Source organism: Paenibacillus sp. PvP094, from assembly GCF_040546835.1.
GTDB classification, from domain to species: domain Bacteria; phylum Bacillota; class Bacilli; order Paenibacillales; family Paenibacillaceae; genus Paenibacillus; species Paenibacillus illinoisensis.
Genome location: NZ_JBEPOM010000001.1, coordinates 1,268,774 through 1,384,116 on the forward strand (window position 1 = coordinate 1,268,774; position 115,343 = coordinate 1,384,116).

A 115,343-nucleotide genomic window follows, 5' to 3' on the forward strand; every position below is an offset into this window, starting at 1 on the left:
CGCCTCGCCTGGTGCCATTTTCACCCATGCAGACAGCTCATATTCGTGATTCTTCGCCATTTTGCCTGTAGCATCAACCAAGGCTGCATCATATTGCGTCGTAGTCGTTACACGCAAGCTTTGCTTGCCATCAGGTGTATGATTCGCTTCTTGAGAGAGGACTACCGTTTCACGGCCGTTGCGTGCTTTGAATCCATCCAGACCACTCTCAAAGTCTGCAGTGATTCCTGTTTTATCCACAATCTCTGGTGCGGTTTCACCAGGGGTTTCTTCCTGGGTAATCGTGATATCTCCAATATAGAAAGAGACACCCTTACCTGCTTCATCAGACTTAATTCGCAGAGCTGTCTTGTCCACACTGTTAACGGAGAGATCAGCGGTTAGCGTAATGCCTTGCCCTGCTTTAAAATCGGAAGAGCTAATTGTCGAGTATCCTTCTGAGCCAGATACGCCCTTATTGGTTACAACCTCCAGGACAGCCTTCCCGGCTACAGGTGGATTAACATCCGTATCGACATAAACGGAAGCGGTTACAGAATACTCTTGGCCATTGGTCAAATCAAGATCGGTGAATGCAAGATCCACGCCATCCCAGTTATTGGATCGCTTACTGACTTTTAGCGCTGCTCCATCATCATTGCCCTCAAACGGCTTGCCTGTGACAGCTTCCAGCTGTGCACCGCCGGATTGAGTTGCCTTGCCTTGACCATTCTGGAATGTTTCCTGATAGACAATCTGTGAATTAGATGCTGCTGGATCTGCTGCACTTACTGCCTGAGCCGTCAAGCCGCCCGGAAGAAGCAGAGCCACTGCGAGTAACCCGGAAACGACCTGCTTAAATGATTTCCTCATTCGAAGGCTTCCCCCCATACCAAATTTTTTATAAACCATGTAAAGCGCTTACATAATTTACTGTAACCAGCCTCCTTTCTCACCAGATAATACCACTTCATGGAAGAGAATTCTTACTCCAAATTAAAGGTGAATCCTAGATTATTTCAGGACTATATCAAGTCTGATAAGGGTATGGACATACTTTTCGTCCTAAGAACAGGCAGTGGTAGATAGACTCGATATGCTTTATAAGCTGAAACGGTGATTCATTACTCGTCACGAAATTGTTATGTTCAATATCATGATCAATCTCTATCAAATACATAAAATCCACAGTCAAGTGTTTCCGTGAATTCGATGCTTGATATATCAGTTTAAGTACTAGATAATACCATTAATATACAGACAGTCACTTTTGAGAATTAAGGGGGGATCATAAAATGCAGGAATATATATTTAAGAAGGATTATAAAAACAATGAAGTCCTTCGAAAGAGTTTCTTCGAACTTGCTACTAACACTTTTGATTTAAAATTTGAAAATTGGTACCAACAAGGGTTCTGGGGAGAAGGATACATACCTTTTTCATTTGTAGATGGAGACCAGGTTATTGCCAACGCTTCTGTTAACATCCTTGAACTCATCATTCACGGGGAGAAGAAAAAAGCAATTCAAATCGGCACGGTGATGACACATCCCGATTATCGAGGGAAAGGACTATCCACTCGTTTAATGAACAAGATTTTAGAGGAATACGACAACAAGTACGATTTCATGTACCTTTTCGCCAATGAATCAGTGCTTGATTTTTACCCCAGGTTTGGGTTTAAACCGGTGGAAGAACATCTTTTTTCAATGGATTATAGGGCGGAAAAATTACCCGAGCCTGCGAACCTGCGAAAACTCGATGTTATTAACGCGGAGGATTTACGCCTTATTCTTAAATTTGCATCCGAAAGGCTACCTGTTTCGCAACATTTCGGAACCGCCCAGACTCAAGGCATACTCATGTATTACTGCCTGAATGTGTTCAGTAACAATATATATTACTTGGAAAATAAAAATGTCATCGTGATTTATCAGAAGGAAGACAATAATATTGACCTCTTCGATGTTATTGGTTTAAACGAAGTCCATATGATCGATATTTTACATCAGATAGCAGATGAGGATACGGAGACAATAACCTTCCATTTCACACCAGATGCAACAGATCATCTCGTTTTAAAAAGTACCCTCACCAATGATGGCTTATTTGTAAGAACCCCTGGTGATCTTCTCTACCCTGTGCAAGTTAAACATCCGATTACTTCGATCGCTTGATGACTTATGTAATCATGCTCACAACCAGCCGCACTTTAAAAAGATCTAAGAGGAGCAGGGTTTCCCTGCTCCTTCGCTATGCGAAACTTCTTTCTCTCATCAAACGTAAATTCACAAGGTATAATGCGATTAGCTGCCCGTTCAGCATGATCTTATGACCATCATAATGAAGGAGGGGACATTCGTGGCTTTCATCCCGTTAAACTGTCCCAATTGCAACGGACGAATTGAATACAAAGAGGGTGAGATATTAAAGTGTCCCTATTGTGAAACAGAGCTTTTATTGAAGCAAAATCATGTCTATTACGTGGACCAGACCATTAATCATTACCACGGAACGCCCCCAAAAACAGCACCGAAGCTGAACGTCTCTGTAAGGCTGCTGCTGATATTGATGCTGCTCCTGACCGGGGCCATCGGCACTTATTTTTATTACAGCGTCAGCTCCACTCATCCCCAAGCAGAAGCCAATCTGCCTGTGCGAAAGATGCCTGAAAGCGAGGTTTTGCTCTCCTTTTTGCGGGATATCTTCGATAAAGGGGCTGCCCTGCCGACAGAGGAGGAATTGGCTCGCCTTCGCTATTTAACCGTAGAGCATTCGGAGAATGATCAGTGGAAGTTTACATATAGCCTCTCCGATCCCTTCAGCGATGAAAAGGCCGAGAAGATTACTTATGTTACTCAGGACAAGAAACTGAATAGCCAGCAGATTGATCAGCGAGATTTTGAAGCTTTTAAGGGACTGACGGCGTTGGACCTGACGAATACCTATGAAATCTCCCAGTCGAACCAAACCACGTTTGCTCATATGTCCGGATTAAAAAGCTACGGAGGCGCTTTTAACGAATCCTTCAGCACGTTTTCTGACTTCTTTGGTGACAAGTCCAAAGTTACGCACCTCTCTACCCAGTTACGAAGCAATCAGGAATTGGCCCTGCTGTTGGAATTCCCTAATCTGAACTCGTTATCCATTACCTATGTGGATGAATCGGTAACGGATTTTTCTTTATTGAACAAACTGCCGCTCAAGTCCCTGTCGCTCACCTATACCAATGATCTGGGATGGTTGTCGTCTATGACCGGGCTGACTTCCCTGTCCATCAATTACAGTGAAGCCACAGACCTGCAGCCGCTGTACGCCTTAACTCAGCTTCAGGAGCTTCAGTTGTCCTTTTTAACGAATGTAAAGTCCATCGACTTTGTGCAAAATATGCCTGCTTTACAATCACTGGATATTGAAAATGTAAATTTCTCCAGTCTGGAGCCCCTGGCTGGCAAGGCCTCCATCACGAAACTACGCCTGGCTTCTCTAAGTCAACTTAGTTCAGTAAAGGCCATCAACAGCCTATCCTCTTTGCGGGAATTAACGTTGTCCGGCTACTACGAGAATGCAGAAGCGCTGACACTGCCTAAAGTAGAGCGAGTAGAAATTCCGAGCTCCATTCTCCCCGGGCTGAAAGCGCCCGCCGCAACCAGCCTGACGCTCCGTGGCGGAAGCGGAGAGTTGAATTTGGCGGCGCTGGGGAAATTTCCGAAACTTAAGCAACTCTCCCTCTCGGAGGTCAGTGAAGTAACCGGTATTGGCGCCCTGGACGGCTTGTCCAGCCTTGAGGCCCTAAGCATTTATGACTCATCACTATATAAGGAGAGCGATGCTTTATTTCGTTTGAAGCAGGTCAAATCTCTGATGTGCTCCGAGTGCAGGCTGAACTTTGAACAAACGGCCGCCGCGGAGAACAACGTGCTTGAACATTTAACCTTAGAGCAGCCGTATTTCAGCATAAATAACACCTCTGTTAATGAAGTTGACCGCATGATGCCTTACTTTGCCAAACTGTACGCTCTGCGTTCCTTCTCTCTGCAAGACAGCAATTTGGCTTCTCTCGAATTTATGAGTAACTGGCAGGCCATAGAAGAGCTTCATCTCGAGAACAATGCCATTTCCAATATCGAGACCCTAAGCCAGCTGCCTAATCTGCAAAAGGTATATCTATCCGGTAATTCCGTACAAAACAAATCCGTGCTTGGTACGGGTGTGCACGTATATTAATTACCGCCTCACTCCAGAATTACTCACACATTAATGGATGGTATTAAAACAAAGACAAGAAGGGGTTCGAGAATCATATATGAATTCTCGAACCCCTTCTGTTTATGTTTAGCCTCTAACCAACATCGCCACCGACTCCACATGCACGGTATGCGGGAACATGTCCACTGGCGTTACCTCAACCGTCCGATAACCGCCATCCTCCAGCACACGCAGATCACGTGCCAGCGTACTCGGATTACAGCTCACGTACACCACACGCTCCGGCTTCATTTCCAGAATTGTATCCAGCAAACGTGGATCGCAGCCTTTACGCGGTGGATCGACGACGATGACATCAGCTTCGATGCCTTGCTCTTTCCAACGCGGGATGACATCTTCCGATGCCCCGACTTCGAACTTCACGTTCTTCATCTCGTTCAGCATCGCATTGCTGCGAGCGTCTTCGATGGCTTCGGGCACGATCTCTACTCCATACACCTGATCCGCATGCTGCGCGAGGAAGAGAGAGATCGTACCGATGCCGCAGTAGGCATCAATGACCGTCTCTTTGCCGCTCAGCCCAGCGTACTCCACCGTCTTCCCGTACAGCACTTCCGTCTGCACCGGATTCACCTGATAGAATGAACGCGGAGATATGGCAAACTGCACATCCCCGATATAATCGTAGATCACATCACGGCCCCACAGGACGCGGGTTTCGTCGCCGAAGATGACGTTGGTCTGTTTCTTGTTCACGTTCTGACAGATGCTCGCCACATGCGGAATCGCTTCACGAATACTGCCGATCCATTCATCCTTATGCGGGATATCCCGGCCATTGGTGACCAGAACAAGCATCATTTCACCTGTGCGGAATGCCTTCTTAACGACCACATGACGCAGCAGGCCGCGGCCTGTCTCTTCGTTATACGCACTAATCCCGAGATGACTCCCGATCTCCTTCACCTTGGCTACCACTTCGTCGTTATGCTCATGTTGGATAAGGCAAGTCTCCATATCAATGATCCGGTGGCTTCCTTTGGCATAAAATCCACCCACCAAGCCACCTTCGTTCACTCCAATAGGCACCTGTGCCTTGTTGCGGTAACGCCACGGCTCGTCCATACCCATGGTAGGCAGCACACGAATACCATGCGCAGCAGCTTCTTCGTTCATGACACCTTCCAGCCGAAGACGAATACGATTGCTGCCGTTCTCTTGTTCTTCAGAAATAGCCGGTTCAGCTACCTGATCCACGCTATTATCAGAATGTTTCTTCTGGTTCGCTTCATCACCCTGAGCGCCTGCATCCTCCACCATCACGTTCAGCTTCCCGATCCGCTGCAAATTATCCACCACCAGCTGGCGCTTCCACGCAAGCTGTCCGGCATAGCTCATATGCTGGATCTGGCAGCCACCGCACTGATCGTAGATCGGGCAGGGCGCGGATACACGATCCGGACTCGCCTTCACGATCTCCAGCAGCTTGGCGTAGCCGTACTGCTTCTTGGTCTTCATCACGCGTACGCGGACGGTTTCACCCGGGAGCGCACCTTGTACGAAGAGCGTGTATCCATTCGCACGGCCTACACCCTCGCCGTCATGATTCATGCCAATGATGTCGATGACGGTCTCTTCGTTTTTGCTGACTGGAAGTCCTCCGATTGGCGCGGATTCACGTCCACGTCCCTTCGGACGAACGGCAGAAAGAGATGCGCCTTGTGGCCGCACCTCTTTCCCTTGCTGACGTGATGATGGACGAGATGATTTACCTGGCTGACGGGATGCCATCGCATTCCCTTGCCCCTGAGAGGCAGCCGAATTCCGGCGGTTTTTTCCACGACCGCTGCGGTTCGTATTAGACAACGTACATTCACTTCTTTCTTCTTATATATCACCCCAGGTATGGGGAGTTCATTCCACTTCATCTTTTCAATTTCACCCTGAGATTATACGTGATCCCCACGCAGACGGCAACTGGAAAAACGCACTCCCACCGCGCCACCACCTATTCTCTTAACGATACAGCAGTAGGTGATGCTGCAGGTTCTGGAACGTCGCAGGCAATGTGCCGCCAAGCTCCCCATCCAGGTTCAGCTGTACGTATCCTGGCGATGTCACTTCCATATAATCCGTCTGGAAATGAAGTACCTTCTTATCGTTCAGATGTTCCCCGCGCAGCGCGAGTGTAACGAGGCGGATCATGTCGGCCAGATTACATTTTCGCACACCGATGACATCGAACATTCCGTCGTCTATCGTCGCGCCTGGTGCAAGCTTCTCGAAGCCCCCGACGGAATTTGTATTGGCGATCAGGAACAGCATGAATTCGTCATGAATCTCCTCCTGGCCTGCCGCGCGGATAATCAGCTCCTGCGGAGACAGGCTGGCCATCTTCTCGATGCCCTTCATATAATAGGCGAGCTGTCCAATCATCGTTTTCAGACGGCTTGGCACCTCATATGTCAATTCGGTCAACGAGCCGCCGCCTGCGATATTAATGAAGTATTTATCATTCGCCTTACCCAGATCGAGCGGACGGGTCTGCTGATTAATGACCAGATCCACATAATCTTCCCACTGTCTCGGGATCCCGAGCGCACGCGCAAAATCATTCGTTGTTCCCAAAGGGAATACACCCAGCGGCGGACGATTCTCCCGCTCGGCCATGCCGTTGATGACTTCGTACAGCGTACCGTCGCCACCTGCGGCAATAATCATGTCATAACCACGCTCGATTGCGAGCTCCGCTTCACGGGTTGCATCTCCCTCGCCCGTTGTTGCGTGTACTGAAGCTTCGATGCCACCTTGATCCAAACGCTGCAGCACATCAGCCAGACGTTTCTTCATTTCTTCCCGGCCTGAGGTCGGATTATATATTAAGCGAGCCTTTTTCATCTCATACGCCACCTATTCCACATTATCCATGAGTCTGAACGACCTCATTCTCTTTCACTTGCGAGCGTCCACAACCGGGGAACCTTTTACATGATCACCCACGTCCGTTAATCCTGCCCGAATCTTCATCCATACCTATATCTATGCATAAGGAATTCCATCTCATTCCAGAGCCTTTATATTCTATCATATCATCAAATGTGAAGATGTCCTAGCCTGTAACGTATTTACGCCATCCGGCAAGCAGGCTCCCTCTCATTTTACACATTCAGCGATTTTCTCTTCAACTGTAATTAACCCATTTCATAGACACCCATTCTGCCCGTCTGACAAGAATTTAACCTTTACTCCTTCAAAAAGCACAAAGAAACGGCTCCGAATTAAGAAGCCGCATTCACGTTACCTTATATTTTACTTTTATCAACGGTTTAGAAGCCGATCCGTCTGCCTGCACGAAGCTGTTTGTACCAGAAATATACGGTGCAGCCCACACAATAACCGAGCAGAGCTGCACTTGCTGCAAGCAGGAGCATTCCGGAGAACGCATAACCGGCAACCTTCCAGCTCAGGGAGAATGAGATGAGAGCCAGTGACAGGAACATGACTGCCAGAATATTATTGAAGCGCTGCAGCTCTACCGCCTGGGTTTCCTTACCTTTTCCCTGAAGTACAGCCTTCCCGATCTGGACAAATAGATTCAGCTTCCCGCCAGAGACGAGCCCGACCACCTGAATGATCCATAACGCACCCAAGATCAGCGGCTGATTGAACCCAAACGATAAGAGTACAAACAGCACGATCCCGACCTGATTCGCTTTGACATAACGCATAGGCACTTCCCGCATCCTCATATCTCCTTATCCCCATTTTATTAGTTGGTTTTATTGTAATCGGGATCGAAGTTTTGAGCAACAGAAAGATGATTTGAACATATGCATATCTTATTATAGGATGGTAAAACCCCTTCGGAGTGCATCCCAATGGGGTGTAGGAACTTTCGTGACGCTTTTCCAATCGGTAAATGCTCGGTCCATTGCCTCTATTTCGCCATAAGAACCTGCAACCAGCTTATGCACCGGAAGCATGCTGTAGATCTTCAGCAAAAGATACAGCAGCCGCTTATGCTTGCGGATCAGTTCCGCCTGTGCTCGGGGAATCATGTCGATGCCCATCGCCTCCAGTACAGCAATCCCCTCATCCAAGGCGCCGATCATGTGCAGGAGCTGCTCCCGGTTTCCCTCCAGCTTCTGCAACTCTCGCTCTTCATTGAAGCTTACTGCATTCAGCATTAGAATCGGGATGAGGTGACTCTTCAGCCAAGCGTCGATATCCTCAATCACATCCAGCTTATACTTTGCTTTTGCAAAGGCCTGATCCAGCAGAGGTTGAAAAGGAATCTTTCCGTCCAGTGCGCCAATCACCATCAGTCCCTTTCCCCCTCCTATGGACATCATCCGATCTTTGTGACGCTTCCCGCCGCTAACGTGAAAACCCAACGCGACTTGTTTATCCACTGGGCTGTTGTCTTCGAGATAGGTCTGCATACTTCGCGCATCTGCATTGTTGCCTACAATCACGATGTTGGTGCTCTGGTTATTCGCTAGAATAGGTAACACCGAAGGAAAATCATTATATTTCATGACCACGAAAATGAGATCGTAAACATCTTCCGCTTTTAATTCTCTTGTTACCCGAACCGGATCAACCGTCGTTCTAAACTGAAATACATGCCGAATGACCACGCCATCCCTCTCCAATTCCTCCGCCCGTTTCCCTCTCGCCATAACCGTAACGTCATTTCCTCCACGTACCAGAACGTGGGCCAGCTGACTGCCTAGCACACCCGCACCATAGACCAATATTTTCATTCGATTCCCCTCAGTTTCGTTATGATGAATAATCGTTGCTTTATGAACAGTTGTTGATAAAATAAGAGTAACAAAGCAGCTTTCGGGCTTCAATCGCTAAAAAAACCGCTTTCGTTGAATAATCAACGAAATACTCCTTTTTGTTGAAAAGAGTAAGCCACTCATAGAAATATACAGAAAACGAAGAAACATATAGAGGAGGCGCCATGGACAGACGCGTACTTAAAACCAGAAAGGCCATCATGGAGGCTTTTGTCGGATTGCTGAATGAGAAGGATTTCGAGCAAATGACGATCAATGACATCGCAGATCGCGCCAATGTTAACCGGGGAACGATCTATCTGCACTATACAGACAAGTTCGATCTGCTGGACCGCTGTATCGAGACGTACCTGCAGCAATTGGTGGACAGCTGTATGATCGATCATTATCCAACGCCAATGACGGCAAAGGACGCGCTGCTGCGAACCTTCCGTTATCTCGAGGAACATGCATCCATCTATACCACCCTATTAACGAAAAAGGGGATTCCCGCCTTTCGGAGCAAGCTCATGACGATCATGGTTCAGGGCGTTGAGGAACAGATGGATGCATGCGGCGTTCAGGAAGGCATGAGCAAAGAGATCACTGTACAGTTTCTGGCTTCTGCTGCCGTAGGTCTGCTGGAATGGTGGATTATGAATGCCATGCCTTATTCTGCAGAGGATATGGTTGATCAGTTAATTGCGTTATTGGAACTCCATCTGAGCCTGCCTGGACTCGTGGTCCAAGGATAAGCTCCCCCTCAAGCAACACCAGCAATAAGAAAACCACGTCCGGCGGACGTGGTTTCATTGTCTATAATTTTAAAGTGCTCGTCCCCTTCTTAAGAAAGGGCCTTACCCTCATTACATTTGTCCAGTAAAAGTTGAATTTGACGCTCCAGCCAGTTCCCAAGGAGCGGATGCGGCAGCAGCGTCTCACCGCTGTAAGCATAGTCCAGTTCCTTCAGCCTGCCTGGAATGACGTTCATGGTAAAATAACCGGCACTCAAAAACAGCGGTGCCACAATAACGCGGGTTCCCTGCTCCTGGCTCCAGTATTTTGCCTTGTCATATACACTCTCCGGATTGAGGAGTGCATAATCCGTATGGGCAACGCCACTGACATCCTGTACCCGCTGCGCGAGTGAGGAGATGCCGTTCTCCCAGCGCTGACGGAATCCATCGTGAATGCTCCCGTGCCCAACCAGTAGAATCGTCTCCTGCTTCGGCTCCCGGGACAGCGATTTCACCTTATCCCACACCATCACGGCAATATCCGGGTCGTTATCCACAGGATAACCGAAATGTACCCTTGCGGTTACCTGAAAGGGTTCCAGATCCGTTTCCCGTTCCGGTGCTTCCTTCGCGCCGATCGCATATTCAATTTCATCCACATGAGTGCTGCCAGATGAAACGAATAGCGGGACGACCAATATATCGGTTACGCTCTGTGCTTCCAGTCGGTTGATACCGTCCTGGATCAGGCGTCCTTCCACAAGTTCAAGAAATGAAGCTTCAACAGGCAGATCGTCAGGCAGATTAAGCCGGGAGACCGCGTCATCGACGGATTCTACCCAGGTCTGCTCCTGAGAACCGTGACTAATGATCAGTACACCCGGTTTCTTCATCTTAGCGACCCAGACGTTCCAATGTCATTTTATAACCATCATTGCCGTAGTTCAGGCAGCGCTTCACGCGGGAGATGGTAGCTGTACTAGCTCCTGTCTCTGCTTCAATCTGATTATACGTGTTGCCTTTGCCAAGCATGCGGGCAACTTCCAGCCGCTGGGACATGGATTGAATCTCGTTTACCGTGCAGAGGTCATCAAAAAACACGTAGCACTCCTCAATATCTTTCAGAGTGAGAATGGCCTCGAATAGTTGTTCAATACTTTTATCATTTAGCTTTTTCAGCTGCATTTCATCATCATCCCCTAGCGGTTACTGTGTACCTTCATTGTACTCACACTGAGTTGGTATTTCAAGCGTTAACGATTTCACGCACTGCAGAATAAAAATACATGTTACCGTTTCCATTAGGTACTATTGTCCTCCACTGGTGGACACCACCCGATATAACCGCAATAAATCCCATTTTTCACCTGTATATTCCCGATTACTTAGTAGGGATTTAACCCTACTAATTGTTACAATTTTGTGTACAAGCTTCCCTTTTCGATGATTATAAATCTCTCCTTGTCCCCTGCGCCCAATTCCGCAAATATCCCGTTTTCCGTGACACCCGCCTACGCCGTCTCTCCGCGAATGACATACAGTATAGCAAAAGGGAGTTCCATCAAGGTCTGTTCACGCCCATGGACCTGACAGTTGAAGGAACGCATTTCCGAAATCCAATATAGAAGGAACGTGATCGTTCATGCCACAGCATTATTATCATCGCCAGCCCACACCACGGCAGCGTCCGTCTTCCTATTCACAGCGACAGGCGCACACTTCTGGCTATGCTCCGCCCGGTGCGGTACAGCGTTCATTGAATGAAACCCAAGTTCAGCCGATGTACCCAGGGGTAGAGCCCTATTATCCTGCGTACGGTGAAGTAGAAGCATCTGCACTTGTACCTTATGGTCAAGGTGCACCTGGCGGCAACCTGTATGGCGGCGGTGTACCCGTTGCTCCTCCAGTACCTGTTGAGACACCTGCGGCTTCCAGCAGTTCCGGGTTCTCACTGGCCAATCTAGGTGAATTAAAAGGAATGATCGACCGCTTCGGCGGAATCGACGGTATCATGAACGGCATTGGAAAAATGCAGAAGGTCGTCGGCGGCATTCAGCAAATGGCTCCTATGATGAAGCTTGTTATGGGCATTCTGCCTTTTGGAAAAGGGAAAAACAAGAGCAGCAGCCCTGCAGAGGTCGACTATGAGGAATATACACCGCCTCGCCGTCCGCGCAAACGCCGCAAGAAGTCTACTACGACTACACCACGTCGCCGCAGCAGCAGCACCACTCGTCGCAAAACAACTTCCACCAAGCGCCGTCCCTCAGGCAGCAAACGTTAACCTTTTCCTCAGGCACCTCTCCCTTGAATAAGGAAGGTGCCTTCACCTTTTTTACGAGCATGCCCACTTATTGCCTTAGCTGTACACTCCTATCCGATTTAAAGTATTTCAAATAAAATTCACAAGAACCTATGTTCTTATTTCTATAAATTAAGGTATACTGGGTAGTAGATAAAGGAGGCGGACCATGGAACTGTTTAAGGATAAATATACGCCCGGATTAATTGATCGGACCGGCGAACTGCTGTATCAATATTACCCTGCCTTGGACAAGGCACACTTTCGTGATCTCGTGTTTGCCGAAGGCTGGGAACAGGCAGAATTCAAGGCACGTATTCGCCGCATTACACTGGCACTGACCGAAGTACTACCCCCTTCCTATGAGGAGGCGCTGCATGTCCTCGAACAGGCGGCACCGCAGTTGCGAGGGGTCGAGTATTTATTTGTCCCTGATTTTATCGAGGTGAACGGACTCGCGCCTGAACATTATGAATTGTCCATGAAGTACCTGGCGGTCTTCACACCTTATTCCAGCTCGGAGTTCGCGGTGCGCCCGTTTATTGAACGGTATCCGATCGAGACGTTGAAACGGATGATGGAATGGACAAGCAGTGAGAACGAGCATATTCGCAGGCTTGCCAGCGAAGGCAGTCGCCCTCGCCTGCCGTGGGGTTCCAAGCTGCGCAGTTTGATTGCGGATCCAACGCCAGCACTTCCCATTCTCCATGCCTTGAAGCAGGACGAGTCCCTCTATGTACGGAAAAGTGTAGCCAATCATCTCAACGATATCTCGAAAGACCATCCTGATCTGGTTCTGGATCTGGCCTCCACCTGGTACGGTCAGCATCCACATACCGACTGGATTGTCCGCCATGCAAGCCGCTCACTGCTCAAAAAGGGACATCCCAAAGCCCTCGCCCTCTTTGGCTATGTTGAGCAGGATGCGGTGCTCGTTGAGCAACTTCAGCTTGCACGGGATACGATTGCCGTTGGTGAAGAGCTGGAATTCACGTTCGATGTGGTCAATGAGAGTGGGCAGCCTCAAATGCTGCGGATTGAATATGAGATTGGATATATGAAGGCGAGTGGCAAGCAGGCCCCCAAACGTTTCAAATGCTCGGATAAAACATATCCTGCCGGGAGAAGCAAGGTCGCTACAAAGCAATCGTTCAAAGTAATTACCACCAGACGTTACTATGCCGGGCTTCATACTTTGACGATCGTGGTCAATGGACAACCTGCTGCTTCGGCAGCTTTCGTTCTTGAAGAATAACAACCGGATTGTGTCCATGAGTTATTCACAGCTCACAACTACGGATAAAAAGATATTCACATGTGGATAGGATTGATATTTCCCTTTAACTGAATGCCCTGTCTGTCACAGACGCTCTTCGTTTGATGATCGTTTTCGGTACACCCAACTATAGAAGATACGTACTGCGACAACAGGACTTGAAGCTCCAACAATCACTTTCTTGAACAGACAACAAGCGATGCTCTCTTTGGCCCGGCTACAACAAGGCACAAGAAGATCATCGCTTCGTTACATCCTATTTCCGTATCCTTATTACAACTTCTATTATAGAACCTTTATTTAAACCATCCGCGCTTCACAAACCAGGCCACCATGCTTCCACCGAGCACAAACATCAGCAGCAGCACGGCACCATACCCAAACTTCCACTGAAGCTCCGGCATATAGGCGAAGTTCATGCCATAAATTCCGGCAATCAGCGTCAGCGGCATGAATACCGTTGTAATAACGGTGAGTGTCTTCATGATCTGATTCATCCGGTTGGAGTTCAGGGAAATATAACTGTCCCGCAGGTCCGAGGTCATCTCCCGGTCCGCCTCGATCATGTCCGTCAGCTTCAGCAGATGGTCATAGATATCTGTAAAATACGCAGTATGCTCCCCCGTCCGCTGCACATGCTGCGAGTTGATGACCCGGTAGAGCAGATCCCGCATGGGTACCACGGTTCGTCTAAGCTTGAGCAGCCGGCTGCGGAGGTCAAACACCTGATTCATCAAGTCTTCCACCGATTCCTGGCTCCCCCGGTTCTCCAGTTCAGCCAGCTCATCCTCAATCGCAAACAGCGACGGGAAGTAATGATCGACAAGCTTGTCCATCACGGTATAGGCAGCGGCCACCGGTCCACGTGCCCAGATGGTGCGTTCGTGTGCATGATGCAATATCCGCTCCCATGCTTCATCCACTTCTTCCAATACACCATGGTGAAAGGAAACGAGGAAGTTCGACCCCAGGAACAAATCCACTTCTTCGGCCTCCAGTGTAGTTGGATTAAGCGCGTGCAGCACAAGGAACTGTAAATTGTCGTAATAGTCCAGCTTCGGGCGCTGCAGCACATGCAGACAATCCTCGATCGCCAAGGGGTGAAAATGAAAATATGTATCCAGCAATCGGCTTTCTTCCTCCGAAGGCTGGTTGAAATCTGCCCAGACCCAGGCATAATCCTGCAGGTCCAGCTGTGTCAGGGGAGTATTGATGGAGACCTGATGATCTCGTGTGATGGCGAGTGTACGAATCATAAATTAGACCACGTCCTTGTCCTATATCCTTTACGCTATTGTATAACTTAATCCTCGAACCGTCTCCTGCCACCGCATAACATCCATATTATCCACAAAACCAATGGCTTAAGGGACAACAAAAAAAGCCAACCCTGTTGGCTTCTCTCATTCCCTATCCACAGTTCCCTGTATCCACAGGATAATCTAACGTTTGGTTTATCATTCCACGGATGGCTATCCACATATCCAGCCTGTCCACACGTTCGTGCACAGGCTTCTCTATCTTATGATTAAAAAATTGTCCACATATCCCGATATTCACACAGTTATGAACAGCTGTGCCTGTCGAACCGAGTTTGCCTCCGGATCACTTTCTTAGAAAATAATCCAGTACAGCAAGCCTGCGAGTACAGCCGTAATCGGAATGGTAATGAACCACGTAATAATGATACGTCCGGCCAAGCCCCATTTAACAGCGGAGAAACGCTTAGCAGAACCTACACCCAGAATGGCGGATGTAATCGCGTGCGTTGTACTTACTGGAAGATGCAGCAATGTTGCCGTGAATATAACGGAAGCCGCGGACAAATCGGCAGCAAAACCGTTGATCGGTTCAATTTTGAAGATTTTGGTTCCCATCGTTTTAATGATTTTCCAACCACCGATGGAAGTACCCAGTGCCATCGCCGTTGCCGCGGAGATTTTAACCCACAGCGGAACTTCAAGATGATCCTGCACACCTGCTGCTACGAGCGCAAATGTGATAATACCCATGGCCTTCTGAGCATCATTCGTACCATGTGTGAACGCCTGCAGTGCAGCCGTGAAAATCTGTACTGTACGGAAACCCTTGTTCACGGTGTGCGGACTGCGTTTGGCGAAAATATATTTGAGAATGGTCATGACCACATAACCTATGGCAAAAGCAATCAGCGGGGATAACAAAAGCCCCTCGACAATCTCGATGAATCCGCCCCATTTTACTTTATCGGAACCTGCACCAACGAATACTGCCCCGGCAAGTGCCCCGATTAATGCGTGTGAGGAAGAAGAAGGAATCCCAAACCACCAGGTCACGAGGTTCCAGATAATCGCGGCAATCAAGGTGACTATGACGACCTCTATCCCGTTATCCAGCTTCGTGGGGTCTGTAACGCTTCCTCCGATCGTCTTCGCTACTCCCGTAAACATCATCGCACCGACAAAGTTCATGACCGCTGCGAGAATGATCGCCCGGCGCGGGGTTAGCGCCCGAGTGGATACCGAAGTTGCAATGGCATTCGCAGTGTCGTGGAAACCGTTGATGAAGTCAAACGCCAGTGCAAGGAAGACGACTATACCTAATACCCAAATCGTTGTTTCCATTATTCTCTGGCTCCTTAAGAATTACGCATAATGATGGATTCCAGCATGTTGGCTACGTCTTCACAAGCATCCGTTGTCGTCTCAAGACGCTCGTAAATTTCCTTGCGCTTGATCAGTTCAATCGGATCAGACACGGTAGCGAAGAGATGCTTGATGCACATGCGCAATACTTCGTCGCCCTGGTTCTCCAGATCGTTCAGACGAATGGTATATTCGCGGATCGCCAGCAATTTTTTCTGGGACAGCAAATGGATCGCTTTTTGAATTTCGTAGGCCGATTGGCGCAAAATCTCAGCGAACTGCACGATGAATTCATCCGGATCAGTCAGTTGGTACATATAGAAACGGGAAGCTGTTGCTTCGAGCCCGTCCAATACGTCATCAAGTGTTGTTGTCAATTCCATGATGTCATCACGCTCGATTGGCGTAATAAATGTTTTGTTGAGCTCCATAATGATCGTATGCACATAGTCATCGCACTTGGACTCATATTTTTTCATTTCATTGGTAAACAGAGTTACATCCTGAAGGTTGGAAACATGCTCAGAGAAATAGTCAGCTGCCTGTACGACAGTATCCGCCATATTCTCTAATGTTTCGAAAAATATATCCTTCTTCTTTATCTTCATCGTCCTATCCCCTTTACGAGAAATTGCTGATAACCGTGAAACATGAAATGACAACCTTTGATATCTTATCATATTTGTTTCATGGTTTGTACAAAAGCTGCGATCCTTTTTTATATTCTTATCACATTAATCTGAAATGAATCTTAATTATTTGGAATGGATGGAAAAATGATGCTCAGATTTTACACTGCGTTTACAAAACACGAACCGACAGGATCCGACTTTCGATTTTGGTCTGCATATTAATGAAGCAAGCGAAGGAATTTGATCTTAGATTCAACCTTAATTTTGAACTTGATTTTGGACTTCAATATGACTTGCAAAGTCAGGTTGATTCGGAACGATACTGATAAAGGTCTGACCTGGAATCAGGGCCGCCTCTGTCCCATTTTGTACAAAACGAATAATATCACCCGATTTCTTCACCCACTGACCACGAACCATCTTGCCTTTTTGAAAAAGCATCGCTTCTCCGCCCTGTTCCACATTGACAGACAATCGGCCAACGCTGTCGAGTACCTTGTGATCCGCACCTGCCACAATAATATTCGCTGCTCCAATCTGCTCTCCATTATCCTGATCCTGATCGGGCTTCCCATTCACCAGTCTCATATATCGTCCGCTAACTTCATCATAATCATACGTCACCCGGTAACTATCCAATAAATAATGAATATCGAATTGAGCTGCAGGTTCTCCTGCTGTAGTGGAGCCTTCCTCATTATAGATGTAGACGGGAGATTCGGTATCGTGGCTGTACCCCTTGATGTCCGCTCCCTCTCGAAGCTTGTCCGCTGAAGTATACAGATTGTGCGGTGCCTTCCGATCCGAAGAACGCCAGAAGTAAGGTCCGCTGTTCGAAATTTCATCCATGTGCTGCTTCTGCTGCTTCTGCAAAATGGAATAAGCGTCTGGGCTGCCGCCCGCATGTACAAGCACACCATCATAACTCTCACCCAGTTCAATCAGATACGGACGAATGCTTCGTACGGGTCCCACAGTCTCGGCACCGCCCTGACTCTGGAAGATGGCGATGAACCGGGTGATCCCTCCCTCTGCGAGAACTTCAATAATAATATCTGCCGAGCTCAGACCGGACTGTGGCCGGGCTGCAGGGGCGTTGTTAATCATGACCGCGAGTGGTCTCTGCGTAACGGCCTTCTCCACCGGCAGTCCAGTCAGCGGTGCGGTGAACAGAGGCGCTGCTGATTCTTCTGGCACTTGCTCCTCCTCTACAGGCGCAGGAACAGACTCCGGCTTCGGCGGCTGAGCTGCCTCCTTATTTTGACAAGCTACCAGGCTTATGGCGAGAATTAGCAAGGATGCAGCAGATGCTGCCTTACTCCATTTGAATGAATTCAATCGTTGTACCTCCTGTACAATGGCCTAGGTCTAAGGTGTGACTATTTCTGGATGCAGTTAACCATTTCACGTTTTTCTTTCCATTTAATCACACGTACCACCATTTGTCTTCGATATAAAGGCAATTTTCTACCCCCAAAGCAAGGAATTGAAACGATGAATTGGTCATCATATATGTCTTAAATGTGAACTCATCAAAGCTTACTTAAAATTTGAACTAGATTGTGATTTTTATCACAAACAAAAAGACTTTTGAACTATACAATAAAGACATCAAAGGTGATCACTTAGAAAAACCAAAACAAACAACACACACTAGATTCCATGAAGGAGTGGTTTATATGTTCAGCTTCAACCAATGGCTTAGAGAAAACAAAGTGGCAATGTGGATTTTGACAGTACTTCGGGTATACATCGGTTATGATTGGATGACTCATGGATGGGGCAAATTGACAGGCGGCTTCCAGGCTGGCGGTTTCCTCGCTGGGGCAGTTGAGAAAGCAACAGGCGAAAGCCCAACCGTTCAGGCTTGGTGGGGAACGTTCCTTGAGAAATTCGCAGTACCAAATGCCGGATTGTTCGACTTCATCATCCCGCTTGGTGAATTCCTGGTAGGTGTCGGTCTCATCCTTGGCTGCTTCACCACACTGGCTGCACTGATGGCCCTCGTGATGAACTTCGCGTTTCTCTTCTCGGGTACTGTGAGCACGAATGCACAACTGGTTCTGATGCAAATCTTCCTCGTCGTTGCTGGTGCCAATGCTGGTAAAATTGGTTTGGATCGTTGGGTACTGCCTTACCTTCGCGGATTGTTCAGCCGGAATAAAGGGAATCATCCCAAAGATACACCAACCTTGAATCCAACCCAAAAAACAGCCTAAAGCACGAAAAGATATACTAGCCCTGCTCCCCATCCCCCGGGGAACGGGGCTTTTTCATGCCTGACTTGCCCCTGTACGGAATCACGTATTATGATGAACATATAGATTATGACCAAAGGAGTACTGCTAATGCCCACTCAACGTCGTCTTGAGACGGAAGCCGACTTCCAGGAAGCCATGGATATGAAGCACAAAATCCGGGTATTTCAGGATAACCACCAGATTGATTCCGGTGGTGTCATTATCCGTTTTGACAGCAAAACGATTGTTGTCCAGTCCAGTGTCAGTGAACTTGCCTATCATTCCCGCACCGCTTGTGAGTTCTTCGAAATTCGAAAATAGATATGGTGCAAAAGACAAAATTTCTTCTCTTATTCTTTATTACACCTTTTACTGAGTAGAGCCTGCTTGATAATGATAACTTGGTTCATATAAGAACCCCTCAAAGGTCTCTTCTTATAGAGCATTTAGGTATATTAAAATAATCAAAGGTCTCCAGAGGAGGAAAAGTATGGGGTTTGTAATTGTTATTGCTATACTTTACGCACCAATACTATATAGGATTCACCGTAGACTGGATCGACTTGAGAAGGAAATTGAAAGATTAAAAAATAACTAAACTAACTTTGAAAGTACTCATTTTTATGTGCAACTAATTTATGACTTTTATTTCTTGATTTACGTAAAAAACCGTAGGATAAACATTTACAAATGTTCATCCTACGGTTCATTTTTAACATTCATCATAAAACCAATTTTCGTCAGTATGATATGCAAGTTTCTTGTCTGCTCCAAGTTACACGCCGTCACCGAATTGCCAGCAGTTTAAACTAAGTGTTCCATACGGATAAGACTGAAACAAGCGCTTCGCTTTTCGGGACATGTCTGCTGTGCCCATGGCATAGAACAGGGGTGCCAGATGCTCTGTTCCATAAGAAGGAACCGCAGTCCGGGCATTCGGAGCTTTTTTGTCATATTGAAACAGTTCTCTCGTGTTCCATTTCTCCAGCCGCTCTTCCATCCAATCATCGAACTCTACCGCCCAATCCTGCGGTTCATCTTCGTTACTACCGAGTAATCGCAGATTATGAACGGTACCACCACTGCCTATGATCAGCACATCGTCATGTCGCAGCTGTTCAAGCATCCGGCCAATATCGTACTGTTCCTGCGGTGAACGCAGCGAATCTACAGACACTACAACGACAGGGATATTTGCCTGAGGATACATATGCAGCAGCGGGACCCAGACTCCATGGTCCAAACCTCTGCCTCGAACAGGCTGGTGCGGGAGATTGCTGCGGGTAAAGAGAGCGCAGATCTCATTCGCAAGTTCGGATTGTCCTGGTGCCGGATAATCGATTGTATACATATTAGAGGGGAATCCGTAGAAATCATGCAAGGTCTGATGTGTATCATCCATCGTCACGGACGGCTCGGGACAATCCCAATGCGCCGTAAATACAACAATGGCTTTTGGAGCCGGCAGCCTGTTTCCAAGCTGGTTCAGAAATTGAGTGTAGTCATTGCTCTCCACCGCCATAGCGGGAGAACCATGCGCAATGAAAAATGCGGGTAATGTCATTGCTGCCAACCTCCAGACACGGATAGAATGGTCACGCTTCTATACTACTCCTCTATTCTACCGCGTAGAAGGCGCTTTTCCAAGCTGACATCCCGAAACTGCTCAAACCCGCCCTTTCTGGTTCTCCACTCCGTTGTATATTTAATTGCTTCAGACGTCCTCCAAGCCATTAGATCATCCAGTGCTGCCAATCCTGTTCAATCTTCTGACGTTCACCGAGCCATTCCCGGGTACGCGTGATCAGCTGTTCCCGCTCTTTGCCGGAAGAGAAGGTATGATCCCCCTGAAAAATAATCTCCTTGTCGCAGCGCCCTTCCTGACGCATCCAGAATACCTTCTGATATAGGAAAGCATAGTCTACAGGAATGATGTCATCCGATGTACCGTGCACGACCAGAACATCGCCGTTAAACTTAACAGCTTCCTGGAACGGTTGATGCTCAGCCAGAGACTCGAAGAAAGCCGGAGTGAACTTATAAGCGAGATAATCAGCCGAGCCCTGCTTCACGCCCAGATCGTACACCTCACGTCCGGTAATCTTCACGATATCGTTGAACGGATATCCCACGGCAGACCACATGACCAGATTCTTGACCCGTTTGTCACGGATGGCCGTGAGCAGAGCGACTGCTCCGCCCAGACTGTGACCGATCAAGGTCACGCGGGTTGGATCCACATCGCTGCAGTTCACCGCATAATCCAGCACAGAACGAGTCTGCGCGATCATGGAATCCAGCCCTTCTGCTCCATACTCGCCGCTGCTCTCCCCGCAGCCGATGTAATCGAAGCGCAGCACCAGGTATCCATCCTCAGCCAGTTCACGTGCAGTCTTCACGAACAGGCGATCCACGCCAATGCGGCTGCCAACAAAGCCATGGCAAATGACGGCCAAAGGCACACGCTGCTGGTGGTTTCCCTCCTTGATATCCCTAACTACGGGATAATGAATCGTAGCTGTTAGTTCTTCCTGTCCATGACGGATACTGATCTGACGCTCCATGCTAATTTCCCCTTTCCATTCTTGCCGTTGCTCGTTCATTTTTGATTGTATATAAATCCGATAAGTTTAATGTGTATTAAGATGTTATTAGTATAATATCATCCCGGGAACCTCAAGTCAACGTGAGGAAAACGGCTGTTCAATAGGCGATTTATTATTTTAAAATGCTACGTTATAAAATCTTTAGAATTCATGTGTATCTTCAATGTATCGGCAAGATTATGGCTGGAGTGAATGAAAAAAACGAATTTCCCTAGGCATTCTTGTTTTTACGAACATGTTAATTTTAGGTACAATATATACTCAACTATTTGAAGGAAACGGAGACGGCAGTAAGCAGCAACAGCCCTGAACACAACTGCCAGGAAATCATCATGAACGAAAACATTTTAATTGTAGATGACGAAAAGGATATTGTAGCTCTGATTCATCAGACACTCACACAGGAAGGATATAACGTGTCCACGGCATCAAGCGGCACCGAGGCATTGCAGCTTCTGGGGGATCCGCCGGATCTGATTCTGCTGGACATTATGATGCCTGGCATGAGCGGGTTCGAGCTCTGCCGGCTGATTCGGGATGAGGTGAGCTGCCCCATCCTCTTTCTCAGTGCGAGGCAGGCCGAAATGGACCGGATTCAAGGGTTATCCATCGGCGGGGATGATTATATGACGAAGCCGTTCAGTCTTGGGGAATTAAAGGCAAGAGTGGCTGCCCACTTGCGCCGTTCCCGTCGCGATGGCGTTCAGCCGCGCGGGAATGAGCCTGCGTTTTACAGATACGGATCTTTGCAAATGGACCTGAAGGGGCGCACAGTCATGATCATGCAGCATGCCATCCCGCTCACGCTCAAGGAATATGATCTGGTAGAACTACTGGCCACGCATCCCGGGCAGGTTTTCTCCAAGGAACAGTTGTATGACCGCATCTGGGGTCTCGAAGCAACGGGGGATACTACCACGATCACGGAACATGTCAAAAAAATAAGGGCCAAGCTGGCAGCAGCTGACCCGGATCATGCATATATCTCGACAGTATGGGGCGTCGGGTACAAGTGGGAGCCCGTCCGATGATCAAGGAACGCTGGCCGATCAAAAAACAATTAGTCTGGGCTTTTGCACTTGTGATGGGGATTAGCATCGTTTTGACACTCCTGACCTGGGCCGTAGGGATATCATTTCTCTTCTCCAACCAGTGGCTGCAGCCTGCCAACTATTATGAGTCTCGAATCCCTGACATTCAGCACACTGTGCAGGAGCAGGCGAAGCAGCAGATCAAATGGACCGACACCGCCAATCAGGCCAAGCTGGAACAGCTGCTGCCTCCGGAAGGTATCACCTATCAGATTGTGGATACCCGTGGAAGCAGAAGATACGGAACGATTCAGGAGCAGATCGTGGAGAATGAAGTGGATCTGCTGAATAAGCTGAACAGCAAAACAATCACAGATAGTACACTTGGGTTAGGCGGACTGGTTACGCTCATCTCGCCTCTAAGCGGAGATCAGGGAATGTATACAGGGGCTCTTGTGCTCCAGTACCGATTGGAAACCAGCCCTTCTCCATCCATATCGCCCGTCTGGACGAATACGTTTCTCGTGCTAATGCTGGCTTCTCCCTTCGTATACATCGCTGCAGCGACCTGGTTTGTAGCTGCAAGAGTGGGTCGCAATGTGAACCGGCCGATCCAGGACCTCATTCTGGCTTCCAAACGCATCAAGGAGCAGGATCTGGACTTCATTTTGGATAACCACGCGCCAAATGAGCTCGGTCTTCTCTCCGCCTCCTTCGAGGACATGCGCAAGGAACTGAAGAGCGCCCTAACCCGGGAATGGAAGCTTCAGCAGGAACGGAGTGAACTGATGGGTGCGATTAGCCATGATTTCCGCACGCCGATGACGGTGATTCAGGGTCATGTGGAACTGCTCAAGGACTCACCCGCACATGTGGTACATACTGCCGAAAGCCTGAGCAATCATCTGGACGTCATTGACCATAATGTGAAGCGAATTAATCGGCTCATTCAGGATATGACGGTAGCTGCAGGAACTGATTTTGACTATTTCCCGCTTCGCCGAGAAGCGGTTGATCCTTCTTCCTTCTGGGAGATGAAGCAGCGGGAGATTGGTTTCCTGTGTTCCAGTCAACGTGTGCACTTGCAATTCAAACTCGTGGATCGACGATCGGATAGCTATACACCCCTTCAGCTGGATGTACAGCGGGTTGGTCAGGTGCTGGATAACTTGGTGGCTAACAGCTTGCGTTATGTACCCCCGCAAGGGGGAATCAGACTACATGTAGATATACAGGATGTTCATATCATGCAGGTTACCGTCTGCGATACGGGTCCAGGCTTTAGCGATGCGGATCTGCCGCATTTATTTGACCAGTTCTATCATGGTCACCAAGGGCAGACCGGACTGGGCCTGTTTACCGCCAAACGCATCGTGGAGAAGCACGGTGGAACCATATGCGCCAGCAACCTGCCTGAAGGTGGTGCTTGCATCTCTTTTACACTCAATACTGCAGGGTGATCACGGATTCAACGGGTTATTCATAACTCCGGCGGAACATCTCATGGGTCTCTACTTGACCTTCCCAGCGATGCTCACGGGCAAACTCGGAACTTTCCCAGAAGCTGCCCGTCTTATCGGGCCCCTCGCCAAGCTCAACTGCAAATTCGGTATCCTCTGCTGCTCCCTGTCCCATGGGAACCACTTCATCCTTCACACCACGGGAGTTGCTGTTTAGCAGCAGCTTCCGTGTTAATTCGTTGTTATTATGATTGGCTTGATTCATGTCTGCACACTCCCATTACTGTTTTTTTCGTTTGAAATGCTACTATTGTGTTGGAATCGGCCAGCCTTTATTCATCCTTCACACAATCGTTGGATATGGGTTCAGCCTATGCATATTTCACAGGAAAAATGGGGAAATTAATCGATAATATGTACATGCAAATTGACCTCGGATTCCTTCCGGCGAAAGGGATTGAATTCATGGAACATCTCATCGAATGGATACGTGATCATGGCAAGCTGGTGTTGTTATGCACCTGTGTCATTCTGGCCTGCGTAGGGCTATGGATGAATCACAAGCAGCTTTTTTATAAGGAATGACTTTGCGAAACGAGAGCCCTTCCCGTATACTAAAATACCGTCAGGGTCTTCAGGAAGCTGGGGATCTGTAACGTGTTCAGACAGGGGGAGCAATCATTGGGGATTTCCTATAAGAAGCTTAAAGAAATACAAAACCGGCAGATGACCGAGATGAGCCGGATGACGCCTGAAAATGTAAAATTGTTCGATCAGATTAGCGGCATTGCCCGCCGTACCGACGCAGATGAAAGAACACAGGAAGAGTGGATTTTGTCTGAGGGAAAGGCCATTGTACAAGCACAGCGGGATGGTCAATCAGCCCGGGAATTATACGGAGCGGACCTGGAACAGGATATCCACGCACGCCTGGATGCAGGTGCAGGAGCATCAAGTTCTTCGTCCGTATCTGTGGGTAGGAACTTATCCAAAAAATCGAACGCCGATAAACCAGCTAAGCCAGCTGTAGCATCCAAGGACGATGAAGATGTGAACGGAGAGGCTTCCGGTCCAGTCAAACGTACACCCAAGTGGTATGTGATGATTGCCTGGGCAGCCATTTCCTTTGTCATGCTCATTCAGGGCGCTGCCGGGCTATTTATCGGCTGGAGCGGTGGAGATACGGAACCATTCAGCCATATCAGTCTGTTTTCGATTATCATTTCAGCCGTTGGCGGGATTGCTCTAGTTGAGATGCTTCGCCGCCTGGCGGAACGGCCGGATGATCAAGGCAAGGATATGACGACCAAGCCCCAGGTTAACCTGAAAGGCATTGCGATCTATATCGTCATTGTTGTGCTTGTCCTGTTCGTTGGTTATCCGCTGCGGGACAGTCTTCCGGTATTTTACTTAGCCCCGTGGGTTAGTCTTGTGATTGGTATTGTGGGGCTTGCTCTACTGAGACCGCTCTTCGGGCAGAAAAAGAAATAAAACCAAAAAGGGGCCATGATGGCCCCTTTCTTCATTACTCATCTTTTTTTCACACCTATCCTCGAAAGTTACCTTTCAAAGCGTTGGCGTTACATCGGGTTCGCCTTTTTCGCTACTAGACTGGTTCCGCTGTTTGATCCCCTTGCCAGGCGTCTCACCGAATTCCCGTTTGAACATGCGGATAAAATAGTTGACCTCCATGCCTACCTTCTCCGCTGCCTCTCTCACGCTTGCGCGTGGATGCTGATCCAACCAGTCGGATGCCTTCTGCAGTCTCAATCGCTGCATATATTGATGCCCTGTCACGCCCTCACGCTGGTGAAACAAACGATTGAGATGCTGCACGGAGTATCCCACGGCTTCGGCCACGTGCTTTAATAATAAATCATCCTGGTAGTGGGCATGCATCAACGCAACCGCACGGGTAAATGCCTCACTCCCCGGATCCGCCTCACGTTGACCAGGTGACATGGGAACACCAACCATTCCGGCCAGGTCTGCCTTCTCCCGAGTCGTGGATACGGACCTCGCGATGTCCAGAATGAGCTGGTAGACGATGAGTGAGGTGCTCCAGATATCTGACTTATCATCGTCCAGCCCATGCCAGAGATCCGTCATTCTGGACCAGAACTGTTCAAAGTCGAATAGATCCCTTGGACCCTCACCTAGTAACCCGGCCGACTGAAGCACCGATCCGGCTGAACTGCCGCCAATGCCGATATATCCAAGTTCCCCGTTTGTCCTGGAATGCGGGTAAAATTCATGGGCAACTCCCGGTTCGCCTACCCACAATTGGCCTGCTCCTACAGGCCATGAACCCTTACCCGGAATTTTGAGTTCGCCTGCGGCGCTGCGCGACAGGAAGAGCTGATGCACCGGAAACCCTTCCGGCCTAAGCTGCACTTTCTGCTCGTGTGTTCCAATACAATACAGATACAGAGGCAGCCGGGAATCCGGCAGCCCGGTCAAGCGAAATGCAAGCATCCCATCATTCCTTTCGGATCATGCCCTTCTTCCTTCTATTATCCCCCTGCTGGGGTGGGGCAAGCAACGGCCTAGAGAACCTTTTTGACGACAAGTTTTGAGCTAACTAACAAGAGAGCTCCCTTCCAATTAACTTTGGTAAGGGAGCTCTCTCATTACAATGATTCAGTTCATAAACGAAGTTAGTTTGTCGCTGAAGTGCTGGTACCCTGAGCTGAATCAGCCGAACCAGCATTGGGGTCAGTCGTTGGAACTGCCGGATCTGGAGTGGGTACCACTGGAGTAGCCTGAGCTGCATCAAGTCTAGCTGCACCGGACGGAGCAGAGAGAACACTTGTGTATAACGTCAGATCACTGGATACAGAAAGGATATAAACTTGGTAATCAGCTCCTAGTTCGATCGCCTTTCCACTTGAATCGAGCGTATCTTTGGTTAAGGAAATTTCTCCTGGAGTAACTACTTTAAAATTATTATTTGAATTTGCAGAAGGCAAATCCAGATTTTCTTGAGCTTTTACTACAAATAAACGGTATTGGCCAATCCCTTTATCGTCGGATGGTTTAGTGAAAGTAACCTTCAGGCCTGCATCCGTAGCTGTACTGGCATTCTCCACTTTCGTTATGTTTGCTGTCTGAACAGCAACAGGCTCTGCCGGTTTGGCCAGGATACTGAATTCGTTGGACGCACTGGATAGATTGGAAGCACGCGTACCACTATCGGACACCGACAAAACAAAGGCTCTGTACTTTTGGCCCACGGCAAGAGTATTACCATTAATATCAACGTGACCATTATTCAACTGAATTGGATTACCAGCATCATTTTTGGAAATTTGGACATAGGATCTAATGGCGAGAGCGGAGTTCAGGTCGAATCCAGTCACTTGACCAGATGGAACAATTAATACTCTGTAATTGGCAATGCCACTGTCTGTTGTTGGTTTGTTGAAGTTCACGGTCACATCCGACGCGTTTCCTGCTTGCCCTTGATTTTTCACCGTTACATTCACATTGCTTGCTGCCCCAACAGCCGTATTGGATGCGAGTGTAACTACATTGGAGGCCGAGGACAATGCATTAGCAAGAGAAGCATTACCATTCACCGCCATGACATACACGCGATAACCCACACCATTTACAATTGGACTACCATCCACTGTCTTCGAATTACTGTTGAAGTTCACCGTCTGATTACTTCCATTCTTGCTTACATACGTATAATAGGCACTGCCCACAGCATTTGCAGCCGACAGATTGAAGCTGGTATTCGTAGATTTCACGACAAATACCCGGTAGTGATTCACATTGGTCTCATCCGCCGATTTGGTGAACGTTACGCGCAGGTCGCGTCCGTCCTGATTATCGCCGATATCGCTTGCCGCTACGTTGCTTGGAGCAGTTATCGCTGCATTTGGACTCAATGTAATCTGTGACGAGTACGAAGACAACGCGTTCTGACTGGAGTTGCCGCTTGTGCTTACCGACAGGACGAACACACGATAAGTCACGTTATTGGAAACTCGGTACCCATTCGTATCCACCATGTTACTTGGCAGTGTAACCGACAGGTTGCCACCCGTTTTGTTCACTTGGTAGTAGTTGTTCGAAGCGTTAGCCGCGCTCAGGGTGAAGCTTCCGGCGTTACCGGAACGAACCACGTACACCCGATAGGCTGAAACTCTAGACTCATCCGATGCTCTGTTGAAAGATACCCGCAGATCCCGTCCGTCACCATAGTCACTCACATCCGAGACTGCCAGGTTATTAACAGCTCCTGCATTTCCATTCGTCGTCAATCTCAATAACGTGGATGAAGAGGATAAGGCATTGGTGTAGTTGTTTTGCTGATTGCCCACAGCCATGACGTAAATCCGGTAATCCTGTAGATTCGTTACGTTATACCCGCTTGTATCTTTCATTGATGAAGGTAACGTTGTGGTGATATTGCTGCCTGTTTTGTTCACGGTATAGTACAGGCTCGAAGACAGATTGCTTGCCGTCGTCAGATTGAAGCTGCTGGCCACCGAGTTGCGTACAACGAAGATGCGGTAGCTCGCTACCTTGGATTCGTCGGAAGACCGGTTGAAGCTCACCAGAATGTCACGGCCATCTCCATAATCCGAATTGTCTTTGACTTGAGTAATGACTGGCGCCGTTGCCGTATTGACGCCAAGTGTCAGTGAAGAGGATACGGAAGACAGCTTGTGGTCTGCAGCTGCCGCATTGGAGCTGACCGACATGATGTATACGACATAGGCGGTGCCGCTGCGAATCAATTCCCCGGACGTATCACGCGTGGAAGAGGTCAGCTGACTTTTGACCGCTGTGTTGTTCCCTTTATAGATGATTGTTGAGTTTGAGCTGGACACTTTATTCGCCGCACTCAGATTGAATGAGGAAGCATCCTTCGCTTTGACGACAAATGCACGATAATACGTAATATTCGACGTGCTGCTTGGCTGATTGAAGTTAATCTCCAGATCACGACCATCTCCGTAGTCACTGATATCAGCAATACGAAGACTGGTGACAGGCTGAACTGTGGATTTCACATTGTTTAATTTCAAAGACTGGGCAGACCATGCAAGTACATTTTTGTAACTATTGCTGCTGTTGCCCATGGTCAGGACATACAAACGATAGGTTTCACTCGTATTCAGCAGGTCTCCGTTAACGTCACGTGTCTGCGCATTCAGCGTCAATCTCGGGTTGCTGCCATTTGGGGACACCGAAGTATAATTGCCGGATGGCACAACCGAAGCCGCTGACTCGTTGAAGCTGTTCACATCACGGGTTTTCACCAGCATAATGCGATATTCGGATACAGCCTTCTCGGATGTAGGGCGCGTGAAGCTGACCGTCAGATCCCGACCATCTCCGTTACTTCCCGAAACGGATCCGTAGATGTTCCATGCCGCAGCTTTCGTGTCATCGACAGGAGGCGTGGACGTTGTTTTGATATCCACCCGCTGATTGCGGGAGTTCCAGAATACCTTCTCTCCAAATGCTTCACTCACAAAGCGAATAGGAACCATCGTGTTGCCCTTAATCGTGCTCGCAGGAACGTCCAGCAAGACTGCTTCCCCGTTAATGTAAGCTGTCTTGGAACCCAGTTTTAGTGAGACCTCTTGATCTCCGCGAGTGGCTGTAATGGTTTTGGTTTTGTTGGTATACCCCACGGTGGCATCCAGTCCTTCAAAAATGGACCGCAGCGGAACCAACACCCGTCCGGCTTTCATGACAGGCGCTTGTGCAGAAGACAGCTCGGCATCATTGATGTAGATACTGATTCTCGCTGCTGCATCGATTACTGTTGCTGGCAAGGCTGACATCAGCATGGCTGATACGGCCAGTGCGGACATGACCTTTGTAACTTGACGTCCTCCGGCTTTTTTCATATTGAATATCCCCATTCTCTTTTTAGATGATGAATTGAATTGTATTAGAGCGGATTTCACTTAATTTTATTCCTATAATTTCCTGTGCACATCTAAGACGTCTGAACCTGATCAAAAGTTTCCAATCGCTCAAAAAATATTTTCGCAGAAAAGTTCTTCCACCATCTACCTGCTAAAGGTTAAAAATAACAGAACATTTTGTCATTATTCCGAAACAACATCCGCAGAAAATTGGGTTAATGTATAAAGAATCAATCCGTTTAATTTTCAAAATTCACGGGAGGTTTACAACAATGACATCATTGTACTCATCTGCCAGACGCCAAGGGCTCCGTATGTTCATGACTGTCACAGCTGTTGCTGTATTGATGCAGACCGATGCCGCTGGGATCACGGGAATGGCTGCTGCCGCCCCCTCCGATTCCGATGCCAAAGTAACCAGCAGTAGTTCGACCGCCATTTACAACACATTTCAATCCACACTCCAAAAAAAGAACGGCTTATCCGCCGCTGACACCTATCTGGAAGCCAATATCGATAAAGTAACCACCCATCACGCGACCCTAATGGTGCTGCAGTTGGAGAATGCCCGCATCAAGGGATTAACTGCCATGACGGACCGCATGTTGGTTCCCAATGTTCAGGATAAGATGATCAAAGCATACAAGTGGAACGACAGTTTCACCCAGCTGATGGAGCGTACCAAAGACTCGGAACTCCGCGCATTGCTGAAGGAAGCCCGGGACAGCGGCTACCGCCTTGTGATGCTGGAAGGCTCCCTCTATCCGATCATGAATTATATGGCTTTTCAAAAATATAATTCGCATGTCAAACCGGATATCAAACAGTACATCAACATCATGGCGGTCGAGACAGGCAACCTGGCTGCTGAGGATGGCGCACTCATTATTGGTTATCAGGAAATTCTGAATCGGGCATTGAATCAGGAACGTTTCTTGCAGGATTATCCGAACTCTAATCGGGTCAAGCAGGTACGAACTTTGCTGAACAATTATACGCTGTATACCTTTTATGGCCTGAACAATACACCGTTGTTTGATTACGAAACCAACACCATGGTGGCGAATGCCCAAAAAGGGTACCAGGCTGTGCTGCAGCGGAATTCATCCGAGGATAGTGACTTGATGACTAAACTGGGTGCCTTCATGGACGTGGTAACCGATGCCAAATACCAGAAGACTTCCGCTGTAGAAAAGTGGCTGGATCAGAAAGTTCCAACCGGAAGCTACACCGGATTCTAAAACCATTCATCCCATTAAAAATGCATCCGCTGCAAAATAAAAAACCGCCACAGGATACGCTCCCATGGCGGTTTTTCAGTGTGATCAACCCTGCTGAATCGGCTTGATCATATGGTTATATTCATGTCCTGCAATGACAATGACATCATCCTTCGTATAGCCCTGCCGTTCATACAGCATCAAGGCACGTCCATTATCCCGTTCGACAATAAGAGCCACCCGTTCATGCCCGAGTTCCCTTCCCTGCTGCTCAAAAGCAGCCATCAGAGCCCGGCCGATCCCCTGTCCCTGATAGGATTCACTTACCGACAGCGTATCCAGATAATATTCTCCGGGACGAGTTTCTTTGATTATTGCATACTTCTTATCCTGACTGCGTCCAGGCCGATCCAGAATCGGCTGGTCCAGACGATCCGCTTCACTACCGTCGTAGGCTACGAGAATACCGGCAATGTCCTGACCATGTTCCATCACCGTTACATGGCGATAGCTGATCCGGTTGTCCTCCTGCATATAAAACTGCTTCAGAATCTGCATTGCCTGCTCGTGATTGGACTCGCCCGCCAGCGCATAAGCAATGTCTCCTATCGCCTGATAGAGCAGTGGAATGACTTGATCTGCATCCTCCCTGCGTGCTGGCCGCAGCTGGAGATGGGGTTCATTGCTGCCCGCTTGCTTCATCCGATTACTCATCAGATTAACATGTTGAAGAGATTCAGATTTTTGTTCAGCTCAGTATAGGCAATGCCTTTGCGATTCATGCGTTCAATCAGAGGCTGATAGTCTTCCTTGTACATTAACTCAATGCCTACCAAGGCAGGGCCGTTCTCTTTATCATGCTTCTTCGTATATTCAAACCGGGTTATATCGTCATTCGGTCCGAGCACTTCCTCCAGGAATTCACGCAATGCACCTGCGCGCTGCGGGAAATTCACCATGAAGTAATATTTCAGACCTTCATAGATCAGGGAACGTTCCTTAATCTCCTGCATCCGGTCGATGTCGTTGTTACCGCCGCTTATTACGCAGACTACAGTCTTGCCCACAATTTGCTCACGGTATTGCTCCAATGCAGCAACAGCCAATGAACCGGCGGGTTCAACCACGATTGCATTTTCATTGTACAGCTCCAGGATGGTCGTACAAGCCTTGCCCTCTGGCACCTTCACGATGTCATCCAGCGTGCTGCTGCAAATGTTGTAGGTCAAGTCTCCTACCCGCTTCACTGCAGCTCCATCCACGAATTTATCGATATCATCAAGCGTCACAACCTGTTTGCGGAACATGGCCTCACTCATGGAAGCAGCGCCGAGAGGCTCCACACCAATGATGCGCGTTTCCGGGCTGACCGTCTTCATGTAGGTTCCGACGCCAGCAGCGAGACCACCGCCGCCAATGGTAACAAATACATAATCTGCATCCTCATCAAGGCTTTCCATGATCTCCATCGCAACCGTACCATTACCCGCAATAATTTTGGGTTGGTCAAACGGATGAATGAACGTCATACCCTGTTCGTCACATGCACGCATGGCTTCTGCATACGCATCATCATACGTATCCCCGATCAGTACCACTTCTACATTGCTGCCGCCGAAGCGTCGTACCTGTTTGACCTTTTGATTCGGTGTCGTGCTCGGCATGAAGATTTTGCCGTGTATTCCGAGGGCGTTACAGGAAAAGGCAACACCCTGTGCATGGTTCCCTGCGCTTGCGCAGACAATGCCCTTCTCCATTTCAGCCGGAGTCAGACTGCGGATCATATTGTAGGCACCCCGAATTTTGAAAGAGCGCACCACTTGCAGATCTTCCCGCTTGAGATACACATTGCAATTATATTTGGTCGACAATACAGCATCCCGCTGCAGAGGCGTTCTGACAATAACTTCACGCAGCACGTGATGTGCACGTACGATATCTTCCATGCCAACACCGGCATGGCCGGAATTTTTATTTTCCGTTGATTCTTGTTCCACTGGTTTCATCTCTTCTCCACACTCCGCTTTGTCTTGGTTGGCAATGCAAGCATTGCTTTTTCTGTTATTGTATCACTTTTGACCTAAGCTTGCGCCAAGGCCTCAACGATTTGCCATTCGCAAAATTTCATCAATAATAATCTGCGGGTCAGTAAAAGTAACCATATGGCCCGATTGACCTGCTTCGATCCAATGTCCGTTCGCGAGCCCTTGGGCTGACTTGCGGTGAGCCGATACAATAGCAGGTCTAATTTTATGCTCTCCCTGTCCTGCCTTAGTGCCAGAAATAATCCGGACTTCGAGATTTCCCAGCTCAGGAGGAGTATTCCGCAATGAGGCCAAATCATCCAAAAACGCCACCGATTCAGCAGCCATGGTACGTGCTGCCTGTACAGTGAAGTCTTCCTCTCGGTGATCTCGTGCAACATCGTCCGGTTGAACCTGGCCCGGCTTGCTGCCCATTTTTCGATACAGCCCTGTACGTGCCATCCAAGGAAGTAGGAAACGGTTCAAGCCAAAACTGATTCTGGCCATAGAGGAAAAATACAATTCACAGTTCTCGTCGGATGGATCGACCAGTATCAGTCCTCTAATGCGAGACAGATCCGCAGCTGCCGCAGCTCTGACGACTGGCCCTCCCCAGCTGTGTCCCACCAGAATGAAAGGGCCTGGCCCAAGTTCAGTCAGCAGATCGCCCAGATCCTCTGCAAGCCTGCGGAGAGTCCGCTGCTCCGTGTCGGCCTCACTCCTTCCCAACCCGGAACGATCATAGACCACAGACTGTGTATGTTCGGCCACTTGAGGCGCCACGAGTCCCCACGCCGATCTGGAAAAGCCCATGCCTGATTCAAAAACAACGATGGGGTGACCGGTTCCCTTCGACATATAATGAAGCTTGCGGCCATCTCGTGTGTGGATAAATGCACTTGAACCATACGAATGATTGGAATGAATAGCTGGTCCCCTCCTGCCCTGTTTACGAACGTTGTCATTTCTAGTCCTATCGCTCTAAATGAAAATGATTATCAATTACTTAAGTATAGGATAATTTCTCCTGTAAAAGCAAACCAAAAACCCGATCCATTCAAGGATCGGGCTCATTATAAACTGGAGAATAAGTCGATTGTATCAACTACCTATTACATTTCACTTACTTACGATATCATTCGTGTGCTACGCCCTGATTCCATGATCTTTGCTGTTCAACTGATCCAGCAATTGATTCATGGCTTCTTCACTCATCGCTCCCCCACTGAAAGCGACCAGGGCACGCAGCGGCATATATTTCATCATGGCAGCCATCATATCCGCATGCTCACCCGCATCATCTCCACCCATGCCGCTGGCTTCCTGGAATTGCTGCATGGCTTGTTCCAACAGCTTTTTGTTAGCCGGGTCGCGCTGAATGTCGCCGAGCGTGCTATTACGCGTGTATGTGGGAATGAACGTTGCCGTGGACTCCACTTTAACACGTTTAACCAGATGAATGTCCTTGGAAGAACTGCCCACTTGAATATCAAACTCTCCAGTCTCTACGTGCCAGTCTTTCATATCCACATTGTAATAAGCAAACGACCGTTTGTTTAACGTAAAGCAAACCACCTCGGAAGCTCCCGGCTCCAGCTCCACTTTGGCAAATGCCTTCAGTTCCTTCACCGGACGAATCACCGTGCTTTCCACATCACGGATGTACAGCTGCACGACTTCTTTGCCCGCTCTGTCTCCGGTATTGGTAACTTTCACGCGCACTTCAATTTCATCCTGGTCTGTCAGTTCATTCCGGTCCACCGCTAGATCGGTATATTCGAATGTCGTATAGCTCAGTCCATAGCCAAATGGAAATAACGGCTCGATCTGTTTCTTGTCATAGTATCGGTAACCTACAAAAATACCTTCCTTGTAGTCTACCCGATCTCCTTCACCTGGGAAGTTGAGGAAAGATGGATTATGGCTCAGTTGTTCCGGGAACGTCTCAGCCAGTTTGCCAGAAGGATTCACCTCGCCGTACAACAGGTCAGCAATTGCTCCCCCAACAGCCTGCCCGCCCAGATAAGCTTCGAGTACAGCCTTTACTTGTGGCAGCCAAGGCATTTCCACTGGTGAACCATTGCTGAGCACGACAACGATACGTGACTGAACCTTGGCCACCTCTTCAATCAGGCGGATATGATTATCCGGCAAACGCAGATGGGAGCGGTCATACCCTTCGGATTCGTAGCGGTCAGGCAAACCGACAAAAACGACTGCTGTATCCGCAGCCTGTGCAGCCTGAACCGCTTCTGCCATAAGCTGATCATCGATATCATCCGCTTCAATGCGGTAACCAGGGGCATAAGAGATCTTGCTCTCCGTTCCTGCAACCCGGGTCACCTCTTCCACAATATCATCGACTTGGGTCGGATTGATGTGGGAGCTTCCTCCACCCTGAAAGCGCGGTTTGCGGGCAAAGGCTCCAATCAGCGCAAGCTTGCCTTCACGTTTCAACGGGAGCAGCTGATCTTCATTTTTTAGCAATACCATACTCTCTGATGCTACTTTACGGGCAAGCTGATGGTGCTCGTCCTTATTGTAGGTAGCGCCCTTACGCTGCTGATCCGCTGCCTTGAAGATGAGGGTAAGCAGACGTTCTACCGCCCGGTCCAGCTTCTCCAAGGATAGCTTGCCGTTCTCAACTGCTTGGATTATCTTGCCCTCTCCGATCCCACCACTTGCAGGCATTTCAAGCTCCAACCCTGCTGAAAGTGCATCTGCACGCTCATTCACAGCACCCCAGTCAGACACAACGAGTCCCTCATGTCCCCATTCTTCCTTCAGAATATCGGTGAGCAGCCACTCATGTTCACCTGCATATGTACCATTCACCTTGTTGTAGGAGCACATCACCGTCCAGGGCTGACCATCCTTCACCGCACCTTCGAAACTGGCAAGGTAGATCTCTCGGAGCGTGCGCTCATCCACCACCGCATCAATGGACATACGCCGCTCCTCCTGGTTGTTTACTGCAAAGTGTTTCAGCGATGTGCCCACACCCTGACTCTGCACACCCTGGATATGGCCGGTTGCCATGCGCGTAGACAAAAGCGGATCCTCGGAAAAGTATTCAAAATTCCGGCCGCCCAGTGGCGAACGCTTAATATTAACACCGGGTCCCAGCAATACGCCTACTTCTTCGGCCTGACACTCTTCACCCAGCGCCACTCCGACCTGGCGCGCCAGTTCAATATCCCAAGAGCTCGCCAAGCCTGCTGCGGATGGGAAGCAGGTCGCTGGCACACTTGACGTCAAGCCCAGATGATCCGCGCTTCCATCCTGTTTCCGCAGGCCATGCGGCCCGTCTGTCACCATGATGGATGGGATACCGAGACGCTCCACCCCTTTCAAATGCCAAAAGTCCAGTCCTGAGCACATGCCTGCTTTTTCTTCCAGTGTCATCTGCTGTACCAGTTCCTTGATGTTTCGTTCCATAATAACCCCTCCAGTTCATGATGGTGCTTAAGTGCTATAGTAACTAAGCATACAAGCTTATGTAGTAAGCATTCAAATGATTACCCGGTTAGTAACGTTTACATAACACTTGTAATTCATTCGGGTAGATCAACAAAAAAGGGACAGCCCGATCCTTTCAGATCAAGCAGTCCCTTGTCTTGCCGATATAGTCTGACTCCGGATTCATTACCCAGATCCAATATCAGGTTTACGCCTGAGCTTTAAACCAGGCTGCCGCAGCCAATGCCTCGGTACGGGTCAGTTGATGTCCCTGACGCTCCCAGTGGGTTTTCACATCTGCGCCTGCACCACTAAGAAGTGAAGCCAGTTCTTCCGTTTCCCGTTTCGGCACAATCGGATCGTTCTCTCCTGCACCGATGAAGACAGGCAGTCCTTTCAGATCAGGCAGTTCCAGTCCGCGCAGCGGTACCATAGGATGATGCAAAATTGCGCCTTTGAACACATCTGCCTGGTGGAACATCAAACTAGCCGCAATATTGGCACCATTGGAGTAACCGAGTGCGTAAACATTACCACGATCGAATCCGTACTCCGCAGCCGCTGCATCCACAAATGCACCCAGCTCCGCTGTCCGTGCAATCAGATCCTCTTCGTCAAACACCCCTTCGGCCAAGCGGCGGAAGAAACGGGGCATCCCGTTCTCCGACACGTTACCGCGTACACCCAGCATGCCTGCTCCTGGCGCAATCAATTCGCCAAGACCAACCAGATCATTCTCGGTTCCACCTGTCCCGTGAAGCAGCAGCAGCGTTGGGGAATCCGGCTGTGCACCTGCTTTATAAATATGTTTCATCGTATTGGTTGTGATCATGATTTGGACTCTCCTTTCCATTCACGTACTTCAATGGGTGGCAGCAATTTTTCAATCTGTTCACGCTGTGGTTCATACCATTCAGGCAGCATCAGTTTCTCTCCCATGCTCTCCTGAGGTTCATCGCGTGCAAATCCCGGAGGATCGGTAGCCAGTTCGAACAATATGCCCCCTGGTTCCCGGAAATACACGGCATTGAAGTACTGACGGTCGATTACAGGGGTTGGATGGTAGCCTGCTTTCTCCAGATCGCGCTGCATTTGCTCATGCTCTGTATAGTCTTTTGCACGCCATGCAATGTGGTGCACCGTACCTGCTCCGCCAATGCCCCGCTGGAATCCGGTAGATTGAACGTCGATGATCTGCCCGATGTCACCAGTCGCACGAAGGCGAATCAATCCATTCTCTTCCCCTACCTGTTCCAGGCCGAGCATGGAAACCAGCACGTCGGTGGTTTTCTCAGGAACTTGGCTGAACAAAACTGCGCCGCCAAAACCTTTGATAGCATGCTCAGGAGTTACCCCGTTGAATGTCCATTTACTTGGCTGGCCCTCTTCACGTTCAACCAGTTCAAGCAGCAGGCCGCCTTTGTCGAAAAAGCGAATATATTGCTCACCGAATCTGGTTTTATTTTCAAACGGAATATCGAAGGAAGCGAGACGTTCTTTCCAGAATGGCAGACTTCCTACCGGAATCGCATATACGGTTACCCCAGTCTGTCCGGAACCAATGACACCTCTCATGGCATTTTGGTGTGGGAAGAAGGTGATGATTGTACCTGGCGCCCCATCCTCATTTCCGTAATACAGATGGTACACATCCGGTGCATCGAAGTTAATTGTTTTTTTCACCAGTCTCAGGGCCAATACCCCTGCGTAAAAATCAACATTTTTCTGTGCGTCATCTACAAAAGCCGTTACGTGATGGATACCTGAAGTTCTGAACATAATCTCCACTCCCTTGGTTTTAATTTTATAATGGTTGAATTTAGCGGTTTGTTATTCATTGGTGTTTGTGCGTTTGTTGTTTTTTATTTATCTTTAATTTAAGATTCTTTAAATTCATATTAATCCATTACTGTTCTAATTGCAAGCTTTTTGTTTTAAAATTAAGATTGTTTCATCGTTGATGTTGCTAACTCCTGATTAGCAGAAAAGAGCAATACAAAAACAGGTCTCCGAATGAATCGGAAACCTGTTTTTCTTAAGTCTACTTTAAGTCAATTTCAATCGTTTGGGCGGATTCACCAGATCCCTATGCTCGTATTCATCCTTGATATCCCCAACGATTTCCTCCAGAATGTCCTCCATCGTAACCAAACCAATGGCAGCACCCTCATCATTATTCACAATGGCCATATGCACACGACTCTGCTGCATTTGGATCAGAACATCCTTGATCGGGGACTTCTCCGAAAATCCAGGCATATCATGAATGTAGGCATCCATGCTGAACGATCTTCCTGCAGCCACACTGGTCAGCATTTCTTTTGTATTAATGAAGCCGATAAAGCGAGCCGCATCCCCGTTCGCAATGACCGGATATCTCGTATACTCATGCCGATTCAGCACTTCGATAACCTGATCGAGCGGCATTTCCTTATTCAGCGTAACGATTTTTTCTTTGCGAATCATAATCTCCTGCAGCAGACGCTCATCAAACGCAAAAATGTTTTTCAGATAGTCCAGCTCGGTCTGATTGATCTCCCCGCTCTCATAACTCTGGGCTACAATCAGCTTCAGCTCCTCTTCGGAGTGGACGGTATCGTGTCCGGCAGGCTTGATGCCAAAGATTCCGAGCAGCACCCGTGCAGCACCATTTAGCGCATAGATGAACGGATTCATGATCTTACCAAACCAGTACAGCGGTGGTGCAAGTAAAAGCGTCATTCTCTCTGCAAATTGGATCGCCAGCGTTTTGGGTGCGAGCTCACCAATAACCACATGCAGGAACGTAATGATCGCCAAGGCAATCCCGTAGGATAATACCGTCGACACGGCTGTCGGCACTTCAAGTCGCTCGAACAGCGGATGAAGCATTTTTTCAACCGTCGGTTCACCCAAAGCCCCCAGAACGAGAGCCGTAATTGTGATCCCCAGTTGGCATGCCGACAGGTAATAGTCCAGATTGTGTGCGACTTTCTTGGCCATGACCGCTTTTTTGTTGCCTTCCGAAATCAGCTGATCAATTCGTGACATCCGCACTTTCAGAATGGCGAATTCAGCGCCGACGAAGAAGGCGGTAAGCCCTATAAATACGGCTACCAAAAATAAATTCAATGCTATTATTCCGTCCAATGATTTCCCTCGAGTGAGGGATTCACCTCCAAGTTGAACATTTTAATTTTTATTTTAGATGACTACTAAATGATTTACCGGGTGGCTGTTTCGGTTACGGATCGTTCTTTCGATCGCTGTTGTCTCCCCTACACTACTACGCAGAAATATTATCAAAAATGCAAAGCAGATTTAGTTAGGCCAGATCGCTTGTAGCTTCCTCCACTGAGGCTGTGTTCACGCGCTCAAGCAGGACCTGCTTGATCTGATAATTTTCGGTATCCACTACGGTCCAGACATAATCACCGTGGACAACCGTATCACCATTTTCCACACGCACACCCTTCTGGAACTGAATCCAGCCGGCGACGGTGTCCATCTCCTCATTCCCTTCGAAGATCAATCCGAACTGCCGCTCCACTTCGTCCAGAAGCACTCGGCCGTTAATCAGATATTGATTCTCTCCGGTCTCCTGAATGTCAGCCACTTCATCGGCATCAAATTCGTCACGGATCTCACCAACAAGCTCCTCCAGAATATCTTCCATCGTCAGAATACCCGAAGTACCGCCATATTCATCCACTACCACAGCCATATGCACGCGTTCCTGCTGCATCTTAATCATGGCATCCTGGATACGTGTAATCTCTGAAACAAATGGAATCTCACGGACAAAGTCGGCAAGTTGGTATTGCTTCTGGGCTACCATATCCGGCAGTATCTTTTTGACATTGACCATGCCGACAATGCGGTCCTTATCCCCTTCCTCAATGACTGGATAACGGGAATAGTTATGCTCATCAAGCACGGGGATGATATCGTCGTAAGTCATTCCCTGGTCCAATGTGACAAGTTCCGTCCGCGGAACCATGATATCTTTTGCAACCCGTTCATCAAACACAAACACATTTTCCAAGTAAGACAACTTGGTTTGATTCGTCTCGTCGCCTTCATAACTTTGGTTCATGATGATTTTGATCTCATCCTCAGAATAGGCCTGGTCATGTCCTGCAGGCTTCACACCGAACATCCGCAGAAGGACGCGGGATGCACCATTGAGTGCCCAGATGAAAGGGTACATGATCTTTCCGAACCAGTATAGCGATGGCGAGAGCATCAGCGTCAATTTTTCCGAAAATTGAATCGCCATGGTTTTAGGTGCCATCTCACCTACAACCACGTGAAGGAACGTCACAAGGATAAAGGCAATCGCATAGGAGGCAACCGACGAAATGGCCGGTGAAATATTCAGGTACTCAAATACCGGATATAACAGCCTCTCGACAGTCGGCTTACCTAATGCACCAAGTCCTAGAGCCGTTACCGTAATACCAAGCTGACAGGCAGACAGATAGTAATCCAGATCGGAAACGACCTTCTTGGCGAGTACTGCCTTTTTGTTACCTTCGGCAACCAGTTGATCCACTCTTGATGTACGAATCTTAACAACCGCAAATTCGGATGCCACAAAAAAAGCAGTCAAAGCAATCAAGAGCACAAGTAATGCTAAATTCAAGATGGTAATTATGTCCAATGATTTCCCCGATTCTCAGGGATTCACCTCCAGAAATAGTTACAGCAGCGCTCGTTAACCCCGTTAACGGCTGCACAGCTGATTGTAGTTAAATTGGGCGTATGCATATATAAAATCGAATTCAATAATGACGAGATTGCTATATGCTGCACACAGACCTTGTAAGTTGCAAAACAGGAATTCAGGATGAAGTCAATCACATTAAGAAACCACTTCACTATAATTAGGGCTAACCCTCATGCTGTCAGATTGTTTCTCCGATTTACTCCACCTTAATTCTCCATTTGGACAGTTTACAATATCGCCTTCCCAATAGATATCCACCTCCCCTCTTGTTCATTCCTGTTTCAGAAAAGTATAACATGTTCCGAATCAAACCATCCAGTTGTACGTCATGGTTTGGATTATCTTGCACGTAAATTCATGAATATTTTGTTCACAAATGGCTTAATTCATGTAATAAGTTACTTATATACCTAACAAAGCTATGTATAGAATAGACCTGTTTTATATCACTACTACCCTTGGAGTTATCCAGCTGAAACATATTTCTAACAGAATGATCCAGCGTAAAAAAAGGCCCACCCGATGAATGCCATGCTTCAATCTGAAGGCATTCCTCGGGCGGACCCATATTTCATAATAACTAATTACACTAAAGCTTTGGCAGCAATGTCAGATCGTTGATGCTTGCCTTCGAAGCGGATACGTTCCGCCTCTGCATAAGCCTTGTTTCTAGCTTCGGCAATATCGGCGCCAAGACCCACAACCCCAAGAATACGTCCACCATTCGTGACCCATTCTCCGGATTCGCTGCGCGCCGTTCCTGCGTGGAAGACGACAGCATCGCTGACCTGATCCAGACCTTCGATGGCTACGCCTTTTGCATACGGCCCCGGATATCCTCCCGATGCCAGGACCACGCATACAGCAGACTCTTCGCTCCACTCAATTTCCATGTCCGCCAGTTTGCCATGCACGGTGGCCCAGAAAATGTCGAGCAGATCGGTTTTGAGGCGCGGCAGTACAACCTGTGTCTCAGGATCACCAAAACGAGCATTGAATTCAATTGTTTTCGGTTTGCCGTCTGGTGAGATCATGAGCCCGGCAAACAGTACGCCGCGGAATGGACGTCCTTCGGACACCATGGCTTTGGCCGTTGGCTTGATAATGGTTTCAACAGCCTCTTCAATAATTGAATTCGGAATATGTGGGAGTGGTGAATATGTACCCATACCACCTGTGTTAGGCCCCTTGTCATCGTCGTAGACTGGCTTGTGATCCTGTGCAGCGGCCATCGGACGAACGGTCTCGCCGTCGACAAATGCCAGAATGGACATCTCCTGCCCTGCCAGAAACTCTTCAATAATTACTTTGGCTCCTGCTTCCCCGAAGACTTTCTCCACCATAATACTGCGTAGTGCCTGATTCGCTTCCTCGCGGGAATAAGCGACCGTTACACCTTTACCGGCTGCCAGGCCATCGGCCTTGATGACCACGGGAATTGCCTGTGCATCAAGATAAGCCTGAGCCTGCTCGTAATTGTCGAATTTCTCATAGGCTGCCGTTGGGATGTTGTACTTGTGCAGCAGATCCTTCATGAATGTTTTGCTTCCTTCGATCTCTGCTGCATTGCGACGCGGTCCAAAGACCGGAATGCCTGTGGAATCAAATGCATCCACAATCCCGTCTGCCAGCGGATCATCCGGACCAATGACCACCAGATCCACCTTGAGTTCCACGGCAAGAGCCTTTAATTTATCGAATTCATTCACTGCCACCGGGTGACATTCGGCAAGCTGTGCAATGCCTGCATTTCCTGGCGCACAGTGAATCTTGCCCGCCTTCGGACTTTTCGCCAATGCCCAGATAATCGCATGCTCCCGGCCGCCGCCGCCTACTACCAGAATATCCATTCGTTCCGTTCCCCCTCATGAATTCCAGAATTCGCTCATTAATCATTTAATGTGCTGAAAATGAGGATGAACAAGCCTATTCGCTTGTTCATCGACGTGTGAAGCTTTGATTTCGATTCTTAGTGTTTGAAATGGCGAACGCCTGTGAAGACCATGGCAATACCATAATCATTCGCTACTTTAATGGACTCTTCATCCTTAATGGAACCCCCTGGTTGGATAACAGCTGTAATTCCAGCCTTAGCTGCCAGTTCCAGTGTATCCCCCATCGGGAAGAATGCATCCGATGCGAGAATAGCACCCTTTGCTTGCTCGCCAGCTTGTTCAATGGCAATTTTGGCTGCACCAACGCGGTTCATTTGTCCAGCGCCCACACCTACGGTCATGTCATTCGCTGCAAGCACGATCGCATTGGATTTCACGTGCTTAACTACTTTCCAGCCAAAGAGGAGCTGTTTCAATTCTTCTTCGGAAGGTGCACGATCTGTAACGACTTTCAGTTCACTCGCTTCAATGGAATGCACATCGCTCTGTTGTACGATCATGCCGCCGTCGATAGAAGTCACCGCGAATTGGCTCGCCCGGTCACGAGCTGCATTCAATTCACCCGTTTTGAGCAAACGAATGTTTTTCTTCTTCGTCAGGATATCCAGTGCCTCTTGCGTAAAATCAGGAGCCAGCACGATTTCCAGGAAAATCTCGCTCAGTTTGGCAGCTGTGTCGCTGTCGATTATGCGGTTCGCTGCCACAATGCCACCGAAGATGGATGTTGGATCCGCAGCATATGCTTTGCTGTAGGCTTCATAGATGCTTTCACCAATGCCCACGCCGCAAGGGTTCATGTGCTTAACCGCCACAACAGCAGGCTCTACAAATTCCTTGACGATCTGCAACGCTGCGTTTGCATCGTTGATGTTATTGTAAGACAGCTCTTTGCCGTGCAGTTGCTCGGCTGTTGTCAACGTATCTTGAGCAGCAAGCGGTTTACGATAGAATGCCGCTTGTTGATGCGGATTTTCGCCGTAGCGCAAATCCTGGATTTTTTCGTAAGTCACCGTCAAACGCTCTGGCAGTGGATCACCATTCAGGTTGGAGAGATAATCAGAGATAACTGCATCGTAAGCCGCCGTATGACGGAAAACTTTTGCCGCAAGCCGTTTACGTGTTTCCAGCGTGGTATCCCCACTGCTGCGCACTTCCTCCAGCACTTTGCCATAGTCTGCCGTGTCGACAACAACACTAACAAAAGCATGGTTCTTGGCCGCAGAACGAAGCATGGTAGGACCACCGATATCGATGTTCTCAATCGCATCTTCATAGGTTACATCCGGCTTCGCAATGGTGTCCTGGAATGGGTACAGGTTTACGACTACCAGGTCGATATAATCCAGTCCATTCTCTTCCATCTGGCGTTTATGATCTTCACTGTCACGTACAGCCAGCAAACCGCCATGAACGGCTGGATGCAGCGTTTTGACACGTCCGTCCATAATTTCCGGGAATCCAGTCACATCCGAGATCCCGATCACAGGTACGCCTTCCTTCGACAACAGGCTGCTTGTACCTCCTGTCGAAATAATCTCCACTCCCATTTGCGACAGCTCGCGGCAAAAGTCCACGATGCCTGTTTTATCCCACACACTGACCAAAGCTCTTTTGATACTCACAATATGCTCCTCCTTTAATGTCCCATAGCCCCGCGTTTCATGACGAAACACAGCCGATTTATTTCCCGAGAAATATCACAAAATGCGTACCAAGTTTCGACGATTCCTATGCTATAAGCTGAATGAATGCTAATCCGCTTTCCGAACTGTAACCTGACGGCCCTCCAGCTGAACCAATCCTTGAGCAAACCAGGAAACGACCTCCGGATACAGCTGCTGTTCCGCTGCATGAATGGAACGGCTGATCGATTCTGCCGTATCCTCAGGCAGAATCGGCACAGGATGCTGGGCAATGATAGGCCCCGTATCCATGCCACCATCCACGAAGTGTACGGTTACCCCGGTAATTTTCACGCCGTACTCCAATGCCTGTCCGATTGCATCCTTACCTGCAAATGCGGGCAGCAAGGATGGATGGATGTTAATCAGCCGTCCGGCATACCGATCCACTACGACTGAAGTCAGCAGTCTCATATATCCGGCAAGAACAACCAAGTCAATGTTTTTGGATTCAAGCACTTCCACGATCTCAGCCTCGTAGGCCTCGCGGGAATCGTAATTTTTCGGAGTGAACAGATGGCAATCCACGCCTGCATCCTTGGCCCGCTGCACAACACGTGCAGCAGGTTTGTCACACACCAGCAAGTCTACGGACGCATCCAGTTCTCCGTTTTTCGCTGCATCCACCAATGCCTGAAAGTTCGACCCTTCACCAGAGGCAAATACGGCAATCCGGTAGTTCGCCATTAAACATCCGCTCCCGTGAAGGTTACCCGCGCATCTCCTTCAGTCACACGTCCAATGATGTACGCTTCTTCACCAGAAGCTTTCAGCTGTTCCAGAGCTTCACTTGCTTCTGCTTCGTTCACGACAAGCACAAGTCCGATTCCCATGTTAAACGTGGTGAACATATCCCGGTTCGAGACCGACCCTTTTTGCTGCAGCAGGTTGAAGATCGGCAGGATTGGCCATGAGCCGTAATCGATATCTACATTGACGCTGCTCGGCAGCATCCGTGGGATATTCTCGATAAAGCCGCCACCCGTTATGTGTGCCATGCCTTTGACGTTGACCTTTTCCAGCAGGGACAGAAGTGGTTTCACATAGATTTTTGTCGGTTCCAGCAGTGCATCACCCAGCTTGCCGCCCAGTTCAGATACTTCCTCATGCAGATCCAGCCCAGCTTCCTCCAGCAAAAGTCTGCGGACCAGCGAGAATCCATTGCTGTGTACACCACTGGAAGCCAGTCCAATTACCGTGTCACCTGGAGAGATGGTCGTGCCGTTGATGATTTTGGCTTTATCCACGATTCCCACGGTAAATCCGGCAATATCGTATTCCCCTTCACTATACATGCCCGGCATTTCTGCCGTTTCTCCGCCAATCAGCGCACATCCGGACTGGTGACATCCTTCAGCGATACCAGCAACGATGGCTTCGATCTTCTCAGGGATGACTTTGTCACATGCCAGGTAATCGAGGAAAAAGAGCGGCTCCGCACCCTGCACCACAATGTCGTTCACACACATTGCCACAGCGTCGATTCCAATGGTATCGTGACGGTCCATGGCAAACGCGATTTTCAGCTTGGTTCCTACACCGTCAGTGCCGGAAACGAGCACCGGCTCATCATATTTGTCTTTGTTCAAACCGAACAGGGCTCCAAATCCGCCCAGATCTGTCATCACTTCCGGACGGAAGGTACGCTTCACGTGTTTTTTCATCCGTTCAACCGCTTCATTACCTGCCGCGATATCGACGCCGGCCTTTTTATATGCTTCTGACACTACCATCGCACCCTTCGTATCTTATATAAATTGAGCTGGTAATTGACACTCAACACTTCAATGTCCATATTTAGTTAGTCCAACTCATTTATGATTGGCCCATTTCTAACAGATAGTTCTGCACCAACTCAAATCCAGCTGCACCCAATGTAATGTACAGGCTGTACTCTGCTGGTGGAATCATTCGAATGAATTCGTCTCCGTCATACAAACTCCCGGCGCACTGGAATACTTGCAGTTCCTTCTTCGCAGGTGTCAGCGGGAGGTTACCGATAATTCTCCATGTTCCATCTCTCAGAAATGCTGGTGAGGTGAAGATCACGCGGCTCTTGCGCTGCATGTACGAATAGACAAGAAACTCGCGATCTTCCAAACTTAAGGTTTCGTCACGCTGAATGCTCATCACGCCGAACGAAAACGCCTTTTTGAAGCGGCCTCGCAGCGCACATACAATCTGACACACGGCAAACCGTCCGTCATGCATCGGGATCAGAAATATATCACCCTCATTATAGCTTTTCCTTCCCATAAGCCTGTCTCCTAACAGCTGCAGCCAAATTTCTCTTCGCCACCGAAGTCAAGGTTGGTTGGATAATCATTATCGAAGCAAGCGAGGCACAGCCCGCCTTTGTAATCATCCTGGTTATCTCCGTGAATGGATGCAATCAGTCCATCGGGACTGAGGAACGCCAGAGAGTCCGCGTTGATCTCACGGCAGATCTCCTCCACCGACAGCTGCGAGGCAATAAGCTCACGGCTGTCAGGCGTATCAATGCCGTAGAAACATGGATTTTTGAATGGAGGCGATGTAATACGTACATGCACCTCGGTTGCTCCGGCATCTCGCAGCATGTTCACAATCCGGCGTGAGGTGGTGCCCCGTACAATGGAATCATCAATCATAACAACACGTTTGCCTTCAACCACACGGCGCACGGCACTCAGCTTCATCTTCACGCCCTGCTCACGCAATTCCTGACTAGGCTGGATAAATGTACGTCCGGTGTATTTATTCTTAATCATGCCCATCTCGTAAGGAATACCGGTTTGCTCAGCATATCCAATTGCCGCGGAAATACTGGAGTCCGGTACGCCTGTTACCAGATCGGCATCCACAAAAGATTCAATCGCCATGCGTCCACCCATTCGCTTCCGGGCAGCATGCTGGTTGGCCCCGTTCATGTCACTATCCGGACGGGCAAAATAAATATATTCCATCGCACATAGTGCCTTGCGGTGTTTGTGATGATCGAAGCGATCCTCGTGCAGACCATCTGCGTCGAGCACCAGCAGTTCACCAGGTTCAATATCGCGAATCAATTCTGCGCCGATCGTTTCCAGTGCACACGTCTCGGATGCAAACAGGTATGCATCTCCGAGCTTGCCCATCGTCAGCGGACGCAGACCGTGCGGATCAGAAGCCACCAGCAGCTTGTCGTTGGTCATAATCAGAAATGCATAACCGCCCACAATACGTTGGAAGGCATCTTTTGCTGCTTCCACCAAACCCTTCGATGAACGTGCAATCAAATGCGCAATAACTTCCGTATCGCTGGTTGTCTGGAAGATCGACCCGCTCTGCTCCAGCTCACGGCGAATCGTTGGTGCATTCACGATATTCCCGTTTGTGGCAACGGCCAGATCCCCGTCACGATACTTGAAAACCAGGGGTTGTGCATTGGTCAGTTTACTGTCGCCGCTCGTGGAATACCGAACGTGACCGATGGAAATATCACCAGACAAGGTCTGCATCAGGTCTTTGGTGAAGACTTCCTTCACCAGACCCATACCACGATGGTAGTTAAACTGGGTACCATCACTCACACACATGCCTGCACTTTCTTCGCCCCGATGTTGAAGCGCATGCAGTCCATAATAGGAGAGCGAAGCAGCATCAGGGTGTCTGAACACCCCGAATACGCCACATTCCTCCTTTAATTTATCGAGTCCTTCCTTACCGGACCCTTCGTTATAATAATCGCCTGTCCACCACTGTCCTGTCGTCAGTTCATGAGACATGGAATCGCATCCTCCCAGACCTGAGCCAAACCTCCTACGGGTTCGTTCACGGCTGATGTTCCGTTCAATTCGATCGTCAAGTTGCTTCCTTCCACACGTCCAATAACAGCTACGGGTACACCGCGCTCACGTACAAATGCTTCAAGTTTGCCTGCTTGCTCCGGCGAAGCGGACAGCAGAATGCGGGATTGGCTCTCACTGAAGAGTGCATGATCCGCACGCAGTGCAGTTTCCACATTCACCTGTGCACCAACGTTGCCGCTGATGCAGGATTCAGCCAAAGCTACTGCCAATCCGCCCTCAGACAAGTCATGTGCCGAGCGAACAAGTCCGGATTGGATAGCTTCCAGCACGGTGCTGAGCAATGCTTTCTCCGTGTTCAGATCAAGCTGCGGCGGACGGCCTTCCGTTTTGCCATGAACCGCGTATTGCAGCTCGCTACCGCCCAGCTCCGCTTTGGTCTCACCGAGGAGGATGATCACATCGCCTTCGGATTTGAATCCCTGTGTCGTGATATGATCCGTATCATGAACGAGACCTACCATACCGACTACTGGCGTTGGATAGATTGAGCCTTTGGCGTTTTCGTTATAAAGACTCACGTTACCACCAATAACCGGCGTATCCAGTACGCGGCAAGCTTCTGCCATACCGTCAACGGCTTTTTCCATCTGCCAGAAAATGTCCGGCTTCTCCGGGTTACCGAAGTTCAGGTTGTCCGTAATCGCCAGTGGCTCCGCACCAGAACATACAATGTTACGAGCCGCTTCACTAACTGCAATGCGGCCACCCACTTCAGGATCCAGATATACATAACGTCCGTTACAGTCCGTTGTCATCGCCAGACCTTTGCGTGTTCCGCGAATTGTTACCACCGCAGCATCCGAACCCGGACGAACGGCTGTACTTGTACGAACCATGTAGTCGTATTGATCGTAAACCCACTTTTTGCTTGCTACCGTTGGCGAAGCCAATACCTGTTTCAACGCACCGCCGAGATCCGACACTTCATCGTAACGCAGGGTGTCGATTGAAGCGCTTTGCTCGTAGTAAGCCGGTACAGAAGATGGCTTGTTGTACACTGGACATTCATCGACCAATGCCTTCACTGGCATATCCCCAACCACTTCGCCGTGATGGTACAGCTTCAGGCGTCCGTCATCAGTAACTTTACCGACTTTTGCACAGATGACGCCCCAACGTTCGAAGATCTCCATTGCTTGCGCCTCATCCTTCGGCTCAACCACGAACAGCATCCGTTCCTGAGACTCGGACAGCATCATCTCATAAGGCGTCATGCCTTCTTCGCGCTGTGGTACCTGATCCAGATACAGTTCCAGGCCGTTACCTGCTTTACTTGCCATCTCTGCACTGGAGCAAGTCAGGCCAGCTGCACCCATATCCTGAATACCAAGTACGATACCCGTGTCGATCAGTTCAAGGCAGGACTCCATGACGAGCTTTTCCATGAACGGGTCGCCGACTTGAACTGCTGTCTTCTTGGATTCGGATTCTTCCGTCAATTCTACCGATGCAAACGTTGCACCGTGAATTCCATCACGGCCCGTTGGAGGACCAACATAGTACACTGGATTTCCTACGCCTTTGGCTACTCCGCGCTGGATTTTGTCATGATCGATCAAGCCTACACACATGGCATTAACGAGTGGATTGCCTTCATAACTTTCGTCGAACATCACTTCACCGGCTACCGTTGGAATCCCGATACAGTTACCATATCCGGCAATACCGGATACGACATGTTCAAACAGGTATTTCACGCGGTCGCTCTCCAATTTCCCGAAACGAAGCGAGTTCAGCAGGGCTACCGGTCTTGCACCCATGGAGAAAATATCACGGATGATACCGCCCACGCCTGTTGCTGCCCCTTGATAAGGTTCTACAGCGGAAGGGTGGTTATGGCTTTCAATTTTGAAAACAACAGCCTGGTTGTCGCCAATGTCAACGATCCCGGCACCTTCACCTGGTCCCATCAGGACACGCGGTCCACTGGTTGGGAAACGGCGCAACAGCGGCTTGGAGTTTTTGTATGCACAGTGCTCGGACCACATAACGCTAAATACACCGATTTCCGTGTAGTTCGGCTTGCGTCCCATGAATTCACAGATCAGCTCATACTCGCTGTCCGACACGCCCATTTGTGCGTAAAGTTTATGTTCTGCGACCTGTTCTGCCGTCGGTTCCTTAGCGGATAGCTGCTGCGTCATGTCGATCCCTCCATGCTTTCAAAATAGATGTAAACATACGTTTGCCGTCTTCCGAGCCCAGCAATGAATCCACCGCGCGCTCCGGATGCGGCATCATGCCGACCACGTTTCCACCCTCATTACAGATTCCTGCGATATCGCCCAGGGAACCATTCGGGTTGCTGCCGTACGTAAATACGATCTGGTTGTTCGCCTGCAAGCTCGCGAGCGTCTCTTCATCACAGTAATAATTACCTTCACCGTGAGCAATCGGAATGATAATCTCTTCCCCAGGTGCATAGTCACGTGTAAATGGTGTTTCTGCATTCGTTACTTTCAATACCGTATCGTGACAACGGAATTTCAGTGACATATTGCGAATCAACGCACCAGGAAGCAATCCGGCTTCAGTCAGAATCTGGAATCCGTTGCAAATCCCAAGAATATATTTGCCTTGTTCAGCAGCTTTGGCTACCTCATTCATTACAGGTGCGAAGCGGGAAATCGCCCCACAACGCAAGTAGTCTCCATAGGAGAAACCACCCGGAACCAGGATACAGTCATACGCCGAAAGATCCGTTGCCGTGTGCCATACATAATCAACCTCTTGCCCAATGGCATCTTCCACTGCCTTATAACAGTCAATGTCGCAGTTGGAGCCAGGAAACACAAGAACTGCAAATTTCATGGGATTAACCCTCCAATTCGTAGCGGTAATCTTCAACAACGGTGTTGGCCAGCAGCTTCTCACACATCACAGTCAAACGTTTTTCCGCTTCTGCGCGATCAGTTGTATCCAGGTTCAGTTCCATGACTTTACCGATCCGTACACTTTCCACTTCATTGAATCCCATCGAGTGCAGGGCACCTTGAACGGCTACTCCTTGCGGGTCGAGTACGCTTTGCTTAATAGTGACATAGACGGTTGCTTTGATCATGATCCTATGTTCCTCCTCAGTAATGAACGGGATAAATGCTTTATGCTGTTAAAAAAGTGGTTTGGGAGCTTGCTCCGGGGCGGATTGTTCTTCCGTTCGCTGTTGTCCCCAGGTTTTTCTGATTATTTTGAACCGCTGTGCGGTCAAAACCCGGGGACAAAGGCGAACGCTATCGCTCCTTTAAGAACAATTCCGCCCCTCCGCTTGTCCATGCGACGTTTTTTTGAAAGGCTTAAATCTTTTACGTTGCACGGTGGGTTATGGTCAAGCCTGACCATTATGTGAATCGATGAAATGGTCTTTAAGTTACTTGCGTAGTCAATGTTTTTTTATCTCGCAACTTTCAGGCTTCCGTCAGGTAGGAAGCCAATTCTCTCAATTTCCTTATCCCCAGTTTGATACTGGCGGAGGGAAAGATTGAGCTGGAGAAGCGGAGCGTTCGCATTTGCAAACGGAATGTTTCCTTTAGAAAAAGGATTCCAATCAATACATTCCGGGGGCAACAGCGATCGAAAGCCAAACTTTCCCGCAGCTCAACTCAAACTTCCCATTTATTATTTCGTTAATCGGTTATAGATATCGACGTATCTTGCTGTTGTTGCCTCCACCACCGCTTGTGGCAGCGGGTCAGGCTTACTGTTTTTGTCCCAATCGGTTCCTGCCAGATAGGTGCGCACCGGCTCCTTGTCCATGCTGTCGATCTCGATGTCGAGTGCGTAATTTTCTTTGGCCCAGAAGCGTGAAGCATCCGGGGTGAAGATTTCATCGATCAGAATGACTTTGCCATCGACGATACCGAACTCGAATTTGCAATCTGCGAGAATAATGCCACGCTGATCACAATAATCCCGGGCAAATTCGTATAGACGCAGGCTTTTCTCCTGAAGCTCGATTGCCAGCTCATCTCCGACCAGTTCTTTCATGCGATCCATCGGGATGTCCTCATCATGACCTACATCATTTTTGGCTGCCGGGGTGAAAATAGGGTTTTCGAGCTTGGCGTTTTTGCGAAGTCCTTCCGGCAGTTTGATGCCGTTCACCTCTCCGCTATTCTCATATTGTCTCCATCCGCCGCCAGTAATGTATCCGCGTACGACACATTCGATATCGATGCGTTCGGCTTTGCGTGTCACCATAATGCGATCTTTCAGAAGCTCTGGGTTCACAATGAGATCACCGAGCCGGTTGACGTCCGTATGAACCACGTGGTTTTCCATCATGTCGCTCGTCAGTTCAAACCAGAAGCTGCTGAGTTTATTCAGCACATTGCCTTTCTCGGGAACCGCCGGGTCCAGCACATAATCAAAAGCTGAAATCCGGTCCGTAACCACAATCAGAAAATGTTCCCCCAGGTCGTACAATTCACGTACTTTTCCTTTGTATAACAGAGGTGCTTTAACGAGATCTGCCGCTGTGGACAGTGCCATGGAGGCTCACCTTCTTTCAGGAGATATAAGGCTACAGACAGAACCCGCGATGGAGCACTCCACTCCGATAACAGAACAATCTTTCGATCGCTGTTATCCCCGGATTTTTTTGATCCACTTTTTCCAAAGTGTAAATCGGGGATAAAGGCGAGCGCTTCGCTTCTACAGATTTGCTCTGTCCTCTCTGTTCCTTGCTTGTCCATCATTCTGCTCTCTAGCCTTATTGGAGTTAATTAGTTGGTCAAACCTAGCTTCTTGAAGATGGTATCGACATGCTTCAGGTGCCAGGATGGGTTGAATGCATCTTCGATTTCTTCATCGCTCAGCACCTCGGTAATTTCCGGTGTGGCTTTCACGATATCCTTGAACTGGCGCTGTTCTTCCCATGCCTGCATGGCACGTGGTTGAACGGTATCATATGCCTGTTCACGGCTGAAGCCTTTATCGATCAGCTTCGTCAGTACGCGTCCAGAGAATGGAACACCGAAGGTACGCTCCATGTTGCGCTTCATGTTCTCAGGGAACACCGTCAGGTTTTTCACGATGTTACCGAAACGGTTCAGCATGTAGTTCAGCAGCATTGTTGCATCCGGCAGGATGACACGCTCTACAGAAGAGTGTGAGATATCGCGTTCATGCCACAGTGTTACGTTCTCGTATGCTGACACCATATGTCCGCGGATGACGCGAGACAGACCGGAGATATTTTCGCTACCAATCGGATTACGTTTGTGCGGCATGGCGGAAGATCCTTTTTGACCTTTGGCAAACGCTTCTTCCACTTCACGGAATTCACTCTTTTGCAATGCACGAACTTCTGTAGCGAACTTGTCCAATGATGTTGCGATCAATGCCAGGGTAGCCATGTATTCTGCATGACGGTCACGCTGAAGGGTCTGTGTCGAGATCGGCGCAGGCTTTGTGCCCAGCTTCTCGCAGACAAATTCCTCAACAAACGGATCGATGTTCGCGTAAGTTCCCACTGCACCGGAGATTTTACCGTACTGTACGTTGTCTGCTGCATGACGGAAACGCTCCAGGTTCCGTTTCATCTCTTCATGCCACAGGGCCATTTTCAAACCAAAGGTTGTTGGCTCGGCATGCACCCCGTGTGTACGACCCATCATCGGCGTATGCTGATAAGCGAGGGCCTTCTCACGCAAGATCTCGATAAAGTTCACGATGTCGCGTTCCAGAATTTCATTGGCCTGGCGCAGCACGTACCCCAGAGCCGTATCTACCACATCCGTGGATGTCAGTCCGTAGTGCACCCATTTGCGTTCTGCACCCAGACTCTCGGAGACCGTACGTGTGAAAGCTATAACATCATGGCGCGTTTCCTGTTCGATTTCATAGATGCGATCGATATCAAAAGAAGCGTTTTGACGAAGCAATGCTGCTTCTTCCTTAGGAATAACTCCGAGTTCCGCCCAAGCTTCACATGCACAAATTTCAACTTCCAGCCAGGACTTGAATTTGTTTTCCTCCGTCCAGATGGCTCTCATTTCGGGTCTGCTATAACGTTCGATCATGAATTTGTATTCCTCCAAATGTTAGTTTGTTCAATCCATTGCAATCCTTCTTCAGCGTCCTGACAGAGCAGATTGACATGCCCCATTTTCCGTCCCGTTTTCGCTTCGGTTTTGCCATATATGTGAAGCTTGGGAATAACACCGAGTTCCATTGCTTCTGCATCAGGTTGACCCGTTCTGGCGATAATTCCTTCCAGATGTTCTCCAAGCACATTGACCATAACAACCGGACTTAACAGTGTAGTGTCTCCTAATGGCAGCCCGCAGATGGCACGAATGTGCTGCTCGAACTGGGACGTCGCACAGGCTTCCATCGTGTAATGACCCGAATTATGAGGTCTTGGAGCCAGTTCGTTCACATACAATCTTCCGTCCGCTGCCACAAACAGTTCCACCGCCAGCAATCCAACCGCCTGCATGGATTCGGCCACAGCCGCTGCAAGCTTCTGGGCTTCGATCTGTATGTCCGTAGCCACTCTGGCCGGTACGATCGAGGCATGCAGAATGTTGTTCACATGAATGTTCTCCGCTGGCGGGAATGTCTTGATCTCGCCACTCGTGCTTCGGGCAACGACAACGGAGATTTCACAGTCAAACTTGATAAATTGCTCCAGCACCAGTTCCGCTCCGGTTGCCGCAAGTTCCTCGTAAGCCCCTACGGCCTGGCTCGCTTCGCGGATGACCCGCTGGCCTTTACCATCGTATCCTCCGGTTACCGTCTTCAAAACACATGGTACACCAAGCTCGCTTACTGCTGCTTGCATCGTATCCTTACTTGTAATTTCCCTATAAGGCGCTACTCTTACTCCAGCAGCTTCAATGGCTCGTTTCTCACGCAACCGATGCTGGGTTGTATACAATAACGCACTTCCTTGTGGCACATAGGATTCACGTTCCAGCAAGCCCGCTACACCTGCATCCACATTTTCAAACTCATACGTAATCACATCACACTGACGGGCCAGTTCAAGCGCTGCGGCTTCATCGTCATATCCGGCCTCAATCTGGCGGGCAACCTGTCCGCAAGGCGAATCTGGCGCCGGATCAAGCGTGACAAAGCGGTACCCCATCGCTGTCCCGGCAAGCGTCAGCATTCGTCCAAGCTGTCCGCCCCCGAGAACTCCAATGGTTGTTTTTCCTGGGAGCAGCACACGTCCAGCCATGCCGGAAAGATTCAATTCAGTTTTACTCATAGCTCATCACTGCTTTCGAGTACTTCACGTTTGATCCGTTCTCTGCGGGCTTCGCAGCGATTACGGACATCCTCATCGAATGCACCAATCATCTGGGCGGCAAGCAGCCCTGCATTGGTAGCACCCGCCTTGCCAATCGCTACCGTTGCGACAGGAATGCCGCCCGGCATCTGAACAATCGATAATAGGGAATCGAGACCATTCAGCGCCTTGGACTGCACAGGTACGCCGATTACCGGCAGCATCGTTTTGGAGGCAACCATGCCAGGGAGATGTGCTGCTCCGCCTGCACCTGCAATGATAACCTTGAATCCGCGCTCAGTAGCCTGCTCGGCATATTCAAACATCAGATCCGGTGTGCGATGCGCAGATACAACCTTTTTCTCATACCCGATCTCCAGTTCATCCAGCACCTCACACGCATGCTTCATCGTTTCCCAATCCGACTTGCTGCCCATAATTACAGCGACCTGCACTGACATGAATACATCCAACTCCCGTCTGAGCTTATTTTGATAACAACCACTCTTGCCATACGCGTTCCCTTTTGAAACAAAAAAATCCGCTACCCGCGAAAACATCACATTTTCTCCGGACACCGGACTCCAAGAAATACGTATCCCTCATTTGGGCATGCCAAAAGGGGGCTTGCTGTCCGCATCCATATTCATGCGACTCTCAGCCGTATCTCCTCGTAGTCCGGAAATTTACGGTCTCCGGGTAGAGACTTCCGGGCCTTATCCCCGGCGTTATACGAGCAAATATCTATTCAATCCAAGTGACTCATTTCGGTCAACCTTGGTCCATCTTTCGTTCCTACTCGACCTTATTCTCACCTGATCGACACATCTAACATTCTAACAATCCCCTACAGCTAATGTCAACTTAAAGACGAACATTTAACATATTGACAAATATAATGTTCGTGATTAAGGCGTTTCTTTTGGGCTTCATATCCATTTCATCCCATAAAAGAAAGCCGACTTCTCTTCAATGGAATGAAGACAGCCGGCTCACTGCTTACTTGTAGCTTACATTTAATGCATTATTTAACGATCAATACAGGAATTTGAGCATGCTGCACCACATTGTGGCTGACACTGCCCAGGACAAATTCACGAATGCCGCCAAGTCCACGACTTCCGATGACGATAACATCCGATCCATTTTCCTTAGCATAATCGAGCAGCACTTCAGCAGCAGCTCCTTGAATCAGGTCTACGTTTGCCGTAACTCCCGCAGCTTCGAGTCGTTCTTTCGCTTCATCGGTTGTTTGCACAGCCAGGTTGTAGTAATCGTTATTCAGAGATGGTGGCAGTGGTGCAAGTCCTTCTCCAATAAATACGCGCGGGAAGTCAAAGGCATGAATGACATCAATGACTGAATCCGGAGAAACTTTAGCCAGTTCAATGGCACGATCCAGCGCCTTGTTTGAAGCTTTTGATCCATCATAAGCTACTAAAATTTTGGAGAATAACATGTAAATCCCGTCCCTTCCTTATATGTAGAAACTCCGAAGCTGGAGGCTTCGGTCTGACGTAAAACTAAATCCAGCACCATGTAACCCTATAAACGTTCTTCATGCGATATGAACCATTTGCCTTGTTTTACAGCGTCTCCACCCCTAGGTTCTACTTCAAAAAATAACCATAGATTACGGCATTCAGAAATAGCAGAAGTGGAATCCCGATGGTAAAGCTCGGATGTTTGGTTTTGTGCCTTTTCCGGTACATTGCAATCCAGACTCCAAGTGCCCCTCCGATAAACGCCAGCAGGAATAACGTCCGTTCGGGTGTACGGTCACGGCGTCGCTGCGCCCGCTTTTTGTCATCTGACATCACCAGATAACCTACCACGTTAATAAATAAAAACCACAATATGAGTCCGGTTTGCATATAATTCTAGCGGTCCCCCTATCCCGGGACATCTCCCTGTTCCTCCATTATAGTCCTCTGCAGGGACATGATCAACGCGAGAAGGGAGCCGCATAGATTGCTTAATGGAATCATCAGTTCCGGGAAGAACCTAGGACTCCTGTTTCGGAATACCGTTCAGGCTGGGAACTCTTTTGCCCGCCTTGGTTGGACGTGCTCCGATGCTTTCTTCGCGGATACTGTCCTTATTCTGCTGATTATGAATTTTCTCTGGTTTGTTGTGTGGCATCTGTGTCACCTCCTTGGCTTACGTTGCCTGAAAAGGAGGGATCTTATACGACACCATGCGAAGCGGTTTATTGAGCATGACCTCGCCAGTATCCATTCAACTTGTACCAAACTCTTTCAGGGGCACTAGTCCCATTTTTTCTCCATCGCTGCTTTCAACAAGTCTCCGAGATTGGATCCGATGGATTCCTGCTTGGCATACTGTTTGACCAGCTTTTGCTGTTCGCGTTTGTTGACGTGCTGTTTATCTTTATCCAGTGCTTCCGTGATTCCACAAGGCAGGCACTGCACATAGAGGCCCGCTTTGCCTTCTTTCATTTCCATCTTCTTGTGACACTGCGGACAACGACGGTTGGATAACCGCTTCTCTGCAGAGCGTCGATAGCCACAATCCTCCGTGGGACATACGAGAAACTTGCCGCGTTTCCCTTTCTTCTCAAGCAGACGCGCATTGCAATCCGGGCAGTGGCTGCTCGACACGTTATGCGGCTTATACTCTGCCTTGCTTCCTTTTACAGTGGACACTAGTTCTTTAGCCATCGAACGTATGCCTTCCAGGAAAGGACCTGGTTTCCCTTGTCCACGAGCAATCCGTTCCAGTTCAGCCTCCCAACGCGCCGTCAGTTCAGGTGTGCGCAGCTGCGGAGCAGCCAGCTCAATCAATTGCTTCCCTTTACCTGTAGGATGCATGCTGTTGCCTTGGCGGTCGATCGTATCCGAGCTGACCAATTTCTCGATAATATCTGCACGCGTAGCCGGGGTACCAAGTCCGTGCTTCTCCATTTGTGCGAGCAATGCTGCCTCCGTGTACCGTTTAGGTGGCATGGTTCTTCCACTTTTAATATGACAACGCTGAACGGTAACCGACTGACCTTGCTGTACGTCTGGCAAAAGAGTGCGGCCATTGTCTGCCTGCTCATCTGTGCGCTCATCATCTTCGTCACTGTAGTCACCGCCGTATACTTCACGCCAGCCACTGTCTTTTACCGTTGTCCCTTTAACATGGAAGGAATCTTCACCCACTTGCACAGTAATCGCTACCGAATCGTATCTGGCAGCTGGATAGAACAAACTGATAAACCGGCGTACGATTAAATCATACAGTTTGCGCTCCTCCGGATTCAGCTGATTCAGCAGCACCGTCTGTTCTGTCGGAATAATTGCATGATGATCCGTTACCTTGCTGTCATCCACTATTCGTTTGGTGATATTCAAGTTTTTCCGCAGCAACGGACGCGCCAATGATGCATAAGGTCCAACAGCTACACTATCCAGTCTTTCTTTCAGCGTACCTGTCATGTCCGATGTCAGGTAACGGCTATCCGTACGTGGATATGTAACCAGCTTATGCTGCTCATAGAGACGCTGCAGGACGTTGGAAGTCTGCTTGGCTGAAAAGCCATACTTGCGGTTGGCATCACGCTGAAGCTCCGTCAAGTCATAGGCCAGAGGATGCGGCTCGACTTTTTCACTCTTTTTGACCTGAGCAATGGTTCCCTTACGTCCATCCACTCGTTTCTTCAATGCCTGGGTATCCTGAGTATCAAAGATGCGTGAATCTCCGCCTGAGGCCCGCCACACGGCTTGAAAACCTCCAAAATCTGCAGTTAATGTCTCATACTCCTGTGACCGAAAACCATTGATTTCATTTTCCCTGTCCATGATCATGCCCAGGGTTGGCGTCTGTACCCGTCCTGCAGACAACTGTGCATTAAATCGAACGGTCAGCGCTCGTGTCACATTAAGCCCAATCATCCAGTCCGCTTCTGCCCGGCACCGTGCCGATTCATATAGACGGTCAAACTGACTCCCTGGCTTCAGCGAAGCAAATCCTTCTTTGATTGCCTTATCCGTCTGAGAAGAAATCCACAGTCGTTTGAAAGGCTTCTTCCACTGCGCCATTTGCATGATCCAACGGGCAAGTAGCTCTCCCTCCCGAGCGGCATCCGTTGCGATGACCAGTTCACCAACATCTTGGCGTTTCATAAGCTGCTGCACGGCCTTATATTGATGATTCGTCTCTCTTAGCACCTTCAGTTTCGCCCGCTCCGGCAGAATTGGCAGATCCTCAAGATTCCAGGTGGCGTACTTTTTGTCGTAATCTTCAGGTTCCGCCAGCCCTACCAAATGCCCAAGTGCCCACGTTACGATATATTTAGGACCTTCCAAATAACTCTTATGTTTATCACGCGCTCCCATAACTCTGGCAATTTCACGTGCCACAGATGGTTTCTCAGCGAGTACCAATGTTTTCACTTCGTATCTCTTCCTTTCTTCATACACCTTGTAACCCACGTTCCTATCCTTTCATTATATCATTTCAGACCAATCGTTTCTTGGCATATCCCAGATGAACTATTAACCTGATAAATTACTGTTCTGGATTACATGTAAGATAATATAACGCCGTTATGAACACTTAAATTTCTTTTAGGAATGAAAATAAGAGCATCTGAAAGATATATCACTTTAATACAACTTGTATACGTTTTTTTGGATAAATATGAGTGTTGTAAGAATACCTGACATGTTATTAGAATGTGACAAAAGCATATACAGCCGTTTCATCACACACATCATTGCGACAGAAGGAGCGTGGATACATGACTTATCATGGATCTGTATTGAAAAAAAGTGGAGCTCTGTTACTGACAGGAGCAGTAATGGTTACAACTTGGGGAGGAGCTTCCGTACCGCTGGCATCAGCCGGAGCAGCAACCTCATCAAGCAAAACAACGGTCGCAGCAACAGCTGCAGGGAAGGCACCTGCCACGTCTGCCGCATTTATTGAAGCCATGGAAGAAGCAGCGACACTTGCAGGTGTGCCTTTTTCAATGGACGAGCTCTCAGGCAAAACCGTTCAGCGTAAGGATGCTGCTCTAGCTCTTCAAACCTGGTTGAAGCTGGAGTCCACCACAGAGTCGTTCAAAGACGTACCAGACCAATCCAGCTATGCAGGTGCCATCGGTGCCTTGAATGCTGCAGGGTTGATGAAAGGATATACTGATTCCCTCTTTCTCCCTAACGCTGTCCTGACGGAAAATGATGTTGCCATATTGAAAGACCGCATTTATAACTACATAAAACCATTTGTTCTGGAGGAAGCAACGATTACGGAACTCCAGGCTGCAATGACGCAAGGAAAGCTTACATCCAAGGAATTGGTTCAAATGTATCTGGATCGGATTGAGAAATACGATGATCAGGGAGTTAGCATTAATTCCATACTAACCTTAAACCCGGAAGCACTTGATATTGCCCAGGCTATGGACGAAGAACGTGCAGCCAAAGGCGCACGTGGACCGCTGCATGGTATTCCGGTTCTTGTGAAGGACAACTTCGATACGAATGATATGCCTACCACTGCCGGCTGTATCTGTCTGAAGGATTCCGTGCCTGCCCAAGACGCTGAGCAAGTGAAAAAGCTCAAAGAAGCGGGTGCCATTATCCTCGGTAAAACAAATCTGCATGAATTTGCATTTGGCATTACTACATCCAGTTCATTAGGTGGACAAACCCTGAACCCTTACGCACTGGATCACTATCCTGGCGGTTCCAGCGGCGGAACAGGGGCAGCGATTGCCTCCAACTTTGCTGCAGCAGGCATGGGTACAGATACTGGTGGATCGATCCGTATTCCATCCAGCTTCAACAGCCTTGTCGGAATTCGTCCAACGATTGGATTATCCAGCCGTGAAGGTATTATCCCGCTTGCTCTGACTCAAGATGTAGGCGGCCCTATGGCTCGTACAGTTAGCGACGCTGCGATCATGCTGGATGCTACGGCCGGTTATGACAAGGACGATGTGGCTACAGCCTATGCTGTAGGCAAAATCCCATCCAGTTACACTGACTTCCTGGACGTGAATGGCCTTAAAGGCGCGCGTATTGGTGTAGCTACTGAACTGATCCCGAACACCAAAGCAGAAGAGAAAGCCGTTGCTGATGTCATCAACAATGCAGTGGAAGAATTGAAATCTCTGGGTGCAACTGCTGTACCCATCAGTATTCCGAACCTGGACGAAATCAACAAATACCCGAGCTTGAGCGGATATGAATTCAAATTCCAGCTCAACGACTATCTGGAGTCACTTGGTGAAGATGCACCATACCACAGTCTGTCGGAGATCATCGCTTCAGGTGAATTTGATAAAACACAGGAACAATCCATGAAGGCTCGCGATGCACGCGAAACACTGGAGACAACCGAGTACAAAGACATCGTATTGAAACGTACTCAAATCACGCGCGAAGCTATTCTAAAAGTGATGGCTGACAATAACCTCGATGCCATCGTTTATCCTACATCCACCCAGGCTGCAGCCGTAATTGGCGAAGGGCAGAACTCCGGCGGGAATAACCGACTAAGCCCATTCTCCGGATTCCCGGCTATCACCGTACCTGCCGGCTTCACTACAGAGGGTCTACCTGTAGGCATTGAATTCCTGGGCCGTGCTTTTGATGAAGGAACATTGATTAAACTCGCATATAGTTATGAGCAAGGAACCCACCACCGCCAAGCTCCTAAACTTACGCCATAACTCCTTTATTGAATTAAAAAAGCTTTATAAACAAAAAGTACACTTCGCCTCCACATCGGAGGAAAGTGTACTTTTTTATTAGCCTGGTAAGATACAGTGTCTTTCCTGCTTAATCTCAACTTTCTACATTAACTCGTTGAATCAGTGTCTGGAACACTCCATTCCAACACAAGGCCTGCATAAGTTAAGCCACCACCGAAACCGAATAAGGCAAGACGCTGACCCTGCTTCACTTTCCCTTCATCGACACCCAGCTGAATGGCCAGAGGTATGGATGCAGCCGATGTGTTTCCACGGTACTCCATGCTGGTTAGCGTGCGTTCCAACGGTACAGGACCGCGCTCGCAGACAGCTTCAATCATTCTCATATTCGCGCTGTGCGGTACGAACCAGTCAATTTGCTCCGTCTGCAAGCCTGAGCTAGCAATAAGTTTCGGCAATTGCTCCGGTATCAGTCGTACAGCCCATTTGTATACTTCTCTGCCGTTTTGCACAAGACGTCCGTCACCTTGAAGAGGTACCCCATTCATCTCGGAGGAAAGTCCACTGCTATAAACATGTAACCCACCATCACCCTGAGTTCCAGAAAGTGCTGCCAGAGCACTGCCCTGCCCTTCGGTTCGTTCCAACAGAAACGCTCCTGCTCCATCCCCAAACAAAATACATGTCGTACGATCGGTGTAGTCTGTAATTTTGGATAGTGTCTCTGCCCCGATCACGAGCACTTTGCGATACATGCCACTTGTAATCATGCTATCGGCCAGCTGCAACCCATAGACAAAGCCTGCGCACGCTGCGCTCAAATCCAGTGCTCCGGTCTGAGTAATGTTCAGACGGGCCTGTACTCTGGAAGCTGTGCTAGGGAATGCATACTCAGGCGTGCTTGTTGCTACGAGGATCATATCCACATCATGAACGTCAACACCATACCGCCGAATCATGTCTTCCACAGCCTTAACTGCCAGATCAGAAACAAACTGATCCTCTGCGGCAATTCTCCGCTCCCTCATCCCTGTTCGTTGTACGATCCATTCATCGTTCGTTTCAACCAATTTCTCCAAATCCGCGTTATTTAGAATACGCTCCGGCGCATAGGTTCCGAATGCAGTAATACTGGCTTTTGATTGCATCATAGCGTCAGTCACCTCGTTTTGTTTTTTATTATTATAGCACTAAGTCTTAGTACTTGGTACTAAAAATTAAAATTATTTATTGTTTTTCCCTATTGAAACCATGCCTACTGCATGTCCCACCTGAGAGAGTCATTTAACAAGTTCTCTGAAGAAACAAAAAACAGCCCAATTAATCACTATCGGGCTGTCAAAATTATATTTAGTTACATTTATAAACAAATAAAAACCACCACCGAGATACTTCGGCAGTGGTTCTTTGCTTGGCAGCGTCCTACTCTCCCAGGACCCTTCGGTCCAAGTACCATCGGCGCTAGAGGGCTTAACGGTCGTGTTCGGGATGGGTACGTGTGGAACCCCTCCGCCATCGCCACCAAACGATGCTGCTATACTCAGAGATTATTCTCTGAAAACTAGATCCGAAACGAAATGTGCGACTAGAACCTGCAATTTGGATAAGCCCTCGACCGATTAGTACTGGTCAGCTCCATGCATTACTGCACTTCCACCCCCAGCCTATCTACCTCGTCGTCTTCAAGGGGTCTTACATACTGGGAAATCTCATCTTGAGGGGGGCTTCACGCTTAGATGCTTTCAGCGCTTATCCCGTCCGTACATAGCTACCCAGCGGTGCTCCTGGCGGAACAACTGGTACACCAGCGGTACGTCCATCCCGGTCCTCTCGTACTAAGGACAGCTCCTCTCAAATTTCCTACGCCCACGACAGATAGGGACCGAACTGTCTCACGACGTTCTGAACCCAGCTCGCGTACCGCTTTAATGGGCGAACAGCCCAACCCTTGGGACCTACTTCAGCCCCAGGATGCGATGAGCCGACATCGAGGTGCCAAACCTCCCCGTCGATGTGGACTCTTGGGGGAGATAAGCCTGTTATCCCCAGGGTAGCTTTTATCCGTTGAGCGATGGCCCTTCCATGCGGTACCACCGGATCACTAAGCCCGACTTTCGTCCCTGCTCGACTTGTAGGTCTCGCAGTCAAGCTCCCTTATGCCTTTGCACTCTTCGAATGATTTCCAACCATTCTGAGGGAACCTTTGGGCGCCTCCGTTACTCTTTAGGAGGCGACCGCCCCAGTCAAACTGCCCACCTGACACTGTCCCCGTACCCGCTGAGGGCACCAGGTTAGAACCTAGATACGATCAGGGTGGTATCCCAACGGTGCCTCCACACAAGCTGGCGCTCATGCTTCAAAGGCTCCCACCTATCCTGTACAGATCGTACCCAAATTCAATATCAAGCTGCAGTAAAGCTCCATGGGGTCTTTCCGTCTTGTCGCGGGTAACCTGCATCTTCACAGGTATTAAAATTTCACCGGATCTCTCGTTGAGACAGCGCCCAAGTCGTTACGCCATTCGTGCGGGTCAGAATTTACCTGACAAGGAATTTCGCTACCTTAGGACCGTTATAGTTACGGCCGCCGTTTACTGGGGCTTCGGTTCACAGCTTCGGATTGCTCCTAACCGCTCCCCTTAACCTTCCAGCACCGGGCAGGCGTCAGCCCGTATACTTCGCCTTACGGCTTCGCACAGACCTGTGTTTTTGCTAAACAGTCGCTTGGGCCTTTTCACTGCGGCCCCCTCGTGCTATTCACACTACCGGGGCACCCCTTCTCCCGAAGTTACGGGGTCATTTTGCCGAGTTCCTTAACGAGAGTTCTTCCGCGCGCCTTAGAATTCTCTTCTCGCCTACCTGTGTCGGTTTGCGGTACGGGCACCTTCATCTGGCTAGAGGCTTTTCTTGGCAGTGTGAGATCATGACCTTCGCTACTGTAATTTTCACTCCCCATCACAGCTCAGCCTTACGATGTGCGGATTTGCCTACACATCAGCCTCACTGCTTGGACAGACATCCATCAGTCTGCGTCACTACCCTACTGCGTCCCCCCATCGCTCGTAACGATTTACGGTGGTACAGGAATTTCGACCTGTTGTCCTTCGACTACGCCTTTCGGCCTCGCCTTAGGTCCCGACTTACCCTGAGCGGACGAGCCTTCCTCAGGAACCCTTAGGCTTTCGGCGGATCAGATTCTCACTGATCTTTTCGTTACTCATACCGGCATTCTCACTTGTATAATGTCCAGCGCTCCTTACGGTACACCTTCAACCCTTATACAACGCTCCCCTACCCCTGATGCAAAGCATCAAGCCATAGCTTCGGTGGTGTGTTTAGCCCCGTTACATTTTCGGCGCAGAGTCACTCGACCAGTGAGCTATTACGCACTCTTTCAATGGTGGCTGCTTCTAAGCCAACATCCTGGTTGTCTGTGCAACTCCACATCCTTTCCCACTTAACACACACTTGGGGACCTTAGCTGATGGTCTGGGCTGTTTCCCTTTTGACAATGGATCTTAGCACTCACTGTCTGACTCCCGGAAGTAAGTCTATGGCATTCGGAGTTTGACTGAGCTTGGTAACCCTTGCGGGCCCCGCACCCAATCAGTGCTCTACCTCCACGACTCTGTTTTCCGAGGCTAGCCCTAAAGCTATTTCGGGGAGAACCAGCTATCTCCGAGTTCGATTGGAATTTCTCCGCTACCCCCACCTCATCCCCGCACTTTTCAACGTGCGTGGGTTCGGGCCTCCAGTGCGTGTTACCGCACCTTCACCCTGGACAGGGGTAGATCACCCGGTTTCGGGTCTACGTCCACGTACTAACTCGCCCTATTCAGACTCGCTTTCGCTGCGGCTCCGGCTCTTCACCTTAACCTTGCACGGGAACGTAACTCGCCGGTTCATTCTACAAAAGGCACGCCATCACCCCTAAAACGGGCTCTGACTTCTTGTAAGCACACGGTTTCAGGTTCTATTTCACTCCCCTTCCGGGGTGCTTTTCACCTTTCCCTCACGGTACTGCTTCACTATCGGTCGCTAGGAAGTATTTAGCCTTGGCAGATGGTCCTGCCGGATTCATACGGGGTTTCACGTGCCCCGCACTACTCGGGATCCGTCTCGGAGGGAACAGACTTTCAATTACAGGGCTTTTACCTTCTTTGGCGGGCCTTTCCAGACCTCTTCATTTAACCGGTTCCTTTGTAACTCCATGTGAGACGTCCCACAACCCCAGAGAGCAAGCTCTCTGGTTTGGGCTGTTCCGCGTTCGCTCGCCGCTACTGACGGAATCACTATTGTTTTCTCTTCCTCAAGGTACTTAGATGTTTCAGTTCCCCTGGTATGCCTCTACACAACCTATGTATTCAGTTGTGAGTAACTGGATATTACCCCAGCTGGGTTTCCCCATTCGGACATCCCCGGATCAAAGCTTGCTTACAGCTCCCCGAGGCAGTATCGTTGTTCGCCACGTCCTTCATCGGCTCCTAGCGCCTAGGCATCCTCCGTGTGCTCTTAGTAGCTTAACCAAATGCTCAATGAGCAAAAGCAATCTACCGTTTTATTGAAACTTGTTTACACAAGTTCAGCTAAAAGGAATGTTCTAATTCGCAATTTTCGTTTCGATATCTAGTTTTCAAAGAACAAGCTCCATGCAAAAGCAAGCTGTTTGAGAGTTTGAGCTCTCAAAACTGAGCAACGAGTGAGTTAAAAGCTTTACGAAGTAAAGCTCGCTTCGGAAGCATGCTTCCTGAAGACTTTTTGAATGTTTCCGCTACGGGAAACGATTCTCCATAGAAAGGAGGTGATCCAGCCGCACCTTCCGATACGGCTACCTTGTTACGACTTCACCCCAATCATCTATCCCACCTTCGGCGGCTGGCTCCTTGCGGTTACCCCACCGACTTCGGGTGTTATAAACTCTCGTGGTGTGACGGGCGGTGTGTACAAGACCCGGGAACGTATTCACCGCGGCATGCTGATCCGCGATTACTAGCAATTCCGACTTCATGCAGGCGAGTTGCAGCCTGCAATCCGAACTGAGACCGGCTTTTTAGGATTCGTTCCACCTCGCGGCTTCACAGCCCGTTGTACCGGCCATTGTAGTACGTGTGTAGCCCAGGTCATAAGGGGCATGATGATTTGACGTCATCCCCACCTTCCTCCGGTTTGTCACCGGCAGTCACCTTAGAGTGCCCACCCGAAGTGCTGGCAACTAAGATCAAGGGTTGCGCTCGTTGCGGGACTTAACCCAACATCTCACGACACGAGCTGACGACAACCATGCACCACCTGTCTCCTCTGTCCCGAAGGAAAGCCCTATCTCTAGGACGGTCAGAGGGATGTCAAGACCTGGTAAGGTTCTTCGCGTTGCTTCGAATTAAACCACATACTCCACTGCTTGTGCGGGTCCCCGTCAATTCCTTTGAGTTTCAGTCTTGCGACCGTACTCCCCAGGCGGAATGCTTAATGTGTTAACTTCGGCACCAAGGGTATCGAAACCCCTAACACCTAGCATTCATCGTTTACGGCGTGGACTACCAGGGTATCTAATCCTGTTTGCTCCCCACGCTTTCGCGCCTCAGCGTCAGTTACAGCCCAGAGAGTCGCCTTCGCCACTGGTGTTCCTCCACATCTCTACGCATTTCACCGCTACACGTGGAATTCCACTCTCCTCTTCTGCACTCAAGTCATCCAGTTTCCAGTGCGATCCGGGGTTGAGCCCCGGGATTAAACACCAGACTTAAATGACCGCCTGCGCGCGCTTTACGCCCAATAATTCCGGACAACGCTTGCCCCCTACGTATTACCGCGGCTGCTGGCACGTAGTTAGCCGGGGCTTTCTTCTCAGGTACCGTCACTCCTTGAGCAGTTACTCTCAAGGACGTTCTTCCCTGGCAACAGAGCTTTACGATCCGAAAACCTTCATCACTCACGCGGCATTGCTCCGTCAGGCTTTCGCCCATTGCGGAAGATTCCCTACTGCTGCCTCCCGTAGGAGTCTGGGCCGTGTCTCAGTCCCAGTGTGGCCGATCACCCTCTCAGGTCGGCTACGCATCGTCGCCTTGGTGAGCCGTTACCTCACCAACTAGCTAATGCGCCGCAGGCCCATCCTCAAGTGACAGATTGCTCCGTCTTTCCAGCTTCCTTCAGGCGAAGGAAGCAAGTATTCGGTATTAGCTACCGTTTCCGGTAGTTGTCCCAAGCTTGAGGGCAGGTTGCCTACGTGTTACTCACCCGTCCGCCGCTAACCATCAGAGAAGCAAGCTTCTCATCAAGTCCGCTCGACTTGCATGTATTAGGCATGCCGCCAGCGTTCGTCCTGAGCCAGGATCAAACTCTCCAATAAAGTATTGAAAAGAGCGATTAGCTCATTTTGAATCTGACGAGATTAAAAATCTCATTTTCGCTTCAAAATCATACAGTCAGATGACTTGTACCGATTTCTCAGCTTTTCGATCTTACAAGTAAGATCGTTACTCACTCGTTGTTCAGTTTTCAAAGATCAAACGTTGTTTGCATCCGAGTGTTGTTCTCTTCAGCAACTTTTATATCTTATCACATCCGAACCAATTTAGCAAGCATTTTTTTCAGGTTTCTTTCGAAGCTTGTTAAGTTTGCTTACCGCACTGTGTTTCTCGTGTTTTCTTGGCCGGAATTAGAATATACCATGTACAGATTTTTTATGCAAGTACTTTTTTTCAAAAAGAAATTAATCAAAAGCATACAGACTTCTATTCAAATAGTTTCTTCTATATAAAGATACGAAGTTTACAGCAGAGCAGTTATATGATCTTAACCATCAAAAGGTCAAACCGAATAAAGTCCTGACCATAAACGTTGCAGCTTATCCAAGATCTCTTTAACGTCACATAAACATAAAGTTCTACAAGAGCCCTTTTATTGATCAAACTCATGCTGCGTATCTTTATTGACGTGCTTTTCGAAGCCAAGCTATAAATCATCTCACCATATCTCTCAACAACTTTCCCTTCCTTCTATAATAGAACGAAACTTATCCACTATATAATGAAAGGAACAGTATTATATTTCTCAAGCGAGGTTTAATTCTAATTCTATATTAAATAAAAAAAGACGAAAGCCCTGATCAAGCCCAGGAGCTTTCGTCCTTCTATATAGTAGAACTGAATTATTCTCCGCCCATAAAGATATAGCGGGCAAGAACAATGATTGCGAGAATCCACATCAACCAGTGAATCTTCACTTTGCGATCCGTAACCAGGTTGCTGAATACGGCCAGAATAACATAAGACAGAATACCAGCTGAGATCCCGTTTGCAATTCCGCCTGTGAAAGGCATCAATACAATTGTAAGGAATGCAGGGAACGCTTGAAGGAAATCATCCCACTCAATGCTGCGCACCTGGCTCATCATCAATACACCTACGATAATCAGGGCAGGAGCTGTAGCAGCAGACGGAACAACCAGCGCAAGCGGAGCAATGAACAGCGCCAGAATGAACAAGATCCCAGTCGTTACCGAAGTCAGACCCGTACGTCCACCCGCTTCAACGCCGGAAGCACTCTCAACGAATGCCGTAATAGTACTCGTACCCAATGCCGCACCTGCACTTACACCTACGGCATCGACGAGCATTGCTTTACCAATTGTTTTCTCGCCTTTTTGCTTGTCTTTCATGATCCCCATCCGGGTCGCAGTCCCAACCATTGTACCGAACGTGTCAAACAATTCAACGAAGGTAAAGATGAAGATAATTTCAAACAATCCAAGGCTGATTGCGCCCTTCAGATCCAACTGCCCAACAGCCAGATCACTGAAATTCGGCAGCCAACTTGCACCGGATAGTCCGCTAAGATTCGTAACACCCATTGGAATACCAATTAAAGTTGTAGCAACGATACCAATGAGCAGCGCACCTTTTACACGCATAACCATCAGTACAGCAATAAGGATCAATCCAATCAATGCCAGCAGCGCATCATGATGCGTCACAAAATTACCGAGCGACAAATTGAAACTGCTGCCGGGAATCGGCTGACTAAGGTCTGCATCTGGCGCAACATTAACCGTAACAGCAACGAGATTGGCCAATTTGAAACCTACAATAGTAATAAAGAGACCGATACCGACCGTAATGGCCATTTTCAATGTTTGAGGTACAGCCACAAGCAGCATCTGACGAATTCTCGTCACGGTCAAGATAATGAATACGATACCCGAGATGAATACCGCTCCGAGAGCGGCTTGCCAGGTAATTGCCCCATTAGAACTCAGTACCACCGTCATGAAGTATGCGTTCAATCCCATACCCGGCGCGAGGGCGATCGGGATGTTAACGAACAATCCCATAATGATGGTCATAAGCCCAGCACCTACGGCTGTTGCAAAAAACACTGCGTTATCCGACATCCCCGCCCCGGCTGATCCGAGGAACAATGTGTTAACAAAAAGGATGTACGCCATGGTCATAAAGGTAGTAAGACCCGCAACAATCTCCGTTCTAACATTCGTTCCGTTTTCTTTTAGTTTAAAGAAACGATCCATAATTCACTAACTCCCCCTTAGAGATGTTGAAGCCATTTTGAAAAACGACAAAGACCCTGGACGGACTTACTTCACCCAGGGTTAGCTATAAGGAGAGGCGTAGCCTATTGCCAAGAACAAAAAAAATTCTAATGTGCGTCCATTATAGTTAACCACGCAGTCATATAGAATTTTGCTGTGCTTAGCTTCTCCTGCTCGTAGCCAGATCATTAGGGTGATCTTGTAGAAACTCCCGGGCCATATCCCCAGGATTATACGAAGTAGTATGCGCTATTTGTTTGTTTTCCCATCCCTATTTTAGAAGCGCCGACCTTTTCTGTCAATGATAAAAACGAATGTTAATTATATGTTTGTACGGAAACGTTCGTGTTCTGAAAGCGCTATATATTTTATCGCAAAAAAAGCCACCGTATATACGGCAGCTCATAATCCAACCTATACATTGTTCCTACTGTAAAACAACAGTTTAACAAACAATGCAGCAACTCAACATTATCCTTTAATTCCCGAATTCAGGTTAATCGATTGCAGGAAATACTTTTGTGCAAAAATAAACAGCACGAGTGTTGGAATAATGGCCAGAATCGCCGAACCCATCAGTTGTCCAATCATGCGATAATTGCCGTAAATATCCTGCAACAACAATAGTCCCGCGGTAATCGGCATTTTCTCAACATCTGTGTATACGATAACCGGCCATAGGAAGTCATTCCAGGACCCAATGAACGAGAATAGACCGCACACAATCAATACCGGTTTCACCAGGGGTAAAATAATGGAGTAATAAATCCGGAAATCACTTGCACCATCAACCTTAGCAGACTCGTCGAGTTCGCCAGGTATTCCTTTCATGAACTGACGAACGAGGAAGATATTCCCCATACCAGCCAGCCCCGGAATAATCATGGCCCAAGCTGTATTGACCCATCCAAGCGCCTCAATGATTTTGTAGGAAGGGATCAGGTTAACGACACCCGGGAAAAATGAAATCCCGAGAAGCGTGAAAAATAAGGCATCTCTCCCTTTGAACTTCAACCTTGTGTATCCATAGCCTGTAAGGGAAATGATAAAAACGACAAGCACCGTGTGAGATACTGCAATGAGCAGCGAGTTGCTCAACCATCTCAGAATTGGAGCGGTTGATGTATTGTCCAGTATGGCAACGTAGTTATTAAAGTCCCACTCTTTGGGAAACAACCGGAACCCGGCCGACACCACTTCTGCCTGCGAGCGAAACGAAGTCGTAATCCCGAAAATAACGGGCACCACCCATATGACACAAATGGTTACCAAAAATAGATAGGATATATATTTGGAGATACTTATTTTTTTGACCATGTTGATATACCTGCTCCTTCCCGATCCACGTTCGATCCTGCTCCTCTAATTGGCGTTCCGGTTCATTACGTAATATTGCAATGCGGAGATGACCAGAATAACCAGTCCTAACAGCACAGCCATGGCGGAAGCCATACCTGCCACTGACTCACCGGAGCCAAACGCAAGCTGGCGAATATACATCATGAGAACATGCGTAGTCTGCTGTGGTCCACCATCGGTCATCATCAGCGGCTGACCAAATACGTTAAACGAACCAGCAGTTGTCATGACAAATGTAAAAATCAACGGGAAACGGATGGAAGGCAGCGTAATGCTGAAGAATCGGCGTACCGGACCGGCACCATCCATCTCGGCTGCTTCATACAGATCGCTAGGTACACCATTAATGGAAGCGCGATAGATAATCATGTTACCTCCGACCGCTCCCCACACAGATATCACAATAATAATGATCCAAGCATACGGTTGATTGGCTGCCCAGGATATCTCTGATCCAAATACGTTACCAGTGATGCCGAGCTGTTTATTGAAAATAAGTGACCAGATGAGCGCTGCGGCAGATATGGAGATCATACCTGGAATGTAGATAATCGCCTGCATGAAGCCTTTGAATTTCACCTTTTTATGTTCAAGGGCTACCGCAACAAGCAGCGGAATAATGATTAAAGGCGGAACGCTCAGTGCCACGAAAATCAACGTATTCTTCAAACCATTAAAGAATTGAAAATGAAATGAGGAATCCTGGTCGAACAGAATCGTCCTATAATTTTCAAAACCGACCCAAACCGGATCGTTAATTAGGTTCCATCTGGTGAAAGAGGCATAAATCCCGTAGATCGTTGGCAGCAGTATAAACACCAAAAACAGGATTAGATGAGGACCAACAAATAAGAACGGTGCAAATGATCGTTTATTCATATCCTTTCATTTCTCCTTTGGGAAAAGCAATGTGCCACCTTCGCGACACATTGCTTCTATTACAGTAGACTGGCAAGATGTAAGATACATCCGAAATGCAATTCAAGTTTTACTGGGCCCCACTGCTTCCTTGAGCAATTTTGTCCTCAACCTCTTTTTGCATCGTTTGCAGTGTCGCATCCAGCTCCACATTGCCACGAACGATATCAGCCGCGTATTTGTCAACTGCTTCAGCTACATACGGGTAATACTCGTAAGTGTAAATGTAGAGTGACTCAATCTCCTTCTCGTTGGAAGTGAAGAACGACTGCATGTAATCTTTATACTCCGGACTCTCAATTACCTGTTTACTTGCAACGGTCTGTCCAGCTTTGGCCCATTCCATTGAATTCTGACGGATAAACTCCAGGAATTTACCGATCCCTTGTTCCTTCTCGTCCGTTCTCGCTTCATTGTTCAGCATGGCAAACAAGTGAGATGAAGAACGGTTTGTAAACTTATCAGCCGTAGGTGAATATACATTGGTTACACCAAAATTCAAACCTTCAACAGTGGCGTGAGCAGTCGAGCTCCATGTACCATCTGTGGAAAATAAAACATTGCCGGATTGGAACATCAGGTAACCATCTTCACCGAACGGAGTCATAAGACCAGCATCGGAGATCTTTTTGACATTTTCAAAAGCAGCCTTCATCTCAGGGGTATTGAGCGCTGGTTTTCCATCCTTCTGTACATCCCCGCCTACATTTTGCAGTTGTCCGAGGATTACCCATCCAAGCAAAGCATCATTGACGACGAAGTCTCCTTCGTCCAGTTTGCCTTGCAAGGAAAGCATCTCATCAATTGTGACAATATCATCATCCAGGAAGGATTCCACGTTATACTTTTTCAGCAAATCCTTGTTGTAGTACATGGCATTACTGTGAATATCGAGAGGAACAGTGTACTGTGTCCCTTCAATTGTTCCTGTCGACCATGCTTGTGGCAAATAGTTCTCTTCCTTGATTTCCGGCTGTGCGGCCAGCATTGAAGTCATTGGCTCAAGCACATTTTGCTTCACAAAGCCCGGAACTCGGTCAGCATGGATAATAGCCAGATCAGGAATACCTTTACCGGAGTTAATTACCGTAGACAGCTTAGTGTACATATCAGATGTAATCACATGTTTTACTTTGATTTCTGGTTCGGTGGCGTTGTATTCTTTAACCAACTGGTCCATGTAGGCCCCATCCTCTCCAGTCAGAGGCGTCCAGAACGTAATCGTATTTTTGTCGTCTGCGCTGCAGCCCGACAACACAATCACCAGCAGAAACAGCGTCGATACCATGAGAATAAAACCTTTTTTTGTACGTTTCACACAAGAACCCCCCTAGAATGATCAATCCTAAGCACATTTGTAAACGCATTCATATTATCGAGAAAATCACAGGGATCTGCAGTTTTTCTTTGGAAACTGTCCCTGTATACCGTGTATACTTGCTGAAGGAAGCTTGCCTAGGAGCACTCCCTTCGCTCTATCACACAAACGTTAATAAATGAATTAATTATTAACGTTTGTGTGAATTTATCGTAATTCATAGCGCTTACATTTGTCAACCACTTTGTTCCATTTTTATTTTTTATTTATGCTATAGCTCTATACGTTCACCGGACGACCATCTGGAACGGGTTTGCCAAAGTACGGGAATCCAAACTCATCCCAACCAAAGACCTGTGCCCGCATGTGGCGATTCGGATCATAGAGTGGGTCTCCCTCAATTTCTTTATAATTGCGAGCATGATAGACCAAAATATCCTGGCTTCCGTCCTCCGACACGGTGAAACTGTTATGCCCAGGGCCGTATTGTCCCGCCTCTACATCGGTTTGGAATACAGGGGCCGGAAGCTTTGTCCAACTCTTTGGCGACAACAGGTCGCTCCCTTCCTCTGCATACAGCAATCCCATGCAATAATTATGATCAGTAGCACTCGCGGAAAAGGATATAAATATTTTGCCGTTTCTATTCAACACCGCTGCGCCTTCGTTGACCAAAAAACCGATTTTCTCCCAATCATGTGTCGGCTCAGCGATCATCACCTGTTCGGAAGCGATTGTCCACGGATTTTCCATGGATGCAATATACAAGTTGGAATTGCCTACGATGTCCGGATCTTTCTGTGCCCAAACTAGATATTGAACGTCTTTATGCAGGAATGAGGTCGCATCGAGTGCGAAACTCTCCCATTTTGTCTTGATTTGCCCCTTTTCTTCCCACACTCCCTCAAGTGGGTTCTCCGAGGCATTTTCCAGCACGAACATGCGATGGTCAAAAAGCCCTTCCACCGTAGCCGTTGTTCGTGCTGCAGCAAAATAGATATACCATTTACCGTGGACAAAATGAATTTCCGGTGCCCAAATGTTGGCACTCATCGGTCCTTCATCATATTTGCGCCATACAACGACGGGCTCAGCGCTATCCAGCTCTTGAACAGTGCGAGCTCTTCTAACCTCAATTCGATCATACTCAGGCACGGAACCTGTAAAATAATAATAGCCGTCGGTATGTTTGTATACCCATGGATCGGCTCGTTGCGGTATAATCGGATTAACAAATGATTCCTTCTTCGAAACTGTACTCACGCTGTCATCTCCTGTTCTGCACTGATTGATTAACGTTTTTGTTCATATATTCGTAAATATGTTATTAATTCACCTAAATATTAAGTTATCGAGCAACACGTGTCAATGAGTTAGCAGGGTTTTTTTGGTTATTTCATGGTTTGTTTTTACATTTTTCCGAATTCTTCTGTTTTTAAGTTGTATATCTGGTATTATTTATATAAAAACGTTGTGATTATTTTCGAATTCCGATATTATAATATTCTACGTTTACTATTCACATAAATGTTAATATTTCATTTCTTCGGAGGAATTACATTGAAAATCGACCTGAACGAAAAAAACCTGCATATCTTCGAAGCCCTTTCTAGCAGTGTACGCATTCAGATCGTTCATCTGCTATCCAAGAACTCTATGAATATAAAAGAACTGGCCGAAGCGCTTGGACTCAGCAGTGCCATTATGACCATGCATGTCAAAAAACTTGAAAAAGCCGGTGTTATCGAATCCAACATGGCCCCGGGCAAAGGTGGAGCGGCCCAAAAGGTCTGCTCTCTTCGCATGGATACTCTTGAAATCGCATTCCCGACCAAGGATGTCATCCAACGTGAGATTCACAAAACTGAAATCTCGGTAGGACATTTCACTGATCTGCAGATCAAACCGACTTGTGGCATATGTACAAGAGATTCCATCATCGGTATTTTTGATGATCCCCGGTATTTTCTTGACCCTGATCGATTAAAGGCCAAAATTTTGTGGTTTGGACAAGGGTTTATTGAATACAAGGTTCCGAATTATCTAATGGGTGATGAGAATCCGGAGGAATTGGAGATTTCAATGGAAATCTCCTCGGAGGCACCATTGACCAACAATAACTGGCCTTCAGATATTTCGTTTATCGTTAATGGCGTTGAGGTAGGGATGTGGACGAGCCCAGGTGACTTTGGAGGAAAAGGCAAACTGAATCCGCCTTGGTGGTTCGAGAGTGTAAATCAGTACGGCCTCTTGAAACACCTCATTATCAAAAAGGAAGGCACGTTTATGGATGGCGTGAAACTGTCTGATGTTACCATCGATGATATCGGCATCCGTAACAGCTACTGGTCCCTTCGCATTGCCGTCAAGGAGGATGCAGAGCACATCGGTGGCGTTACGTTATTCGGAGAAGGATTCGGTAACCATAATCAGGACATCATTTTCCGGCTGTACTACACCGACAAAACTGAAAAGCCTGAATGAATTAATAGTTTGTAAGCCTATGGAGCCTATGGCTTCATAAAAGCCGATTGCGTTGTTGTAGTTATACTTTCTTTACATCGGCGAATCTGAGTTAATCATCACTGGCACAACAAAAAAACTCCCTTTGACATGTGTAATACATGCTCAAAGGGAATTTCTTTTTGTTCAATACCGTTTATTCGTTAACCTATTCCCACTCAATGTAAGTCGCTTCGTATAAATACATTATATTAATCAATCACTTATTTTGGTAGGGAAATGGTAGGGTGAATTTTTACTGTCTGATTTTCATTAAAATTAGATGCTCTTGAGTTTTTAGCAGAAGTAAAGTTGATGTTTCCTGTCATTTGTTGGGCAATTCCCTCATCGTTTCGGCTCCACAGATGAGCGTAATATTTCAACGTGATTTCTGGGCTAGAATGTCCTAATCGTTGTGAAACAACAAGGATATCCGCATTAAACTCATTGATTAGATAACTAACGCGGGAGTGTCTTATACACCAAAATTGTTTACCTGCCTAATTATCGACGGTTTAAATCAAAATATTAAAGTTAAAAAAATATATTATCAATTATGTCAAATCAAGAAAATAATTTTGTAGTAATCACTAAAGAAAGAATAAATAGAATGTCTTTTTGATAAAGTGTGGATGTTATCAGATGTTCCCGAGGAATATAAAAAATGGAGAGTGTTCTTGATTCTGGTTCAGTAATGTTTAAAGAAGATTCTTTTCTTTCAAAACAATTTGTCAGCAAAAATATAAGTTGTCTAAGGGTTTGAAAAATTATTCGAATCTTTTTTTGTTATTTCACCACTAAAAAAGTGTTGGAGGAAAACCATGATGGTTTACTTCCAACACAAAATAGAATAGATTTTTATCAATCAAGTTCAATTTTTAAAATTTATCATATGTTCAGGGAAAATTAAATAAAGGCAAACTTATGTTATAGTCACTTAACTTCATTACAATGCTTCGCCATATTCCAAAAATAAATCCTCTAATTGTTTATCAGTAGTTATTTTCAATACTTTACTTCTAACTATCGTATTTGATACGTTCAAATAGTAATAGCGTTCTTGTTTATCTTTCCCATTTTGTTTTCTAATGAATCCAATTCTCGGGAACAAAGTCCAATACTTCTCAGCGTAACGAGCAAGCCCTTTAATTTTGGGAACATTATCATTTTTACTCGAATCGTGAGGATCGAATAAATCAAAGACAATCTTATTATTATGCTTACGAATAAAAATGAAGTCTGGAAACATTGGATAATTTTTACCACCATCTTCATACGGAACACATAGTGACCAATATTTTCTGTCTGGATTTCTCAGCCATGCACACACATCATCTTTTTCAAGCATTATTTTTACGACATCTTTTTCCCAACCATTAAGGTCAATCTTGAAATTACCTTGCTTATCAACATAAATATGTTTTTCGACCTCAATAGAATTTTTACTATTAGTATATCCAACAATCTCTGGAAGACTAAATGGCTTATCAATTGGGTTCTCAACTTGGGAAAGTAATCGGTTGAATTCCGCCCCGATATCTTCCGATTGAGAAGCAATATCAAACTTCCTGCTCTCATATAATTCGTTAAATTGATTTTCACAGAAAGTGAATAATTTTTTCATCTGCTTTTCTGACTTGGACAAAACAAGAACTTCAAGTTTAAGTTGACGGTGATTATTCTCAATTTTAGTGTATTTAGACCAATATAATACATTTAAACCATCAAAAAGTCCCTTGAGTTTATCAAAAGCTGTCGAAATGTCAACTACATCTGCTGTTAACGAATACTGATTTGTTGTATTTACCATATTATTTTTTCTTACATTAAATTCAATTTGATTGATACCAATGTTTTCAATAGTAGTTTCTATAGAATCGAACTCACCATCTACCTTCAATTCGTTTATTAACTCACGCATTTTAGTAACTATTGCATCATTTGCAATCTTTTGGGCCTTCAAATCAATCTGATTCATAGTTAAAAGCCTTGATAACCTTGAATACTGCTTCAAGAATGAAATGGAGCCTTTCTTTGGAACCACATAAGTTGTAATCTTATTCAACTCTGGAAACAAATCTTCGTATTCTGTATTTTGTGCATAATCAACTAGGGTTCTCTTAGTTCCTGTTTCTACTGGAACAATTGCATCACTCTCTTGAAGAGATAGAACCACCTTATTAACTTTTTCTTGTTCGTACCCAGGAAGAAACAACGAAACAGAGTTCAATTCTGAATTTGTGTTAATTCTTCGTGCGAGCGGTGTTCTAACCATTCGGCCAAGTAACTGAGCAATATAAGTGGCATCATTTGCAGTACGATATGAAATCATTGTTTCAGCTCTGGGGCAGTCCCAACCAGTAGATAAATTCATTTTGAATAAGACTAATTTTATATTGTCATCATATTGAATTCTATATGGCTCTATATATGGAATCAGTTTATCACCTATCTTCACAGAAGATTTAAGATCAAAAGTTTGAACGAGTTCACCATCATCTAGCTCTCTTCCAAGATACTTTTCAATGGTGGCTAAAATTAAGCTTAAATCAGTATTAGAAACATTTTCTTTAGAACCATCTGCAACTTGAATAACCATTATTGGTTTAACTAAGGTTGCATCTTGTCCATCATCAAAATACGATTTCCATTGACTGCGCTTATTATCCCAATCATTTAATGCTGCATTTAGCATAGTCACTTCATTATCTAATGCTAAATCGGGGTAGTCTATTACAATACGGTCTTTTATCAATCCTGATTCTCGAACGTCTTCGGGCTTAATCATTATCTTTAAAGGAACTGATTCACACTGTTCAATAAGTTGCATAAATCTTTCCGGAGTCGCAGTAACTCCAATTGTAAGAGGGACAGGAGAAAGTTTATCTTCGATACTTCCAAGTAAAAACTTCTGCATAATCGATTGTGCTTTTTTTTCAGACTTATCATCATAAGCTGCACCTCTGTGAGCTTCATCAATAATTAAATAGAAATTTTCAGGATATTGTTTAGCAGTATTGTCAATTGTATCCCAAATTGTAAATTCACGTTCATCAGAATATGATGTGAGTTTTTTATCTGTCCCTAATTTCTGTATGTTCAAAAAATAAAGATGACCAAACTCGAAATATTCCTTATCAAAAGATGAGTCTATTTGCACCATTTGGTTAGCATTTATCTTATTAGACTGTGTTTCAATTTTGCTTTGAGTTTGTTTATTCAACTCAGGAGAGTCAGATAACCACAAAAATATTGAATCCTTATTTCCTTCATTCACCTCTGAACCATATAATAATTCTTCAAACAGTTTTGTTATTATTATTGTTTTACCAGAACCTGTTGGAGAAGAAAAAGATATTACCGAATTCTTTCCGAACTGTTCTTTTGAAGAATGTGCAAACTCTATATTTTTATGAAGATTAACCAGTGCATCTTCTTGAAATGGAAATAACACTGTTCTCATTATTTAACACTCCTTTGTATCATAAAATTATCCAAGTAATCTTTATACAGTTGATAACTCTTGACACCAGAAAACTCGGATGCCATTTCTGAAAAAGCATCATTTGAGTTCGTAACTATATAAACATATTCAATGTTAGTATGATTTTTCATTTCTTCCTTGAACTGAGAAAAAGCATATTCATTAATCAATACCGAGAAATTACTATAGATAGGGAAGATATAATCAGCTTCTCCAATGTTTTCTGGTCGCATCCCAACACAACCAGACTTAGCCCATAGGATAGGCAGGATACTCTCAAATTCATTGCCTAGTTCAACGTCGTCTTTATTTAAGAAATCCAATGAAAAATATTCACAATTAGCATGGAATCCTTCGCACATATTACTAGTGTCTTGGATATAAGTATCTTTAGTTCCAAGTATTTCGAGACTCTTCTCAGATATTCGCTTGAATTCTTTTTTATCATCTGTGACGAATAACAATTCTACGACATTGTCCTTTCCCTCAAGTTCATCATACCAGGATTGCTCGCTGCTCACATCGAATAAAATAGCTGTTGGATATTCATCATCAATCGCGAAAGAACCAGAGCTATCAATCTTCGAACTAGCTAACCGATTTTTGCCTAACAGACCTATCATTTTTTTCTTTTGAGCAAGTGTTTGCAATTTTGAACTATCGATATAATCAATTTGTCTGACCGTCCGCTTCTTACTCTCAAGCTTAAAATTATCGATGAAGTAAACTCCGTCTATTGGATCTCCATTTGTATCGATTCCTAAAATTGAGTGCTTTACCCTTGGCCAAGTAACGGAACGGCAAATTCCATTCTCTTCCCAAAGTTTATCGCCTGGTAAATATCCATTTTCAGATAACTCTTTAGCTTCATTTGCGGAGACTTCATTATTTGTAACTAGTATACAACGTCTATTTCCGTTATCTTCAGAATTTAAAAGATTTAATGCATGTAAAGTAGTTCCACTACCTGCAAAAAAATCAACCACTAAGGCATCTTTTTTTGAATTTAAAAAGGCTTTAAGCGTATCATGTACTGCATACAAAGATTTAGGGAAAGGAAACTGTTTATTTTTGATTATAGAACTTACAATTTGGGTACCATACTTATTTGCGTCATACAGATTTTTTTTCCATACGGTTGTTTTCTTTTTAGAAGACCCCGAGGTACTCACAACAATCTTAGACCCATCATCCCGTTTACCAATTACTGTGTATTCACCGCTACGAACTTTTTCAATTGCTGGTGCGGTGAAATATTGAATGCTATAAGGCTGAAACTTATTATTTGAATTTTTCTTAACCTGTACAAAATCTTCATCAAGTGCTGACTGTAAACTTGATCCTACTAATCCCCAGTTCATTTCTACATTTTTTTCAGTTACTGGAAAAACAGCTGTGCATCCCTCGATTTGTTTAACAGTCATTCTATCCACATCAGGAGGAATTGGCTGACCAATTTTTTCAATTCTACCAGTTTTATTATTTACATAGATTGGATAAAACTGACTCTTCCCGCCTTTGGTTGTCCCTCGAGCAGACTGGATATCACTACGTCTCAAATATGGCCAACGAACTTCTTTTACTTCCGAACCGTCAATGATTTCTTCTGTACTAGCATCCCCGATATACACTACAACTAAATACTCATCAACTTGTGATAACAATTTATCTCTAGATTTTCCTTTAGGATTAATAGTAATATCGATTACTTGACGATTAGATCCCTTAAATAGTTCTTCTAATAACATTCCGAGAGCAAAGAGCTCATTATCATCTATTGCAATAATTAATATAGAATCATCTGGATTCAATAGTTTTTTAGCTATCGCTAAACGACGTTTCATAAAAGCTAGCCACTTACTGTGGCGCCATTCATCATTACTATCTACAAAACTATTATTATATTTCCAATCTTTAGCCCCTGTATTATATGGTGGGTCAATGTAAATACAGTCAACTTTTCCTGGATAGAGATAGTCCAATAACTGAAGTGCATGATAATTATCAGCCTCAATTAGCATATGCCAAGTATCTTCCTTCGAACCCTTCTGCACAGAGTCAACATGTTTTAATTTAGGGAAGACTGCTTCGCCAAATCTACGAATTTGAACTAATTTACGTTTTTCTTCTATAAGTAATTTACCAGTTTTAAATTCCCTTAACGAAACTTTATCTCCCTCAATGTCTGTCACAAGATAAGTGTCTTCAACTGATTTATTTTTATAACATACGGTCATTCCTACTTGCAACTCAGAATTATATAGCAATGTCTTCTCTGGCATGTGCTCTTCAAAGACTAATCCGAACTTTTTCTTTTTCGTCAAATATGCAACTTCTTCAGACAATCTTTCTCTAAGTCGTGCATCTGATATTTGATTGACTAAATCGTTTATTGCTGCCATCATTCTTCCTCCTAATTCCAAACTCGACTACTATAACTTTACCATAATTAGAATAAAAAAAATCGACAATACCAGATGAAAATAAATCTGATATTGTCGATTTTTTAATTTTTCTAAGGAATTTATGTTAGGGAAAATGGTAGGGAACCCTATCAATTTTAATGAAAATCAAGCATTTTAAAAGTTGAAAAACGTTGATTATCGGCAATCCCCATTCATATTATGTTAGCTCTTTATTCCCACTCAATCGTTGCTGGTGGTTTGGAAGTTACGTCATAGACGATCCGGTTAACGTTATCGACTTCATTAACGATACGCACAGAAATTTTCTCCAGTACATCCCAAGGGATACGTGCCCAGTCGGCCGTCATGCCGTCGATGGATGTTACGGCACGAATACCTACAGTGTAGGAATACGTACGAGCATCACCCATAACGCCTACGCTCTTCATGTTCGGCAGAGCCGTGAAGTATTGCCAAATTTCGCGGTCCAGACCCGCTTTGCCAATCTCCTCGCGCAGGATGTAATCCGAATCACGAACGATTTTAAGCTTCTCTTCCGTAACTTCTCCAAGAACACGGATCGCAAGACCCGGACCTGGGAAAGGCTGACGGTGTACAATTTCGTCCGGCAGGCCGCACTCTGTACCCACTTTGCGCACTTCATCCTTGAACAGGGTGCTCAGCGGTTCAATCAGCTTAAAGTTCATATCTTCAGGCAATCCACCCACGTTGTGGTGTGATTTGATCGTTTGTGCTGTCGCTGTTCCACTTTCCACGATGTCCGTGTACAGTGTACCTTGTGCCAGGAATTCGAAATCATCGAACTGCTTGGACTCTTCATCAAATACGTAAATAAACTCGTTACCGATAATTTTACGTTTTTGTTCTGGATCATCCACGCCAGCCAGCTTGGACATGAAGCGCTCCTGTGCATCGATTTTGACAACTTTCATGTCGAATTTGCCAACAAACGTCTCCATTACGCTTTCGGCTTCACCTTTGCGCAGCAGACCGTGGTCGATAAACATACACGTCAGTTGGTCACCGATCGCTTTGTGAAGCAATGCAGCCACAACGGAAGAATCCACACCACCGCTGAGTGCACATAATACTTTACCGTCGCCCACTTTTTCACGAATATCCTTGATTGTGTCGTCAATAAATGTTTCCATCGTCCAGTTGCCTTCGCAACCACAGATGTTAAACAGGAAGTTGCTAATCATATCGTTACCACGAACAGAGTGACGTACTTCCGGGTGGAACTGAACAGCATACAATTTACGCTCATCGTTACTCATCGCAGCGATCGGCGCACTCTCCGTGCCTGCATCCAGTTTGAAGCCCGGAGGCAATGTAACTACATGGTCACCATGACTCATCCATACCGTATGTTCGCCTTCAATGCCCTGTGCCAGTGCAGCACCTGCGGCAAACTCAAGGTCTGCTTTTCCGTACTCACGTTTCTCGGAACGTTCTACTTTACCTTCAAGCTGCTGTGCCATAAGCTGCATACCATAGCAAATCCCGAAGATTGGAAGTCCCAGATCATACACACCCGGATCTACATGCGGAGCGTTCTCAGCGTACACGCTGGAAGGACCTCCGGAGAATACAATACCTTTTGGTGACAATTCTGCGATCTTCTCTGCCGGTGTGTTATACGGCAAAAGCTCGCTGTATACGCCAAGATCCCGGATTCTTCTGGCGATTAACTGGTTGTATTGGCCCCCAAAGTCAAGGACAACCACAATTTCATTTTGCTTATTCATTACCGTGCCTCCCTCAATTAATGAAACTAATTATACGCAACGACAAAACATACCGTCAAGGAAAGACGAAACTCCTTTTTGTGGGCAGTTTACAACATTTGATACGAAGACACCTTCAATGTGAGTTTTCTACAAATTCCCCACTTCCATTCGCTTCATGTTCAAACGAGTGTTTCATGCCAAGCTGTATGTAATACAGACACTACGATGACAAGCCAAAACAAAGAAATCGCCCAAAGACACCTTGTCCGCACTTCGGCGAGCAAGACGTCCCTGGGCGATGTTATGGTACTTGCAGGCGCCGGGCGAGGCGAAGTGCCCGGCGCAGGAATTCAAGACTGTCCGCGCGCAGCGGACGGTCCGGCCCGTACAGCAGCCGTTCCCAGTCGGCTGCAAACCGCGCGATGTCCGCGGCGTCCATGCCTGTGGCCAAGGCAGGTGACGCTGCATACTCCCGCAGCGTCATCCCCGGCGGCCGCGGGCCGTACCGCCGCGCGAGCGCGGCCCAGACCGGAGCTGCGGCGCTGAGCAGCCGCTCACGGTCCGGGAAGCTGCTGCGTGGCCATGCCAGCAGCAGCCTGAGCCGCAGTGCGGGGCGAAGCCGCCGCATGCGCAAGGCCCCGGCAGCGGCCAGCAGCACCGCTGCCGCAAGGGCTGCCGCGAGCCACGGCTCCGCGGCAAGAGCACGTGCGCGCGCCAGCAGCCAGGCGCCCGCACTATCGATCCCGCCCCCAGATTGCGGCGGGATCTCCTCGCCGGGCTGTGCCCCGGCGACTGCTGCGGCGTCCGTGCCATCGCCTTGCGGCAATGCGAAGCCCGGCGTAGCCTCAAACGGCATCCAGCCTGCGCCGGGGAAATACACCTCCACCCAGGAATGTGCATCCCCCTGGGTAACGACATACCGCCCCGGTACCTCAGGGTCCGGTGAACCTGCACTGAATCCCTTTACCCAACGAGCGGGAATTCCCTCTGCGCGTAGCAGTACAACCATCGCCGTGGAGAAGTGATTGCAGTAGCCTTCCCCTGTGACAAACAGAAAGTCATCGACGAAATCCGTTCCGCGAGGCGGCATGCGCGTGTCCAGTGTATATTCGGCATGCTCTGCCAGGTAGGTCCGTACTGCCTGGACTGCATCATAACGCGTTTCACTCTTCTGAATAATGTCACTTGCAAGTGATCTTACCCGCTCAGGGAGAGATTCGGGCAGCTGCAGGTAGGTTCTGCGGATGGCTGCCGGATCCTGACTCGAACTACGCGCCTCGCCCAATAGACGAAGCTGTTCTGGCGATGCCGCGGGAATCATGACGTCGGTTGTATACGTTTTGACCGGTTCACGACTGCTGGATCCGGCAAGCCAGAGCGTAGCCGAGTCTGCATCGGAGAGCAGGGCCATTCTATTTTCTTCGTTATGTTCATTTTTGTCCTGAAAGGACAGGTTCAAAGGTACTCCTCCCGTAAAGAGCGGATTAGGTCCCCTCCACGGACGCTCCATCGTGACCGTTTGGCGAATGCGTGTCCAGTAGGCTTGGTTCTCCCAGCCATCGGCACGAAACAGCCCTGCCGGGCTTGCCTTTTGAAAGTTTTGTGCAGGATCACTCCATGTACTGCCGTTATAATAGGAACGAGTCTCCCCGCGCCAATACGTGACTTGAGGACTCTTCGCTGTAAAAAAGACGGCATTTCCTTGTACCAATGGAGATCCCATCGGCGCATCAGATGTGCTGTATCCCGTGACAGATGCCGAAGCAGGGATGCTGCCGCGTGGTGTATAGCCTGCCCAGCGGGCAAGGCGTTCTCCAATCTGATCAAGCGATATCCGTTCCGGTTCAGGCACCGGGACAACACGACCGGGCAGAGCAGCAAGCAATACCATCCCCGCTGCTGCAGCAGCAGCCACCGTACACCAACGAACATAGGGATATCGGTAAAAGGCTGGTGTTGTGCCCCCTTCCAACAGACGGAGCAGTTGGAGAATGGTCTGGATCAGCAGTATCCATAGAACGGATCGCACTACGGAGGCGTAGACATCCAGCCCGGCCAATGTTTCCAGGAACAGCAAATAAAGCAGGGTAGCACTGCCGAACAGCATCACACTCCGCCGCATCAACACAAGGGACTGCACGGAAGCCATGAGCATGCTCCAACCACACATCATCAATAAACCTCTTGTCTCCGTACTGATGGAATAAAAGTGCCCACTTTCCATGAATGAGTGTATATCCTCCATCCATGTTTCCGGGTAACCGAGAGCCCAACCGGCAGGATCACTGCCTCCATACATCAGACATAGAGCAGTAAGAGCCACAAGCAGTCGAAGCACTATCCCCAACATCCAGCCTGTACGCAATAATCCTGCCATCAGGAGCGCACCCGTAAGTCCGGCCATCACCGTCAGAAAACGCTCACTGCCCTGCTGTCCCGAGGAAGTAATCGGGTAGATCCATTCCAGGGAGAGAAGCAGCAGCAGAACAGAAATACTTATCTTATACACGGCGGGCTCTCTCTTAGAACGCTGGGATTTGGATCCCTGACCAAGTACCGAAACTTCTTCGGCAGATTGGACAACTGTCATATCACCACGATTACGCTCCCACATCCGAGACACCCGCCTTTCCAACGAAAGGCATTGATTGGTCTGCGACTGAGCTGACTCTTACGCCGCTAAGCCGAAGCTGTTCCGTCCACTGGTCAGCCGGGTTCCCAAGCCCTCCCTGAACTGTATTCTCTTTGGCTTGTTCCTCACCCATCAGTGTTTCGGTTAACTGCACTTCTATCTCATGTCCCAACTCAGCCGCACCCATCACCCATCCCGTCAGTACGGCATCCAGTCTGCCAGTAAGGACAACAATGCGTGTCCCCGCGGGCCACTGATCCAGCATGGTTGTATCCGCCAAGGATGAGACGGATAAGTCAGCACTTGATATGCTTGCCTGGGCTAGGCTGTCCAGTGACAGATTTACATGCTCGGCATGGATCAGATCACTTAACCACCCGGATTGCTTATCCGGACCAGCCTCTACCCCTGTCCTCCAGAGTTGATAGGGAACATCATCACGTACAGCTGTAAACACCCAGCGGGCAGCCATGTTAATGGCACGTTCAAACGCCTGATGCTCCTTCGCCCCCTGGACTCGTCGTTCGTAGCCAGTCTTACCTTCATACAGCAGAATACCCAAAGACGTTGATTCCGATATTTCAGGCAAAAAGGTTTGAAGCTTGCCCGTCTTGGCCGTACTTTTCCAATGAATGCGTCCCAATGGATCTCCTGGTTGATACTCGCGGTACTCGGGACTTCGGTTACCTTGACTGGTTTTTGAATTTGCCGAATTCCCCTCATCTATAGCCGCAAATGCTGTAGACTCACGATCACCGAATGTTGATCCAGACGGAACGACAGCAAGAGATGTCCCACCCTCCGTTTCCACAGAGACGGTGTTCCATCCGAATACATCTCCCCAGTACAGTTGGCCTGAACCCCATTGATACAACCCTCTTCGCAAGCCGGACATTTGATATTGGTAAGCAAACTTGCGTCTCATTCCCGGAAAAAGTAATTTTCGATGCACTCCAGCGGGCGTATCCTCACAGAGCATGATCCAAAGCAGTGGAATTCGGCATTCGAACTCCACTTCCACCTGAACACGCACCATCTCCCCAACCATTATTCGTTCCGAATTCATTTGCCGGCGAATGCGAATTCGGCGCGGCCCCAATAGATGAATGACCAGACCGCTAATCAGGATGAGAGAGACCGTAATGGACAAAAACAGTGCCGCCTTGCCTCCATGCCATAGGTAAAGACAAGCAAAAGCTGCTGCCAAGACTGCATGGAACAGCCATTGAACAGGCGCGGTCATGATCGCCGGCCCCTTCCCTGAACTGTCATTTGTACCGGTACGGGAACCGATTCTAGTGCATCCTGAATGACTTGTTCCTGACCCCGGAATGTCTCAGTCCTGTTCTGCCCTTTTAACCCGATTCGGTGGGCAAGCACAGGCTGAGCCACCTCTTTGACATCATCCGGAATAACATAGCTTCGCCCCTGCAGGTAGGCATATGCTTGCGTCGCAACCATCCAGGCCAGTGTTCCGCGTGGACTGATGCCGAGCCTCACGGCAGGATGATTACGAGTAGCTACAGCCACTGCAACCAGATACTGCTTGACTACGGAATCAACGTGCACATGTCTAACTTCGCGCTGCATCGCACTCACTTCTTCAGCGAGTACCACTGGACGAAGTTCATCCAGCAACTCTCTGCTTTGCCCTCTGGTTAGCAGCTCGACTTCCTGTTCCGGCTCCGGGTAACCGAGTCCTATTCGCATTAGAAAACGATCCAGCTGCGCTTCGGGTAACCGATACGTGCCCTCGAACTGCAGCGGATTTTGCGTTGCCAGCAAAAAGAACGGCCTTGGCAAGGCATGTGTCGTACCATCCACTGTAATACGTCGTTCTTCCATTGCTTCCAGCAGCGCTGACTGGGTCCGGGGCGATGCCCGATTAATCTCGTCAGCCAGTACAATGTTGGACATCACAGGACCTGGCCGGAATGTGAATTCACTCGTGTGGGGGTGATACATGGATGTCCCAGTAACATCTGCAGGCATGACATCGGAGGTGAATTGAATACGACCCATGGAACAGCTCAATGATGAGGCGACAGCCCGAACCAGCATTGTTTTTCCTGTCCCCGGTACATCTTCCAGAAGCACGTGACCCCCACCTAGCATTGCAGTAAGGACATATTGAATCTCTTGTTTTTTGCCTATAATTACACTCTCGACCCGCTTGATCACCCTGTTCAGCAGCTCGACCGCATGTTCATGTTCCATTCGAATATACGACATCCCTCATTCTCCTTCCATTCTGGGCATTCAGAGCCATAGTAATCTATGATTCATTGTTGCCCGGAAGTAGAGAGATTAGTCCTGTCTGGATGCGTTAATTCATATCGTTCTGTACAGGTAGAAGTTTAACGCTGCCGCAAGAGGCATATTGGCCTTCACAATCCACTCGGATTCATTGGACTGAAGCGAAGATACATCCAGCCCCATTAATTCCAGCAGTTCTCGCAGTGGAACCCATATCGTCCCCCCTTGACTCTGCACTGCTCCCTCTATCGTTCTATCATTCGATAGATTCGCTGTTGTGGATTTCAGTTCACCGCTGACGCTGTTCGCCTGGATCACTTTATCCTTCCATAGCGCAGTCGCTGTTCTGGATTCCACGTCCCAGCGAATGCTGCCGCCAAACTTTTTCATAAACGGTCTTAATGGCACCATAATTCGCTGATCTTCCACGCGGAATTCCCCTGGCTTCAGTGTCCCCGCAGCAAGACCAATCTCTACCTTGAGTTCCTTGCCGGATAACCACAGGTTACGATTGAATTTCACATGCTCCGCCACCCACTCGGCGCCAGGTGCCTTGCGAGATTTGTATTCCCCTTCGGGATGAACACGGAATTGCACAGGTGGATCCTCCGCTCTCATGGTGTCAAAACGATATCCGTGATCACGATAGTATTTGATTATTCCGGGTAGTGCCTTAACCGTCTCAGCATGAGCTCCGCCATCGTGCATTAACAAGATTACTGAACCGGTACCGGCCGGTACCTTGGTGGCATTGCGCAAAATCTCTTTGGCTGGCACACCCTTGCGCTTCGAATCACCGCTGTCTACATTCCAATCCATTACGGTGTACCCGCCCAACTTGAGCAAATCGAAATAGTTTTGATCAAAATGTCCATATGTTCCGCCAGGTGCACGTACCAGGTTGGGACGGAAGCCGGTGATCCGGTTCACGATGTCTTCTGTCTGCTTCACCTGTTTCCAGAACGATTTAAAATCACTATACAGCTCATCATAATGATGGTTATAGGTATGATTGCCAAGTGCATGTCCCTCTTCCACAGCAGCCTGAATCAACTCGGGATAACGTTCTGCCTGCTCTCCCAGGACAAAAAATGTAGCCTTTACCTGTTCCTCGCGCAAAATATCCAATACTTCACGGGTATGCTTGCCTGGTCCGTCGTCAAAACTCAGATAGACTACCTTTTCCTTATTGCTCTCTTTGTTAGGTGCAACAGCTTCTGCGCCAGCAGCGTAAGAAGGAAATGCTGTCCAGGCATAAGAAGCAAATACGCATATTATTACCGCAAGACGAAGCAGACACGATGGCCATGCGGGAAAACCATGCTTATGTATGGATTTGGCTTTTACGGATTGCTCTGCTTTTTCCACCATTGTGAAATCCGGTCTCTGCATCATTTACGAATCATCCTCCAACGTCTCTAGTGATTCTGCTGATAGACTTTAGCAGATTTGTTAGAATTATATGGAGGCATTATCGAAAAAAGACGCGTTTCTGTTATATATTTTTCACAATTTGGGTTAGCTCATGATTGATTCTTGGCTTGGGATTGGGTAGCATAATGAACAGGCACTTATTACCGGAATCACTGCTACTACGGGGATAAGCACTGCAAATGTTTCATATGACGGCGGGCTGCAATGATCGTATACAAGACAGCATGGAGAGTCATCCGATTCCCCTGTCTTCAGGAGAGTGAATCTATTGGAATTGCTTGAAAAGATCCAACATCTGTTCGGATCCTATGGATACAGCGTTTTGTTTTTTGGCTTGTTGCTGGAATTTATCGCTCTTCCCTTCCCGGGAGAAACAACCATGGCTTACGCAGGATACCTATCATACAAGGGTCAACTGGACTTCGGGATTCTTGCCATCCTTGCCTTTCTCGGAACGACCATCGGCATGACGATCACTTACTTTATTGGTGCCAAAGCCGGTCTGCCCTTCATTGTCCGTTACGGAAAATGGTTTCTATTCAAACAGGACAAGCTGGATAAAACGCAAAAGTGGTTCGCCAAATACGGTAATGCTCTGATTTTCATCGGATATTTCATACCTGGTGTCCGGCATTTTACTGGATACTTTGCAGGTATAGCAGCTGTTCCTTTTCGCAAATTCGCTCTATATGCATACTCGGGTGCACTGTTCTGGGTCGTGTTATTTCTGGGCATTGGAAAAGTATTCGGTCCACAGTGGAACGCGGTGTTCCATCTTGCACATCAATATGCAGCATATATCGTTGCAGGCATTGGATTGTTACTGATCGCTGCCGTGCTGTACCGTTATCGGAAAGCTTGGGGACAACGCTCAGTCCGCAAGTCTTCTCCAATCAGGCAGAAACAAAATGCAGAATGAAGCATATCCCCGGAGTCGCCACCAGTGCGACTCTTTTTTAATTAACTCCTTTTAAAAGCATCCCTTCGAATCCATGCATAAGCCGCGAGCAAGAACGCAATACATGCGAACCCCAATCCCCCTGCAAAACCAAGTCTGCGCGGTTCTATCACCTCCAGCAGTATGCCTGCGCCAAACATGGATAACCCAAGCATTGTACTGCTGCATGCCGTCACTAAACCATAGACAACTCCGCGGTATTTCTCTGGTGTTTCCCGCATCAGGAGCGTATCGAGACACGTGTTCCCCATACCTGACGTAAAGGCCAGCAAAATATACATCAGTACAGCAATCGATGCGAACCTGGTCTCACTTAACAGCATTAATAAGCATCCTTCGATCAACAGACATGCCACAACCCCAGGGAGCAGCCACAGCTGCAAATAACGAGAACCCCAGCTGCTGAGCACAAGGCCAATCCCCAGTGCTGCATAAAACAGACCCACACCCCAATCTCCGAGTTTGAACACTTCAATCGCATATACACTGATCAGCACATTATCAATCCCATTAATAACGGGAACCCACAACTCAAATGCAATAAGAATCTGCAAAGGGACAGATGAGCAGATGAACTGCCACAGCATAAGGACAACCCCTTTACCTTTACTCTTTCGAGCATGCGCAGGCTGTCTCCCCACCATCTCATCTACTTGCTCAGTTCTAAGTGGTGGAAACGAAATCTTGCGAATCAGAGCAGCAGCAAACAGGAAAGCAAGTGCATTGGTGACAAAAGCAGCCTGAGGACCCAATGTAGCCGAGACGATACCCCCTACAAAAGCGCCCACAATGAGTACGGATCCGTTCATGACTTGTTCGAGCCCATTAACCTGGTGCAGGTTTTCCGAACGTATAAGAAAGGGGATTCCCGATTTGCGGACAGGCGCATATAGCGCTTCTGCGCATGCAAGCAGCGTACTCGCTGTATAGAGAATCCATAGATCATCTGCTTGATGTACGAACAAAAAGCTTAAGGCCACAGGTACCCTTAGAAGATTGGTCACAATCATAATCGTTCGCCGGCTGAAATGCAGCGTCAATACACCCCCTAGCGGTGCCAGAAGAAGAAAAGGAAACACCCTCAACCCGAGCGCCAAACCTACGGCAAGACCTGAACCGGTTGTACCAAGAATCAAGGCCAGCATGGCAACCTGACTGAATCGATCACCAATTCCGTTTACCAATCCTGCCATGAAAAGCTTCCTGTAATCGGGTTCTGCGTGCAGCAAGCGTTTAAAACCAAAACTGAATGTCATTACGATACCTCACTTATTATTTAGATAATAATCTAATTAGATAATATTCTAATCATTTGAAGTTGGCAATCACCTTTTGTATGTGCACCGTTCTGATGTCACTTCTTTTTTTGTCATAAGTTGATTTCATCCAGGTCATACTAACTTGCAAATATAGGGAGGTATGGGGGTGAAAGTATGAGTTCTGCAGCGCAGAGCGATCATGAACAGAAACTGATCTCTCCGAATCTGATTGACAATACGGAATATTGCAAACAAGTGATGGGCCAGAGCAACGACCTGATGCTCCGCCCGCTCCAATGTTTACATAAGTGGCCATCGATTCTGCTGTACATTGATGGGTTAGTCGATGTTCAAATACTGAATCAGGCCATTCTGGTATCCCTGCTTCAGACACATGATCTTCCAGAGTTCTCGGCTGAAGACGAACGCCTAAGCTATCTTCAAAATGACATTCTTGCTGCCAGTGATGTGCTGCTGGTAGACAATATGCAGGATGTACTTAATGCCTTATTGTCTGGTTCTGCAGTACTGCTAATCGAAGGCTCAACCAAAGGCCTGAAGATCGGAGCAGCCGGCTGGGAAGATCGCGCTGTTTCTGAGCCTGTATCCCAAACCGTCGTACGCGGACCCATGGAAGGCTTTAATGAAAATTTGCGTACAAATACCTCTTTGATCCGTAAACGGATTCGTGACCCTCATCTGTGGATAGAAGAGAGAGAGATCGGACAAGTGACCAAGACCAAGATAGCCGTATTATATCTGGAGCATATCGTGGATACCGAGGTGGTAGAGGAGCTCCGGCGCAGACTCGATGAGATTGACATCGACAGCGTACTGGAAAGCGGATATATCGAGGAATTGGTTCAGGATAAGACCGGGACAATCTTTCCGACGGTATATAACACGGAGCGGCCCGACACTGTATCTGCTGCACTCCTGGAAGGCCGTGTTGCCATTATTGTGGATGGTACCCCATTCGCCTTATTGGTACCAGCCCTGTTTGTACATTTTTTTCAATCTGCAGAAGACTATTATCAGCGTGCTGATATCAGTACATTAATTCGGATGATTCGTTACCTGGCCTTTTTTATCGCTTTGCTTGCTCCGTCCTTCTACATCGCCATCTCGACCTTCCACCAGGAAATGCTACCGACAAACCTGCTGATTAGTCTGGCAGCTCAGCGTGAAGGTGTTCCTTTTCCAGCCTTCATTGAAGCTATTTTGATGGAGCTTACCTACGAGATCTTGCGGGAGGCCGGAATTCGGATTCCGAAAACGGTCGGTCAGGCTGTATCCATCGTGGGAACACTTGTCATTGGTCAAGCGGCAGTTGATGCGGGGGTTGTGTCTGCAGCAATGGTTATCATCGTGTCGATTACCGCGATATCCAGTTACGTCATTCCAGAGAACGGATTATCCATCTCGGTACGGATATTGCGTTTCGTATTGATGATTCTGGCGGCTGCCTTTGGTTTCTATGGCATTCTGGTCGTTCTGCTCATTACAGTGACTCATCTGTGCAGCCTTCGCTCGTTCGGAGTACCTTACATGTCACCATTTGCACCGCTGGTTCAGAAGGATCTTAAGGATACAATCTTCCGCGTACCCTGGTCTCATATGAAAACCCGCCCTCTGAGTACGGGTACACCGAACAAAACAAGGCAGTCCAACAAAAAAATGAAACGCTGATCGCGGCAAGGAGAACACCGTATGAACAAGTGCTTCCGATTGGTTTTATCCCTTGTGGTTCTGCTCCCTCTCCTAACCGGCTGCTGGGATCGTAAAGAACTCAATGAACTTGGAATTATGCTAGGTCTCGGGGTAGATAAGGACGGAGATAAAATCAAGGTTAGTGCCCAGGTGGTCGTTCCCAATGAGGTATCCTCCAAATCCGGAGGCGGGAAAGGCACTCCTGTAACCCAATATCAGGCTACTGCAGACACACTATTTGAAGCCATTCAGAAGCTGACTGAGACCAGCCCACGTCGCATATTCATGGCTCATGTGCGTATTCTTGTCTTTGGTGAAGAATACGCACGTAAAGATGGAATATATGATGTCATGGAAGCCATGATGCGGGAACCTTCTGTACGGCCAGATTATTACGTCATGGTTGCTCGCAAGACAACGGCCTCCAAAGTGCTGGATCTGCTTACCCCACTGGAGAACATTCCTGCTGAGAAGCTGTTTAATTCCCTGGATGTATCCGCTAAAACCTGGTCTCCGACAACCACCGTGACGGGAGACCAACTGGTCGATAATATGTTGACACCCGGCATACAGCCTGTAATTACTGGTGTTGAGATTATCGGAAAACAGGAGATAAGCGGAAGTAAGGACAATATCTCTTCTATCCGATCTCCAGCGAGCCTTCACACGACCGGATTAAGTGTATTTAGAAAGGATAAGCTGATCGGCTGGCTAACCGAGGAGGAATCAAAAGGATATAACTACATTCGGGATAATGTGGTATCCACGGTAAGTCATCTTCCCTGCGGCAAAGGTGGAGCCGTAACCTTCAAAGCACTGCGGACCTCGACGAAACGAAAAGCAAAAATCGTGGATGGAAAGCCTGTTATTCATATCAAGCTTGAAAATGTTTCCTCCATCGCTGCTGTGGAATGCGGCGTCAAGATCGGTTCAATGAAAACACTCAGAAAACTGGAAGAGGAGAGTGAGGAAAAACTAATCGAGCTTATGCAGACTTCGGTGAACTCCGTGAGGCGAAAATATCATGCCGATATTTTTGGATTCGGGCAGGAAGTTTACCATGCGGATCCCAAGCTTTTTAAAAAGATGGAGAATGACTGGAACAAGTACTTTGACAATCTGGACGTGAAGTACGAAGCCAACGTACAGATTAAACGTACGGGAACACTGGACAATTCATTCAAAAATGATATCAAGGAGTGAGACCAGACATGATCACGATCACGGTCATTGTTGTGGGAGTTATCGTAGGGTTGATCGATCTTCCTGGTCTAATCCGTCGCAAGGAATGGAAAGAAACCGCAGTATACAGCGGCATGCTGCTTGTTGCCACCTTCTTTAGCGTAATTGCAGCAAACTTATGGGAGTTCCCAAGCCCCCTCTATATCATTATGTGGATTTATGAACCTGTGAATCAATTTTTGGCCAATATCACCGGAACTTAAGAAAGGGGGGAAAAGGATGCTGGAGCAAGGACGGCTTGGAACACGGCAGTTGGCAACCCTGACTTTCATGATGGTTATAGGAGATATGATGCTTATCTACCCCTCTGTCATCACGTCCTATGCTAAGCAAAACGCCTGGATCTGTGCCCTCATCGGAATCCCCCTCGGTATGGTGCTTATGGCCATGTTTCTTAAACTGGGCAATATGCATCCGGGCAAGAACCTGGTTCAGATTGCACGTAAGTATTTGGGTTTCTGGCCAGGAACCGTTTTTTCTATCATATACCTATTTTATTTTCTCGTGGGTACATCCACACATTCCCGAGAAATAGGCGATTTTATGACCAGCCAGATTTTTCAATTCACACCTATTCGAATCATTATCCTGATGTTTGTCATTACTCTTGGCTGGGGGATATACAACGGCTTGGAAGCCATCGGGCGGACAAGTGAACTGCTGCTGCCAATTGTGATCATTTTCATCCTCGTTCTTTCTTTCTGCCTTCTGCCCAAGGTAGAAATCAGTCATCTGAAGCCCTTCATAGATACCGATGTGGTCTCTCTGGCACAAGGTGTACTCGTAAGTGTTACCTACCCAGTGGGCGAGGCCATCCCGATCCTCATGATCTTACCCTATACCGCGAGACAAGCTCACCGAACCCGAGACGTGATCGCTGCGGCTGGTCTGGGGAACTTGATGCTGGCGATGCTAGTTACCATCTCCCTGCTTGTGCTCGGTGCATTTCTGACTCAGCACAAATATCTATGCATCGTTTATTTTATCTCAAAAGATCAGTATCGGAGGTTTCTTTGAACGTATCGAGGCCATTATGGCTACCTCCTGGCTGATCTCAACCTATTTCAAAGCAATGATTTATTTTTATGCGTTCATCGTGGGAATTGCAGAGCTCTTCAATCTTAAACAGTATCGGATTCTCCTTTTGCCAGCATGCATGCTGGTGTTTGGAATGGCCAATGTAGTGGCTCCTAACCTGACCTATATTGTCATTACCATCGTTCCATATTGGGTGGATTGGGATACAACTTTAGGAATTCTGCTGCCGGGGATGCTGCTGCTTATGATGTTGTTTACGAAAAGGAAAAAATCGCTATCCAACTGATCACATGTTGAAGGAGCACAAGTACTATGCTGATTAAAGATCGCCTTACCGTGCGACAGTTCACCTTGTTGACCTTCCTGACCATGGTCGGTGATATGATTCTCATCTATCCATCGCTCGTCACTGCACATGGGAAACAGGACGCTTGGATATGCTCCCTGCTCAGTCAACCAATAGGTCTACTGGTACTATGGATTCTGTTCAAACTGCATCGTACCCAACCTGAATTGTCCCTAGTTGAAATCTGTAAAAAATTGCTCGGTCCATGGCTTGGTTCAATTCTAGCTGCCGGATATCTGTTCTATTTCATCACTGGGGCTGCAGTGTGCGTCCGCGAAGTAGGAGACTTCATGACGACACAGATCTATCTTCAAACCCCCATCCGTGTCATTTTGACCCTGTTCATATGCCCTATGGTATGGGGAGTAATGAATGGCTTAAAAACCATGGGGGCAAGTAGTGAACTTCTTGCTCCCATCGTAGTCGTTTTTATGATCCTCCTTCTGTTGGGAGTACTGCCGCAAACAGAATTGGCTAGACTGCGCCCCATTCTAGATACTTCCTGGATGAGTTTAATGAATAGCATCATTAGGGGAGCTTTCTCTTCCTTCGGCGAGCTAATCGTGCTATCCATGTTCCTTCCGTACGTCGCAAGCGCACATCATTTAAAACGGGACATGCTCCTTGCAGCTCTCGGAGGAGGAATTTTGCTAAGCATGCTTGTTCTCGTCTCTCTCATGGTTTTCGGCCCCCTTTTCACTCAGCATGGTTTCTATATTTCCTATACGCTGGCTCAAAAAATCAATATCGGTAATTTCTTCGAACGAATCGAAGCATTGATGGCCATTGCCTGGCTGATCTCGACCTATTTCAAGAGCATGCTGTATTTGTTCAGTTTTGTTTTGGGAATATCCCAGTTATTCGAATTAAAAGGCTATAAGCCCCTGATCCTGCCCTCGGCATTGCTAATGTTTGCTGCAGCCGTACTGGTAGGCCCCAATATCATCTTCTATACCAATACCGTCATGCCCGCGTGGCTCGACTGGGATGTGACGGTCAGCCTGATCATCCCGCTCTTCCTGCTGCTCGTTCATCGGCTCCGCTTCCAGAGAAGAAAACAGTCGGCCAAACGCTTAACCTCATAAAAAAGGCAGTGTCCACGGTGATACCCGAGAACACTGCCTTCGTTGAATTTCCGCTTTTTACAGAGACTTCACAGCCTCCAAAGCTGCTTCAATATGCCCTTTCACTCTGACTTTCGACCATTCCTTGATTAGCTTCCCCTCTTCATCGATGAGGAATGTGGAACGGACAATGCCCATATATTCCTTGCCGTACAACTTCTTAAGCTGCCACACCCCATATTGCTCGGCAACCTGATGTTCTTCATCCGATAACAGGGTGAACGGCAATCCGTATTTGGCGATAAATTTGTCATGCCTGCTCATCGGGTCCGTGCTAATGCCCAATATAACCGTGTTCAACCCCTTAAATTCCTCATGGCGATCCCGAAAATCGCATGCCTGCTGCGTACAGGACGAAGTCATATCCTTGGGATAAAAGTAGATCAGCACCCGCTGTCCGCGGTAATCGGAGAGCTTCACTGTCTCCCCGGTGCTTGATGGAAGTTCAAAATCCGGAGCAAGGCTGCCTTCAGTTAATGTCATCTCTATTCCTCCTTCTCGTCTTACCCTCTATTATCGGGCTTCTCTCTACGAACCTGCACCACGGTAGCGTTTCACGCCGTAGTTCCAGAGCGTAAGTCCAATCGCTGCGAAAACCAGTCCCATTACCGGGGTTAGCAATGCCATGCGATGCATCTCTGATCGATCCAGGAACAATGCTGCCGGATAGATCCCGACAAAGGCAAACGGAATGACCCAGGTTAACAATACCTGAATGGCTCGATTGTAGATCGTTACCGGATAACGTCCATAACCCTGAATGTTGTACATTAATGGAAGAATACCTGTCGGAGCATCCGAATAAAAGGATAGCGACGTCAGTGTAGTATAAATTCCCGCGTAGATTAACACAGAGCTTAGCGCCAGAATGATCAGCGCCGGAATATGCCACCATTCCAGGACAAGTCCCATTTCCGCCCCGCTGAAGATCATGATAATCAGTCCAATAAACGAACCCACAAGTGCAGGCGGGTCCACATTTTCGAGCAATATCTGAAACAGGTTATGCGCTGGACGCGTCAGAATGCGGTCCATCTCACCCTTAACGATATACCTCTCGCTGAACCCCCAGAGATTGATAAAACAACTGAAGATGCCATATGGCACCATGAAATAACCGTATACAAACAGGACTTCACTTTCACTCCAGCCCCCGAGGTTATCCGTGTGGCGGAAAACAACAAAGATAAAGATCAGATTCGTTGCCTGGAACAGCAGATCCGAAATAATCTCGACCCAGAAATCGGCACGATACGTCAGCCGTGTTTTCATGTAGTTTTTTAAATATTCCCCAATTAGACCTAAGTAGTACATGCTGTTAACCCCCTTGCACGAACAGACGCTTGCGCGCCTGACGCCAGATCAGCATCATTGGAACGAGCAGCATGACAAACCAGAGCACCTGAATGCCGAGTACACTCCAGATGCCGGTGCCTTCCACTCTTCCCGTGAATACGGAACCTGGCAGATACGTAATAGCCTGAAAAGGCAATACCTTCATGATCGCGGACATCCAGCCCGGATAGAGGCTGATCGGAATGATGAGACCGGAGAACAAGTCGACCACGACCCGTTTCATGCGCATCATACCTTCGTTGTTTTCCACAAAGAACGCTGCCAGTCCCGTAATGACATTAATCTGGGAGTTAATGAGGAAACTGAAGAACAGCATGACAAGAAATCCGATCCACGCTGAAGGTGCAGTAGGCAGTTCAACCGGGAACAGCAGGATTGCAATGAGCATGCCTGGGATCATCAGCAGCAGGAAACGGAAAACGCCCTCACCGAGACCCTGCATCATTTTGACCATAACGTAGTTGATCGGCCTTATAAATTGAATCGCAATGGATCCATCACGGATATCTGCGGCAATTTCACGGTCCAGGTTGTTAAAATAAAATGCACGCGCCATCCAGGATACCGCCACATACGTAGTCATCTGAGCTGCCGTAAATCCCCCCAGTTCTCCACTTCCGCCATAAATGGCTTGCCATGTAAAGTAATACACGCCAATATTCAGCGTATATATCAAAATGCCGGAATAATAATTCACCCGGTACGCCAGCATCGTCAGAAACCGGATTCGCATAAAATCAAAAAATGCACTATTCATCTAGGATACACCCACCGCTTCTTTCCCTGCTCCCACAATCTCGGGACGCTCGGCAGAACCGGATTGGTAGATACTCCGTACAATCTCATCGGTATTAATCTCAATAATCTGAATATCCGTAATATCAGCCTGTCCCACCACACGGCCAAGGACATCGGACACATTGAGTTCCAGCGGAATCCAGACTGATGCGGACAGCTCGTTCTCTACCGTCCAGCGTACGGGCATGGCGGCAGTCCATTCCTGCATCTGTGCAATCGTGTGGCCCGTCCCAAACTTGAAGCGGATTTCCCGCTCCTTGCCCCATTGGGATTTCAGGTGATCCAGACCGCCATCATAGATGATATTCCCGGCATCAAGCATGATCACTCTTGAACACAGTGCTTCGATATCCTGCAGATCGTGTGTCGTCAGCAAAATGGTTGTTCCATGTTCCTTATTCATGTCTTTCAGGAATTCACGGATCTCCGACTTGACGACAATGTCCAGACCAATGGTTGGCTCATCCAGAAAAACAATATCGGGATTGTGCAGCAATGCGGCCACCAGTTCGCAGCGCATCCGCTGCCCGAGACTGAGCTTGCGCACCGGACGATTCAGCAGATCCTGCAGCTGCAGCCGCTCAACCAGCTCATCCAGCCGTTTGCGGAAATCGGATTCGTCCACACGGTATACCTTGCGCAGCAGATGGAAGGATTCAATCACACCAATGTCCCACCACAGCTGGCTCCGCTGACCAAATACGACACCAATATTCTGTACAAATTTCTCTCGTTCCTGATACGGAACATATCCACCAACCGATATATGCCCTGAAGTAGGCACCAAAATGCCGGTCAACATCTTGATCGTTGTTGATTTACCGGCACCGTTCTCTCCAATATATCCGCAGATTTCACCCTGCGGAATCTGAAACGAAATATCGTTCACCGCCAATACTTCCTGGTATTCGCGTTTAAACAGATCTTGAAATGCGCCCTTCAGTCCACCCCGACTTTTCTGGACGCTAAACGACTTGCGCAAATCTTTGACATCAATCGCCAGCATGATTATACCTCACTTGGATTTTGTTGAAATTGCTTGTAGCCCAAAAAGAAATTATAATGGTATCAGTCAAAATTCAGCAAGCTTTTAAAATAGCTGAAGTTGCGTCCTCTGACTGCTGTTTGGGAAGAGACGTGCACGGAAGGCTTCAGGCTATGTTACTACGGAAACTGAACTCGTTTTTTTATTTCATCTCAAATACAAAGGAGAGCTAGCATGACCAGAAAGACGAAGAGAACCATATGGATTTCTCTTGCCGCCTTTGTTCTGATCGTTGGAGGCGCAGCGGCATTTTATTTCGGTTCTATTCTCAATCAGTTGAATGGCTTGCAGAAGGAAGGCGACGAATCTCCGTTCGCCAGTATTGAAAATGTCGAAAAAGTGAATACACCGGACCCTCCAAAATGGGAAGGCACTGAAACAGTAAATATATTGGTTATGGGTGTTGATGCCCGTGGCCTCAAAGAAGGGGAAATTCCCCGTTCGGACAGCATGATGGTTGTATCGCTCGATCCACTCACCAAAAAAATCAACTTGTTCTCCATTCTACGAGACACTTACGTCGATATAGACGGATTTGGCAAGGAGCGGATTAACACCGCTATCACCCACGGACCAAATGCAGCAATGCAAGCGGCTGGCGACCTGCTGGGGATCCCTGTCCAATATTATGTGTATACCGATTTCCAAGGATTCATCAAATTGGTGGATGCCGTGGGCGGTGTGGACTTTGACGTAGAGAAGGACATGCATTATACAAGCAAAGCAGACAATAACGAGTACGACATTGATCTGAAGAAAGGCTATCAGCATCTCGATGGTGAAACAGCGCTTATGTACGTGCGTTTCCGTCATGATGCGATGTCCGACTTCGCTCGTTCCGAGCGTCAACGTGAATTCCTGAAAGCCGTAGCGGCCAAAATGCAATCCACGACAACCATTGCCAAGCTTCCTACCATTCTGGAACAGGTGAGCCCTTATGTGGATACAAACCTGACACTCTCGGATATGTGGAAGCTCGGTGGTCTTGGATATCAGAGCAGCATGAACGGCAGCGAACAAATTCCGCCGATGAACATGCTGAAGGAAGAGCGGACCGCAGGTGGAGCACAAGTCCTGACGGTAACCAATGAAGAGAAATTGAAGCAGCATATTCAGGATATTATTCATCCGCCTGCTGAACCGGAAGACAGTACGACTGGAACCGAAGATAAAACAGCAAGCGGTGAAGACCAACAGTCGGAGCAACCGGCTCAGTAATGTAAACACGCAGAGGGCAGCCATTATGCTGCCCTCTCGCTGTGTTGTGTTACGAAAATTTGCAACAAAATTCATAGCCGAAAGGAAATAAACCCATGAACTCATCTCGTCCCCAATCCGAAATCTTATATAAAGAGGCACTTGAACATATTGTAGGCGGCGTAAACAGTCCTTCCCGTTCATTCAAAGCCGTTGGCGGAGGCGCACCCGTTTTTATGAAAAAGGCGCAAGGCGCACACTTCTGGGATGTTGACGACAACCGCTACATCGATTATCTGGCAGCGTATGGCCCCATTGTAACTGGACATGCTCATCCTCATATTACCCAAGCCATTAGTGAAGCAGCAGCAAATGGTGTGTTGTACGGTACGCCAACCGAGCTTGAAATCAAGCTTGCCAAAATGCTGAAGGAAGCCATTCCTTCCATGGATAAGGTACGTTTTGTCAACTCCGGTACCGAGGCAGTGATGACTACCATCCGCGTGGCCCGCGCCTACACCAAACGCAATAAAATCGTAAAATTTGCCGGATGTTACCATGGTCACTCCGACCTGGTGCTGGTTGCTGCAGGCTCCGGCCCTTCCACCCTCGGGATTCCGGATAGTGCAGGAATTCCAACCAGCATCGCACATGAAGTGATCACGGTTCCTTATAATGATCTGGATGGCCTGAAAGATGCCCTGGAGCGCTGGGGTGATGATGTTGCAGCAGTAATGGTGGAGCCCATTGTCGGCAACTTCGGCATGGTTATGCCAGAGCCAGGCTTCCTGGAAGGTCTGTGTGCCATGGCACGTGCCAACGGATCGCTTGTGATTTATGACGAAGTCATTACGGCTTTCCGTTTCCACTATGGTTCTACGCAAACGTATGCCGGGCTTGCCAATCATGCCGAGATTGAACCCGATCTGACTGCACTCGGCAAAATCATCGGTGGCGGATTGCCAATCGGAGCTTATGGCGGACGCAAGCATGTCATGGAGCAGGTTGCCCCGCTCGGACCTGCCTACCAGGCCGGAACAATGGCCGGCAATCCTGCCTCCATCTCTGCGGGTATCGCTTGTCTGGAAGTACTGCAGGGCGAAGGCGTATATGAAGAAATGGAACGACTGGCCATTGATCTGACATCGGGTCTGCAGGCGTCTGCCGATCGTCATGGCATCGCACTAACGATCAACCGGATTCGTGGCGCTTTCTCCACACACTTCTGTGATCACCCGGTAACAAATTATGATCAAGCTCAAGATACAGACGGTGAACGGTTCGCCTCCTTCTTCCGGCATATGCTGAACCGCGGTATCAACCTGGCTCCATCGAAGTATGAAGCCTGGTTCCTGACTACAGCTCATACCGATGAGGACGTTCAGGCAACACTTGAAGCAGCTGAAGCCTCCTTCAAGGCGATGGCTCACGAGTAGTCCTAAGATTTCAGTGAAACAGATAAAGGCGTGCAATCAGGCTGAATATTCAGCTTGGCTGCACGCCTTTTGTATTTTTGGGCCGCTTAAAAGTCATTTCACGTTTCCGCTTTGCAGCTTCACGATCTCTTCACGAATGATCCGCATGCCTTCCTCAAGCCGCTGCTTCGGCACATTGGATATATTCAGCCTCAGCATTTTATCCTGCTGCGTTCCCTCAAGGTAGTAACGCTCGGTTGTACCTGCTATTACTCCGCGTTCTTCCAGCCTTGATAACAACACGCCAAGCGGCATATTGCTGGCCAATGGCAGCACGGTATGCTCCCCACCTGTTCGCGGAGCATGGGCAAAGGGACTAAACTCCGGATCGGCAGCAAGCTGCTCATGAACCTTCTGCATCCGGGCTGCATAACGACTGCGAATGACTTTCCCGTGATGTGCAAACATGCCATTGCGAATATAGACCTCCAGCGCAGCCTGAGACAGCACCGAGGTGTCGATATCCAGCATTTTTTTGTGTCCCCCGAACGAAGGAGCAAGAGCTGCGGGAAGGACCGCTACACCAATGCGCAGGCCGGGAAACAGAATTTTGGAGTAGCTTTTCAAATAGATGACCCTGCCTACCGTATCATAAGAAAATAGCGGGTCCTGTTTTGTATTTTCCTCCAGATCGGCTAAATAATCGTCCTCCACCAAGTACACGTCATATCGTTCTGCCAGCTTAATTAATCTCTTCTTCTCAGCTAAGGTCATGGATGTCCCCAACGGATTGTGAAAGCGTGGCATGACGTAAAAGAATTTAATATCGCCTTCACCAAATTGCCGTTCCAGCGACTCCCAATCAAGACCTTCCAGCGTGCGTCTTACTCCGGTAATAGGTACATTCAGGCCTTCCAGCAGGGATGGCATAAGATGATAGCTTGGTAGCTCAACCAGAACCCGTCTCTTGCCATTCGGAAAAGCCATCAAGGCCAGCACTGCAAGCGCCTGCTGCACGCCGGATGTAATAAAGAACTGTTCCGGAGGGGCAAACACCTGATAGTCGGCAAATTGCTTTTGCAGCAGGTTGATCAATGAAGGCAGCCCACGCTCCGTACCGTACAGAAATAGCTCCGCCTGGTTGTTCTCCATGGCCTGATCTACACAATGACGAAAATCGGAATACGGAAATACCCGGGGGTCCGGAGCAGCAGAGGCAAAATCCAGTGGCCCTTTCCAATCGACATCTTCTACTCCTACTCCATTCTGTACAGCGTAATAACCCGATTGAGGAACTGCATATACCAGATGTCGCTGCTCAAGCCACTGATAGGCACGAATAGCCGTGCTTACACTGCATTGATATTGTTCAGCCAGCACACGCACTGCGGGAAGTTTAATTCCCTTGTCAATCGATTGCTGACGCCCCCGCTGCTTCTGTATCCAACGCTGCAGCGACTCCGCAATTATTTCATATTTTTTCATATAGATGATTTTCCTTTCCACATAGCTGTACCGGTACAATCTATACTTTTCATCATTGTACCACGACTGAACTGACAGTATATTGAATGAAGCAAAGACCTTACAGCACGTGATAACAATCAAGGGGTTTGCCTAGTCCAACCGAGATAATCAAGCTATATGGAGGAACAATATGAATACGACGCGTACCCGGGCTTATGCCTATACCGCAGCCGTAATGTATGCGGCTATCATTGGTTTATCTTTTCTATTTGTCAAAATGACCGTCAATGTGGCACACCCGATCGATGTGCTTGCACATCGATTCGCCCTATCCCTTCTCGTAGTCAGCATCCCGGTCGTCCTGGGATGGATTAAAATTCGGCTCACCCTGAGGGATCTGTGGCGGATCATACCGCTAGGCCTGCTTTCTCCGGTTTTATTTTTTGCCTTTCAGGCATTTGGGCTGGTATCCTCCAATTCATCGGAGGCCGGAATCATTCAGGCCATGGCCCCTGTCTTTACCCTTATTCTGGCTTCAGTATTCTTGAAAGAACGGACATCTATGCTGCAAAAGCTATTCCTGCTTCTTTCTGTTGCCGGAGTGGTCTTCATTTTCCTGATGAAAGGCAGCGGAATGACTTCAGGTAATTTCAAGGGAATTGCCCTGCTGCTGCTCTCTACAATTTGTTTTGCAGGGTATGGGGTGCTTGCCAGACCGCTCACCCAGAAGTATAAGCCGATGGAATTAACATGGGTTACCCTGCTCGTCGGTTGTCTTGTTTTTAACGTCTCCGCCGTCATCCGTCATTTATCCAGCGGTACGATAAGCGATTATGTAAAACCTTTCGGGGATGCATCTTATCTAGGGGCGCTGGCCTATCTGGCCATCCTCTCCACCATGATTTCGACTCTGCTGTCCAGCTATGCGTTAACCCATCTGGAAGCTTCGAAGATGAGTGTATTCAGCAACTTCTCTACCTTGATTTCCATAGCGGGTGGAGCCTGGATTTTGCATGAACCCGTCAGCAGATACCATTTTGTCGGAGCCATCCTGATTATCGCAGGTGTGCTCGGAACCAATATGAGTGGTAGAAAACACAGGCTGGTCAGTGAAGTCAAAGCATGATACAATGTGAAAAATTGTAAACGGACGTTATCAACGATGATGAAGAGAAGTACATACGACAGCGTGCTCCAGAGAACCGGCGGATGGTGGAAGCCGGTGCACAGGTCGTATGGAAATGGGCTTCGGAGTTCCGAGCTGAACACGTATGTATCCTGTAATCGGGGTGCAGGACGGTAAGTAGGCAAGGCGGCATGTTCAGCCGTTATCCACGGACAGGATATCGATCAAGATATCTGCTGGTTCCGGTCTGTTTTTTTTCAATCAGCCTGACCATAAATCTTGATCCGTATCTCTAAGTGGGCCGCAACCAGCGGCCAATTAAGGTGGCACCGCGAAGCATAAGCTTCGTCCTTCTATTCTGTTCCCTCACGGGAATCAGGATGAAGGACGAGGCTTTTTTTGATATCTACATACTGTAACAGGCTGAAAGGGGGTGATGGTCGTGGAAGATGGCTGGTGGCGTCAGCAGATTAGAATGCGCGAACAATTACAAAATCAAAGGAGAATGAACCATGAATATGAACAAGGATGTTATTTTAACTGGAGACCGGACCACAGGGCAGCTTCATCTCGGCCATTACGTGGGCAGCCTGTGCAGCCGGGTACAATTGCAAAATGAATACAAAACATATATTTTACTGGCAGATGTGCAGGCACTGACCACTCATTATGATCAGCCAGGATTGATTGCGGGCAGCGTTCATCAAGTGACTCTTGATTATCTCGCTGTAGGCATTGACCCAAACAAGGCCACGCTGTTTATCCAATCCATGATTCCGGAGATTGCGGAATTGACTGTGATCTTCTCGATGTTTGTCACTGTGAACAGCCTTCGGCACAATCCCACCATCAAAACGGAAGCGAGCGATCGCGGCTATACGGATCTGTACTACGGTTTCTTGGGCTATCCGGTCAGTCAGACTGCTGATATTGCATTCTGCAAAGCGACCCTCGTTCCCGCAGGCGAAGACCAGATTCCGCATATTGAGACAGCACGCAGACTGGTCCGGCGTTTCAATGAACTCTATGCTCCGGTTCTGCCGGAACCACGAATCCTGACCGGGGAGCGGCTCGGCGGACTGGATGGCATCGGCAAAATGAGCAAAAGCATGGGCAACGCCATCTCATTAAATGCGAGTCCCGATGATGTCAATGCCAAACTGACCAAGGCCAAGACTGATCCTGCGCGTATCCATCGTACTGATCCAGGTCACCCCGATATCTGTCCGGTATTTGCCTATCATCAATTATTCCGTAAGGCTCATGCGGAAGAGATCCATGCCAGCTGCAGCGAAGGTTCCATTGGATGCAGAGATTGCAAACAGTTTGCAGGTACTGCAATTAATGAACTGCTTGCCCCTTTTCGAGAACGGCGGAACCATTATGAGCAACGAGGGGACGAGGTCAAAGAAATTCTGGTTGAGGGCACCCGCCATGCCCGCAAAATCGCGCGGGAAACGATGCTCGAAGTACGGGAGGCCATGGGTATCCGTTACTTTGATTTGTAAGCATAAGGATGAAGTTAGACATCAGGATGAGATGAAACATCATGAACTACAGGCCCGCCTGTATGAAGAGAACCAATCACGTTAACACTGCTGAGGACAGTCTATCGCGAAAAGGGGACCCCTCAGCATGAAACCTAGACAGCCTTCTTTTTTGCAAGCCATGATGTTAATTATGTTATCTGTCGGCCTAATCAGCCACGTCCTGATCATTCCAGCCTTATTGAGTGCAGCGAAAAGGGATTCCTGGATTTCCGTCCTGCTATCCGCAGGACCCTATGTTGTTTTTGCGCTCATGCTTGCCTACGTCTCTCGTTTTCTTCAGCATCAAACACTGCATGAATGGCTGACTTCCCATCTGGGCAAGCCCCTCGGCTTGTTATTTCGGGTGGGAAACAGCCTCTTTTTCCTGTCTGTTATTTACTTTACCCTGCATGATACCACCACGTGGGCCAAGACCAATTACCTGACAGAGACACCCGTATTGGTAACCAGCATTGCCCTTATGTCACTTTGTGCGTATGCAGCCTATAAAGGGATTCGTTCGCTCGCATTTACAGCAGGGCTTGTTCTGCCTCTCGTTGTGGTGCTTGGCTTCTATGTCGCCATCGTAAATACCCAATATAAGGATTACAGCCGTCTACTTCCTGTACTCGAACAGGGCTGGCAGCCCGTTTTCCATGGCATGATGTACAGCCTTTCAGGCATGTTTGAGCTGCTCTTTATCTGGTACATCCAGCCCCACTTGGCTAAACGAATCCGTGTATGGCAGTATGTTATGCTCGCGTTTATCATTCTTGGACTGACTCTTGGCCCACTTATTGGTGCTATCGTAGAATTCAATCCTTTTGAAGCTGCCAAAATGCGTTATCCCGCTTTTGAGGAATGGCGAATTGCCTCCTTGGGCAAATACATCGCACAGACCGATTTTTTCTCGATCTATCAGTGGCTGGCCGGTTCATTTACCCGAATAAGCCTTGCCATGTATATTGTGGTAGAAATTTGGAATATTAAGAGCGCCACCAGAAGGTTAATCAGCATGGTTACGATCGCTGTTTTGTTTATTCTTTCCATGCTGTACCGTCTGGATGATATGACATTCGAAAAGCTGCTTGTCGATTACATATTTCCATTCAATCTCATCTATCTAAGCGGATTAGCCATTATTGCCACCACCGTTGGATTCGTCAGTTCACGCCATCAGAGGAGGAAACATCATGGAGCACCCAGCGATTGACATCACGTCCCATGAAACACTGCTTGCCTCTTTGAAAAAACAATTCGATCCCTGTGCGGATGTCGTTATTCAGACTTTTCCTGCCAAAAATGAAACCGATAAGTCGGTCATTATGCTATATTGTGACGGCTTGACCGATGGCAAACAAATTAACCAGTTCATTATTCCCCGGCTGGAAGAGCATTCTTTGCTTATTGAAGAAGCCCATCCCAAAGAATTGGGATTAACACTGAATCCAATAGAAGATCTTACCGATGCAGAGAATATAAACCTTCTCATTTTCAGTGGACAATTGCTGCTCATTTTCGGAGACGGTGAACAAGCGTGCAGTGTGGATATTGCAAGTATACCAGGAAGAAACCCTGAGGAATCGGCTATTGAGTCATCGGTCAAAGGCCCTCGTGATGGATTCACCGAAGAATTAAGCGTAAATATTGCTCTCATTCGTAAACGAATGAAAACCTCTTCCATGTGTTACGAAAAATATGTAAAAGGTGGCCGTACTCAGACCGCTATTGCCCTATTGTACGTAAAGGACATTATTAATCCCGAAATTCTGAAGGAAGCTCGCAAAAACCTGGACCAAATCGAATTGGATGGCCTTCTTGGGACTTCTGTTATGGAACGCGCCGTTATGGGTGGCATTCGCAGTATTTTCCCGCTCACCGATAATACGGAACGCCCTGATTACGTCGTAGACTCACTCTTAAATGGGCGTTTTGCTGTTCTGATTGAAGGTTCACCTGTAGCCGTCATCGCCCCAACCACCCTGTTCAATCAGCTGAAATCACCGGAAGATGAGAGTACGCCTTTCTTTATTGTGACTTTTGAACGGATTTTGAGGATTTCAGGTTTGCTTATCGCCTGTTTTTTTCCAGCCTTCTACATCGGTTTGACCAGTTTTAATGTGGAGCAGATCCCTCTACCTCTTCTGGCGACTATTGCCGGAACACGTATGGGCTTGCCCTTGCCAGTGACATTGGAGGCATTTCTGATGATCTTCATGTTTGAATTATTTAATGAAGCAGGCCGCAGACTGCCGCGTGCACTGGGCCAGACTGTCAGCGTCGTAGGTGGGCTCATCATTGGAGATGCAGCTATACGTGCGGGAATAACTTCGCCCACCATCATAGTAACCGTGGCCATTTCGGTCATTTCCAGCTACATTTTGGTGAATACGGTACTAAGCGGGGCTACAGCTCAAGTTCGGATCGGAATGCTTGTCCTATCGTCCATACTTGGGTTATTCGGTTTCATGCTTGGGCTATTTGCCCTACTGGTACACCTCGTTTCCTTGGAATGTTATGGCGTTTCCTATTTATCTCCCGTCTCTCCCTATATTCCCGGTGACTTCACCCAATCCGTATCCATGAAACCTTCCATGAAGAGGACCAAACGTCCGGCCGCACTCCATACCCAGGATTCCACCCGCCGGAGGAAACGTCCGTGAATAGATGGCTTTCCCTGGGTGGCTTGCTTATTAGCTGTGTGGTCTTGCTAACAGGTTGCTGGGATTCCAAAGAGGTTCAGAGCATTAACTTTATCACGGGAATCGGGATAGATTACGAGGATAATAAATATATCGCTTATGCCCAACTGATCGATTTCTCCAGTATTGCCAAGCAGGAGGGGCCAACTTCACGGCAAGCAAGTGATATCTGGATTGGGCGAGGCGAAGGCACAACGCTTAGCATGGCTATTAACGATCTCTATCAGACTTCGCAGCAACAAACCTTGTGGACGCATGTAAAAGCAATCGTTTTATCCAAAAACGCCTTGAACGGTCGGCTCGAGGATATTTTTAATACACTGCTGCATTCTGGTGAGTTGAGATACACACCTTGGATTTACGGTACAGAACAAAGCATACCCGATGTGCTTGCTCCCTCTGCCCTTTTAAACCAATCGACCCAGACCATTGAGCTATTTGAACCGATCAAGCTGTATAAGCAGTTCTCTTCCTTTGAGCCGATCCGTCTCCATCAGCTTCTTGATGGTTTACGTGAGCCTGCTTCGGTTATTCTATTACCATCCATCACCAACAGGAACCAAACGTGGTTTAATGGGGAGGAGAATCCCCCACTAATTAAAACGGATGGATTTTTTGTCATATCGAACGGTGCCAATCAAGGCAAAGTGGCAGGCGAAGAAGCCAATGGTACCCGATTCGTGAATTATGATCGTGTCCACCAGTATCCATTGTATGTTTACAATAATGGAAGCAAGACTCCGGATCTGACTCTTAGACTGCATGACCCCCATACCAAAATTTCAGCAAGAAAGGAAGGAAGCGGGGTCACCTTCGACCTCGTTACTTCGGCAAAAGGCATCATCGTTGAAGAACGTGGTACTCACCAGTCTCCCCAAACGATGGAGGAAGCAGCCGGGAAACAGATTGAGTCCGAAATTCGTGATACGTTCGAAAAAACCAAATCACGCCAGATCGATTCCTACGGTCTGGTGGAACATCTGTATCGTCATGACCTCGCTCTATGGAAAGAGCAGGTTCAGAACCGGGCAGATCCGATCAAACGATTCAAACTTGGAAAAGTGAAAGTCCATGTGAAAATCCTCAATGCCAGCACATACAAATATACGGAGTAATATGTGCAAAAAGGACCAGCCACCTGCAGCATTTGCAAGGTGGCTCGTCGTCTTGGCATGAAAATTTAAGTCAGTGGAAAAGCCATGACACTCATCAGTGCCAGTTCAGGCTGGGTGGTATCCAGCCGACTATACTGGATGATGACGGGAACATTGCTGGCGACGGTGATGGCATACGGGACACCCGCAGGAATAGACTGATCTCCAGCATGAAGTGCTGCCGTCCGGATATGACTGGTTCTTCTTCCCGGCACGCTCGCTTCAATATTCTCGAGCGGCTCTCTGTCTTCGAAGAAGATCGTTATATCGAGTTTCGCATCCTCCAGACCGGTATTCAGAACACAGATGCTCTCATGACTCTCCAGGGAGCCCCGACTATCTGGTGGTATGTAACCGTCTGGAATAACCCAATAGGTGTGGCCTGTCGGCACTGCTGCCTCACGCTTTGCCAAACGGGCTGCTTCAGTATGCTCTCTTGTCATACGTGATCCTCCTCTATGAATTATGATGTTTAACTGCCTAGAGCTGCGCAGCTGACACTTAACAGATATATCGTCGCTCAAACGCTGAATGCTCCGGCATCCTTCCCATCTTCTCTTCCAGGCAGAGATAACTGTTTAAACGCAGACGCTTCGGTGCAGAGTCTCTTACTCTCAGGCTACCTCAAATACATTTGCAGCGGCTGCAGCCTTAGCTCACGGATAGCTTCCGCTACCTGTGCGGCAAGGCGCTGTCCGCCGCGTTCCTGAAAGTGTGTGTTATCCTCCACACCAGCCGGGAAGCTCAAATATTCACCCGGAAGCACCCACATGAAATATTCCTTGGTGCCTTCAATTCCCGCCTGCTCAAACAAAATACGGCTCCGTTCAGCAAGGTCGATCAGCGGAACATCTTCCTCTTGTGCCAGCTCCCGCACGGCAATAATATAATCGCCATGCGTGTCGGTCAGCGTACCATCGTCGGCGAAATAGCGCCGATGCACTGGCGTCACCAGCACCGGGTGGGCACCGGCTCCGCGGGCTGCATCGATATACTTTTTCAAATATTCCTTATAGGTTGTGAATGGATCCGTTCCCCGCTCCGGGTCCGGTTTCTCATCATTATGTCCGAATTGAATGAACAAGAAGTCCTCCGGCTTGATATGCTTCATTATCGCACCCAATCGGCCTTCATGGATGAAGCTGCGCGAGCTTCGTCCCGACTGTGCGTGATTATCAACGGCAACATCGTGCTTGAATTGGGCTGGCAGCAGCTGTCCCCAGCCACAGTATGGGTACCCGCTCTCCGGCTGATCCGTTACCGTGGAATCTCCTGCCAAGAATACGGTCATCGTCTGATTGGCAAGTGTAATCTCCAAGGCGTTGACCCGCGGGGCCGGACCGGAGAAGGACAGACGCAGCCTTCCGCCTCTGACCACAACTGAAAATCTGATTTCGGCACATTGTCCCGGCAGAGTACGAATCGTTGGCAGCATCAATCTGCCTTCACCAGCCTTAACGCTGGTGACCGTCTCAGCGAGCTCATCTCCGGCAATGAGAAGCACCTGATAAGTTCCGTCCGGCACATCAACGATAAACGATGCCTTGAGTGGAATACAGAAGCTTGAACGCAATCGGGCAGACACATTGGCCTGCCCCGAGTACTTCTGATTTTGCTGTACACGATCCCGATCTTCTGTCTCACCAAACCGCTGTCTTTCATAAACACGGGAATCCGGCTCAAATCCGTAACCGATCGAATCACTGTAGGTACTATTGGCTGACACTTTCCGGTACCCTTCAACCCCCTCACCCGGGCCGAAGTCGAATTTCCAATGCGTAATAATCTCTTTCTTGTGGACCGCTGCCTCCGTGGCAACGGCTTGACTACCCAGAGCCTTATCCAATAGGAACAACCTCCCTGTTCAGCATTTTGGATGAAGTGTTAATCCAGTGAAAGAAGTTATTATCCTTTCAGTCCGCTTGTGCTCATGCCCTGTACAATTTGTTTCTGGAAAATGAAGAATACAGCTACAACCGGAATGAGACTGACGATGGACATGGCGAACATGGCTCCCCAGTTGGAGGCAGACTCGCTATCCAGGAACATTTTGAGCGCCATTGATACCGTATATTTATCCGGTGAGTTCAGATACAGTACCGGCCCCAGAAGATCCTCCCATCTCCAGTAGAAGGAGAAGATTGCGGCAGTCGCGAGCGAGGACTTAATCAGCGGCATGATAATCTGAATGTACAATCTGAATTTGTTACATCCATCAATGGTTGCTGCTTCATCCAGCTCTTTTGGAATCGTACGAATGAACTGTACCATCAGGAAAATGAAGAACGGCATTCCGAAGAATGTAGGTACCACAATCGGTAGAATCGTATTCAACCAGCCCAGCTTCGTAAAGATAATGTATTGCGGAACCAACACCACGTCATGTGGCAGCATCAGAGTCAACATCATCAGGGAGAACCAGAAGCTGCGGCCCCTGAAGTTCAATCTGGCAAAACCGAAGGCGATAAGCGACGAGGATAATACTGCACCGATGGTGGAAATGACCACGATAACAAGTGAATTGGTGATGTAGTCCATAAACGGTCTTCCCCCCGCGCCTTTCCAGCCATCGACATAGTTGCTCCAGATCCATTCGGTAGGGAAAAGGGACTCCGCAGTAACGAAGATGGTGCGGCTCTCCTTGAATGAACTGAATAACATCCAAAGTACCGGATACAGCATCAGGAGGGCTAAAGCCGCAACGAACAGGTGATAAATCGGCCACTTTACATTTTTCCAAACCATCGTTACTTCCCTCCTTCAGATTCATAGAACACCCAG

The 115,343-nt window shown here is 47.8% G+C and carries 92 protein-coding genes, 3 rRNA genes, 2 riboswitches and 1 other annotated feature (2 of these 98 running past the window's edge); of the genes, 28 read left to right on the forward strand and 67 right to left on the reverse strand.

The features are described from left to right. Positions 1-852, reverse strand: the beginning of a protein-coding gene (locus ABIC22_RS05940; RefSeq protein ID WP_354479298.1) for an endo-1,4-beta-xylanase. Its footprint begins 3,114 nt before the window's first position; only the first 852 of its 3,966 coding nucleotides appear in the window; it begins with the start codon at positions 850-852; the stop codon falls past the left edge of the window. A gap of 422 nt (positions 853-1,274) precedes the next feature. On the opposite strand from ABIC22_RS05940, the gene ABIC22_RS05945 reads away from it, so the two are divergent. Next, positions 1,275-2,156: a GNAT family N-acetyltransferase gene (locus tag ABIC22_RS05945; RefSeq protein ID WP_354479300.1), complete on the forward strand. Its 882-nt coding sequence runs from the start codon at positions 1,275-1,277 to the stop codon at positions 2,154-2,156. A gap of 184 nt (positions 2,157-2,340) precedes the next feature. Then, a complete protein-coding gene (locus ABIC22_RS05950) occupies positions 2,341-4,206 on the forward strand; it encodes a leucine-rich repeat domain-containing protein (protein ID WP_354479303.1) in 1,866 nt (621 codons plus the stop codon). Between the two features lie 108 nt (positions 4,207-4,314). Here ABIC22_RS05950 and rlmD read toward each other — a convergent pair whose 3' ends face one another. The 4 genes from rlmD to ABIC22_RS05970 all read right to left on the reverse strand — a co-directional run bounded on the left by rlmD (position 4,315) and on the right by ABIC22_RS05970 (position 8,954). Then, a complete protein-coding gene (gene rlmD, locus ABIC22_RS05955; protein ID WP_354479305.1) occupies positions 4,315-6,054 on the reverse strand; it encodes a 23S rRNA (uracil(1939)-C(5))-methyltransferase RlmD in 1,740 nt (579 codons plus the stop codon). Between the two features lie 150 nt (positions 6,055-6,204). Next, on the reverse strand, positions 6,205-7,086 hold the full coding sequence (locus ABIC22_RS05960; RefSeq protein ID WP_095288492.1) for a diacylglycerol kinase: 882 nt from the start codon (positions 7,084-7,086) through the stop codon (positions 6,205-6,207). 428 nt (positions 7,087-7,514) lie between these two features. Next, positions 7,515-7,931: a DUF4395 domain-containing protein gene (locus ABIC22_RS05965; protein WP_354479308.1), complete on the reverse strand. Its 417-nt coding sequence runs from the start codon at positions 7,929-7,931 to the stop codon at positions 7,515-7,517. A 99-nt stretch (positions 7,932-8,030) separates the two neighbouring features. Continuing rightward, the gene (locus ABIC22_RS05970; RefSeq protein WP_354479311.1) at positions 8,031-8,954 is read right to left on the reverse strand and encodes a ketopantoate reductase family protein; all 924 of its coding nucleotides are present in this window, start codon (positions 8,952-8,954) and stop codon (positions 8,031-8,033) included. 206 nt (positions 8,955-9,160) lie between these two features. Here ABIC22_RS05970 and ABIC22_RS05975 point away from each other — a divergent pair, with 206 nt between their 5' ends. Continuing rightward, on the forward strand, positions 9,161-9,730 hold the full coding sequence (locus tag ABIC22_RS05975; protein WP_354479313.1) for a TetR/AcrR family transcriptional regulator: 570 nt from the start codon (positions 9,161-9,163) through the stop codon (positions 9,728-9,730). 89 nt (positions 9,731-9,819) lie between these two features. On the opposite strand, the gene ABIC22_RS05980 is transcribed toward ABIC22_RS05975, so the two are convergent. Beyond that, entirely contained in the window at positions 9,820-10,605 is a 786-nt protein-coding gene (locus ABIC22_RS05980; protein WP_354479316.1) for a sirohydrochlorin chelatase, read from the reverse strand. A gap of 1 nt (position 10,606) precedes the next feature. Then, complete coding sequence (locus ABIC22_RS05985; RefSeq protein WP_017690665.1) at positions 10,607-10,897, reverse strand: YerC/YecD family TrpR-related protein; 291 nt, start codon at positions 10,895-10,897, stop codon at positions 10,607-10,609. Between the two features lie 457 nt (positions 10,898-11,354). Here ABIC22_RS05985 and ABIC22_RS05990 point away from each other — a divergent pair, with 457 nt between their 5' ends. Both ABIC22_RS05990 and ABIC22_RS05995 read left to right on the forward strand, forming a co-directional pair. Further along, entirely contained in the window at positions 11,355-11,996 is a 642-nt protein-coding gene (locus tag ABIC22_RS05990; RefSeq protein WP_127538348.1) for a hypothetical protein, read from the forward strand. 187 nt (positions 11,997-12,183) lie between these two features. After that, positions 12,184-13,269 carry a DNA alkylation repair protein gene (locus tag ABIC22_RS05995; RefSeq protein ID WP_354479319.1) on the forward strand — a complete coding sequence of 362 codons (1,086 nt, stop codon included), beginning with the start codon at positions 12,184-12,186 and terminating at the stop codon, positions 13,267-13,269. Positions 13,270-13,586: 317 nt separating this feature from the next. Here ABIC22_RS05995 and corA read toward each other — a convergent pair whose 3' ends face one another. The 4 genes from corA to ABIC22_RS06015 form a co-directional block, all read right to left on the reverse strand. Continuing rightward, positions 13,587-14,546: a magnesium/cobalt transporter CorA gene (gene corA / locus ABIC22_RS06000; RefSeq protein WP_354479321.1), complete on the reverse strand. Its 960-nt coding sequence runs from the start codon at positions 14,544-14,546 to the stop codon at positions 13,587-13,589. 357 nt (positions 14,547-14,903) lie between these two features. Then, entirely contained in the window at positions 14,904-15,893 is a 990-nt protein-coding gene (locus ABIC22_RS06005) for an inorganic phosphate transporter (protein ID WP_095288483.1), read from the reverse strand. 14 nt (positions 15,894-15,907) lie between these two features. Then, complete coding sequence (locus tag ABIC22_RS06010) at positions 15,908-16,522, reverse strand: DUF47 domain-containing protein (RefSeq protein WP_095288482.1); 615 nt, start codon at positions 16,520-16,522, stop codon at positions 15,908-15,910. A 282-nt stretch (positions 16,523-16,804) separates the two neighbouring features. Next, positions 16,805-17,884 carry a DUF3048 domain-containing protein gene (locus ABIC22_RS06015; RefSeq protein WP_354479325.1) on the reverse strand — a complete coding sequence of 360 codons (1,080 nt, stop codon included), beginning with the start codon at positions 17,882-17,884 and terminating at the stop codon, positions 16,805-16,807. A gap of 341 nt (positions 17,885-18,225) precedes the next feature. On the opposite strand from ABIC22_RS06015, the gene ABIC22_RS06020 reads away from it, so the two are divergent. Further along, positions 18,226-18,765, forward strand: a complete 540-nt coding sequence (locus ABIC22_RS06020; protein WP_354479327.1) for a DoxX family protein — start codon at positions 18,226-18,228, stop codon at positions 18,763-18,765. A 129-nt stretch (positions 18,766-18,894) separates the two neighbouring features. Beyond that, entirely contained in the window at positions 18,895-19,107 is a 213-nt protein-coding gene (locus ABIC22_RS06025; protein WP_354479330.1) for a hypothetical protein, read from the forward strand. 454 nt (positions 19,108-19,561) lie between these two features. On the opposite strand, the gene ABIC22_RS06030 is transcribed toward ABIC22_RS06025, so the two are convergent. Further along, the gene (locus ABIC22_RS06030; protein WP_354479333.1) at positions 19,562-20,350 is read right to left on the reverse strand and encodes a DODA-type extradiol aromatic ring-opening family dioxygenase; all 789 of its coding nucleotides are present in this window, start codon (positions 20,348-20,350) and stop codon (positions 19,562-19,564) included. Positions 20,351-20,519: 169 nt separating this feature from the next. Beyond that, positions 20,520-21,350, reverse strand: coding sequence for an alpha/beta hydrolase (locus ABIC22_RS06035; RefSeq protein ID WP_095288477.1), 831 nt, complete (start codon positions 21,348-21,350; stop codon positions 20,520-20,522). 374 nt (positions 21,351-21,724) lie between these two features. Here ABIC22_RS06035 and ABIC22_RS06040 point away from each other — a divergent pair, with 374 nt between their 5' ends. Together ABIC22_RS06040 and ABIC22_RS06045 are read left to right on the forward strand one after the other, a co-directional pair. Then, the gene (locus ABIC22_RS06040; RefSeq protein WP_354479336.1) at positions 21,725-22,423 is read left to right on the forward strand and encodes a response regulator transcription factor; all 699 of its coding nucleotides are present in this window, start codon (positions 21,725-21,727) and stop codon (positions 22,421-22,423) included. Further along, on the forward strand, positions 22,420-23,883 hold the full coding sequence (locus tag ABIC22_RS06045) for a HAMP domain-containing sensor histidine kinase (protein ID WP_354479339.1): 1,464 nt from the start codon (positions 22,420-22,422) through the stop codon (positions 23,881-23,883). The genes ABIC22_RS06040 and ABIC22_RS06045 overlap by 4 nt, the downstream gene beginning before the upstream one ends. A 16-nt stretch (positions 23,884-23,899) precedes the next feature. On the opposite strand, the gene ABIC22_RS06050 is transcribed toward ABIC22_RS06045, so the two are convergent. Further along, positions 23,900-24,148 (reverse strand): hypothetical protein, encoded by a 249-nt coding sequence (locus tag ABIC22_RS06050; protein ID WP_095360934.1) that lies wholly within the window; start codon positions 24,146-24,148, stop codon positions 23,900-23,902. Positions 24,149-24,276: 128 nt separating this feature from the next. Here ABIC22_RS06050 and ABIC22_RS06055 point away from each other — a divergent pair, with 128 nt between their 5' ends. Beyond that, a complete protein-coding gene (locus ABIC22_RS06055) occupies positions 24,277-24,468 on the forward strand; it encodes a hypothetical protein (protein ID WP_354479342.1) in 192 nt (63 codons plus the stop codon). Positions 24,469-24,564: 96 nt separating this feature from the next. Beyond that, positions 24,565-25,374 carry a DUF1129 family protein gene (locus ABIC22_RS06060; protein WP_354479345.1) on the forward strand — a complete coding sequence of 270 codons (810 nt, stop codon included), beginning with the start codon at positions 24,565-24,567 and terminating at the stop codon, positions 25,372-25,374. Between the two features lie 75 nt (positions 25,375-25,449). Here the strand turns inward: ABIC22_RS06060 and ABIC22_RS06065 are convergent, their stop codons facing one another. Continuing rightward, a complete protein-coding gene (locus ABIC22_RS06065; RefSeq protein ID WP_354479348.1) occupies positions 25,450-26,358 on the reverse strand; it encodes an AraC family transcriptional regulator in 909 nt (302 codons plus the stop codon). Between the two features lie 182 nt (positions 26,359-26,540). Further along, entirely contained in the window at positions 26,541-29,756 is a 3,216-nt protein-coding gene (locus tag ABIC22_RS06070; RefSeq protein ID WP_354479351.1) for a stalk domain-containing protein, read from the reverse strand. Between the two features lie 293 nt (positions 29,757-30,049). Between ABIC22_RS06070 and ABIC22_RS06075 the strand changes: the two genes are divergently transcribed. Then, the gene (locus ABIC22_RS06075) at positions 30,050-31,018 is read left to right on the forward strand and encodes a hypothetical protein (RefSeq protein WP_354479354.1); all 969 of its coding nucleotides are present in this window, start codon (positions 30,050-30,052) and stop codon (positions 31,016-31,018) included. A gap of 84 nt (positions 31,019-31,102) precedes the next feature. On the opposite strand, the gene ABIC22_RS06080 is transcribed toward ABIC22_RS06075, so the two are convergent. The 25 genes from ABIC22_RS06080 to ABIC22_RS06200 all read right to left on the reverse strand — a co-directional run bounded on the left by ABIC22_RS06080 (position 31,103) and on the right by ABIC22_RS06200 (position 60,226). After that, entirely contained in the window at positions 31,103-31,711 is a 609-nt protein-coding gene (locus ABIC22_RS06080) for a GNAT family N-acetyltransferase (RefSeq protein ID WP_354479356.1), read from the reverse strand. After that, on the reverse strand, positions 31,711-33,003 hold the full coding sequence (gene ilvA / locus ABIC22_RS06085) for a threonine ammonia-lyase IlvA (RefSeq protein WP_127538332.1): 1,293 nt from the start codon (positions 33,001-33,003) through the stop codon (positions 31,711-31,713). The genes ABIC22_RS06080 and ilvA overlap by 1 nt, the downstream gene beginning before the upstream one ends. 93 nt (positions 33,004-33,096) lie before the next feature. Then, the gene (locus tag ABIC22_RS06090; RefSeq protein WP_354479359.1) at positions 33,097-33,879 is read right to left on the reverse strand and encodes an alpha/beta fold hydrolase; all 783 of its coding nucleotides are present in this window, start codon (positions 33,877-33,879) and stop codon (positions 33,097-33,099) included. 288 nt (positions 33,880-34,167) lie between these two features. Next, complete coding sequence (locus ABIC22_RS06095) at positions 34,168-36,459, reverse strand: beta-glucosidase family protein (RefSeq protein WP_354479362.1); 2,292 nt, start codon at positions 36,457-36,459, stop codon at positions 34,168-34,170. 229 nt (positions 36,460-36,688) lie between these two features. Beyond that, entirely contained in the window at positions 36,689-37,294 is a 606-nt protein-coding gene (locus tag ABIC22_RS06100; protein ID WP_127538587.1) for an alpha/beta hydrolase, read from the reverse strand. Positions 37,295-37,308: 14 nt separating this feature from the next. Then, entirely contained in the window at positions 37,309-38,259 is a 951-nt protein-coding gene (locus ABIC22_RS06105) for a ring-cleaving dioxygenase (RefSeq protein ID WP_371859966.1), read from the reverse strand. Positions 38,260-38,526: 267 nt separating this feature from the next. Beyond that, positions 38,527-39,609 (reverse strand): hemolysin family protein, encoded by a 1,083-nt coding sequence (locus ABIC22_RS06110; RefSeq protein ID WP_354479365.1) that lies wholly within the window; start codon positions 39,607-39,609, stop codon positions 38,527-38,529. Between the two features lie 175 nt (positions 39,610-39,784). Beyond that, positions 39,785-41,122, reverse strand: coding sequence for a hemolysin family protein (locus ABIC22_RS06115; RefSeq protein ID WP_354479368.1), 1,338 nt, complete (start codon positions 41,120-41,122; stop codon positions 39,785-39,787). 650 nt (positions 41,123-41,772) lie between these two features. Beyond that, entirely contained in the window at positions 41,773-43,038 is a 1,266-nt protein-coding gene (purD, locus tag ABIC22_RS06120; RefSeq protein ID WP_354479371.1) for a phosphoribosylamine--glycine ligase, read from the reverse strand. A 119-nt stretch (positions 43,039-43,157) separates the two neighbouring features. Beyond that, positions 43,158-44,705, reverse strand: coding sequence for a bifunctional phosphoribosylaminoimidazolecarboxamide formyltransferase/IMP cyclohydrolase (purH, locus tag ABIC22_RS06125; protein WP_354479374.1), 1,548 nt, complete (start codon positions 44,703-44,705; stop codon positions 43,158-43,160). Positions 44,706-44,834: 129 nt separating this feature from the next. Continuing rightward, positions 44,835-45,452 (reverse strand): phosphoribosylglycinamide formyltransferase, encoded by a 618-nt coding sequence (gene purN / locus ABIC22_RS06130; RefSeq protein ID WP_354479377.1) that lies wholly within the window; start codon positions 45,450-45,452, stop codon positions 44,835-44,837. Continuing rightward, positions 45,452-46,492 carry a phosphoribosylformylglycinamidine cyclo-ligase gene (gene purM / locus ABIC22_RS06135; RefSeq protein WP_354479380.1) on the reverse strand — a complete coding sequence of 347 codons (1,041 nt, stop codon included), beginning with the start codon at positions 46,490-46,492 and terminating at the stop codon, positions 45,452-45,454. Before purM ends, purN begins: the two co-directional genes overlap by 1 nt. An 88-nt stretch (positions 46,493-46,580) precedes the next feature. Continuing rightward, positions 46,581-47,021: an immunity 26/phosphotriesterase HocA family protein gene (locus tag ABIC22_RS06140; protein WP_354479383.1), complete on the reverse strand. Its 441-nt coding sequence runs from the start codon at positions 47,019-47,021 to the stop codon at positions 46,581-46,583. Positions 47,022-47,032: 11 nt separating this feature from the next. After that, on the reverse strand, positions 47,033-48,511 hold the full coding sequence (gene purF, locus ABIC22_RS06145) for an amidophosphoribosyltransferase (protein ID WP_354479386.1): 1,479 nt from the start codon (positions 48,509-48,511) through the stop codon (positions 47,033-47,035). Next, positions 48,496-50,739, reverse strand: a complete 2,244-nt coding sequence (purL, locus tag ABIC22_RS06150; RefSeq protein WP_127538321.1) for a phosphoribosylformylglycinamidine synthase subunit PurL — start codon at positions 50,737-50,739, stop codon at positions 48,496-48,498. Before purL ends, purF begins: the two co-directional genes overlap by 16 nt. Continuing rightward, entirely contained in the window at positions 50,717-51,406 is a 690-nt protein-coding gene (gene purQ / locus ABIC22_RS06155) for a phosphoribosylformylglycinamidine synthase subunit PurQ (protein ID WP_127538320.1), read from the reverse strand. The genes purL and purQ overlap by 23 nt, the downstream gene beginning before the upstream one ends. Before the next feature lie 4 nt (positions 51,407-51,410). Next, positions 51,411-51,656 (reverse strand): phosphoribosylformylglycinamidine synthase subunit PurS, encoded by a 246-nt coding sequence (gene purS / locus ABIC22_RS06160; protein WP_090904903.1) that lies wholly within the window; start codon positions 51,654-51,656, stop codon positions 51,411-51,413. 554 nt (positions 51,657-52,210) lie between these two features. Beyond that, a complete protein-coding gene (locus ABIC22_RS06165) occupies positions 52,211-53,083 on the reverse strand; it encodes a phosphoribosylaminoimidazolesuccinocarboxamide synthase (protein WP_127538319.1) in 873 nt (290 codons plus the stop codon). A gap of 233 nt (positions 53,084-53,316) precedes the next feature. Continuing rightward, positions 53,317-54,615: an adenylosuccinate lyase gene (gene purB, locus ABIC22_RS06170; RefSeq protein ID WP_095288455.1), complete on the reverse strand. Its 1,299-nt coding sequence runs from the start codon at positions 54,613-54,615 to the stop codon at positions 53,317-53,319. Further along, positions 54,612-55,808: a 5-(carboxyamino)imidazole ribonucleotide synthase gene (purK, locus tag ABIC22_RS06175; protein ID WP_354479392.1), complete on the reverse strand. Its 1,197-nt coding sequence runs from the start codon at positions 55,806-55,808 to the stop codon at positions 54,612-54,614. The genes purB and purK overlap by 4 nt, the downstream gene beginning before the upstream one ends. Beyond that, a complete protein-coding gene (gene purE / locus ABIC22_RS06180; RefSeq protein WP_095288499.1) occupies positions 55,805-56,290 on the reverse strand; it encodes a 5-(carboxyamino)imidazole ribonucleotide mutase in 486 nt (161 codons plus the stop codon). Before purE ends, purK begins: the two co-directional genes overlap by 4 nt. A 193-nt stretch (positions 56,291-56,483) precedes the next feature. Beyond that, positions 56,484-56,585: riboswitch (purine riboswitch) on the reverse strand. A 268-nt stretch (positions 56,586-56,853) separates the two neighbouring features. Beyond that, complete coding sequence (locus ABIC22_RS06185) at positions 56,854-57,288, reverse strand: universal stress protein (RefSeq protein ID WP_154893033.1); 435 nt, start codon at positions 57,286-57,288, stop codon at positions 56,854-56,856. A 151-nt stretch (positions 57,289-57,439) separates the two neighbouring features. After that, positions 57,440-57,703 (reverse strand): DUF1294 domain-containing protein, encoded by a 264-nt coding sequence (locus tag ABIC22_RS06190; protein ID WP_095288452.1) that lies wholly within the window; start codon positions 57,701-57,703, stop codon positions 57,440-57,442. Positions 57,704-57,833: 130 nt separating this feature from the next. Next, entirely contained in the window at positions 57,834-57,971 is a 138-nt protein-coding gene (locus ABIC22_RS06195; RefSeq protein WP_167301682.1) for a hypothetical protein, read from the reverse strand. 125 nt (positions 57,972-58,096) lie between these two features. Continuing rightward, on the reverse strand, positions 58,097-60,226 hold the full coding sequence (locus ABIC22_RS06200) for a DNA topoisomerase III (protein WP_354479397.1): 2,130 nt from the start codon (positions 60,224-60,226) through the stop codon (positions 58,097-58,099). A 347-nt stretch (positions 60,227-60,573) separates the two neighbouring features. On the opposite strand from ABIC22_RS06200, the gene ABIC22_RS06205 reads away from it, so the two are divergent. After that, complete coding sequence (locus ABIC22_RS06205; protein ID WP_354479400.1) at positions 60,574-62,511, forward strand: amidase family protein; 1,938 nt, start codon at positions 60,574-60,576, stop codon at positions 62,509-62,511. 128 nt (positions 62,512-62,639) lie between these two features. Here the strand turns inward: ABIC22_RS06205 and ABIC22_RS06210 are convergent, their stop codons facing one another. The 9 genes from ABIC22_RS06210 to ABIC22_RS06250 all read right to left on the reverse strand — a co-directional run bounded on the left by ABIC22_RS06210 (position 62,640) and on the right by ABIC22_RS06250 (position 75,895). Further along, positions 62,640-63,644: a ketoacyl-ACP synthase III gene (locus ABIC22_RS06210; RefSeq protein WP_354479403.1), complete on the reverse strand. Its 1,005-nt coding sequence runs from the start codon at positions 63,642-63,644 to the stop codon at positions 62,640-62,642. Between the two features lie 258 nt (positions 63,645-63,902). Beyond that, positions 63,903-64,019, reverse strand: a 5S ribosomal RNA gene (gene rrf, locus ABIC22_RS06215). A gap of 73 nt (positions 64,020-64,092) precedes the next feature. After that, positions 64,093-67,018, reverse strand: a 23S ribosomal RNA gene (locus ABIC22_RS06220). 268 nt (positions 67,019-67,286) lie between these two features. Further along, positions 67,287-68,838 (reverse strand): 16S ribosomal RNA (locus tag ABIC22_RS06225). Together the 16S, 23S and 5S rRNA genes form the textbook arrangement of a ribosomal RNA operon. An 801-nt stretch (positions 68,839-69,639) precedes the next feature. Then, positions 69,640-71,016, reverse strand: coding sequence for an NCS2 family permease (locus ABIC22_RS06230; protein ID WP_095362162.1), 1,377 nt, complete (start codon positions 71,014-71,016; stop codon positions 69,640-69,642). Between the two features lie 178 nt (positions 71,017-71,194). Further along, positions 71,195-71,295, reverse strand: a riboswitch (purine riboswitch). A 213-nt stretch (positions 71,296-71,508) separates the two neighbouring features. After that, entirely contained in the window at positions 71,509-72,354 is an 846-nt protein-coding gene (locus tag ABIC22_RS06235) for a carbohydrate ABC transporter permease (RefSeq protein WP_095293153.1), read from the reverse strand. A 45-nt stretch (positions 72,355-72,399) separates the two neighbouring features. Continuing rightward, complete coding sequence (locus ABIC22_RS06240; RefSeq protein ID WP_095293154.1) at positions 72,400-73,275, reverse strand: carbohydrate ABC transporter permease; 876 nt, start codon at positions 73,273-73,275, stop codon at positions 72,400-72,402. Positions 73,276-73,384: 109 nt separating this feature from the next. Then, a complete protein-coding gene (locus ABIC22_RS06245; protein WP_354485873.1) occupies positions 73,385-74,602 on the reverse strand; it encodes an extracellular solute-binding protein in 1,218 nt (405 codons plus the stop codon). Positions 74,603-74,911: 309 nt separating this feature from the next. Further along, positions 74,912-75,895 (reverse strand): glycoside hydrolase family 43 protein, encoded by a 984-nt coding sequence (locus tag ABIC22_RS06250; protein ID WP_354479407.1) that lies wholly within the window; start codon positions 75,893-75,895, stop codon positions 74,912-74,914. Between the two features lie 297 nt (positions 75,896-76,192). Between ABIC22_RS06250 and ABIC22_RS06255 the strand changes: the two genes are divergently transcribed. Continuing rightward, positions 76,193-77,116: an ArsR/SmtB family transcription factor gene (locus tag ABIC22_RS06255; RefSeq protein WP_127540658.1), complete on the forward strand. Its 924-nt coding sequence runs from the start codon at positions 76,193-76,195 to the stop codon at positions 77,114-77,116. A gap of 964 nt (positions 77,117-78,080) precedes the next feature. Here the strand turns inward: ABIC22_RS06255 and ABIC22_RS06260 are convergent. The 7 genes from ABIC22_RS06260 to ABIC22_RS06290 all read right to left on the reverse strand — a co-directional run bounded on the left by ABIC22_RS06260 (position 78,081) and on the right by ABIC22_RS06290 (position 91,057). Further along, positions 78,081-80,597: a DEAD/DEAH box helicase gene (locus tag ABIC22_RS06260; RefSeq protein WP_354479410.1), complete on the reverse strand. Its 2,517-nt coding sequence runs from the start codon at positions 80,595-80,597 to the stop codon at positions 78,081-78,083. Next, positions 80,597-83,020, reverse strand: coding sequence for a site-specific DNA-methyltransferase (locus ABIC22_RS06265; RefSeq protein ID WP_354479413.1), 2,424 nt, complete (start codon positions 83,018-83,020; stop codon positions 80,597-80,599). Before ABIC22_RS06265 ends, ABIC22_RS06260 begins: the two co-directional genes overlap by 1 nt. A gap of 233 nt (positions 83,021-83,253) precedes the next feature. Beyond that, positions 83,254-84,792, reverse strand: coding sequence for a glutamine-hydrolyzing GMP synthase (gene guaA / locus ABIC22_RS06270; RefSeq protein WP_154896834.1), 1,539 nt, complete (start codon positions 84,790-84,792; stop codon positions 83,254-83,256). Between the two features lie 283 nt (positions 84,793-85,075). Then, the gene (locus tag ABIC22_RS06275) at positions 85,076-87,388 is read right to left on the reverse strand and encodes a DUF4129 domain-containing transglutaminase family protein (protein ID WP_354479417.1); all 2,313 of its coding nucleotides are present in this window, start codon (positions 87,386-87,388) and stop codon (positions 85,076-85,078) included. After that, positions 87,375-88,649, reverse strand: a complete 1,275-nt coding sequence (locus ABIC22_RS06280) for a DUF58 domain-containing protein (protein WP_354479419.1) — start codon at positions 88,647-88,649, stop codon at positions 87,375-87,377. The genes ABIC22_RS06275 and ABIC22_RS06280 overlap by 14 nt, the downstream gene beginning before the upstream one ends. Then, positions 88,646-89,638: an AAA family ATPase gene (locus ABIC22_RS06285; RefSeq protein ID WP_354479422.1), complete on the reverse strand. Its 993-nt coding sequence runs from the start codon at positions 89,636-89,638 to the stop codon at positions 88,646-88,648. The genes ABIC22_RS06280 and ABIC22_RS06285 overlap by 4 nt, the downstream gene beginning before the upstream one ends. 99 nt (positions 89,639-89,737) lie before the next feature. Further along, complete coding sequence (locus tag ABIC22_RS06290) at positions 89,738-91,057, reverse strand: polysaccharide deacetylase (RefSeq protein ID WP_354479425.1); 1,320 nt, start codon at positions 91,055-91,057, stop codon at positions 89,738-89,740. 307 nt (positions 91,058-91,364) lie between these two features. Between ABIC22_RS06290 and ABIC22_RS06295 the strand changes: the two genes are divergently transcribed. Next, complete coding sequence (locus tag ABIC22_RS06295) at positions 91,365-92,015, forward strand: DedA family protein (protein ID WP_127540672.1); 651 nt, start codon at positions 91,365-91,367, stop codon at positions 92,013-92,015. Positions 92,016-92,056: 41 nt separating this feature from the next. Here the strand turns inward: ABIC22_RS06295 and ABIC22_RS06300 are convergent, their stop codons facing one another. Further along, the gene (locus ABIC22_RS06300; RefSeq protein WP_354479428.1) at positions 92,057-93,310 is read right to left on the reverse strand and encodes an MFS transporter; all 1,254 of its coding nucleotides are present in this window, start codon (positions 93,308-93,310) and stop codon (positions 92,057-92,059) included. 177 nt (positions 93,311-93,487) lie between these two features. On the opposite strand from ABIC22_RS06300, the gene ABIC22_RS06305 reads away from it, so the two are divergent. The 6 genes from ABIC22_RS06305 to ABIC22_RS06330 are packed head-to-tail and all read left to right on the forward strand — an operon-like array spanning position 93,488 to position 98,734. Continuing rightward, positions 93,488-95,002 carry a spore germination protein gene (locus ABIC22_RS06305; RefSeq protein WP_354479431.1) on the forward strand — a complete coding sequence of 505 codons (1,515 nt, stop codon included), beginning with the start codon at positions 93,488-93,490 and terminating at the stop codon, positions 95,000-95,002. A gap of 21 nt (positions 95,003-95,023) precedes the next feature. Further along, the gene (locus ABIC22_RS06310; protein ID WP_127540678.1) at positions 95,024-96,226 is read left to right on the forward strand and encodes a Ger(x)C family spore germination protein; all 1,203 of its coding nucleotides are present in this window, start codon (positions 95,024-95,026) and stop codon (positions 96,224-96,226) included. Between the two features lie 8 nt (positions 96,227-96,234). Further along, the gene (locus ABIC22_RS06315) at positions 96,235-96,468 is read left to right on the forward strand and encodes a hypothetical protein (protein WP_127540680.1); all 234 of its coding nucleotides are present in this window, start codon (positions 96,235-96,237) and stop codon (positions 96,466-96,468) included. Positions 96,469-96,484: 16 nt separating this feature from the next. Then, positions 96,485-97,282 (forward strand): GerAB/ArcD/ProY family transporter, encoded by a 798-nt coding sequence (locus ABIC22_RS06320; RefSeq protein ID WP_354479435.1) that lies wholly within the window; start codon positions 96,485-96,487, stop codon positions 97,280-97,282. Further along, entirely contained in the window at positions 97,266-97,589 is a 324-nt protein-coding gene (locus tag ABIC22_RS06325) for a GerAB/ArcD/ProY family transporter (RefSeq protein ID WP_354485875.1), read from the forward strand. The genes ABIC22_RS06320 and ABIC22_RS06325 overlap by 17 nt, the downstream gene beginning before the upstream one ends. 26 nt (positions 97,590-97,615) lie before the next feature. Then, positions 97,616-98,734 carry a GerAB/ArcD/ProY family transporter gene (locus ABIC22_RS06330; protein WP_354479438.1) on the forward strand — a complete coding sequence of 373 codons (1,119 nt, stop codon included), beginning with the start codon at positions 97,616-97,618 and terminating at the stop codon, positions 98,732-98,734. Between the two features lie 57 nt (positions 98,735-98,791). On the opposite strand, the gene bcp is transcribed toward ABIC22_RS06330, so the two are convergent. Genes bcp through ABIC22_RS06350 form a run of 4 tightly spaced genes read right to left on the reverse strand, consistent with a single transcriptional unit; the run spans position 98,792 to position 101,933 of the window. Further along, positions 98,792-99,256 carry a thioredoxin-dependent thiol peroxidase gene (gene bcp, locus ABIC22_RS06335; RefSeq protein ID WP_127540686.1) on the reverse strand — a complete coding sequence of 155 codons (465 nt, stop codon included), beginning with the start codon at positions 99,254-99,256 and terminating at the stop codon, positions 98,792-98,794. A 45-nt stretch (positions 99,257-99,301) separates the two neighbouring features. Then, complete coding sequence (locus ABIC22_RS06340; protein WP_336784272.1) at positions 99,302-100,087, reverse strand: ABC transporter permease; 786 nt, start codon at positions 100,085-100,087, stop codon at positions 99,302-99,304. A gap of 4 nt (positions 100,088-100,091) precedes the next feature. After that, positions 100,092-100,886: an ABC transporter permease gene (locus ABIC22_RS06345; protein WP_354479442.1), complete on the reverse strand. Its 795-nt coding sequence runs from the start codon at positions 100,884-100,886 to the stop codon at positions 100,092-100,094. After that, positions 100,887-101,933 (reverse strand): ABC transporter ATP-binding protein, encoded by a 1,047-nt coding sequence (locus ABIC22_RS06350; RefSeq protein WP_095293171.1) that lies wholly within the window; start codon positions 101,931-101,933, stop codon positions 100,887-100,889. 213 nt (positions 101,934-102,146) lie between these two features. Between ABIC22_RS06350 and ABIC22_RS06355 the strand changes: the two genes are divergently transcribed. Then, on the forward strand, positions 102,147-103,190 hold the full coding sequence (locus ABIC22_RS06355) for an LCP family protein (RefSeq protein ID WP_127540692.1): 1,044 nt from the start codon (positions 102,147-102,149) through the stop codon (positions 103,188-103,190). Positions 103,191-103,285: 95 nt separating this feature from the next. After that, positions 103,286-104,605, forward strand: a complete 1,320-nt coding sequence (locus ABIC22_RS06360) for a glutamate-1-semialdehyde 2,1-aminomutase (protein WP_354479446.1) — start codon at positions 103,286-103,288, stop codon at positions 104,603-104,605. 93 nt (positions 104,606-104,698) lie between these two features. Here ABIC22_RS06360 and ABIC22_RS06365 read toward each other — a convergent pair whose 3' ends face one another. Then, positions 104,699-106,069, reverse strand: coding sequence for an aminotransferase-like domain-containing protein (locus ABIC22_RS06365; protein WP_354479449.1), 1,371 nt, complete (start codon positions 106,067-106,069; stop codon positions 104,699-104,701). A 172-nt stretch (positions 106,070-106,241) separates the two neighbouring features. On the opposite strand from ABIC22_RS06365, the gene ABIC22_RS06370 reads away from it, so the two are divergent. From ABIC22_RS06370 to ABIC22_RS06390, 5 genes are all read left to right on the forward strand, one after another. Then, positions 106,242-107,177: a DMT family transporter gene (locus tag ABIC22_RS06370; protein WP_354479452.1), complete on the forward strand. Its 936-nt coding sequence runs from the start codon at positions 106,242-106,244 to the stop codon at positions 107,175-107,177. A gap of 27 nt (positions 107,178-107,204) precedes the next feature. Then, positions 107,205-107,533, forward strand: a binding site (T-box leader). Positions 107,534-107,689: 156 nt separating this feature from the next. Next, entirely contained in the window at positions 107,690-108,685 is a 996-nt protein-coding gene (gene trpS / locus ABIC22_RS06375) for a tryptophan--tRNA ligase (RefSeq protein WP_354479454.1), read from the forward strand. A gap of 127 nt (positions 108,686-108,812) precedes the next feature. Further along, positions 108,813-109,919, forward strand: a complete 1,107-nt coding sequence (locus ABIC22_RS06380; protein WP_354479457.1) for a GerAB/ArcD/ProY family transporter — start codon at positions 108,813-108,815, stop codon at positions 109,917-109,919. Further along, positions 109,900-111,369, forward strand: coding sequence for a spore germination protein (locus tag ABIC22_RS06385; protein WP_354479460.1), 1,470 nt, complete (start codon positions 109,900-109,902; stop codon positions 111,367-111,369). The genes ABIC22_RS06380 and ABIC22_RS06385 overlap by 20 nt, the downstream gene beginning before the upstream one ends. Further along, on the forward strand, positions 111,366-112,523 hold the full coding sequence (locus ABIC22_RS06390) for a Ger(x)C family spore germination protein (protein WP_354479463.1): 1,158 nt from the start codon (positions 111,366-111,368) through the stop codon (positions 112,521-112,523). Before ABIC22_RS06385 ends, ABIC22_RS06390 begins: the two co-directional genes overlap by 4 nt. A gap of 65 nt (positions 112,524-112,588) precedes the next feature. Here ABIC22_RS06390 and ABIC22_RS06395 read toward each other — a convergent pair whose 3' ends face one another. The 4 genes from ABIC22_RS06395 to ABIC22_RS06410 all read right to left on the reverse strand — a co-directional run. Next, positions 112,589-113,005, reverse strand: coding sequence for a sensory rhodopsin transducer (locus ABIC22_RS06395; RefSeq protein ID WP_354479466.1), 417 nt, complete (start codon positions 113,003-113,005; stop codon positions 112,589-112,591). A gap of 176 nt (positions 113,006-113,181) precedes the next feature. After that, positions 113,182-114,348 (reverse strand): rhamnogalacturonan acetylesterase, encoded by a 1,167-nt coding sequence (locus ABIC22_RS06400; RefSeq protein WP_354485877.1) that lies wholly within the window; start codon positions 114,346-114,348, stop codon positions 113,182-113,184. Positions 114,349-114,467: 119 nt separating this feature from the next. Further along, positions 114,468-115,307 carry a carbohydrate ABC transporter permease gene (locus tag ABIC22_RS06405; protein ID WP_127540712.1) on the reverse strand — a complete coding sequence of 280 codons (840 nt, stop codon included), beginning with the start codon at positions 115,305-115,307 and terminating at the stop codon, positions 114,468-114,470. A gap of 2 nt (positions 115,308-115,309) precedes the next feature. After that, positions 115,310-115,343, reverse strand: the final stretch of a protein-coding gene (locus ABIC22_RS06410; RefSeq protein ID WP_260503776.1) for a carbohydrate ABC transporter permease. It continues 869 nt past the right edge of the window; the window shows 34 of its 903 coding nt (coding positions 870-903); the start codon falls outside the window, past its right edge; the stop codon is at positions 115,310-115,312.

Excerpts from the sequence above, each read along its gene's own strand:
- ABIC22_RS06260 (WP_354479410.1), bottom strand. The coding sequence starts at position 80,597 with ATGAGAACAGTGTTATTTCCATTTCAAGAAGATGCACTGGTTAATCTT.
- ABIC22_RS06275 (WP_354479417.1), bottom strand. The coding sequence starts at position 87,388 with ATGTGGGAGCGTAATCGTGGTGATATGACAGTTGTCCAATCTGCCGAA.
- ABIC22_RS06305 (WP_354479431.1), top strand. The coding sequence starts at position 93,488 with ATGAGTTCTGCAGCGCAGAGCGATCATGAACAGAAACTGATCTCTCCG.
- ABIC22_RS06405 (WP_127540712.1), bottom strand. The coding sequence starts at position 115,307 with ATGGTTTGGAAAAATGTAAAGTGGCCGATTTATCACCTGTTCGTTGCG.
- ABIC22_RS06105 (WP_371859966.1), bottom strand. The coding sequence starts at position 38,259 with ATGTTCAGAACTTCAGGTATCCATCACGTAACGGCTTTTGTAGATGAC.
- ABIC22_RS06205 (WP_354479400.1), top strand. The coding sequence starts at position 60,574 with ATGACTTATCATGGATCTGTATTGAAAAAAAGTGGAGCTCTGTTACTG.
- ABIC22_RS06165 (WP_127538319.1), bottom strand. The coding sequence starts at position 53,083 with ATGGCACTGTCCACAGCGGCAGATCTCGTTAAAGCACCTCTGTTATAC.
- ABIC22_RS06345 (WP_354479442.1), bottom strand. The coding sequence starts at position 100,886 with ATGAATAGTGCATTTTTTGATTTTATGCGAATCCGGTTTCTGACGATG.
- ABIC22_RS06195 (WP_167301682.1), bottom strand. The coding sequence starts at position 57,971 with ATGCCACACAACAAACCAGAGAAAATTCATAATCAGCAGAATAAGGAC.
- ABIC22_RS06075 (WP_354479354.1), top strand. The coding sequence starts at position 30,050 with ATGACATCATTGTACTCATCTGCCAGACGCCAAGGGCTCCGTATGTTC.
- ABIC22_RS06350 (WP_095293171.1), bottom strand. The coding sequence starts at position 101,933 with ATGCTGGCGATTGATGTCAAAGATTTGCGCAAGTCGTTTAGCGTCCAG.
- ABIC22_RS06065 (WP_354479348.1), bottom strand. The coding sequence starts at position 26,358 with ATGCTTGCATTTCGCTTGACCGGGCTGCCGGATTCCCGGCTGCCTCTG.
- ABIC22_RS06265 (WP_354479413.1), bottom strand. The coding sequence starts at position 83,020 with ATGGCAGCAATAAACGATTTAGTCAATCAAATATCAGATGCACGACTT.
- ABIC22_RS06355 (WP_127540692.1), top strand. The coding sequence starts at position 102,147 with ATGACCAGAAAGACGAAGAGAACCATATGGATTTCTCTTGCCGCCTTT.
- ABIC22_RS06140 (WP_354479383.1), bottom strand. The coding sequence starts at position 47,021 with ATGGGAAGGAAAAGCTATAATGAGGGTGATATATTTCTGATCCCGATG.
- ABIC22_RS06330 (WP_354479438.1), top strand. The coding sequence starts at position 97,616 with ATGCTGATTAAAGATCGCCTTACCGTGCGACAGTTCACCTTGTTGACC.
- ilvA (WP_127538332.1), bottom strand. The coding sequence starts at position 33,003 with ATGAAACCAGTGGAACAAGAATCAACGGAAAATAAAAATTCCGGCCAT.
- ABIC22_RS06005 (WP_095288483.1), bottom strand. The coding sequence starts at position 15,893 with ATGGAAACAACGATTTGGGTATTAGGTATAGTCGTCTTCCTTGCACTG.
- ABIC22_RS06360 (WP_354479446.1), top strand. The coding sequence starts at position 103,286 with ATGAACTCATCTCGTCCCCAATCCGAAATCTTATATAAAGAGGCACTT.
- purF (WP_354479386.1), bottom strand. The coding sequence starts at position 48,511 with ATGTCTCATGAACTGACGACAGGACAGTGGTGGACAGGCGATTATTAT.
- ABIC22_RS06080 (WP_354479356.1), bottom strand. The coding sequence starts at position 31,711 with ATGAGTAATCGGATGAAGCAAGCGGGCAGCAATGAACCCCATCTCCAG.
- purE (WP_095288499.1), bottom strand. The coding sequence starts at position 56,290 with ATGTCAGTGCAGGTCGCTGTAATTATGGGCAGCAAGTCGGATTGGGAA.
- ABIC22_RS06045 (WP_354479339.1), top strand. The coding sequence starts at position 22,420 with ATGATCAAGGAACGCTGGCCGATCAAAAAACAATTAGTCTGGGCTTTT.
- ABIC22_RS06235 (WP_095293153.1), bottom strand. The coding sequence starts at position 72,354 with ATGGTCAAAAAAATAAGTATCTCCAAATATATATCCTATCTATTTTTG.
- ABIC22_RS06380 (WP_354479457.1), top strand. The coding sequence starts at position 108,813 with ATGAAACCTAGACAGCCTTCTTTTTTGCAAGCCATGATGTTAATTATG.
- ABIC22_RS06395 (WP_354479466.1), bottom strand. The coding sequence starts at position 113,005 with ATGACAAGAGAGCATACTGAAGCAGCCCGTTTGGCAAAGCGTGAGGCA.
- ABIC22_RS06040 (WP_354479336.1), top strand. The coding sequence starts at position 21,725 with ATGAACGAAAACATTTTAATTGTAGATGACGAAAAGGATATTGTAGCT.
- bcp (WP_127540686.1), bottom strand. The coding sequence starts at position 99,256 with ATGACATTAACTGAAGGCAGCCTTGCTCCGGATTTTGAACTTCCATCA.
- ABIC22_RS06285 (WP_354479422.1), bottom strand. The coding sequence starts at position 89,638 with ATGTCGTATATTCGAATGGAACATGAACATGCGGTCGAGCTGCTGAAC.
- ABIC22_RS06025 (WP_354479330.1), top strand. The coding sequence starts at position 18,895 with ATGCCCACTCAACGTCGTCTTGAGACGGAAGCCGACTTCCAGGAAGCC.
- ABIC22_RS05960 (WP_095288492.1), bottom strand. The coding sequence starts at position 7,086 with ATGAAAAAGGCTCGCTTAATATATAATCCGACCTCAGGCCGGGAAGAA.
- corA (WP_354479321.1), bottom strand. The coding sequence starts at position 14,546 with ATGATTCGTACACTCGCCATCACACGAGATCATCAGGTCTCCATCAAT.
- ABIC22_RS06035 (WP_095288477.1), bottom strand. The coding sequence starts at position 21,350 with ATGGAGCGTCAGATCAGTATCCGTCATGGACAGGAAGAACTAACAGCT.
- ABIC22_RS06310 (WP_127540678.1), top strand. The coding sequence starts at position 95,024 with ATGAACAAGTGCTTCCGATTGGTTTTATCCCTTGTGGTTCTGCTCCCT.
- ABIC22_RS06300 (WP_354479428.1), bottom strand. The coding sequence starts at position 93,310 with ATGACATTCAGTTTTGGTTTTAAACGCTTGCTGCACGCAGAACCCGAT.
- ABIC22_RS05970 (WP_354479311.1), bottom strand. The coding sequence starts at position 8,954 with ATGAAAATATTGGTCTATGGTGCGGGTGTGCTAGGCAGTCAGCTGGCC.
- ABIC22_RS05985 (WP_017690665.1), bottom strand. The coding sequence starts at position 10,897 with ATGCAGCTGAAAAAGCTAAATGATAAAAGTATTGAACAACTATTCGAG.
- purB (WP_095288455.1), bottom strand. The coding sequence starts at position 54,615 with ATGATCGAACGTTATAGCAGACCCGAAATGAGAGCCATCTGGACGGAG.
- ABIC22_RS06340 (WP_336784272.1), bottom strand. The coding sequence starts at position 100,087 with ATGTACTACTTAGGTCTAATTGGGGAATATTTAAAAAACTACATGAAA.
- ABIC22_RS06315 (WP_127540680.1), top strand. The coding sequence starts at position 96,235 with ATGATCACGATCACGGTCATTGTTGTGGGAGTTATCGTAGGGTTGATC.
- purL (WP_127538321.1), bottom strand. The coding sequence starts at position 50,739 with ATGACGCAGCAGCTATCCGCTAAGGAACCGACGGCAGAACAGGTCGCA.
- ABIC22_RS05995 (WP_354479319.1), top strand. The coding sequence starts at position 12,184 with ATGGAACTGTTTAAGGATAAATATACGCCCGGATTAATTGATCGGACC.
- ABIC22_RS06020 (WP_354479327.1), top strand. The coding sequence starts at position 18,226 with ATGTTCAGCTTCAACCAATGGCTTAGAGAAAACAAAGTGGCAATGTGG.
- ABIC22_RS05945 (WP_354479300.1), top strand. The coding sequence starts at position 1,275 with ATGCAGGAATATATATTTAAGAAGGATTATAAAAACAATGAAGTCCTT.
- ABIC22_RS06365 (WP_354479449.1), bottom strand. The coding sequence starts at position 106,069 with ATGAAAAAATATGAAATAATTGCGGAGTCGCTGCAGCGTTGGATACAG.
- purD (WP_354479371.1), bottom strand. The coding sequence starts at position 43,038 with ATGGATATTCTGGTAGTAGGCGGCGGCGGCCGGGAGCATGCGATTATC.
- ABIC22_RS06240 (WP_095293154.1), bottom strand. The coding sequence starts at position 73,275 with ATGAATAAACGATCATTTGCACCGTTCTTATTTGTTGGTCCTCATCTA.
- guaA (WP_154896834.1), bottom strand. The coding sequence starts at position 84,792 with ATGAATAAGCAAAATGAAATTGTGGTTGTCCTTGACTTTGGGGGCCAA.
- ABIC22_RS06055 (WP_354479342.1), top strand. The coding sequence starts at position 24,277 with ATGGGGAAATTAATCGATAATATGTACATGCAAATTGACCTCGGATTC.
- ABIC22_RS05965 (WP_354479308.1), bottom strand. The coding sequence starts at position 7,931 with ATGCGGGAAGTGCCTATGCGTTATGTCAAAGCGAATCAGGTCGGGATC.
- purS (WP_090904903.1), bottom strand. The coding sequence starts at position 51,656 with ATGATCAAAGCAACCGTCTATGTCACTATTAAGCAAAGCGTACTCGAC.
- ABIC22_RS06100 (WP_127538587.1), bottom strand. The coding sequence starts at position 37,294 with ATGAAACATATTTATAAAGCAGGTGCACAGCCGGATTCCCCAACGCTG.
- ABIC22_RS06320 (WP_354479435.1), top strand. The coding sequence starts at position 96,485 with ATGCTGGAGCAAGGACGGCTTGGAACACGGCAGTTGGCAACCCTGACT.
- ABIC22_RS05990 (WP_127538348.1), top strand. The coding sequence starts at position 11,355 with ATGCCACAGCATTATTATCATCGCCAGCCCACACCACGGCAGCGTCCG.
- trpS (WP_354479454.1), top strand. The coding sequence starts at position 107,690 with ATGAATATGAACAAGGATGTTATTTTAACTGGAGACCGGACCACAGGG.
- ABIC22_RS06230 (WP_095362162.1), bottom strand. The coding sequence starts at position 71,016 with ATGGATCGTTTCTTTAAACTAAAAGAAAACGGAACGAATGTTAGAACG.
- ABIC22_RS06030 (WP_354479333.1), bottom strand. The coding sequence starts at position 20,350 with ATGACATTACCCGCATTTTTCATTGCGCATGGTTCTCCCGCTATGGCG.
- ABIC22_RS06385 (WP_354479460.1), top strand. The coding sequence starts at position 109,900 with ATGGAGCACCCAGCGATTGACATCACGTCCCATGAAACACTGCTTGCC.
- ABIC22_RS05980 (WP_354479316.1), bottom strand. The coding sequence starts at position 10,605 with ATGAAGAAACCGGGTGTACTGATCATTAGTCACGGTTCTCAGGAGCAG.
- ABIC22_RS06290 (WP_354479425.1), bottom strand. The coding sequence starts at position 91,057 with ATGATGCAGAGACCGGATTTCACAATGGTGGAAAAAGCAGAGCAATCC.
- purN (WP_354479377.1), bottom strand. The coding sequence starts at position 45,452 with ATGGCGAACTACCGGATTGCCGTATTTGCCTCTGGTGAAGGGTCGAAC.
- ABIC22_RS06010 (WP_095288482.1), bottom strand. The coding sequence starts at position 16,522 with ATGAAGATAAAGAAGAAGGATATATTTTTCGAAACATTAGAGAATATG.
- ABIC22_RS06210 (WP_354479403.1), bottom strand. The coding sequence starts at position 63,644 with ATGATGCAATCAAAAGCCAGTATTACTGCATTCGGAACCTATGCGCCG.
- purQ (WP_127538320.1), bottom strand. The coding sequence starts at position 51,406 with ATGAAATTTGCAGTTCTTGTGTTTCCTGGCTCCAACTGCGACATTGAC.
- ABIC22_RS06050 (WP_095360934.1), bottom strand. The coding sequence starts at position 24,148 with ATGAATCAAGCCAATCATAATAACAACGAATTAACACGGAAGCTGCTG.
- purK (WP_354479392.1), bottom strand. The coding sequence starts at position 55,808 with ATGAGTAAAACTGAATTGAATCTTTCCGGCATGGCTGGACGTGTGCTG.
- ABIC22_RS06245 (WP_354485873.1), bottom strand. The coding sequence starts at position 74,602 with ATGGTATCGACGCTGTTTCTGCTGGTGATTGTGTTGTCGGGCTGCAGC.
- ABIC22_RS06370 (WP_354479452.1), top strand. The coding sequence starts at position 106,242 with ATGAATACGACGCGTACCCGGGCTTATGCCTATACCGCAGCCGTAATG.
- ABIC22_RS06185 (WP_154893033.1), bottom strand. The coding sequence starts at position 57,288 with ATGTTATTCTCCAAAATTTTAGTAGCTTATGATGGATCAAAAGCTTCA.
- ABIC22_RS06280 (WP_354479419.1), bottom strand. The coding sequence starts at position 88,649 with ATGACCGCGCCTGTTCAATGGCTGTTCCATGCAGTCTTGGCAGCAGCT.
- ABIC22_RS05975 (WP_354479313.1), top strand. The coding sequence starts at position 9,161 with ATGGACAGACGCGTACTTAAAACCAGAAAGGCCATCATGGAGGCTTTT.
- ABIC22_RS06190 (WP_095288452.1), bottom strand. The coding sequence starts at position 57,703 with ATGCAAACCGGACTCATATTGTGGTTTTTATTTATTAACGTGGTAGGT.
- ABIC22_RS06095 (WP_354479362.1), bottom strand. The coding sequence starts at position 36,459 with ATGGAACGAAACATCAAGGAACTGGTACAGCAGATGACACTGGAAGAA.
- ABIC22_RS06090 (WP_354479359.1), bottom strand. The coding sequence starts at position 33,879 with ATGTCGAAGGGAACCGGTCACCCCATCGTTGTTTTTGAATCAGGCATG.
- ABIC22_RS06070 (WP_354479351.1), bottom strand. The coding sequence starts at position 29,756 with ATGAAAAAAGCCGGAGGACGTCAAGTTACAAAGGTCATGTCCGCACTG.